Below are 111,292 nucleotides of genomic sequence, written 5' to 3'. Positions count from 1 at the left end.
CGCAGGTCGACGGGCGCACGCTGGTCGCCGATGCGGAGGGGCTGGCGCTCGCCCCGCGCGGGCGCACCGGCGGCTATCTGGTGGTGTCGAGCCAAGGCGACAACGCCTATACGCTCTATCGCCTGCCCGGCGTCACCTATGCCGGCCGTTTCCGCATCGGCGGCGGCGCGATCGACGGGACCAACGACACCGACGGCATCGAACTGGCGCTCGGCAATTTCGGCCCCGACTATCCCGCCGGACTGTTCATCGCGCAGGACGGTGACAATGCGCCCGCCACGCAGAACTTCAAATATGTCAGCTGGGCAAAGGTGCTGCGCGCGCTGAAGCTGCGCTGACGCACGTTTCGGGGTGGCCCGCCCGCGATGGTCGCGGCCACCCTTACAGGTTCGCCTGCTCCTCGCGCGGCAGGTCCGCGTCGGGCGGGTAATAAAGCCGCGCGCACTCCTCGCGCAGGCACCCGCCCTCGATCACGATATCCTCGCGATACGCATCCGCGATGAACGACAGCGTATCGACGTGCCGCGCCTCGAAATACATTTCGTGCACGTCGTCGCGCCCCGCGCCGTAAACGACGCGCCCGACCTTCGACCAGATCGACGCCATCGTGCACATCCCGCACGGCTGGAGCGTGGAATAGAGCGTCGCCCCGCGCAGCTCCAGCTCGCCGATCCCCTCGCACGCGCGGCGGATCGCCATCATCTCGGCATGCGCGGTCGCGTCGGGCAGTTCCTCGGTCTGATTGCGCTCGCCCGCAATTTCGCGTCCGTCCAGCACGATCACCGACCCCAGCGGCGCGGTGGACGGGTCGGCCCCCTTGGACGTCGCGATCGCGATCGCGCGGCGCATCCAGCGTTCGTCTTCCTCGGTCATCGGCACCTCCGCCGCCCCTAACGCGGCATCACGCGGGAAAGGCCCATGGACGGTGCGACGACCGCAGGAGCACCGCCCTCAATAGGCGTTCATCGCATTGTATTCGGTGATCTTCTGCTTGCCGAGCTGGCTCATGTGCACCTCGTCCGGCCCGTCCGCCAGCCGCAGGAAGCGGTTGAGCGTGAAGAATTCCGCGACCGGCGTGTCGTCGCTCACCCCCATGCCGCCGTGGCTCTGGATCGCGCGGTCGGCGACGGTCTGCGCCATCTGCGGCGCGATCACCTTGATCGCGGCGATCAGGTCCCGGGCGTCCTTGTTGCCGAACCGGTCCATCCGGTCGGCCGCCTTCAGCGTCAGCAACCGCGCCATCTCCACCTCGCAGAAACTGCGCGCGACATCCTGGCGGATCGAGGATTGGTCGGACAGTTTGCGCCCGAACGCGACGCGGTTCTCGACGCGGCGCGCCATGATCTCCAGCGCGCGCTGCGCCTGCCCGATCGAGCGCATGCAATGGTGGATGCGCCCCGGTCCCAGCCGCCCCTGCGCGATCTCGAACCCGCGGCCCTCGCCCAGGATCAGGTTTTCGCGCGGAACGCGCACATCGTCGAAGCGCAGCTCGCATTCGCCGCCCGGCGAATTCAGGCTGCCGAACACGCGCTGATGGCGCACCACCGTGACGCCCGGCGTATCCTTCGGCACGATGATCGTCGAATGCTGCAGGTGGCGGGGGGCATCGAAATCGGTCTTCCCCATCACCAGCAGCACCGTGCACTGCGGGTGCATGAAGTTCGAAATCCACCATTTGCGCCCGTTGATGACGTAATCCTCGCCATCGGCGGTGATCGACATTTCCAGGTTGGTGGCGTCCGATGACGCGACCTGCGGCTCGGTCATCACATAGGCGGAGCGAATCTCCCCCGCCAGCAACGGCTTCAGCCAGCTCTGCTGCTGTTCGGGGCTGCCGTATTTGGCCAGCACCTCCATGTTGCCGGTATCGGGGGCGGAGCAGTTGAACACCTCGCTCGACCACGGCACCCGCCCCATGATCTCCGCCAGCGGCGCATACTCCAGGTTGGTCAGCCCCGGCGACCAATGGCCGTATTCGTGCGGCAGGAACAGGTTCCACAACCCCTCCGCCTTCGCCCGCGCCTTCAGCGGCTCCAACCCCGGCCATTCCTGCCACAGGTTGTTCTGGTCGATGACGAATTCATGCCGCTCGCGCTCAGCGGGATAGACATGCGCCGCCATGAACGCCTCGACGCGGGCGATCAGGTCGCGGGTTTTGTCGGTATAGTCGAAGTTCATGGTCGGTCCTTTCAGACGATCGGCCGGTCGATGCGGCGCAGCGCGCGATCGAACAGCGCAACGGCATGGCTGTGGAGCTGGTCGCCGATCGCCTGCGGCGTCAGCCCGGCGAGCGCGCGCGCATGGCTGCCCTCCAGGATCGCGCCCAGCTTGAACGGGGCCAGCACGGCATACCAGCGCGCGTCCTGCGCGCTGCGCCCCGTGGCGGAAAGGTAGCGGTCGACCACCTCGCCCAGCGTCGGGAACCCGTCCCATGGCGTTACCGCCACGCGATGCGTGTGCTCGTCCGGGTCGTGCCAGGTCGCGGTCAGCCATCCCAGATCGAGCAACGGGTCGCCGCGGCTCGCCAGTTCCCAATCGACGATCGCGGCCAGTTGCGGCCCGTCGGGGCGGTACATGACATTGGCGAGGTGATAGTCGCCGTGGATGAGCCCCGGCTGCATCGCCGCCGGGCGGTGCGCGTCGAGCCAGCGGCAGATCGGCTCGACCTGCGGCAGCGCGGCCAGCCCCGGCCAGCCGTCGAACTGCGTATAGCTGTCCAGCTGCGCGCGCCAGCGCGACGCCTGCCGCTCGATCCACCCGTCCAGCTTGCCCAGATCGTTCAGCCCCGCCGCGGCCGGGTCGATGCGCGACAGCGCGACGGCGCCGTCGACGATCGCTTCCCCCATGCCGCGCCGGATCGCGGCGCTGCCGGCGTGGAGCGGCGGCAGCGCGACCGTCGCGTTGAACCCCTCGACCGGCTCCATCAGGTAGAAGGCCGTGCCCAGCACCGCCGGGTCCGCCTCCCCCGCGATGAAGCCGGGATGCGGCACGTCGGTGCCCGCCAGCGCGGACAGCACCGTCATCTCGCGGCGCATCACCGCGTCGCTTTCCGCGCGCGGGCGGCGCGGCGGGCGACGCAGGACGTAATCGCGGCCAGCGCGCGTGAAGCGCAGCAGGATGTTCTGGGTCCCCCCGCCCAGCGTCTCGACCCGCTCGATCGTCGCGCCGGCGCCCAGCGCCCGCCCGTCCATCCAGCGCGACAGCGCGGCCAGGTCGATCACCTCGGCCCAGGCCTCGCGGTCGTGGGTCAGCGGCGCCGTCATGCCAGGCTCAGCCCGCCGTCCACCACCAGCGTATGCCCGGTGACATAGCCCGCCAGCGGCGATGCGAGAAACAGCGCGGCATGCGCCATGTCCTGCGGCGTCCCCTCCCGACCGTCGGGAATGGCGGCGAGCGCCGCGGCCTTTCGCTGCGGATCGCCGGTGGTGACCGCGGTCAGCTTGGTCGCGACCAGTCCGGGGGCGATACCGTTGACGCGGATGCCCTCGCGTGCCCACGCCTTGCCCAGCACCTTCGTCAGGCTGATCGCCCCGGCCTTGGACGCGCTATAGGCCGGGTTGCCGATATTGGCCTGGAAGCCGGAGATCGAGCTGACGACGATCATCGCACCCCCGCCCCCGGCAGACAGCATCGCGCGGAAGTTCCCGGCGACCGCCATCAGGCTGTCGAGGTTGACAGCCATCACCCGGTCCCAGCCGGCCCGTTCGAATTCGCCGCGCTTATAGACGACGGTGCCCTGCGACTGGACCAGCACGTCCAGCGTGGCGAACGGCGCGGCCCAGCCGTCGATCGCATCGCGATCGCCGACGTCGACGCAGGAATAGTGGAGGCCGGTCAGATCGGAGCCGTCCTCCCCGTCGTAATCGGCCGCGGCGGCGCGGGTTCCCCAGACGTGCACGTCCGCGCCGGCCGCGCGAAAGCCCTGCGCGATCCCGTTGCCGATCCCGCTCGACCCTCCGACCACCAGCACGCGCCGGCCCGTGAAATCCAGTGCGATCATTGCCCGCCTCTCCCGTGGCGGCGGAGGATCGGCGATCGGACCGGGCGTGTCCAATATCGGATTCCTTGATCGACGATCGGATATTCTTATGGATCGCGTTATGGATCTGGATGCCCGCCCGCACCGCGCCTTTATCGCGATCGCCGAAACGGGCTCGTTCAGCCGCGCCGCGGCGATGCTTAATATCAGCCAGCCGGCGCTGTCGGCGCAGCTGAAGGAGTTCGAGCGGCGGCTGGGCTTCCGCCTGCTCGACCGTACCAGCCGAAAGGTGTCGCTGACGATCGAGGGACGGCTGTTCCTCGACCGCTCGCGGCGGCTGGTCAGGGAAACCGAATGGGCGAACAACGCCGCGCGCGATATCCGCAACAACCAGCTGCGCGTCGGCACCGCGCACTACACCGCCGAGATCGCGGAGCGGAACCGCATCATCGACGATTTCGTCGCCGAAGAGCCTGACGTGCCGCTGCGCGTCATGCGCCGTAGCGCCGAGCAGTTGCGCGACGATCTGGACCGTGGCGACATCGACGTCGCGATCACGCTGCAACTAGTCCCGCCCGACGACGCGCCCGCGCGCGCCGATGCGGCGCCCAGCTGGGTGGTGGCGGAGCGCGCCGTCACGCTGCAATTGCCGCACGACGACCAGCTGGCATGCGGAGCCGACGTGCTCCCGGCCGCCGCGCTGCGCGGACGCGCGATCGCGATGATCGACCGCTCGCACGGCGTCGCGATCGCCGAAAGCGTGGGGAAGGCGATCATCGACGCCGGTGCCGAGGCGCGCACCCTTCCCGAGGGGGATGCCCGCGCGGTGCTGCGGCAGGGCGCGCGGCTTGGCATCGCCGCGATCGACCTCGGCTGGTTCGTGCCGCCCTGCGCCAGCGTGGTGCGCCGGGCGGTCGCGGAATGGACGGTGCGCACGCGGCTGGTGGCGATGGCGAACCCCGGACGCCGCCGTGCCGGCACCGACCGGTTCCTCGACCGGCTGCGCCGGATGACACCGCCGTCCTGACCCCGCCGGTCGCGCAGGACGAGGCGAAAACCGATATGCGTCGCGGCGCTCGCCGGCCGCGCCCTGGTTATCGCATCCCTAGGGCGCGTCGGGCTGCCGCTCGGGCACCGCCTGCGCGAAGGCGGGCAGCGCCAGGCACGCCTCCTCGACCTGCACCAGCCGCGGCCAGCGCAACTCGACTCCGAATCGGCGCGCGTTGAACAATTGCGGCACCAGGAAGATGTCGGCCAGCGTCACCGCCTCGCCGAAGCAATAGCGTCCGCCGTCGCCCGCGATCAGCCGGTCGCAGGCGTCCAGCCCCTCCGCGATCGTGGTGCGCGCCCATCCCGTCACCTGTTCCTCGGCCAGGCCGAGCGCGCGCAGCCGGTCGAGCACCTTCAGGTTCTGCACCGGATGGGTGTCGCACGCGATCACCTGCGCGACGGCGCGCACCCGCGCGCGCTGTGCGGCATCGCGCGGCAACAGCGGCGGCTGCGGATGCAGTTCGTCCAGATAGTCGCAGATCGCGAGCGACTGGGTCAGCACCGTGCCGTCGTCCAGCTCCAGCGCCGGCACCAGCCCCTGCGGGTTGCGCGCCAGGAACGCCGGGGCGCGCTGCTCCCCCTCGCGTAGCTGCACGAACGCCTGTTCGTACGCCAGCCCCTTCAGGTTGAGCGCGATGCGCACGCGATAGGAGGCGGTCGATCGGAAATAGCCGTGCAGGCGCATGTCGATCAGTCCCTGGCCGGCGCGCCGATCCGCACCGTGCACGGCGACAGGCCGTCGATCGTGACGACGATCTCATCGCCTTCCGCCACCGCGCCGACGCCCGACGGCGTGCCGGTGTAGATGAGATCGCCCGGCTCCAGCCGGTAGAAGCGCGAGACATAGGCGATCACGTCGTCGACCGGCCAGATCATGTCGGCAATGTCGCCCTGCTGCCGGACCTCGCCATTGACGGTCAGCGCGATCGCGCCGGCGGCCATTACCGCGGTGCGGGGGTGGATCACGCCCAGCGGCGCCGATTGCTCGACGTTCTTGGCGGTGTCCCACGGCCGCCCCTTCTCCTTCGCGGCCTGCTGGAGATCGCGGCGCGTCATGTCGAGGCCGGCGGCATAGCCCAAGATGTGCGCGGCCGCGTCGCCCGCCGCGATGTTGCGCCCGCCCTTGCCGATCGCGACGACCAGCTCGGCCTCGTAATGGAAATCGGCGGTTTCGGGGGGATAGGCGATCGTCGTGCCGGACGGCACGACCGCCTCGGCCCATTTGGTGAAGAAGAACGGCGGGTCGCGATCCGGGTCGCTGCCCATTTCGCGCGCGTGGGCGGCATAATTGCGCCCGATGCAGAACACGCGGCGCACCGGGAACTGGCGACCGTCGCTGACGGCGGCGCGGGTCGCGGCGGGGGCTTCGAACACGTCGCTCACGCACATTCCTCCTTGTCGGGACACGGCGTCACCGCACATCGCCGAACCAGAAATCGGCGCGGCGCGCAACCGGGGCGCCTGCGTGTCAGGGGCGATGCCCGCTCATCTCGGCGCCCGCCGCCGCATCGAAGCGCCGGTTCCACACCACCGCCGACAGGGAAATCGCCGCAACCGTCAGGAACGCCAGCGAGAAGGTGCGCAACCCCGGCCCGCCCTGCCCTTCTGCCAACGTTCCCAATTCCAGCACCGTCGCCGCGATGCAGATGCCCAGCGACAGCGTCAGCTGCTGGAACGTGGCGTAGAAGCTGGTCGCCGCGCTCATCCGTTCCTTGTCGATGTCGGCATAGGCGACCGCATTGTAGCCGGTGAACTGGAACGAGGTGAAGAACCCCGCGACGCCCAGCACCACGATGATCGCCGCGGTCGGCCAGTCGGGGCGGAAGAACGCGCAGACGGCATAGCCGGCGCTGCTGGCGACCCCCGATACGATCAGGCTGCGGCGAAAGCCCCAGCGGCGCAGCACGCGCGGCGCCAGCGTCTTCATCGCCAGCGCGCCGACCGCGCCCGCCATCGTGATCGTCCCGGTCCGCGCGGCGGACAGGCCGAAGCCGATCTGGAATATCAACGGCAGCAGGAACGGTTGCGCCCCCTGCGTGATGCGCGTCAGCGAACCGGCGATCACCGACAGGCGGAACGTCGGGATGCGCATCAGCGACGGGTCCAGGATCGGGTCGCTGACCCGCCGGGCGTGGCGGATATAGAGGACGGCGAACACCGCCCCCACGACCAGCAGTGCGATCGCCACGCGCCCGGTGCCCGGCCGGCTCGCCAGTTCCAGCCCGAACAGCAGGCACCCCAGCGCCGCGCCCGACAGGAAAAAGCCGGACAGGTCGAACCGCGCGCGCGCATCGCCGCGTACCTCGGGCACCAGCAGCCACGCCCCCACCATGCCCAGAATGCCGATCGGCAGGTTGAGGTAGAAGATCCAGCGCCAGTCGAGCCAGGTGACGATGAACCCGCCCAGCGGGGGGCCGAGGATCGGTCCGGCGAGCGCCGGCATCACCAGCCACGACAGCGCCCTGACCATGTCCTCCCGGGCGACGCTGCGCAGCAGGACGAGACGCCCGACCGGCACCATCATCGCCCCGCCGATCCCCTGTACGAAGCGCGCGACGACCAGCATCGGCAGCGACGTCGCCTGTGCGCACGCAACCGAGCCGATCAGGAAGATGCCGATCGCCGCGCAGAAGATGCTGCGCGACTCGAGGCGATCGGCCAGCGTCCCGCTCGCGGGAATGAACAATGCCAGCGCCAGCAGGTAGCTGGTGAGCGCCAGGCTGAGGCTGGTCGCCGGGCGGCCCAGATCATGCGCCATCGTCGGCAGCGCGACGGTCAGCACCGTACCGTCAAGCTGCTGCATGAACAGCGCCGACGCGACGACCAGCGCGGTGACGCGATAGCCGTGCGCGCTGCCCCCGGTGGGCGCGGCGGCGATCGCCTCCACGCCGGGCGCCAGCCCGTCGCCCACGTCCGCGCTCATCGAAGCCAGATTACGCCGTCGCCACCGCATGTCCGCTCGTCTCCACCCGCCGACCGCTACAACGCGATCGGCGCGCGAAGGTCCAGCGTGGCGCGGTTCGACCGGCCGCCGTTACAGGCGATAGCCGAGCGACAGCATCACGTTGCGCGGCGCCGATACGAAACAGTCGCCGCGGGCAAGGCACGTCGCATAGCCGCGATTGTCGAACAGGTTGGTGGCGTTAAGCCGCAACCGCCAGCTGTCGCGCTCCATCTCGACCAGCGCATCGACCATCGTGCGCGCCGGGGTGACGAGCGTCCAGAAGGGATTGCCCGACGATTGCTGCCCCAGATAGCGCACGCCCGCCCCCAGCCGCAGCGTGGCCCAGTCGCCGGGGATCGTCTTCGTCGCCCACGCCGATGCGGTGTGGCGCGAAAGATAGCCGATCTCGCCGGTATCGCCGGTCACGTCGTTGAAGCCATAGGCCAGCGACAGGTCGTAATTGCCCGGCAGCGTGCGCGTCGCCTCCAGCTCGAACCCCTTGGTGACCAGTTCCCCCGCCTGGATCTGACCCATCGGGTTGGCGGGATCGGCCACCGGGCGGTTGCGCTCCTTGATGCGGAAGCCGGTGAGCGTGACCAGCGTCGCGCGATCAGGCTGCCACTTCACGCCGCCTTCGAACTGATGGCCGGTCTGCGGGCGGAAGGGGTCGCCCGCGGTGGTGCGGCCGGCGATCGGCTGGAAGCTTTCGGTATAACTGAAGAACGGCGACACGCCCGCCCCCACCTCGCCGATGATGCCGGCGCGATAGGTGGTGGCGCTGTCGGTCGTGCGCGTGGTCGTGCCGCTATTGATGTCCAGGCTGGTTCCCCGCACCCGGTCGCGCCGCGCGCCCAGCACCACCGAGACGCGGTCCCACATCCTGATCTGGTCCTGCACGTACAGGCCGAGCTGCTTCTGCGTGTCGCCGGTGAACGGGGCGACCAACTTCGGCTCGACGATCGACGCATAATCGATGTCGTACAGGTCGATGACCTGCGAATAATCGTAATTGTCGCTCTTGCGCACCTGGTTCCAGCTGTAGTCGACGCCGGCCAGCAGCACATGCTCCACCGCCGCGCCGGTGTGGAAGCGCCACTGAACGTTGTTGTCGGTGGAAAAGACATTGAGCCGCGCGACCGACGACCCGGCGATCAGCGGGATCAGGCGCCCGTTGCTGCCCGCCACATACGGATCGGTCGGATTGCCGTAGCTGTTCGTGTAGTGCGTGAAATAATCGAGGTCGCTGTCGATGTAGCGCGCCTTCAGGCTGATCTTCAGGTCGTCGGTGAAGCGGTGGGTGACCATCCCCGACCCTTGCAGCAGCCGCCCGTCGTAACGGTCGTATCCCGGCTTGCCGACGAACAGGTAACGCGGCAGCGGCGGGTTGTCGCGATTGGGGCGCAGCGTCCCGATGACGGGCAGGAAGTTTGAGGTCGAGCCCGTCTTGTCGTCCTGGTACAGGCCCAGCAGCGTCACGTCGGTGCTCGCCCCCGGCCGCCAGGTGATCGACGGCGCGATCATCACGCGGTCGTCGGGTACGTGATCGACATAGGTATCGGCATCGCGCACCCGCGCGACGATCCGCGCGGCGAGCGTGTCGCCCAGCCGGCCGTTCAGATCGGCCAGCACTTCCTTGCGATCGTAGCTGCCATAGACGAGGTTGACGTCGGCACTGTTGGTGAACAGCGGCGTCTTCGACACCAGGTTGACGATGCCCCCGATCGAACCCTGCCCGAACAGCACGGACGCAGGGCCGCGCACCACCTCCACGCGGGAGAAGTTATAGGGGTCGGACGCGATGCTGGCGTAGAAGCTGAAGATGTCGCGCATGCCGTCGCGGAACTGCAGCGCATCGACCCCGCGGACGGTGAAGGTGTCGACGCGGGTATCCCGCCCATAGGCATCGGCGTTGACGCCGGCGGCATAGCGGACGGTGTCGGCAATGTTGATCGCCCCCTGCGCCAGATAGACGTCTTCGGGGATGACGGTCAGCGGCTGCGGCACCTCGATCAGCGGCGTGTCGGTCTTGCTACCGGCCGACGTCCGGTCGACGCGCCCCTCGATCAGGATATCGTGCTGCGCTTCTGCTGCCACTTCGTCGCCCGCCCGCACGCCACCGCCCTCCGGGCCCGCAGCCGCCCGGACGGGCGATGCGCTCAGCGCGATGAACGCCGTGCCGGCGAGAATGATGGGCTTCATGGTGCGGTCCCCCAGTTGATGACGGAGCGCGCTTAATGATGATGATAAGGATTCGCAATAGCGATCGAGGCGACCGGTGTGCCCCCCTCCGCCACTGGCCTGTAGCACGGCGGCCACACCCCGGCGTTATCCGCACATCACGCCCCATCACCCCGTTGCGATCGTATTCGACCTTGGTTTAACGCGCGTCCGTTCGGCCCAATGGGGCGTGTAAAAAGTCAAAGGGGAGACTTATGGCGATTGTAACCGGTTTCAGCGCGCGTGCGCTCCTGTTGGCCGGGGCGACGCTGATGCCCGCCGTCGCGATGGCGCAGACCGCCGGCGGCGATGCGCAGGCCGCGCCCACCGCGCAGACCGATGATCTCCAGGACATCGTGGTCACCGGGCAGACCACCCGCGACCGCCCGCTCATCACCTCCTCGGCCGACATCACCTACGCCACTCGCGAGGATATCGATCGCCGCGCGCCGCGCTCCACCGCGGACATGCTGGAGCTGGTGCCCGGCATCTTCGTCGAGGCGACCGCCGGTGAGGCGTCGAACAATTACTCGGTGCGCGGCCTCCAGGGCGGCGGGCAGCGCTTCGTGCAGCTCGAAGAGGACGGCATGCCGATCCTCTACGGCGGCGGCGGCGCGGACTTCTTCTTCCAGCAGGATCTGACGATCGACCGGCTGGAAGCGGTGAAGGGCGGCTCGTCGGGCGTGCTGACCGTCAACGGCGCGGGCGCGACGATCAACTTCATCTCCAAGCGCCCGAACTTCAACGAATTCGAGGGCGCGGTGCGCCTGACGGGCATGAACTACGGCCTGAAGCGCGCAGACTTCTACTATTCGGCGCCGCTTGCCGAGAACCTGGCCTTCAACTTCGGCGGCTATGTGCAGAGCAGCCCGGGCGTGCGCCGCAATCCGTTCGACTATGCCGGCTATCGCATCAAGGGATCGCTGGAATATCGCCTGCCGGGTGGCGGATCGATCCGCCTGTCGGGGCGCCGCGGCGATATCGAAACCGCCTATTACGCCTCCGCGCCGTACCGCTTCGAGAATGGCGAGCCGGCCAGCATCCCCGGCTTCGACATCCAGCGCGACAATATCGGCGGCGACGCCTTCAGTTCGATCCGCGTGCCGGTGTCGACCTATGTCGATGCCAGCGGCTACCGCCCGTTCCGCTACCGCGACGGCATCCGCTCGCTCTATAATCAGGCGCGGCTCGACGTCGACGTGCCGGTGTCCGACACGCTCGACCTGTTCGCCCGCGCGCGCTACATCGACTATACCTATGATTTCAACGGCCTGTTCCCCGGCTCGGGCACGGGCAATGCGGGTCTGGCGAGCGCGGTCAACTATCTGACGCCCGGCGCCAATTCGCCGATCAACGATCTGCTGACCCGCGGGCAGGCGGCATTCCCGACCGCGGCGCGCTTCGGCATCCGCAACATCCGCACCGGGGAAGTCATCGGATCGAACCAGACCGGCGCGCTCAACGCGCTGAACGGCAACGGCTTCCTGCAGCGCACGACGCTCAACCACGATCGCATCGACGGGCGTGACCTGGGCATCAACGCCGGTGCCACCTGGGCGTTCGAGGCGGGTTCGATCAAGAACTCGCTGACCGTCGGCGGCATGTACTACAACGTCAAGCGCCGCCAGAACCAGTCGGCGACCGCCAGCGTCGTCAATGACGTGCGCAACAATTCCGACGTCTATGACATCGTCGCGCTGAACGGCGCCAACGGCGTCATCGGGTCGCTGACCGACAGCGGCTTGGTGTCTTATGGCGACTGGGGCAACGGCATCCGCGAGCGCAACGACGAAGCCGTGTCGCTCTACGCCAACGACGAAATCGCGCTGGGCGATCACCTGCGCATCGACGGCGGCATCCGCTGGGAACAGGACAGCGCGGTCGCGCTCGACGGTCGCAACGCCGCCGCCGCCGATCCCTCGCGCCGCATCGTGGCGGCGAACGGCGGGTTCGAACAGCTGGTGCCCGTCGGCCAGGGCGGCGTGCTGACCACGGTCGGCGCGACGTTCGCCGGCCAGTATGACGTTCGCCGTCGCAAGCAGGACAAGATCGCCTGGACGGTGGGTGCGAACTATCTGATCACCCCCAACCTGTCGATCTACGGCCGCTATGCCGACGGCTTCCAGACCAACAACGTCGACCCGATCACCACCATCAAGCTGTATGAAGCGGGCGTGCGCTATCAGTATGCGCGCATCTTCAGCGGATCGGTGACCGTGTTCCGCACCAACTTCGACGATCAGAACTACAATTTCGCCAACCCGAGCAACCCGTCGCAGCAGCAGAACATCAACGCCGACCTGCGTACCAAGGGTGTCGAGATCGACGTGATGGTGCGGCCGGTGACGTTCTTCTCGGTCGATTTCCAGGGCGTGTTCCAGGATCCGAAGCTGGTCAATCTGCAGATCGACGGCGCGAACCAGGCCGGCTTCGAGGGCAACCGTCCCGAGCGGACGCCCGCCCAGCTGTGGACCGTCACGCCGTCGTTCTCGCTCCCCAACGGGCTGGGCGAGGTCTACGGCCGGTACAAGTTCATCGGGAAGATCTTCGCCGATGCCGGCAACGGCGTGGCGCTGCCCAGCTATGGCGTGACCAGCGTCGGCGTGAACCTGAACCTGACGCCGCAGCTGCAGCTGAGCCTGAATGCGGAGAATATCTTCGACGTCGTCGGCCTGACCGAGGGCAATCCGCGCCAGGGACAGACGCAGGCGATCACCGACGGCTATTTCTACGCCCGCGGCATCGTCGGCCCCACCTATGGCGGGTCGCTGACCTTCCGCTTCTGATCCGGGCGGTTAGAACGATCATGGGGGGCGTCGTGACCGGCAGCGGTCGCGGCGCCCCCGTTTGTTGACGGGAGAAGGCGATGAAGCACGTGGCACGCATGATGCTGGGCGCGGCACTGGTGACGGCGGCAGGGATGGCGACGGCGCAGCGCGAGGCACCCGCACCGGATCTGGCGTATGAACTGACCGAGGGCCAGAACATCAACGCCTTCGTGCGGGAGGGACCGGTCGCGGCACATCTGCTGCTGCGCAATGGCGTCGACCCGCGCATCCTCGTCGCCTTCCCCGCCGGCAACAGCGGGGCGGGCCAGTGGTTCGCGCGGCTTGATCGCCCGGCAACGTGGCGCCTGGAACAGGCGCCGCGTCCGCTGACCATGGCGGAGCCGAACGGCACGGCGGGGCGCCGGCTGCACGGCGTGGTCGCGGTGGCCAGCATCGACGCGCCGCGGCTTGAGCTGCACAAGACGGTGCTCTCGTCGATCCGCTTCCTGCGCGACTATCAGGCGATCGGCCGCCTGCCGAACGAGGTGGAGGCGACCCCGTCCATCGCCGGCAACGTCGTGACCGGCTATCGCCGCCGGCTGGACGGCGCGCCGGGCTATTACCTGAAGCTGGAGGTGCTGGGCGGTCGCGTGGACGGCACCACGATCCTGCCGGGCGCGGACGGCCGCATCCGCCTGCGCATCACCGCCGCCACCGGGGAGACGCCGCTGACCGGGCTGACGGCGGGCGCGTTGCTGACCGCGCGCGCCGCCGACGATCCTGCGGCGCGCGATGCGCTGCGCTTTCTCAGCTATCGCGAGAAGTTCCTGGCCGGATCGTGGCGGTTCCAGACCTATTTCGGGCGCGACACGCTGATGTCGGTACGCATGCTGATGCCCGTGCTGCAACCCGGCGCGGTGGAGGCGGGGCTGGGATCGGTCCTTGCCCGGCTCGATGCGCGCGGCGACGTCGCGCACGAGGAGGGGATCGGCGAATTCGCGGTGGTCGACCGCCGCGCGCATGGCGGCAGCGGCGACGCCGCGGTGCTCGATTACGCGATGGTCGACGACGATTACATGCTCGCGCCGGTCGCCGCCACCTACCTGCTCGATCACGCGGACCGTGCCGCGGCGCGTCGCTTCCTTGCGCGGGCGATGACCAGCGAGGGCGTGCCCGGCACGGTCGAGCCGGCGGGGAAGGCGCTGGTGCGCAACCTGCGCTTTGTGGTCGCGACCGCCGAACCCTTCGCCCGCGCCCCGGCGGTCGAGCGGCTGGTGGCGCTCAAGCCCGGCCGCCTGACCGGCCAGTGGCGCGACAGCGAGGAGGGGCTGGGCCGCGGGCGATATGCCTATGACGTCAACGCCGTGTTCGTCCCCGCCGCGCTCGACGCCGCGGTGCGGATGCTGCGCGCGGGGCTGCTCGACGCCTATCTGACGCCGCAAGACCGCGCGGCGCTGGGCAAGGCCGGGGCGATGGCCGCGACTTGGCGCCAGCGCGCCCCGGCGCTGTTCCGCGTGGATATTCCGGCAGCGGAGGCGAGCGCGCGGGTGCGTGACTATGCCCGGTCGCTGGGGATTCCCGCCCAGCCCGCGCTGGCGTCGCTCGGCGATGCGCCGCTCACCTTCCATGCGCTGTCGCTCGACGCGGGCGGCAAGGCGGTGCCGATCGTCAATTCCGACGAGGGGTTCGCGCTGATGTTCTCGAACCCCTCGCCGGCGGAACTGGACACCTATGTCACCGCGGCGATGCGCCCGTTCCCGGCGGGGCTGATGACCGATATCGGGATGCTGGTCGCCAATGCGGCGCAGGCGGATGCGACCGCGCAGGGCCGTTTCACCTCGGCGGCCTATCACGGTGCGGTCGTGTGGTCGTGGCAGCAGGCGCTGTTCGCGGCCGGGCTGGAACGCCAGCTGGCCCGCCGCGACCTGCCCGCCTCGACCCGTGCGATCCTGACGCGCGCGCAGGCGACGCTGTGGCGCGCGATCCAGGCGACGCGCGCGACGCAAAGCTCGGAATTGTGGTCCTGGGCCTATGAGGGCGGCCGGTACAAGGTCGTCGCCTTCGGCGCGGGCAAGCAGGACGTCGACGAATCGAATGCCGCGCAATTGTGGAGCACCGTCTATCTCGCGGTGCAGCCGCCGAAGAAATAGGCGCGCGCCGCGGCCAGGCGGGACGGCGTCACTCCAGCATCAGGAACGCCGTCACCGTCAGCCGCCCGCGCGCCGGATCGTCGCCCAGCGCCGCCCCGGGCGCGATCGCGCCGCTGTGGAGCAGCGAACTGCGATAGATCACCGCGCGGTTCGGCTGCGCCGCGACCAGGGCGGTCCGCTCGAACAGCGGCGTCGAATCCGCGATATAGGCCGGCGGCGGATCGCCGTCGCGACGCAGCTCATCGTTCAGCGCGGCCAGATACCCCGCCGCGCGCGCCGTATCGATCGTCTCGAAGCCGGTCGCGCGATGCCGGAAGAACGCGGTCCCGTCCCCCTCCCCCAGATAATGGACCAGCGCGATGCGGCGCGGGTCGGTGGCATCGATATGCGGCAGCCGTTGTGTCACGCTCAGCTGCGCCGGCGGCGTCGTCACGATCGAAAAGCTCGCATCGAGCAGCGACACGCCGCCGCGATGCCCGAACACGCCCGCCAGCACCGCGGTCAGCGCCGGGCGCACCGCCACGAAATAATCGGGCGGCAACGCCGCGCGGACGCCTGGATAATGATGCCGCCCCGGCGCGAAGCGCGCGGACAGCGCGGCCGTGCGCAGCGCCGCCGGATCGGGGTGGAACCCGTCCACGATCGCGATCGGCTGCCGCTCCGCGCCGATCCGCCGCGCGACCATGTCGGGCGTCGTCACGGTGCGCCGATCAGCTGCGCCAGCGCATCGTCGTGCATCGGCAGCGTCGGCGCGGCGCGCGCGATCACCTGCGCGATCTGCTCCACCTGCGCGCGGTTGGTATCGGCATCGAGCGCATCGGCGAGCGGATTGTAACCGCTGGCGGTCACGCCCTGCCCGTCGAGCACCGCCAGCCAGCTGGCTTCGCGGAACAGCTCGTCGCTGTCGAGGATCAGCCGCCCCGAACGGCGATATTGCGCCACGCGCGCGACCAGCGTGTCGGGCAGCGTCATGGTGCGGCAATGCTGCCACAGCGGCGCGTCCCGTCCGCTGGTGGCGTGATAATGGAGGATCAGAAAATCCTTGATCCCGTCCATGTCGCGGCCGAACAGCCCGTTGAACCGGTCCGCCAGCGCGGGATCCATGTCGCGGTCGGGAAACAGCGTCAGCAGCTTGGTGATGCCGCTCTGGATCAGATGGATGCTGGTCGATTCCAGCGGCTCTAGGAACCCCGACGACAGCCCGATCGCCACCACGTTCCCGCGCCACGGCCGCCGCCGTGTCCCGGCCGTGAAGCGCAAGGTGCGCGGCGCCGCCAGCGGCTCGCCGTCAAGGTTGGCGAGCAGCGTCGCGGTCGCTTCGTCCTCGCTCAGATGCGCGCTGGCATAGACATAGCCGTTGCCGGTGCGGTGTTGCAGCGGGATGCGCCATTGCCACCCCGCCGCACGCGCGGTCGAGCGCGTGTAGGGCGTGGTCGCGGCGACCCGCGCACAGGGCACCGCCACCGCCCGGTCGCACGGCAGCCAATGCGACCAGTCCTCCAGCGCCTCGCCCATCGCGCCGTCGATCAACAGCGCGCGGAACCCCGAGCAATCCACGAACAGCTCGCCTTCCAGCGTCTCCCCGCGCTCGGTGACCAGGGCGGTGACATGCCCGCTGTCGCCGTCGCGCACGATGTCGCGCAAGCGCCCCTCGACACGGACCACGCCGCCCGCCTCCGCCAGCCGGCGCAGGTAGCGGGCGTACAGCCCGGCGTCGAAATGATAGGCATAGCCCAACGTCGACAGGATCGAGCGCGCATCGCCGACCGGCCTGGCAAAGCGCCCGTCCCCCGCCAGCCGCGCCGCCAGCGACAGCGCCGACAGCGGCAGCGCGCTCCCCTCCGCCCGCGCCTTCAGCCAGCGGTGGTGAAAGGCCACCCCCGGCAGCGGCGCGCCATATTGACCGAACGGGTGGAAGTAACGGTGGCCCGGCCGCGTCCAGTCGACGAACTCGATCCCCAGCTTGAACGTCGCCTTGGTCTCGCGCAGGAATTCGGCCTCGTCCAGGCCGATCAGATCGTTGAACCAGTGGATCGTCGGGATCGTCGCCTCACCGACCCCCACCGTCCCGATCTCGTCCGATTCGAGCAAGGTGATCGCCACCGTGGGCCCGAAACTGCGCGACAGTGCCGCCGCGGTCATCCACCCGGCGGTTCCTCCACCCAGAATCACGATGCGCGAGATACGTCGGTCGGTGCTCATCCGCGCGTCTTACGGCGTTCCGCGCCGCCCGGCGATACCATCCCCCCCGTCGACGTCGACGTCGACGCGGCCCCGGCGGCCTATCCCTCCAGCAATATCGCGCGCATCCGGGCAAGGTCGGCATCGTCCACGCCGAGTTCCTCCACGCGATAGCGGTCGAACGACCCGCACCGTTCGTCGATGGCGGCGAAGGCGGCGCCAAGATATTGCGGCACGACCGTCATCATCGCGGCGACCACCCGCGACGATACGTCCACGCCGCGCGCGAAGCCGGTGTCGCCCAGCAGCCGCGCGGTATCCAGCGCGGTCGCGGTGGCCAGGAAATCGCGCTCGATCAGGTCCGGCGCCACGCCCAGCGCGCGCAGCACCAGCGCGGCGCCCACCCCGGTGCGATCCTTGCCCGCCGAACAATTGACGACCAGCGGCACCCGTCCGTCCACCAACCGCCGGAACATCGCGCGATACATCGCCCGGTGCTTGAACGGCAGTTCGCGATAGAGCGCGATCATCGCGTCCCTGCCCTCCTCCTCGCTCGAATCAGGGCGATCGAGCAGTGCGCGGAGCGTGGTGGTCGGCTCGGTATCGTCATCGACCAAGAGGTCGCACGTATCGTCGAACCAGCGTGTCGGGCGCTCGTCGCGCTCGGCGCGGGTCCGCAGGTCGCAGATCGTGACGATGCCCAAAGCGCGCAACCGCTCCTCATCGTCCGCGGTCAGATGCGACATCACGCCGGACCGGAACAGCCCCCCGCGCACGACGCGACGGCCATCGACCGTCGGATAGCCGCCGAAATCGCGAAAATTGTGGCCGCCGGCCAGCGGAACCAGTCGGTCGTCGTGCATCTCGATCCTCTCGCGCGCCGTTGCGGCGAATCGCCGGTGCTATAGCGCCGGCGCGGCGGTGCCGGCACGTCGCATCTCGCCGGACGATGATGACGATATGAGGTCAGGGGACCAGGATCATCTTCAACGTGCCCTCCTCGCGCGCGTCGAACCTGGCATAGGCCTGCGCGCCTTGCGACAGCGGCAGCACGTCGGTGACGAAGCGTTCGGGGTGCAGCCGGCCCTGCTGGATCAACGGGACCAGCTCGCCGAACTGGCGGGCCACCGGGCACATGCCGCTGCGCAGCGTCAGTCCGTTGACGAACACGCGCGCCATCGGGAATTCCATGCGCCGGTTCATGTTGACGCCGATGATCGATACGCTCGCCTGCTTGCCGGCAAGGCGCACCGCCAGCGCGATCGTCTTTTCCAGTCCCACCGCCTCGACCACGCTGTCGGCCATGCGGCCGTCGGTGGCGTCGCGGATCACGTCCGCGGCATCCTCCGGGCCCAGCGCGATCGCACCCAGCGAGGCGGCGACCGCGCGCCGCTCGGCCACCAGATCGATCGCGAAGACCGTCGCGGCCCCCAGGACGAACGCCGCCTCCACCGCCATCAGTCCGATCGACCCCAGGCCGACGATCGCCACGGTGCCGCCGGGCGCGATATCGGCATTGCGACACCCGAACCATGCGGTGGGCAGATTGTCGGTCAGCATGATCGCCTGGTCGGGGGTGATCCCCTCCGGCATCGGCACCGCGTTGAAATCGCCGGCGGGCACGCGCATCCCCTCGGCCTGGCACCCCTGCAGCCGGCTGCTCAGGCCGTAGCAATATTCGACGTCGTTGCTGCATTTGAGCACGTTGCCCGCCAGGCAATGGACGCACGCGCCGCACCCGACCGAGGCGGGGATCAGCACGCGGTCGCCGGCTTTCAGCCGCGTCACCGCGCGACCGGTCTCCACCACCTCGCCGATCGCCTCGTGCCCGATGCAGAAACCGGCATCATCGCGCAGCTTGTCGCCGTGATAGATGTGCAGGTCGCTGCCGCAGATGCCGCAGCGGTCGATCTTCACGACGATGTCGCGCGCATCCTCGATCCGCGGATCGGGCATGTCGCCGTAGCGGACGTCACGCGGGGCGACATATTGCAGGGCCTTCATGGTGCGTCCTTCCGTCAATATTGCGAGCGACAGGTGCCACCGTCGCAGCGGATCGTCGTCGCGGTGACGAAGCTGGAGGCGGCGCTGGCAAGGTACAGCGCGGTGCCGACGATCTCCTCCGGGCGGCCGGGGCGGCCCAGTGCGTTGCGCGCCGTTTCGCGATCGACGTCGGCCCATGCCTTCGAAATGTCGGTCAGGAACGGTCCCGCGGCGATCGCATTGACGCGTACCCGCGGCGCATATTCGTGCGCCAGCGACGACGTCAGCGCCAGCAGCGCCGCCTTCGCCCCGGCATAGGGCACCACCTTGGGCGACGGTTCCAGCGCGGCGGTGGACGAGGTGAAGATGATCGAACCACCGTCGCCCTGCGCCATGCGGTGCGCCACCGCCGACGCCAGCCGGAACGGCCCCTTGAAGTTGAGCGAGACGACCGAATCGAACAGCTTCTCGCTGATCTCGTGCGAGGACACGGCGGGCGACATGCCGGCGTTGGCGACCAGCACGTCGATCCGCCCGAATGCGGCATAGGCCGCGTCGATCAGCCGGTCGACCTCGTCCCAGCGCCCGGCATGGGCCGCGATCGCCAGCGCGCGGCGCCCCTTGTCGCCGATCTCGGATGCGACCGCCTCGCACGCGTCGATGTTGCGGCTGGAGATGATGACGTCGGCACCTGCATCGGCGAAGGCCAGCGCCATCTCGCGCCCCAGCCCGCGCGACCCGCCGGTGATCAGCGCGACCTTGCCCGTAAGGTCGAACATCGGGTCAGCCATCGGCCTGCACCAGTTCGTCGATCGTGCGCATATCGTATCGGGCGCGCGCCGCCGCTTCCTGCCGCGGCAGGTGATAGGCGGGGAACAGCTCGTCGGTGGCGGAATAGGCCTTCAGCGTCTCACGCGCGACGGTGACCTTGTGGACCTCGGTCGGTCCGTCGGCCAGGCCCAGCATGAACGAGGTCGCGACCTGCGCCATGAACGGCATTTCGTGGGTCAGCCCCAGCGAACCGTGCAGGTGCAGCGCGCGCGCGGCGACGTCGTGCAGCAGCTTGGGCATCGCCGCCTTCACCGCGGCGATATCGCGTCGGACGCGGCGATAGTCGTTGTGCTTGTCGATCAGCCAGGCGGTGCGCAGCACCAGCAGGCGGAACTGCTCGATCTCGATCCAGCTGTCGGCGATCTTCTCCTGCACCATCTGCTTCTCGGCGAGCAGTTCGCCCTTGGTCACGCGGCTCAGGACGCGCTCGGCCATCATGTCGAACGCCTTGCGCGCCTCGCCGATGGTCCGCATCGCGTGGTGGATGCGCCCGCCGCCCAGCCGCGTCTGCGCGATCGCGAACGCCTGCCCGCGCTCTCCCAACAGGTTCCCGGCGGGCACGCGCACGTCGTGGTAACGGATATAGGCATGCGCGTGGACGCTTTCGCCGTACCAACCCACGTCGCGGACGATCTCCACCCCCGGCGTGGCGGTGGGGACGATGATCATCGACATGCGCTGATGCGGGGGCGCGTCCGGTTCGGTCACCGCCATCACGATCAGGAAATCGGCGAACCGCGCGTTGGAGGAGAACCATTTCTCGCCGCTGATGACCCATTCGTCGCCGTCCAGCGTCGCGCTGGTCGTGAAGATCAGCGGATCGGCCCCGCCCTGCGGCTCGGTCATCGAGAAGCAGGAGACGATCTCGTTCTCGAGCAGCGGCGCCATCCAGCGGGCCTTCTGCGCCGGCGTGCCGAAATGCGCGAGGATCTCCGCATTGCCGGTATCGGGCGCCTGCGTTCCGAAGACGACCGGACCGAAGCGCGAGCGGCCGAGGATTTCGTTCAGCAGTCCCAGCTTGACCTGGCCGAACCCCTGCCCGCCCAGTTCCGGCCCCAGGTGACACGCCCACAACCCTTCGCGCCGGACGATCGCCTGCAGCGGCCGGACGAGGCGCACGAAGTCGGGATCGTGGACGTTCCACTGGCTGCCGAGCACGTGGTCGAGCGGCTCCACCTCCTCGCGGACGAACCGCGCGACCCAGTCGAGCCGTTCCTGAAATGCCGGATCGGTTTCGAAATCCCAGCCCATCCGCGGTCCTCTCCCTGCGATGTCTCCTGGCAGCGGACCGTAGCGTCGGGCATTCTTAAAGCAACCGCTTTATCCGTTCGGGTCGCGCTGTCGCAGGATGGTGGCGGTCGTCGTGAAGATGCCCTGCGTGACATCGGCGCGTCCCCAGAACGGATGCGCATCGCCGCGCACCGCGTCGCAGGCGGCCTCGCGCGCGGTGAAGATCGCCTGCAGCGACAGCGTGGCGAAGACGATGCGGCGATCGATCTCCGCCGGCGGCACGTCGCCCAGCAGCCGGCGGACATGCTGCGTCGCGCGCTGGTAGCCGACGGCATGGCGGTCGACGATCGTGCTTTCGAACAGCTCGCGACGCTCGCCCATGATGTTGCTGATGAAGCGATGATAGGTTTCGAAATCCTCGGGATCGCTGCGCAGGTCCAGGCTGGGCTGAACCAGCGCGCGGACCACGTCGTCCAGCGTCACCGCGCCGGCCGCCTCCGCCGCGTCCAGCATCATGCAGCGATGCGCGTCGATCGCCTGCGCGCCATCGACCAGCAATTCGCGCAGCAGGTCGTCCTTGGTGCCGAAATGATAATGGACCGCGGCGGTGTTCCGCTGGCCAGCCGCGACCGCGACTTCGCGCAGGCCGACCGCGCTGACGCCGCGGGTGGCGAACATGCGGCGCGCCACACGCTTCAGTTGCGTGCGCGTCGCGGCGGCCCGCTGCACCTTCGATCCCGATGTCGCCATCGCCGCGCCTTAGCGGTCCCGCGCGACGAAGGGAAACGGCGCGCGCTCATGCCCCGTTGCGCGCGTGTTCCCGCAACTGCGCCTTCAGGATCTTGCCCGCCGACGACAGTGGCAGCTGCGTGCGAAACTCGATGCTGCGCGGACATTTGTAGCGGGCGATCCGATCGCGACAATGTTCGATCAGGTCGTCGGCCGTCGCCGGCGCGCGCAGCACGACGATCGCGTGCACCGTCTCTCCCCAGCGATCGTCGGGGCGCCCCACCACCGCGCATTGCGCGACCGCGGGATGATGCGACAGCGCGCTTTCCACCTCGATCGAAAAGACGTTCTCGCCGCCGGTCAGGATCATGTCCTTCAGCCGGTCGACGACATGCACATAGCCGTCGGCGTCCATCCAGCCGACATCGCCGGTGTGCATCCAGCCGCCCCGCAGCGCCGCGGCGGTCTCGTCGGGGCGATTCCAGTAACCGCGCATCACCGCGTCGCCGCGCACGACGATCTCGCCATGCGTGCCGGCCGGCACCTCGCGGTCGTCGGCGTCGACGATCCGCATCTCGATCGCCATCACCGCCCGGCCGTTCGAGCGGACATGCGCGGCGTGCCGGTGGTCCGACGGCTGCAACAGCGCGACCGACCCCGACGTCTCCGTCATCCCGTAACCCTGCACGAAGCCGACGCGCGGCATCGCTGCGATGGCGCGGTCCATCAGGGCCGGCGCGATCGGCGCCGCGCCGTAATAGACCCGCTCGACACAGGAAAGATCGTGCTGCCCGAATGCGGGATGATCCAGCAGCGCTTGCAGCATCGTCGGCACCAGGAACAGGTCGCTGACGCGATGTTCCGCGATCGCGGCGATCACCGCGCCGGCGTCGAACGCCGGCAGGAAGACGTGCCGCGCGCGGTTGAGCAAGCTGGCGAGCAATCCCGACAGCGCGCCGACGTGGAACAGCGGCGCGGTGTGGAGCATGCACGCCCCCGGCGCGCTCTCCCCCGAGCCGGCAAGGCACATCGCATAGGTAAGCAGCGCGCGATGCGACAGCATCACGCCCTTCGATGCGCCGGTCGTCCCGCCGGTGTAGAGCAGCGCGGCCAGATCGTCGCCATGGCGCAATCGCTCGTCCGCTTCCGCCGCCGCCGCGACCAGGCGGTCGAGATCGTCGAACCCCTCCGCCACCGCTCCCGATACGATGACCGGCGGCAACTGCGGCATCGCGTCCCGGATCGCGGGCAGCAGCGGCAGGAAGCCGTGATCGATCACCAGCACGCGCGGCGCGCTGTCGGCCAGGGCGTGCGCGATCTCCGCGGCGGACCAGCGCGTGTTGATCGGGACCAGCACGCCCCCGGCCCAGGCCGTGCCGAACAGCAGGTCGACAAACACGTCGCCGTTCGGCGCCAGCAACGCCACGCGGTCGCCCGGTTCGACGCCGCGGCCGGCCAGCACGGTCGCCACGCGCCGCACCCGGCCCACCACCTCGTGCCAGCGGCGCACGCGCGTGCCGTCGATCGTCGCGATGCGATCCGCGCCCTCGCGCAGCGCGCGATGCAGCGGCTGGGTCAGGTGCAGCCCGACCGACCCTGTCGTAGGCGCGGTCATGCGCCCGCCCCGCGGCGCATCGCGACGATCCGGCGGCCGGCCAGCACCACGCCGCCGAAATAGACGGTCGCGACGACGATCGTCAGCAGCACGCGGTCGAACCGCTCATGCTGCTGCAGCAACGGGGCCGCCAGGACCGTCACGTACAGCATATAGGCGCGGTTGATGACGAGCGGCAGCCAGCCGAGCAGCTGGCAGAAGATCGCGGCGACGATGACGGCCAGCGCGGGGATGGCCCCGACCGCCCCTGCCGCGACGACGCCGGCCTGCAGCAGCCACGCGGTCGCTGTCCCCGCGAGCGCGCCGACGCACAGCGCCGGCAACGCCTTGTCGTCCAGCATGTCGATATTCCCGAAATACCACAATATCAGGAACCCCGCGTACAGCGGCGCCAGGCCCAGCGCGGCGCCCAGCACCAGGAAACCGGCGATCAGCACGACCACGCCCAGTGTGATCCCCGCCGCCAGTGCGATGGTCAGCGGCGGCGCGGGCGCCGCCCCGGCCGTCACTGCCATGGCCGCACCACCACCTTCACGTCGTCGTCCGGGGTCGCCAGCCGCCGGAACGCGGCCGGCGCCTCATCCAGCGCGACCGCGCCGGTCAGGAACGCATCGGCATCGATCTCCCCCTCCGCCAGCGCCGCCAGCGTCTCCGCGAACTCGTCCGGCGAATAGGCGAAGACGAAGCTGAAGCGCAGCTGCTTGTTGATGGCGATCACCGGCAGGATCCGGTCGTCCTCCTGACAGGCGCCGACCACCACGACATGCGCGGTCGGCGGCGCATTCTCGATCAGCGACTGCAACATGCCCGGCACGCCGACGCATTCGAAGATGATCGCATCCCGCAGGCTGCGCCCGGCCAGTTGCGCCGGCCCCAGCGATGCCAGCGTCGCGGGAACGTCATGGCGTTCCCATTCGCCGTGCGGCGACGTCGTTGCGGGATCGACGACGATGTCCGCCCCCAGGCGTTCGGCACGGGCGCGCCGCGCGGGGGAAAAATCGCACGCGATCACCGGTCCGACCCCGCGGCGCTTCAGCGCGACGATCACCGCCAGTCCGATCGGCCCGCACCCGACGACCAGCGCCACGGACCGCGGCGTCGGCGCCGCGACCGCCACCGCATGGGTGCCCACCGACAGCGGCTCGGTCAGCGCGGCGGCGTCGGACGACAATCCGTTGGCGACCGGCAACAACAGCGCCTCGGTCAGCACCACGCGCTCCGCGAAGGCGCCGCGGTAGCGGGTGGAAAAGCCGATCAGCTCCGGCCCCAGCGGACCGAAGGCGAACGGCGTGGAAACGACGCGCGTGCCGGGCTTCAGCCGCCGGTCGCTGCCCGGACCGTGATCGAGGATCTCGGCACAGAATTCATGCCCCATCACCAGATCGCAGGTCGGGTCGATCGTGTCCGCGGCGCCGGACCGAAGGCCGATCGCGACGCCATGTTCCAGATGATCGACCGCGTGAAGGTCCGATCCGCAGATGCCGCACGCCAGCACCCGCGCCACCACCTGCCCGCCGCCCGGCACGGCATCGGGAACGTCGGCGACCTGAAGCGTGGGGCCGCGCCGCACCAGCGCGCGCATCGTCGCGCTCATCGTGCCGCGGCCAGCTCGTGCGGCGGGCGCTGCGCGGCCCATTTGGGGCGTTCGGCTTCCAGCGCGGCGACGGTCTTGTCCCAGAAGGCCGCCGTCTTGCCCAGGAAGCGGATGTCGAACGTGTCGGCGGTGCGGAATTCCAGCACCTCGACCCCGTCCGGTCCCGGTTTGTAATTGTACGGCACGTCGCGCCCCACGAAGAAGCCGTCACCCGCGCCCAGTTCCTCCGTGCCCAGCCGCAGCGATCCCGCGATGATGTAATAGAGGCAATCGGCGTTGTGGCTGTGCAGCGGCAGCGGGAAGCCGCTCTTGAACCAGGCATAGGTCAGGCTCATCCCCGGCATCGCGAACAGCAGCTTGACGACATTGCCCTCCGACGCGCCGGCCGCCTCGGCGCGGGTGATCCCGTCGATGATGATGTCGGTCAGTCCCGACGTCTCCATGCACGACGTCTCGCTGTAATCGGGCGCTTCGGCTGCGCGATAGACCTGGAAACGGGGGGTGTCGCTGGTTTCGGATGGGACTGTCATGATCGCTCTCCTCACACGTTCTGGGATGCCGCCGCTTCCATGCGGGCGCGCAGATCGGGCTGGCCGGTATGGGCCGTCAGCCCGCCGTCGACCGGGATCGCCGCGCCGGTCACCGCGCTCGCGTCGTCGCTGGCCAGGAATGCGGCAACCGCCGCGATCTCCTCGGGCCGCGCGAACCGGCCGGCGGGGACGACCTGCTCCCACTCGGCGCGCAGGCCGGGGATCGCATCGACCCCGCTGGTCAGGATCGGCGTGTCGACCGGGCCGGGGCAGACGGCATTGGCGCGGATGTTGTCGCGCGCATGGTCGATGGCCAGGCTGCGCGTATAGTTGATGACGCCCGCCTTGGCGGCATTGTAGGCGGTGAAGCCATAGTCGGCATGCAACCCGCTGGCCGAGGCGGTGTTGACGATCGCGCCGCCGCCGCGCGCCTTCAGGTGCGGGATGACCGCGCGGCAGCCGTAGAACACCGCATCCAGATTGACCGCGACGACCCGCCGCCATTGCTCGATCGCCAGATCGGGGGTCAGCCCGTAGCAGCCGATCCCGGCGTTGTTGTACAGGATGTCGATCCCGCCAAACGCCGCCGCGGTGTCCGCCGCCAGCGTCTCCATCGCTGCCGGATCGGCGACGTCCACGGGGCGGAATGCGGCGCGCTCCCCCAGTTCGGCGGCCAGTGCCTGCCCGCGCCCGACGTCAAGATCGGCGACCATCACCGCCCCACCCTCGGCGTGCACCCGCCGCGCGAACGCCGCTCCGATCCCCGACGCCCCGCCGGTCACGATCGCCACCTTGCCGCCGAAGCGCATCATCTCTCTCCCGCCGGTAGGGTTCTCAGCCAGGCCAGAAGGTGCCGGGTCACCTCCGCGGCCCACGTCCAGTGGCCGCATCCGCCGAACAGGATCGCATCGGACAGATGGGGCACGATCGCGCGCATCGCCACGATCATGTCCAGTCCCGGAACCACCGGCTGGCCGTCACCTTCGACCGTAGCGCCCAGCCTGATGCCGTTCGCGGCGTTGAGGCGGGTCGCCGTCACGTCAGTACCGCCAGCCCAGCGTCACGCCATAGGTCGCCGGTCGCCCGGCCATCCGCCACGCCGTGTCGCCCTGGAACGTCGTGTTCCAGTAATATTTGTCGAAGACGTTGCGCCCCCACAACTGGGCACGCAGCTTCCCGTCCTCGGTTTCCACCCCGGCGCGCAGATCGACGAGCGTGCGCGCGTTGATCGACAGGATCGCCGGATCGCCGAAGGTGGAATTGGTGGCGCTGTTGTAATTGGCATTGGCGCCGACGGTGGCCTTCCACCGCTCGGTCAGCGGCCATTGATATTGCACGTCGCCCATCACCTGCCATTCCGGCGTGAACGGGAACGGCGATCCGGCATAGCTGCCGAAGGCCCCCGTGCCGTTGTAGCCGGTGAATTCGATGATCCGGCTCTTCACCCACGTACCCGACAGGTTGGCGGTCAGCCCGGTGCCGCGCGGGGTCCACACGATCGCCGCCTCGGCGCCGTACAGCTCCGATGTCGGGATGTTGACCAGCTTTTCGAGCAGCCCGAAGATCGGGTCGAGGATCCGCCCGCGAACCTGCTTGTTGCGATAATCATAGTAGAAGCCCGCGCCGTTCAGCTGCAACGTGCGCTCGGCGAGCGGCAGCTTGAACCCCGCCTCATAGGCGAGCAGCGATTCCTGCGTCGCCGGCAGGAAACCGGTGAAGGACGATGCCGGCACCGTCGGGAAACCGCCCGCCTTCCACCCCTTGGAGATATTGGCGTAGACGATCGCGCGGCTGTCGAACGTATAGGTCAGCCCCCCGCGCCACGACACATTGTCCTGCGACAGGCGATCGGTGACCAGCCCGGGCTGGAACGTCGGGCTGAACGTCAGGCACCCGCCCGCCGGGATCGGCACCAGCGGCGGCGCGCCGGTGAACACCTGCGTCAGGACGTTGAACGACAGATATGTCGTCCCGTCGGCGTCGTAGCCGCAGCCCCGGAAATCGCGGATATTGCGCGTATAGCGCACGCCGCCCTGCGCGGTCAGCCGCGACGTCACGTCATATTCGAGGTTCGCGTAACCGGCATAGCTCTTGACCGCCTGTTCGGTGAACACGCCCGATCGCGTCAGGATCGGCAGACCGGGGATGATGACGTTGCTGCTGAGATCGTCGGTGCGCAGGATCTGGCTTTCGCGCGCGCGATCGCGTTCGTAATTGGCGCCCAGGATCCAGCGGGCGGGGCCGGTCGTGCCCGTCAGCCGCAGTTCCTGATAGAAGCTGCGCACCCGGCCGGGGGTATAGCTGTCGAGCTGGCGAAACTGCGTACCGTCCAGGTCCTGGTACGAATTGGTGGTGAAGTGCAGCCATGACGAGATCGAGGTCAGCTTGACCGAATCCGTCAGGTCCCAGTCGGCGCGCAGCGATCCCTGATAGAAATGGTCGTCCCGGCGCATCGGCCAGTCCGCGCTCCAGTTCGCGGCGCGGGCATTGGCCGGTGCCGGCGGCACCGCCAGCACGCGGGCATAGGCGTTGCCGGGATTGTACGGCGTATGGCCGATCAGCTGCGGCGCCTGCACGTCCGACGTGTCGGACCAGGCGTTCAGATTGGCGGTCACGGTCAGCGCACTGTCCGGCCGCCAGACGAAGATCGCCCGCCCGCTCACACGGTCCGCGCGCCCCAGCGTGTCATCGCGGGTATAGTTGCGCTGCCAGGTGCCGCCCTGCTCGGTCTTCATGCTGATCCGCGCGCCCAGCGTATCGGTGATCGGGCCGCTGACGAAACCGGAGGCGTCGAACGCGCCGAAGCGCCCCAGGCTGGCGTCGGCGCCGGCGGCGAACTGCTCGCCGGGCTTGGCGGAGATATAGTTGATCGCGCCGCCCGTGGCATTCTGGCCGTACAGGGTGCCCTGCGGCCCCTTCAGCACCTCGACGCGCGCGATGTCGAGGCTCGCCCCCTCGGTCAGGATCGCGAACGGCAGCGGCACTTCGTCGACATAGACGCTGACGGCGGGCGAGGCGGACAGCGTCGATTCATAGAAGCCGACGCCGCGCAGCGTGTAGACCGGGGTGGCCACCTGGCTTTGCGTGAAGGTCAGGCCGGGCACCAGCTTGACCAGATCGGCGGTGCTGGAAATCCCCTGCGCGGCCAGCTGGTCGCCGCCGATCGCGGTGATCGACATCGGCACCGAGTTGACCGATTGGGCACGCCGTTGCGCCGTGACGATGATGTCGCCGGTCCCCGGAGCGGCGTCGGCCGGCGCGTCGGCGGCCGACGCCGGCACGGCGACGCCGCTGCCCTCGACCGTCTGCGCCATCACCGGTGCCGCCGCCAGCGCCCACCAGGCCGCACCTGCGCACAACACCGCCTTCGAATATGCCATCGGCTGATCCTCTCCTGATCGGCCGGCGCATTCATGGTGCCCGGCTCGCGACCGGTAGAGCACCAATACTTTTTCTAGTCAATATAGACCAATCATGTCTGACTAATTTTCGAATGCACCTCGCAGTAGCGCCGATGGCTCAGCTTCATCTCCTCGATCGCGGCGTTGATGACGTGCCGGTTGCTGCCCAGCCGATGCTCGATGATGAGGCCGCGCGCGCTCGATACGAGCAGCCATCCGTGCGCGACCATCGCCTCCGGCTCCGCCAGCCCGCCCGCAGTCGCCAGCGCCCGCAGTTCCTCCGCGATCTCCGCCTCCACCTGCGCGGCAACCGGCTGGATCGCGGCAAGTAGCTCCGTATCCCAGCGCGCGGCGTTGAGGATATCGGTGAGCGCCAGGCCTTCCGGCGTCGAATGCGTGTCCCAGACGATTTGCGCGTAACCGGCCAGTCGCTCGAACGGATCGTCGATGGCGTTGGCGCGCTCCCGTGCTGCGTCCATGACCGCACGCATCGTCCGCTGCGCCGTGGCGATCGCCAGGTCGAGGCGGGTCGGGAACTGGTGCAGCACCGATCCGCGCGACAGCCCCGCCTTGGCCATCACGCTCTCGATCGTCATCGCGGCAAAGCCCGATTCGACGATCCGCTCCACCGTCGCCGCCAGGATACGCTCGCGCGTGGCGGCGCCCTTGTCCGTCAGTCGGCGCGTCGGGCGCTTGATATAGGCGGGGTCGCTGTTCTGCATGGGCCGATCTGACCCGTTACGCCGCGCAATTCAATCGCCGGGTTCGGCCGGGCGAACGCCGGAGGAAGCGATACGCACCGCGCCGATGACGGCAGCGACGCCCCTGCACCCGCCGGGCGGATGTGTCCGGTTCTGCAGCAGGTGCCGCCGCGCGAATCCGCGCTTCCGTGGCCTTTCGGGCATGACAGCAGCGTATCGGGAAACGGAATGGCGGAGAGGGTGGGATTCGAACCCACGGTACCCGTGAGGGCACAACGGTTTTCGAGACCGTCCCAATCGACCACTCTGGCACCTCTCCGCGGAGGGACGCCGGGGCCGTGGAAACGGCGGCCGGCGGCGATCGAGCGGCGCCCCTAGCGCGGTCGGGCGCGGGACGCAAGCGGGTCGACGTTGTGCGCTGCGATTTCCGCATTAGATAGGGGGCATGATCCGTACGCATCTGTCGCCCCCTGCCATCGCTCTGCCCGAGGCGCCCGCGGTGGCGCATGCCCGCTTCTCGATCGGCGACGTCGTCCGCCATCGCATGCTCGACTTCCGCGGCGTGGTGTTCGACGTCGACCCCGTCTTCGCCAACAGCGAGGAATGGTATCAGTCGATCCCGGAGGGGCTGCGCCCGCGCAAGGACCAGCCGTTCTATCACCTGCTCGCCGAGAACATGGAATCGACCTATGTCGCCTATGTCAGCCAGCAGAACCTGGTGCATGACGACAGCGACGAACCGGTCGATCACCCCGCGATCGCCGGGCTGTTCGATCGGCGCGCCGACGGCGGCTACGGCCTGAAACCGCTGCACCGCCACTGACCGGCGCGCAGCGGCGCCGCGGTGGCGGGATAGCGGTTGACACGAATCGCCCCATCCCTTAGCAGCCGCGCTTCTCCCGTGAAGGTGCGCCCTTTGCGGGTCATGATATTTGGGAAGTGACAAGAGCCATGTTCGCAGTCGTGCGCACGGGCGGCAAGCAGTATCGCGTCGCCGCCGGAGACAAGATCGTCGTCGAGAAGATCGAGGGCGAGGCCGGCGCGTCGGTGACGCTGGGTGACGTGCTGCTCGCGGGCGAAGGCTCGGAGCTGAAGGACGTCGCCGGCCTGACCGTCGCCGCCGAGATCATCGCCCAGGCCAAGGGCGAGAAGGTGATCGTTTTCAAGAAGCGTCGCCGCCACAACTATCGTCGCCGCAACGGCCACCGCCAGAACCACACGATCCTCAAGATCGTCTCGGTCGGCTAAGCCCACAGCAGCGCAGGAGTATTCGCAATGGCACATAAGAAAGCAGGCGGTTCGTCGCGCAACGGTCGTGATTCGGCCGGCCGTCGCCTTGGCGTGAAGAAGTTCGGCGGTCAGGAAGCGATCGCGGGCAATATCCTCGTGCGTCAGCGCGGGACCAAATTCTATCCGGGCCGCAACGTGGGCATGGGCAAGGACCATACCCTGTTCGCGCTCGTCGACGGTCGCGTCGTGTTCCATGACGGCAAGCTTGGTCGCAAGTTCTGCTCGGTGGACATGATTCAGGCCGCGGCCGAATAACATCGGGCGACCATGCGGGTTGCCCTCCAGGGCGACCCGCCGGTTCCGGGAACGGAACCCCGCCAGACAAGGGAGACGGGTCGCCCCGGCTCCCTTTTTTCTTGCTCCCTCCCCTGCCCTGTGTCGCGCCCGCGTCATCCGCGCGTGGCAGCGGCCCGATCGAGGAGACGGAGCATGTTCGCGTTGACGCCCCGACTGACGTTACGGCCCGGCTGGCCGGAGGACGCGCCCGCGCTGGCGCGCGCGATCGGGCATGAGGCGGTGGTCCGCAACCTGTCGCGCGCGCCCTGGCCCTATGGCGTGGCGGATGCGGCGGCGTTCCTCGCGCTGCCGCGCGGCGCGCACGAACCGCGGTTTCAGATCTGCGAACGGTTCGGCGATCACCGGCTGATCGGCGGCATCGGCCTTCACCTGGAGGCGCATGGCGACTGGGAACTGGGCTATTGGCTGACCCCCGACGCCTGGGGCCGCGGCTATGCGACCGAGGCGGGGCGCGCGGTGCTCGACATGGCGCGCCACGCGCTCGGGCTGAAGCGCGTCGTCGCCCGCCATTTCGTCGACAATCCCGCCTCCGGCCACGTCATGCGCAAGCTGGGGCTCGCACCTACCGGCACGCGCTCGCGCCTTCCCACGCTGTCGCGCGGGCATGAGGTGGAGTGCATCGACTTCGCGATCGAATGGCGCGGCGACGACGACGCGGCCGACGACCCGTCGAACATGCCGATCGCCGCCTGATCCCGCCCGCATCCCCCGCACCCTACCGGCGCGGGGGATGCGCCGGCTTACGCCGCCTGCGGCATCACCGCGGCTTCGTAATCGCTTTCCGCCAACCCGATCAGCGCGCGGTCGTCATGCTTCCACGGGTGGAAGCCGGGCAGGAAATAGGCAAGCCACACCCCCGCCATCTTGCGCGCCATGCCGGGGCGGCCGAACGCATACCACGCCATCCGCGCCCACACCTTCGGCCCGGTCAGCCCGTCCTGCCGCAGCAGCTCGGCCATGCCGCGCGCGCGGCCCTTCAGGAACTGCCAGCTGGTCAGCCACATCACCAGCGACTTGACCCACCAGCGGCGGAAGCGCGGCCAGTCGCGCGTCGCGTGCAGCCAGGTGTCATAGGCGACGCCCTTGTGCTCGATCTCCTCGGCGGCGTGCCACAGCCACAGCGCGCGCGCCTGCGGATCGGCGCCCTCCAGATGGCGCGAGTCCGCGATCAGCGCATGCGCCAGCATCGCGGTGAAATGCTCCAGCGCGCAGGTCGCCGCCAGGCTGCCGATCGGCGGCCTGCCCCTGGTCAGCGCCAGCGCGGCATCGACGTCGCGGTCCAGCAGCGTGGTGTCATATCCCTGGTCGGCGACATGGCGGTTGAACGCGACATGTTCGCGCGTGTGTAGCACCTCCTGCTTGATGAAGGCGTTGATCTCGCGCTCCAGCTTGGGCGGCGTGCCGTCGCGGAAGCGGCGGACGCTGTCGACGAAGAACCCCTCGCCCTTCGGAAACGTCACCGACAGCGCGTTGTAGAAGGCGGTCGCATAGGGATCGTCGTTGAGCCACCAGCGCCGCACCCGCCCGTCGCGGGCGAAGCGCCGGTCGCGCGGGGTGATCGTCAGGTCGGCGGGCGTGGTTGCTTTCGCCACGGAAACCTCCAGTAAGGGTAGGGACAACAAACAATAACTGACAAGAGTGTAAGTTACGTGACCGCCACCGCGCTTTCAACCCCCCGCCGCCGCCTGACGCCCGAAGCGTCGCGCGACGCGGCGCTGGATGCGGCGCGTTCGCTGCTGGTCGAATCGGGGCCGCAGGCGGTGACGCTGAAGGCGGTGGCGGCACGGATCGGGCGCACGCACGCCAACCTGCTCCACCATTTCGGCTCCGCGGACGGCCTGCAGAAGGCGCTGATCGAGCGCATGGCGACCAGCATCGTCGGCACGATCCGCGAGGCGGTCCACCGCTCGCGCGCGGCGCGCGACCCGGCGGAACTGGTCGACCTGGTCTTCGACGCCTTCGGCCGTAACGGCGCCGGGGCGCTGGCCGGGTGGATGATCCTGAACGGCAACCACGACGCGCTCGATCCGATCCTCACCGCGATCCATGATCTGGTCGAGGATCTGTCGAAGGACGAGGATCGTCCGAACGTGCCGATCCGCGATGAAACGCTGCATCTGGTGCTGATGGCGCTGGGCGACGCGCTGCTGGGCGCCCCGATGGCGCGCGCGCTGGAACTGCCCCGCGACCGCGCGCGCGCGATCGCGCGGCAGATGCTGCTGGCGGACCATCTGGACGGCGTCACGCCTGCTGCCTGACGCCAGTCGCGCGATGACGGCTTACGCCCGGTGGCGGATTCAATGCTTCCAAAAAAATGCCCGTGGTTCAGCAGTCTTTCCCTTATCGAAGTCGCGCTTGATCTGGGTAACGATCTTCTCGTCCTTGAAACGCTTGGTCGCTTCGTGAACCAAGCTCGGCACGTCGGCTGATACCATCGCCAGAGCATTTCTGATGTTTCGTACTTGTCGCCACGCAATTGCGGGTTCAGTCGTTCCAACTAGGGACCAGAGGACCGGCTCCCAAAGACCTTGATCGAACGGCTTCGCCGCTTGGAAAAGCATCATCAAGGCCTCTGAGCGTCCACCTCTGTTTTCAATGTTGCTTGCTTCGGCCGTATACTGCTCAAGAAGCCTCTTGGCCGGTGTCGAACAATCACGCTCCAAATACGCACGGATGGGCCATGCAGAGACAGATACTCGTTTATACCAGTTGTCTTGCGACTCCGCCGCCTTCACCGCTTCGGTGAGCAAGCTCTTATAATCGTCGCCTGGCCAATAACGCCCCGCATAGGCCAAAGACTGGCATCGGAACCAAGGGTCATCGATCACGCGCGCGATAGCGACTGCTTGCTTCGGGTCACTTGTCGCCAAACGGATCGAGCGTTCACGTTGGCCTGTTGGTGTAGTGACTGACATCTCATGATCCTGGCACGTTGATGCCTAACGTCCGCTTTTGACCAGAACCAGCCGTACGTTCTCCCGCTTTTCGAAAAAAGCCGCCACCGCGAAGCCGACTCGCCGTCCCCGCCCACCCTACCACCCACCCCACACTCCGATATCGCTTTAACCGCGCCGAAGCGGTAAGGCGCGCGCCATGCATTTCCTCGATCAGGCAAAGATTTTCGTCCGCTCCGGCTCCGGCGGTCCCGGCGCGGTCAGTTTCCGGCGCGAAAAGTTCATCGAATATGGCGGGCCGGACGGCGGCAACGGCGGCAAGGGCGGCGACATCATCTTCGAGGCGGTGGCCGGCCTCAACACGCTGATCGACTTTCGCTACACCCAGCATTTCCGCGCGCCGCGCGGACAGGGCGGATCGGGCAGCAACCGCACCGGCGCGGGCGGCGACGATCTGGTCATCAAGGTGCCGGTCGGCACGCAGGTCCTCGCCGACGACGAGGAGCGGACCCTGCTCGCCGACCTGACGCGCGTGGGCGAGCGGATCGTGTTCCTGCGCGGCGGCGACGGCGGGCGCGGCAATGCCAGCTACAAGACGTCGACCAACCGCGCGCCACGCCAGCACGGCACCGGCTGGCCGTCTGACGAGGCATGGGTGTGGCTGCGGCTGAAGCTGCTGGCGGATGCCGGGCTGGTCGGGCTGCCAAATGCCGGCAAGTCGACCTTCATCAACGCGGTCACCAATGCGCAGGCGAAGGTCGGCGCCTATGCCTTCACCACCACCCGCCCGCAATTGGGCGTGGTGCGCCACCACCAGCGCGAATTCGTCGTCGCCGACATCCCCGGCCTGATCGAGGGCGCCGCCGACGGTGCGGGGATCGGCGACCGCTTCCTGGGGCATATCGAGCGGTGCCGCGTGCTGCTCCACCTGATCGACGCCAACGACAAGGATGTCGCGGAAAGCTATCGCATCGTCCGCGACGAACTGAACGCCTATGGCGGCGGACTCGACGAAAAGCCGGTGGTCGTCGCGCTCAACAAGATCGACACGCTCGACGACGAGCTGATCGCCGCGCTCTCGGCTGAGTTGGAGGAAGCCAGCGGCGGCCCGGTCATCCCGCTGTCGGGCGTCAGCGGCGTCGGCGTCGACTGGGCGCTCGACCGCCTGCTGGAGGCGATCCCCGCCAACGACCGTCCGGTGGAGGACGATGGCGAGGAAGACGAGGTGCAATGGTCGCCAGTGTGACGCCCCCTTACCGCCAGCTGTTCAGCGCCGGCGCGTAGCGGTCCGGCAGGATGCGCAGCGGTGGCGGCGCGCCGAGGATCGCCCGCGCGCGTTCCAGCGTCGCGGCATCGTAATAGGGTTGCCGGAAACCCGGCTGAACGGTGACCAGCATCGCCGATCCGACCGGCAGTCGTTCCAGATCGCGGCGCCACACCGCCGCCAGCGCTTCGGCATCCTTCATGCAGATCGCCGCCCGCTCGATCAGGTCGCGGTTGGGCGGCGGCGCGTAGCGGCGGCTTTCCGGCGAAGCGGCCTGGTCGATCCGCGCCAGCAGCGCCGCCGCCTCCGCGGTCCTGCCCAGCCCGTGCAGCACGCAGGCGCGCACCGTGTCGAACTGCACCATCGCGCCCGGCACGACCTGCGCGCGCTTCGCGACCGTCGCGAACGCACGCTCGGCGCGGTCGAAATGCGGCGACGCCTCCGCATAACGCCCCGCCAGCGCCAGCATCGAGGCGGCCTGTAGCTCGGCGTTGATCGCATAGGGGGACGCGCCCAGCCGCGCCGCCGTGTCGTCGAGCGTGGCCACCGCCTCGTCGATACGCCCCTGCTCCGCCTGCGCGCCCGCGATGGCCAGCGACATGCTCGACCATTCGGAACGGTCCCAGTCGTTCTTCAACGGATGGACGTCGCGCTCTTCCCGCAACAGCGCGATCGCCTCGGGCCACCGTCCCGCATCGCGAAGCGCCGCGACATATTGCAACAGCGCGCGCACCCGCGTCCGCACCGCGCCCTGCGCCGGCTGCGCCGCCCGCGTCCCGGCGCGGCCCTTCTCCCATGCGGCGCGCGTGCGTGCGATCATCGCATCGCGCAACGGCGACACATCCTCCCCGCCCCAGCGCGTGATCGCATCGTGCAGGAACGCCAGCCGCCGGTCGGCCAGAATCGCGCTGACCGGCGCCAGCGTATCGAGCGGCACCGTCTCCCACCGCGCCGCACCGGCAAGCGGCCGATAGCGCAGTTCGCCGATCCCCTCGCCTGTCTGCAACTCGATTGCGCTGTCGACGCCATCGATCTGCGCGGTGCCGCGCACCGTCTCCGCCGCTGCCGCCGGCATGCCGATCATCGCGACGATCCCGATCGCCGCCCAAGTGCCCCGCTGCATGTTCTGCTCCCGTCCCCTGTTTCGGCATGTGGACAAGTTCGTCGTGGCACGTCGTCATCCGTGACGCTAGTCAGGCGCCGTCATGTCGCTGTTCCCGCCTGCCACCTGCCCGCGGCTGATCGTCAAGATCGGCTCCGCCCTGCTCGTCGATCCCGACGGCGGCGTGCGGCGGGCGTGGCTGGAGGGGATCGCCGCCGATATCGCCGCGCGCGCCGGTGCGGGGCAGCAGGTGGCGGTCGTCTCATCCGGAGCGATCGCGCTGGGGGCGCGCCGGCTGGGGCTGCCGAAGGGCGGCCGCGCCAGCCTGGAGGATGCGCAGGCCGCTGCCGCCGCCGGGCAGATCGCGCTCGCCGGCGTCTGGGCGGAAGTGCTCGGCCATGTCGGGCTGACCGCGGCGCAGATGCTGGTGACGCTCGGCGACCTGGAGGAGCGGCGCCGCTATCTCAACGCCGCCGCGACGCTCGGCCGGCTGCTACAACTGGGCGTCGTCCCGGTCATCAACGAAAACGATTCGGTCGCAACCGAGGAGATCCGCTTCGGCGACAACGATCGTCTGGCCGCGCGGATCGCGCAGGCGGCGGGCGCGGCGGGGGTGGTCCTGCTGTCCGATATCGACGGGCTGTACGATCGCAATCCGGCGCTACCCGGCGCGGTGCACGTGCCGCGCGTCGAGCGGATCGACGGCGCGATCGAGGGGATGGCCGATCGCGGCTCCGCCTCCGGCATGGGATCGGGGGGGATGGTGTCGAAGATCGCCGCCGCGCGCATCGCCAATGCCGCGGGTGCCGGGCTGGCGATCGCCTCCGGCCGGGTCGACCGCCCGCTGTCGACGCCCGCGCGCCACACCCTGTTCGTCGCGGCGCAATCCGCGCCCGCGCGCAAGGCATGGCTGGCCGGCGGGCTGACCGCGAAGGGCGCGATCCATGTCGATGCCGGCGCGGCGCGCGCGCTGGCGGACGGGCGCAGCCTGCTGGCGGCGGGTGCGACGCGGATCGACGGCCGCTTCGCGCGCGGCGATCTGGTCACGATCGAGGGGCCGGACGGCACGCTGGCGCGCGGGCTGTCGGAATATGATTCGGACGACGCCATGCTGCTGCTGGGCCGCCGTAGCGAGGATCATGCCGCGCTGCTCGGCCATGCGCCGCGCAGCGCGCTGGTCCATCGCAACCACATGGCATTGCTGTGATCCTCGCGATCACCGGCGGCACCGGCTTCGTCGGTGCGCGGACGATCGACCGGGCGCTGGCGGCGGGACATGCGGTGCGCGCGCTCGCGCGGCGCGACCAGCCGGCGCGTGACGGGGTGACGTGGGTCGCCGGCACGCTGGCGGATCGCGACGCGCTGTCCGATCTGGTGTCGACCGCGGATGCGGTGATCCACATCGCCGGCGCGGTCAACGCCCCCTCGCGCGCCGCCTTCGCCGCCGCCAATATCGACGGCACCCGCGCGCTGGTGGAGGCGGCGCGGGTGTGGGCGGTGGCGCGCTTCGTCCATGTCTCCTCGCTCGCCGCGCGCGAACCGGCGCTGTCGAACTACGGCTGGTCGAAGGCGGGGGCGGAGGAGGTGGTGGCCGCCAGCGATCTCGACTGGACGATCGTGCGCCCGCCCGGCGTCTACGGCCCCGGCGACATGGACCAGCGCGACCTGTTCCGCGCCGCGAAGCGCGGGCTGGTCCCTACCCCGCCCGCCGCCGGGCGGCTGTCGATCCTGCATGTCGACGATCTGGCGCGGCTGCTGCTGGCGCTCGCCGCGGCGCCCGGCGACCGCGCGATCTACGAGCCGGAGGACCCGTCCGGCGCGATGAGCTATGCCGATTTCGCGCGCGCGATCGCCGCCGGGGTGGGCGTGCGCGCGCGCGCGCTGCCGCTGCCGGGCGCGCTGCTGCGCGCCGCCGCGCGCGCCGACCGGCTGGTGCGCCGCGGCGCGGCACGGCTGACCGCCGACCGCGTCGCCTATATGCTCCATCCCGACTGGACCGCCGACCCGGCACGCCGCCCGCCGCCCGCCTTGTGGACCGCGCAGATCCCCACCGCGCAGGGCATGGCCGACACGGCATTGTGGTATCGCGCCCACGGCTTGCTATAGCGCCGCCCGAGAACCGCCGCATTTCACGGCCACGGAGGCTCCATGACCGACCGCACCGCCATCATCGACGTCCTCAAGGCGCAGATCGAACCGTTCAACAAGAAGGGTATCGCCGTGACCGAGGCGACCACCTTCCAGGGCGACCTGGAATGGGATTCGCTGACCGTCATGGATTTCGTCGCCGCGATCGAGGACGAATTCGACATCATCATCACGATGAACATGCAGGCCGAGATCGAGACGGTCGGCCAGCTGGCCGATGCGGTCGCCAAGCTGAAGGGCTGAAGAGGATGACCGAAGCGGGCCTTGCCGCCGACACGCTCCCCGCCGAGGCGCCCGCGGTGGCGCCGGAGCGCGACCTGTTCTCGAAGTTCGACCCGCTGATCGCGGAACGCGCCGCGCTGATGGCGTCGGGCGTGCGCGATCCGTTCGGGATCGTCATGGAGCGCGTGCTCGGCCCGACCACCGCGGTCATCAAGGGGCGCGAGACGATCCTGCTGGGCACCTACAATTACATGGGCATGACCTTCGACGCGGATGTGATCGCCGCGGGCAAGGCCGCGCTCGATCAGTTCGGCAGCGGCACCAACGGCAGCCGGATGCTCAACGGCACCTTCCGCGACCATGTAGAGGCGGAAGAGGCGCTGAAGGAATTCTACGGCGCCGATCACGCGATGGTCTTTTCGACCGGGTATCAGGCGAACCTGGGCACCATCTCGACGATGGCGGCGCGCGGCGAATATGTCATCCTCGACGCCGACAGCCACGCCTCGATCTACGACGGCTGCAAGATGGGCGATGCGGAGATCGTGCGCTTCCGCCACAATTCGGTCGAGGATCTCGACAAGCGGCTCGGCCGCCTGCCCGCCGAACCGGGCAAGCTGGTGGTGCTGGAGGGCGTCTATTCGATGCTGGGCGACATCGCCCCGCTCAGGGAGATGGTCGCCGTCGCGAAGAAGCACGGCGCGATGGTGCTGGTCGACGAAGCACATTCGATGGGCTTCTTCGGCGAACACGGCCGCGGCGTGTACGAGGAACAGGGGCTGGAGCTGGGTTGCGACGTCGATTTCGTCATCGGCACCTTCTCCAAGTCGGTCGGCACGGTCGGCGGCTTCTGCATTTCGAACCATCCGAAGTTCGAGGCGATGCGCTTTTCGTGCCGCCCGTACATCTTCACCGCGTCGCTCCCGCCATCGGTGGTGGCGACCGCCGCCACCTCGATCCGCAAGCTGATGGGCGCCGCGGACAAGCGCCGGCGGCTGTGGGACAATGCTCGCCAGTTGCACGGCGGCCTCACCGCGCTCGGCTTCCGGCTGGGCACCGCCGCACCGGATTCGGCGATCGTCGCGGTGATCCTCACCGATCAGGAACAGGCCGTGCTGATGTGGCAGGCGCTGCTGGAGGCGGGGCTGTACGTCAACGTCGCCCGCCCGCCCGCCACGCCCGCCGGCATGTTCCTGCTGCGCTGTTCGCTGTGCGCCGAACATACCACCGAACAGCTCGACCGCGTGATCGGCATGTTCGCCGCAGCGGGTAAAGCCGTCGGCGCGATCGGCTGATCGGCTCTTTCGCGCACGACGGCCATGCGATAGTCTGCGCCGGTGAACGACGTCGATAGTGCCGGGGCCCGTGGGGGGCTGGTATCGGCCTGGCGGACCATCACCCTGTGGGTGATGGCGCTGGCAGGTGCGGTGGTTCTTGCCGCGCTCGTCATCACCCTGGGCGAAGCCAACCGGCAACGCGACCGCGCGCTCGCGGCGCAGCGGCACAGCTATGACGTGATGATCCTGGCCCGCACGCTGCAGGGTACGATCGGCCGGTCGGAGGCGTCGCTGGGCCGCTACGTCGTCTCCGGCGACCAGCAGCTGGGGCGGCTGTATTTCGAGGACTGGCGCCGCGCGGGCGAGACGATCAACCGGCTGGAGAAGCTGGCCGGCGACAATCCGACGCAGCGCGCACACCTCGTCGACCTGCGCAGCGCCTTCCAGCAGCGCGGCGGCGAACTGGCGGCGACCGCGCTGGAGACGAACTACCGGCGCAACGACCAGGCGCTGTCGCGCTACTGGCAGCTGCGCCAGACCGAATCGCTGGAGGCGATCAACGCCGCGCTGACCGCGCTGATCGCCGACGAACGCGGGCTGCTGGAGGCGCGCACGTCGCAGGCGCTCGCCTCGGTCCGGCGATCGACCACCATCGCCAAGGTGCTGGCGGTGTTCGGCGTCCTGCTGGTGCTGGGCGCGATCGCGATGGGCTGGATCATGGTCCGCGCGCTTGCCGAGCGCGCGATCGCCCGCGCCGAGGCGGACGAGGAGCGCGAGCGTGCCGACGAACTCGCCGCCGCCGTCGAACAGGCCACGGCCGAACTGCGCGCGCAGGAAGCCCGCCTGCGCCAGGTGCAGAAGATGGAGGCGGTCGGCCAGCTGACCGGCGGCATCGCGCACGATTTCAACAATATGCTCGCGGTCGTTCTCGGCGGGCTGGAACTGGCGCAGCGTCACCTGCTGCGCGATCCGGCGCAGGCCGCGCGTCATCTGGAAAGCGCGCACGAAGGCGCCCACCGCGCCGCCGCGCTCACCAGTCGGCTGCTCGCCTTCGCGCGCGAAACCGCGATCAATCCCGAACCGATCTGCGCCGACGCGCTGTTCTCCGGCCTGTCGGACCTGCTCAGCCGCACGCTGGGCGACGGCGTCACCGTGACCTTCGATGACGACAGCCAGGGCTGGTGCACCCGCGCCGATCGCGTCCAGCTGGAAAACGTCATCGTCAATCTGGCGGTGAATGCGCGCGACGCGATGGCGGGGCGCGGCACGCTGTCGATCAGGGCGCGCTGCGCCACCTTCGCGACCGCGCACGGTCATCGCGCGCCGGGCGACTATCTGGCGGTCTCGGTCGCCGACACCGGCTGCGGCATCCCGCCCGAGGTGATCGAGCGGGTGTTCGAGCCGTTCTTCACCACCAAGGCGGTCGGCAAGGGCACCGGGCTGGGCCTCAGCCAGATCTTCGCCTTCACCCAGGCGGTCGGCGGGGAAGTGTCGATCGAATCGACCCCCGGCCACGGCACCACCGTCTCGCTGCTGTTGCCGCGCGACGCCGCGGGGGAAAGCGCCCCGGCCACGGCGGCGCCGCCCGCGCTCGCCGCCGTCCCCGCGGCGCCGGACGTGGTGGACGCCCCCGCCCCCGCGCCGGCAGGGCTGGCGATCCTGGTGGTGGAGGACGATCCGCGCGTGCTGGCCGCGACGATGGGCGCGCTGCGCGAACTGGGGCACCACCCGGTCGAATGCAACGATCCCGCGCGCGCGCCGCAGGCGCTCGCCGCGATGACGCACGTCGACCTGATCGTGTCGGATGTCCTGATGCCATCGCTGACCGGGCCGGAGATGGTCGCCCGCCTGCCCGCGACCCACGCCGGGGTGCCGGTGCTGTTCGTGACCGGTTTCGCCGGGGAAGCGGGCGGCGGCATCGACCTCGGCGGCCGCCCGGTGCTGCGCAAGCCGTTCACGCTCGCCGCGCTCGACCGTGCGGTGCTCGGCGCCACCGCGGGTGGCGGCATGGTCGAGCCGATCGCCGCGGAATAATCGCGAATTACGCTGCTGACGCGCGCCGCGCGGTTGCCTATAGCCCGTCGATCCCTGTTGCTGGCCCGTGGAGCGACCGCATCCGATCATGACCTCGCTCGACCGCTACATGGCCCGGCTGATCGCGCTGCCGCTGTTCGCGACGCTGCTGATCGCCTCGATGCTGCTGATCCTCGACCGCATCGGCCGGCTGTTCGATTTCGTCATCACGCAGGGCGGACCGGTCGCGGTCGTGTGGCGGATGCTCGCCAACCTCCTGCCCGAATATCTCGGGCTGGGCATCCCGATCGGGTTGCTGCTGGGCATCCTGCTCGCCTTCCGCCGGCTGGCGACCTCCAGCGAGCTGGACGTGATGCGCGGCGTGGGGATGAGCTACCCGCGGCTGCTGCGCGTGCCGTACATGTACGCGATGGTGCTGGCCGCGCTCAACATCGCGATCGTCGGCTACGTCCAGCCGCTGGCGCGCTACAATTACGAGAAGCTGCGCTTCGAACTGCGCACCGGCGCGCTGGGCGCGTCGATCAAGGTGGGTGAGTTCACGCACTTGGGCGACCGGATGACGCTGCGCATCGAACGCAGCCAGGACAGCGGGCGCAAGCTGTCGGGTATCTTCGTCCATGCCGATACGCCGCAGAACGACTGGGTCGGGGTCACCGCCGAAAGCGGCCAGTTCCTGGCCACCGACGATCCCAACGTCATCGTCTTCCGCCTGACCGACGGGACGCTGATCCACAACCGCCCGGATTTCCGCACCCCGCGCGTGCTCAGCTTCACCGTCCACGATCTGCCGATCAACCTGCCCAAGTTCGAAAGCTTCCGCACGCGCGGGGGCGAGAACCTGGAATATACGTTGCCGCAGCTGGCGCGGCTGGGCCATTCGCCCTCCGCCAGCGAGGAATTGCGCGACGCCAGCCGCGCCGAATTCCACTTCCGCATCGTGGAGGTGGCGATGATGTTCCTGCTCCCGTTGCTCGCGGTGGCGCTGGGCGTGCCGCCGAAACGCTCCAGTTCGGCGCTGGGCGTGTTCCTGGCGATCGTGATGGTGGTCACCTATCACAAGGTGAACCAATATGCCGCCGCGCTGGGCGAACGCGGCGCGGTCGATCCGCTGATCGCCTTGTGGGTGCCGTTCGTGCTGTTCGGCGCGATCATCCTGTGGATGTACCATATGATCGCCAACGTCCCCGGCGGGCAGCCGATCGGCGCGCTGGAGCGCTTCTTCGGCAAGATCTGGAGCACGATCGTGCGCTACCTTCCCGGACGGCTGCGGCGGGAGGCGCGCGCCTGATGCTGTCGTCGTTCTTCCCGTCGCGCACGATCGCGCTGTACATGGGGCGGCTGTTCCTGACCCGCACCTTCGGCATCCTGTTCGGGCTGGTGCTGATCCTCCAGACGCTCGACCTGCTCAGCGAAAGCGGCCGGGTGCTGGCCGCGCCGGGCAACGGCGATGCCGAAATCTGGCGCTACGTCTCGCTGCGCGTGCCGCAGATCGTCTCGACCTTCCTGCCCTTCTCCGTGCTGCTCGGCACGATCCTGACGCTCATCACCATGAACGCCAACAGCGAGGTGGTGGCGCTGAAGGCCGGCGGGCTTTCCGCGCATCAGGTGCTGGCGCCGCTGCTGGTCGCCAGCCTGGGGGTGGCGGTGCTCACCTTCGCGTTCAACGATCGCATCGTCAGCCGTGCCACCGCGGAGCTGTCGACCTGGCAGGACGTCAATTACGGCCCGATGCCGGTCGATCGCGGCGACCGGTCGAACGTCTGGGTGCGGTCGGGCGACGATCTGATCCAGGCGGACCGGATCGCCGGGCGCGGCAACGACGCGCGGCTGGGCGGCGTGACCGTCTATGAGCGGAATGCCGGCGGGGGCCTGCGCGGGATGATCGCCGCGCCGCATGGCGTGCGCGACGGCGACGGCTGGCGGATCTGGCCGGCGCGGCGGTTCGACGTCGCGTCGGGCGCGGTGACGCAGCTGGGGCAGACGATCGTCGGTCGCGGCGTCACCCCCGATCAGTTCACGCTGTCGAACGTCGACGGCGATGCCCTGTCCTTCACCGGCCTGCGCGCCGCGATCGCCGACCTGGCGGAGGCGGGCCGCCCGACCAAGTCGCTGGAGGGCGTGCTGTGGCACAAATTGTCCGGGCCGCTGTCGTCGATGCTGATGCCGCTGCTGGGCGCGGTCGCCGCCTTCGGCATCGCGCGGTCGGGGGCGCTGTTCATCCGCGCGGTGATCGGCATGGCGCTGGGCTTCGCCTATTTCGTCGCCGACCGGTTCGCGCTGGCGATGGGCAACCTGGGCGCCTATCCGCCGTTCCTCGCCGCCTGGGCGCCGTTCCTCTTGTTCCTGCTGATCGGCGAGGCGGTGCTGCTGCGCACCGAGGAATAGCCGACCCGCTTGCCTTTTGCGCGCCGCTGCTGTAGGCGCCCGCGCTTCCAACGCACATGGCCGAGGAAGCTCTGCGGGAGGGTGCGGTGACGCGCCCGCTCGGACCGCTCGACTTGAAACGGGGCGTCCTGTCCGCAGGCGCCCGGAATAGAGAGTGACATGGCAAAGAAGATCACAGGTTATATCAAGCTGCAGGTGCCCGCCGGCTCCGCCAACCCGTCGCCGCCGATCGGCCCGGCGCTGGGTCAGCGCGGCGTCAACATCATGGAATTCTGCAAGGCGTTCAACGCGCAGACCGGCGACATGGAAAAGGGCGCGCCCCTTCCCACCGTCATCACCGTCTACGCCGACCGCAGCTTCTCGTTCGTCACCAAGACGCCCCCGGCGACCTTCCTCATCAAGAAGGCCGCGAACCTGAAGTCGGGTTCGAAGGAGCCGGGCAAGGTGTCCGCGGGCAAGATCAAGCGGTCGCAGCTGGCCGAGATCGCCGAGACCAAGATGAAGGATCTCAACGCGAACGATATCGAGGCGGCGACCCGCATCATCGAAGGTTCGGCCCGCGCGATGGGCCTCGAAGTGGTGGAGGGCTGAGACCGTGGCGAAGCTGACCAAGAAGCAGAAGGCCATCACCGTCGACCGTGAGAAGCTGCACGGCGTCGACGAGGCGATCGCGCTGGCGAAGTCGGGGGCGACCTCGAAGTTCGACGAGACGATCGAGATCGCGATGAACCTGGGCGTCGACCCGCGTCACGCCGACCAGATGGTCCGCGGCGTCGTCACGCTGCCCGCCGGCACCGGCAAGACCGTGCGCGTCGGCGTGTTCGCCAAGGGCGCGAAGGCCGACGAGGCACGCGCCGCGGGTGCGGACGTCGTCGGGGCCGAGGATCTGATGGAAACCGTCCAGGGCGGCACCATCGACTTCGACCGCTGCATCGCGACCCCGGACATGATGGGCGTCGTCGGCCGGCTGGGCAAGGTGCTGGGTCCCAAGGGCCTGATGCCGAACCCGAAGCTGGGCACCGTGACGATGAACGTCGCCGAGGCGGTGAAGGCGGCCAAGGGCGGCCAGGTGGAATATCGCGTCGAGAAGACCGGCATCATCCACTCCGGCATCGGCAAGGCGTCGTTCGCGCAAGAAGACCTGCGCCGCAACTTCGACGCGCTGGTCGATGCGGTGGTGAAGGCCAAGCCGTCGGGCGCCAAGGGCAAGTACGTCAAGAAGATCGCCGTCAGCTCCACCATGGGCGCCGGCATCAAGGTCGACGTGGCGGAGGTCGCGGGCGCCTGAGGCCCTCCACCGCAACGCGCAACAGGATCGGGCCGGGGGGACAGCGTCTCCCCGGCCCTTTCCTTTGTCCGCCCGACCCGCCACTCTCCCGCGCGATAAGGAGAGGAACCATGCCGCATTACGGCGACCTGCAGAACGCCATCTATTACGCCGGCCTGTCGGGCGTGCAGCCGACGCTGCCGGTCGATTTCGCGACGCTGAAGGCGCGCGCGGAGGCGGCGATGCCGCCGTCGGTGCTGAACTACGTCCAGGGCGGCTGCGGCGACGAATGGACGCAGGACCGGAATGCCGCCGCCTTCCGCCACTGGGGCATGGTACCGCGCATGATGGTCGACTGCACCGCGCGCGACCTGTCGGCGAGCTTGTTCGGACGCACCCTGCCCTCGCCCTTGTTCATGGCGCCGATCGGCGTCACCGGCATCGTCACGCAGGACGGGCATGGCGATATCGCCGCGGCGCAGGCGTCGGCGGCGACCGGCGTGCCGCTGTGCGCCTCCACGCTCGCCAACGATCCGCTGGAGGAGGTGAAGCGCGCGTGCGGCGACACGCCCGCGCTGTTCCAGCTCTACACCCCGCGCGACCCGGACGTCGCCGCCAGCCTGGTGTCGCGCGCGGAGGCGGCGGGGTATGACGCGATCGTCGTCACGCTCGACACCTGGGTCACCGGCTGGCGCCCGCGCGACCTCAACGTGTCGAACTTCCCGCAGCTGCGCGGGCACGTCCTGACCAATTACTTCACCGACCCGGCGTTCCTGAAGCTGCTGGCCAAGCCGCCGCAGGACGATCCGCGCGCCGCGATCGGCACCTGGGGCGCGACCTTCGGCAAGGTGCTGACCTGGGACGACATGGGGTGGCTGAAGTCGCTGACGCGGCTGCCGATCGTGCTGAAGGGCATTTGCCACCCCGACGATGCGTCGCGCGCGATCGATTGCGGGGCGGACGGCATCTACGTCTCCAACCACGGCGGGCGGCAGGCGAACGGCGGGATCGCCGCGATCGACATGCTGCCGGCGGTGGCGGAGGCGGTGCGCGGGCGCGTGCCGGTGCTGTTCGACAGCGGCATCCGGTCGGGCACCGACGTCATCAAGGCAATCGCGCTCGGCGCCGATCTGGTCGGCGTCGGCCGCCCGTACAGCTATGGCCTGGCGTTGGGCGGCGCGGACGGCGCGGCTCACGTCCTGCGCTGCCTGCTGGCGGAGGCGGACCTGCTGATGGCGGTCAACGGCCTGCCGACGCTGGCGGCGGTGCGCCGCGCGGGGGCGGTTCGGACGGATCGGTAGGGGGCGGCCGCGCCGCCCTTCCGTCATGCCGGACCTGTTCCGGCATCCACCGTGCCGCTTATGCATAAGCGGTTGACAATGCGGACCGGTGGACCCCGGAGCAAGTCCGGGGTGACGGTTCCTGCGGGGCGCCCAGGCGGTTTTACGGACGTGTCGCTCGCACCTACGTGACGTCCCGCCGGACCCCACGCCCCCGACCGGCGTTACGCCCACGTATCGATCACCGCCACGGGAGCGCCCGCCATGGAGCGCGAACCGCGCATCGACATCGTGCGCGGCATCGCCATCGTCACGATCTTCCTCAATCACCTGACGCAGGTCGTCGAATTCGCCGGCTATCGCGGGTGGATGATCCCCACGCCGACGCGGCTGGGCTTTTCCACCGCGGCGGAACTGTTCGTCATCATGTCGGGCTATATGGTCGGGCTGGTCTATCTGCGCCGCCCGCATCCGGCGCGCGCGATCGTCCGCCGCGCCGGCACCTTGTGGCTGTACGACATCGCGCTGCTCGCGATCGTGCTGCCGATCGGCCTGGTGATGACCGCGGGAGAGCTGGCGTTCTGGCGGCTCGACGCCTTCTGGACCGCCCCCGCCGCCGCCACCGCGCGCTTCGCGATGCTGCAATCCGCGCCGCGGCTGCTCGACATCCTGCAACTCTACATCTCGCTGATGCTGCTCGCCCCGCTGGCGATGGCGCTCCACGCCCGCGCACCTCGCGCGGTGATCCCGCTGTCGGTGGCGCTGTGGATCGCGTCGCAGGCGATCACCTGGCGCGCCATCGCCGCGAATCCGGCCGCGAACCTCGGCACCGGCGTTTCGCTGGCGGCATGGCAGATGCTGTTCTTCGTGCCGATGGCGCTCGGCGCGCGATCGGCGCATCGCGCGCTGTTCGGCTGGCTCGACGGGCACCGCACCGCGCTGATCGCGCTCGTCACGCTGGCGATCGCCGGCGCGGCCGTCCGCCAGCTTCAGGAAGCGCAATGGCTGGCGCGGCCATGGTGGCTGGAGGCGCCGCTCGGCCTCCATCCGCTGCGCGTCGCCCATGCGGTGCTGATGCTGGTCTTATACGCCGCGGTGCTGACGTGGCTGCGCCCGTGGCTGGCGCGCCAGCCGTGGCGCGCGCTGGCCGCGATCGGGCGCCACAGCCTCGATTGCTTCACGGGCGGCGTGGTGCTCACCTATGCGCTTGGCACGCTGTGGCTGGGCGCGGGCGGTGGCTATCCGGCCTATTACGTGCTCGCACTCGCCGGGGTCGCCGCCACCGTCGCGCTGGCTTATGCGCGGGATGCGCGCGCGGCACGGTTGCGCGGCACGCAGGCACCGTCCATCACCGCGCGATGACGACCCGACGCGACCTGCTCGGCGGCCTTGCCGCCACGGCCCTGCTGCCCGCCCTCCCCGCGCGTGCGCGCACCACGTCGGCCACGATGCCCGCGCTGATCGCCGGCACCTATGCCAACGAAGGCGGCGCCGGCCTCTATACGCTCGCCCCCGCGGGCGCCGGCTGGCGCGTCGCGGCCCCCGCCCCGCTGACCGGCATCTCCTTCGGCGTGACGCATGGCGCGCACCGCTATCTGGCGAAGGAGCAGGCGAAGGGCCGACTGATCGTCACGGACCGCAACGCCCGCGTCCTGGCCGACGTGCCGAGCGGCGGGGACGATCCCTGCCATGTCGCGATCGCCCCCGATGCGCGCGCGCTGGCGGTCGCCAATTATTCGTCGGGCACGGTCTCGGTCTGGCCGCTCGGCCGCGATGGCCGCCCCGGCACCCCGACCGTCCGCCAGCAGCACGGCACCGGCCCCCATACGGATCGTCAGGCTGGGCCGCACGCGCATTGGGTCGGCTTCACCCGCGACGCACGCCGCCTCCACACCGTCGATCTGGGGGCGGATACGGTGTTCGCCTATGACATGGCCGGCGCGGTCCCCGGCGAACCGCGCGTCGCATGGCGCGCGCCTGCCGGCGCCGGGCCGCGGCATCTGGCGCATCACCCGCGCCTGCCGGTCGCCTATGTCGTCACCGAACTGGGCAACACGCTGGTCGCGCTCGACGCGCACGCCGACGGCACGTTCACGACGCGCACCACGCAATCGCTGCTGCCGGCGGGGTTCGCCGGCGCCTCCTTCGCCGCGCACCTCCGCCTCGACGCGCGCGGGCGGCGGCTCTACGCCTCCAACCGCGGGCACGACAGTATCGCGGTGTTCGATCTCGCCGCCGACGGCACCCCGCGCCTCATCCAGCATATCGCCAGCGGTGGGCACTGGCCGCGCTTCTTCCTGCTGCTGGAGGATCGGGCGCGCTGCCTGGTCGCCAACGAACGCAGCGGGACCGTCGCGGTGTTCCGCATCCTTCCCGACGGCCGGCTGGCGGCGACCGGGCAGGTGCTGGCGGTGCCCGGCGTGGTGTTCCTCGATCGCGCCTAGCCTTCCGCGCGCCGCTCGCCTATCTGGCGCGCTGTTTCTCCCTTTCGCACAGGCATCATCATGGGTTTCCGCTGCGGCATCGTGGGCCTGCCCAACGTCGGCAAGTCCACCCTCTTCAACGCGCTGACCGAAACGGCCGCGGCGCAGGCGGCCAATTATCCGTTCTGCACGATCGAGCCGAACGTCGGCAACGTCGGCGTCCCCGATCCGCGCCTGTCGAAGCTGGCGGCGATCGCCGGCTCGGGCAAGATCATCGAAACCCAGCTCGGCTTCGTCGATATCGCCGGGCTGGTGCGCGGCGCCAGCAAGGGCGAAGGGCTGGGCAACCAGTTCCTGGGCAACATCCGCGAGGTGGACGCGATCGTCCACGTCCTGCGCTGTTTCGAGAATGACGACATCCAGCATGTCGACAACCGCGTCGATCCGATCGCCGATGCCGAAACGGTCGAGACCGAGCTGATGCTGTCCGACCTCGAAAGCCTGGAGAAGCGCGTCCCCAACCTCGCCAAGAAAGGGCAGCAGGGCGACAAGGAGGCGAAGCTCGCCGCCGTCGTGCTGGGCCGCGCGCTCGACCTGCTGCGCGACGGCAAGCCCGCGCGGCTGACCGAGGTGGGCGACGTCGAGGAACGCCGCGTGCTGGATCAGGCGCAGCTGCTCACCGCCAAGCCGGTCCTCTACGTGTGTAACGTGAACGAGGAAGACGCCGCCAACGGCAATGCCCTGTCGCAGAAGGTGCTCGACAAGGCGAAGGCGGAGGGCGCGCAGGCGGTCGTCGTCTCCGCCGCGATCGAGGCGGAGATCGCGACGATGCCGCACGAGGATCGCGGCGAATTCCTCGCCGAGCTGGGGCTGGAGGAAACCGGCCTCGCGCGCGTGATCCGTGCGGGCTACGAACTGCTCCACCTGCTCACCTTCTTCACCGTCGGCCCGAAGGAAGCGCGCGCCTGGACGGTCGAGGCCGGGTCGAAGGCGCCGCAGGCCGCCGGCGCGATCCACTCCGATTTCGAACGCGGCTTCATCCGCGCCGAAACCATCGCCTTCGACGACTACGTCGCCTGCAACGGCGAAGCCGGCGCCCGCGAAGCGGGGAAGCTGCGTCAGGAAGGCAAGGAATATGTCGTCCACGACGGCGACGTGATGCTGTTCCGCTTCAACGTGTGATGCGGGCGGCGGCCGGTCCCGGAACCGGCCACCGTCCGCTCGCGCCACTTGCAGCACCGGCCCCGTCATGCCGGAGCCGTTCCGGCATCCACGGCGCAGGGTACACCCGGGGGCTGATGGCGTGGTCATGACGGCCCGGAACACGGAGATGCGCCGATGTTCCGGTCGAAAACATCACGCGGCCAACTGAAACCCGGTCATCGCCCGCTCCGCACCGCCCCCTCTACCCTACATCTGCGCTCTTTCGCCGCCCCCGTCCGCGGCGTATTGCCGCGTCATGAAGGCTCCGTTCGCATCGCTCGCCGCCGCGCTCGCCCTGTTGTCGGGATGCGCCTACCCTTACGCACCGCGCGCATTGCCCCCCGCGACCACGCCCGCACCGCCCGCAAATGCCGCATCGGCGCCCGCAGAACAGCGCCCGCCCGTCACGATTCTCGTGTCGATCGACGGGTTTCGCCCCGATTATCTCGATCGCGGCGTCACGCCGAACCTCTCGCGGCTCGCCGCGGGCGGCGTCACCGCCGCCATGCGCCCGTCCTTCCCCAGCAAGACCGCGCCCAATCACTGGACGCTCGTCACCGGGCTCGTCCCCGATCACCACGGCGTCGTCGCGAACACCATGGAGGATGCCGCGCGCCCCGGTGAGGTCTTCACGATGTCGAACGACGATCCCTTCTGGTGGAACGGCGGCGAACCCGTGTGGGTGACCGCGGAAAGGGCTGGAATCCGCACCGCGACGATGTTCTGGCCGGGCAGCAACGTCGCCTGGGGCGGCGTTCGCGACCCGCAATGGCCGCATCCGGTCGCCAATGGCACCCGCCCGCACGACTGGCAGGAATTCAACCAGCAGATCACCGGCCACCAGCGCGTCGACGCGGTCATCGACTGGCTCCGCCGCCCCGCCGCCACCCGCCCGGCGTTCGTCACGCTCTATTTCGACACCGTCGACACCGCCGGCCACTCCTTCGGGCCCGCCGCTCCGGAAATGACCGCCACGGTCGCGCAGGTCGACAGCTGGATCGGCGAACTGGTCGCCGGCCTCGCCACGCTGGGACAGCCCGCAAACCTCGTCATCGTCGCCGACCACGGCATGGCGCCCACCGCATCGACCCGCACGATCGCGCTCGACACGATCGTCCCGCCGGCCGACGCGCGCATCATCGACACCGGCCCGTTCGCCACCTTCGTCCCGACGCCGGGCCGCGAGGACGCGGTGGCGCGCGCGCTCCTCGCCCCGCATCCCCATATGCAATGCTGGCGGCGACAGGCGATTCCAGCGCGCTTCCGCTACGGCACCAACCCGCGCATCCCGCCGTTCTTCTGCCTGGCGGAGGATGGCCCCGCCGGCGCATGGACGATCGCGAAGACCGCCCCCGCCAAGCCGTTTACCGGCGGCGCACACGGCTATGACAATGACGCGGCCGACATGCGCGCGCTGTTCATCGCCAACGGCCCCGCCTTTGCCACCGGCCGGCGGATCGCGACGTTCGACAATGTCGATATTGCCCCGCTGATCCGCGACCTGCTCGGCCTGCCGCCCGGTCAGCGGCTGGATGGTGACGACCGGCCGTTCCGGGGCGTGCTGCGTCGCTGAAGACGACAAGAAAGGAAGAGAGGATGCAGTATTTCGAGGATCTCGAGGTCGGAAAGATCGTGCGGTTCGGCCGATATGAGGTGACCCGCGACGAGGTGATCGAGTTCGCCCGCCGCTACGATCCACAGCCCTTCCACCTTTCCGACGAGGCCGCGGCAGCGACGCATTTCGGGCGGCTGTCGGCCAGCGGATGGCACACCTGCGCGATGACCATGGCGATGCTGGTCGCCAATCTGAAGGAACATCGCCAGGCCGGGCTGGGATCGCCCGGTATGGACGAATTGCGCTGGCTCGTTCCCGTCTATCCGGGCGACGTGCTACGCGTCGAAAGCGAGGTACTGGAGAAGCGCGTGTCGCAATCCCGGCCCGAAATGGGCATCTTCAAGAGCCGCGTCACCGTTTTCAATCAGGACGACGTCGCAGTGATGTCGATGATCTCGAACGGCCTGATCCAGACCCGGCCGGCCTGAAAGCGTCAGCGATCGCGCCGCGGCCGGAACGCCCGGTCCGGGCGCGGCGTGCGATAGCCCTCTGCCCTGTTCTCGCGCCGCAGATCGCGGTAATCGCGACGGACGTCCTGGCGATAGTCGCGCCGTGCATCACGCCGCACGTCGCGGAACTGTCCGCGATCAATGGTCCCCGCGCGATACGCCTCACGCCCCGCCCGCACGTCACCGCGATAGTCGCGGCGCTCCCGCCGAACGTCGCCGCGGAAGTCCTGCCAGTTGTTGCGTACCGCGCGGTCGCCCCACGCCCCGCGGCGCCCCTGCCAGTAGCGTTGCTGGTCCGCATTCCACCGCACCGGACGACGATATCGATCGTAGACGAAGCCACCGGTGCCGGGATAATAATAATCCCCGTACCATCCGTAATAGCTGGGCGCGACACCGCCGCCCCACCCGCCGCCGGCATAATAGGGATCACCATAATAGCCGCCGTTGCCATAGCCCATCGATACGCCGCTATAGCCATAACCGTCGGTGCAGCCCGCCGTCGCGAGCATCCCGCACCCCAGCAAGGCCGCGCTGGCCCATTGCCTTAGCACCATCGTCACTCTCCCGTCGTGGCACGGGACGGCGGTCGCATCGCCGGCCGTCGCGGACGTGAAGGGGAACCGCCGACGCGCGCGCCGGGTTCCGGCGCCCCGTCAGTCGCCGGGAAAGTCGACCAACGCGTGGACCGTGATACCGTCGTCGCGCAGCCGATCGGCACCGCCCAGATCGGGCAGGTCGACGACGAACTGCGCCTGCGTCACCACCCCGCCGGCCTTGCGCAGCAAGCGCAGCGCCGCACGCGCGGTGCCGCCGGTGGCGATCAGGTCGTCGACCAGCAGGACGCGCGCGCCAGGCACCAGCGCGTCGGCGTGGATCGCGATCCGGTCCTGGCCGTATTCCAGCGCATAATCCTCCGCGATGGTCGCGCCGGGAAGCTTGCCGTCCTTGCGGATCAGCAGCACCCCGGCCCGCAACGGTACGGCCAGCGCTGCCGCGAACAGAAAGCCGCGTGCCTCGATCCCCGCGACCAGATCCACCGGCCCGTCGACCGCAGCGGCCATCCGCTCGATGCACGTCGCGACACCGGCTGGCGACAGCAGCAGCGTGGTGATGTCGCGAAACGCGATTCCCGGCTTGGGAAAGTCGGGGATGGTGCGGATCAGCGCCCGCAGGTCGGCATTACGCTCCGGCCCGGCCATGTCGTCCTCCTCGAATTCCCACAAACAAAAACCCCGGCGCGGCGGCCGGGGTCATGAGACGACCGTGTGCCGCCGCCGCCAGGGCGGCAGCCGCGCCGATCAATGTTTGATGTCGCGCCAGACGTTCTGATACGCGCCCCACGCCAGATAGACGAAGATCAGCAGGAAGATCACCGCCGCGAAGCCGGCCGCATGACGGGCCTCCAGGTTTGGTTCCGCCGTCCAGGTCAGGAACGCCGCCACGTCGCGCGCCATCTGATCCTTGGTCGCCTTGGTCCCGTCGCTGTACGTCACCTGACCGTCCGAGGTCAGCGGCGGCGGCATCGCGATGTTGAGGTTCGCGAAATACGGGTTGTAGTGCAGCCCCGGCGGGGTCTTGGCGCCCGGGAACTTCTCGATCAGTTCGGCCGGCTGGTTGCGATAGCCGGTGATCAGCGCATGGACGTAGTTCGACCCGTCATGCCGCGCCTTCGTCATCAGCGACAGGTCGGGCGGGATGGCGTTGTTGTTCGCCGCGCGCGCCGCAATGTCGTTGGCGAAGGGCAGCGGGAAGCGATCGGACGGCAGGTTCTTGCGCGTCGCGGCTTCGCCCGTTTCCGGGTTCACCGTCGGCTGCTCGATCACCCACTGGTTCGCGATCGCCTTCACCTCGGCCTCGGAATAGCCGATGTGCTCGAGGTCGCGGAACGACACGTACTTCAGCGAATGGCAGGCGGCGCACACTTCCTTGTACACCTGGAAGCCGCGCTGCAGCTGCTGCCGGTCGAACTTCCCGAAGAAGCCGGCCGAGGACAGGTGAATGTCCTCGGGATGGAGGTGGAATTCATGTTCCGCCGATTCCGGTGCCGGATTCTGGATCGCGTCCTTCGCGGTGAAGAACAGCGCCAGCGCGAGCACGAAGACGAACCCCGCGCCGATCACCAGTGAAATGAGACGAGCCATTGTCTTATCTGTCCCCTAATCGTCTCGTTTCGGTCAGCCGGCCATGGCCGTCTGCGCAGGCGACGTGCCGCCATGCTTTGCCAGCACCGCCTCGGTGATCGAGTTCGGCAGCGGACGCGGCTTCTCCGCGGCCGACACCAGCGGCAGGATGATGAGGAAGTGCGCGAAATAGTAAGCCGCCGCGATCTGCCCGATCATCACGTTGCGCGCGGTCGCCTCGGCACCCCCGACATAGCCGAGCACCAGCACGTCGATCAGCAGCACCAGAAGGAACCAGCGATAGGTCGGGCGATAATTGGCCGAGCGCACCGGCGAGCTGTCCAGCCACGGCAGGAAGAACAGCAGCAGGATCGAGCCGAACATCGCCACCACGCCCCACAGCTTGGCCGGCAGGATGAAGTCCGCGGTGAAGCTCTTGAGGATCGCGTAGAACGGCAGGAAGTACCATTCCGGAACGATGTGCGCCGGGGTCGAGAGCGGGTTCGCCTCGATGTAGTTGTCCGGGTGGCCCAGCAGGTTCGGCGAGAAGAAGATCAGCAGCGCGAACACCAGGAAGAACACGCCCACGCCCACGCCGTCCTTGGCGGTGTAATAGGGATGGAACGGCACCGTGTCCTGCTCGCCCTTCACGTCGACGCCGGTCGGGTTGTTCGAACCCGGAATGTGCAGCGCCCAGATGTGGAGGATGATAACGCCCGCGATCACGAACGGCAGCAGATAGTGGAGCGAGAAGAACCGGTTGAGCGCGGCATTATCCGGCGCAAAGCCGCCCAGCAGCCACACGCGGATCGTTTCGCCCACCAGCGGGATCGCCGAGAAGAAGCCGGTGATGACCTGCGCGCCCCAGAAGCTCATCTGCCCCCACGGGAGCACATAACCCATGAACGCGGTCGCCATCATCAGCAGGAAGATCACGACGCCCAGCAGCCACACCATCTCGCGCGGCGCCTTGTACGATCCGTAATACAGCCCGCGGCCGATGTGGATATAGACCACCGCCAGGAACATCGACGCGCCGTTGGCGTGCGCATAGCGCAGGAACCAGCCGGCGTTGACGTCGCGCATGATGCTTTCGACCGAACCGAACGCGACACCCGCATTGGCAGCATAATGCATCGCCAGCACGACGCCGGTGACGATCTGGATCACCAGCGCGGCACCCGCCAGGACGCCGAAGTTCCAGAAATAGTTGAGGTTGCGCGGCACCGGATAGCCCGCACCGATCGCATTGTAGACGAGCCGCGGCATCGGCAGCTTCTCGTCCAGCCAGCGCATCAGCGGCTGCTTCGGTTCGTAATGCTTGGCCCAGGGAAAGCTCATGTCCTAAATCCTCCCTCAGCCCACCGTCACGACGGTGTCGGACGTGAAATTATAGTCGGGCACGGCCAGGTTCTTGGGCGCCGGCCCCTGCCGGATACGACCCGCCGTGTCATAAGCCGAGCCGTGGCACGGGCAGAAATAGCCGCCGAACGGCCCGCGATTTTCGCCCTCGCGCGCGCCCAGCGGCACGCAGCCCAGGTGGGTGCAGACGCCCAGCGTGATCAGCCAGTTCTTCTTTCCCGCCTTGGTGCGCTGTTCCAGCGTCTGCGGGTCGCGCAGCGAGCTGACCGCCACCGCATCGGCCTCGCCGATTTCCTTGGGCGTCAGGTTGCGCACGAACAGCGGCTGTTTGCGGAAGCTGGCGACGATCGCCTGCCCCGGCTCGATCTTCGAGATGTCCACCTCGGTGGTGGATTGCGCCAGCACGTCGGCCGACGGATTCATCTGGTTGATGAGCGGCAGGACGATCGCGACCGCGCCGACCCCGGCGAAGGAGACCGCGGCGATGTTGATGAAATCGCGACGGCGCGGATCGTGCGCCTCCTCGTGATAGGGCGCGGGATTCTCGCCCGGAGGGATCATGTCGTCTGCCGTCGCCATTCGCGTCGCACCTCTACCCGTTCGTCTGTTGCCGGGCCGGCTCCATGCCGTGATGACATATCGACGCCCCGCCGCCGGCCTGCCCGTCCCCACGGCGGCCCGCCCGGCCTGATAGCCATGCCGGGCGCGCTTTGCCAACAGCATTTTGCGCGCGGACCCCAACCCGGCTAGGCGCACTGTCATGCGCATCGCCCTGTACCAGCCGGACATCGCCGGCAATGTCGGCACCCTGCTGCGGCTGGGGGCGTGCCTAGGCGTGGCGGTCGATCTGATCGAACCGATGGGCTTCGCGTGGAGCGAGCGGGCATGGGCGCGCGCCGCGATGGACTATGCCGGGAAGGTCGCGGTGACCCGCCATGTCGACTGGGCGGCGTTCCTGGCGGCATCCAGCGGGCGGATCGTGCTGGCCACCACCGCGGCGGACGCCGTGCCGCTGCCGCAGGCGCGGTTCGCCCACGACGACATCCTGCTGCTTGGCAGCGAGGGCGCGGGCGTTCCGCCGGCGGCACATGCACGCGCCGACGTGGCGGTGCGCATCCCGATGCGCGCGGGCCTGCGCTCGCTCAACGTCGCGGTTGCAGGCGCGATCGTGCTGGGCGAGGCGTTGCGGCAGACCGGCGGGTGGGACGAACTGACCGATTGACCGCATCGCCCGCGCCCGCGATGGCAGGGGCATGCAACTGGACGAGCAACAGCGCGCGGCGCGCACCTGGTTCGAGCATCTGCGCGACCTGATCTGCGCCGAATTCGAGGCGATCGAGCGGGAGGCCGGGTCCGACGCGACCTTCGACTATCTCCCCTGGGACCGTGCCGACCCGTCGGGCGCGCCGGGCGGCGGCGGGGTGCGCGGCGTGATGAAGGGCCGCGTGTTCGAGAAGGTGGGCGTCAACGTCTCCACCGTCGGCGGCACGTTCGAGGGCGATTTCGCGCGCACCATCCACGGCGCCGGCGAGGATCCGCGCTTCTTCGCCACCGGGATCAGCCTGGTCGCGCACATGGCCAATCCGCACGTGCCCGCGGTGCATATGAACACGCGCTTCCTGCGCACCACGAAACAATGGTTCGGCGGCGGCGCCGACCTGAACCCGCCACTGCCGGTCGCGCAGGACACCACCGATTTCCATGCCGAACTGGCGCGCGCCTGCGATGCGCACGATCCGACGCATTATCCGCGGTTCAAGGCGTGGGCGGACGATTACTTCTACATCCCGCATCGCGGCGTCCACCGCGGCGTGGGCGGCATCTTCTACGATCATCTGGAAAACGACTTTGCGGCGGATTTCGCGTTCACGCAGGACGTCGGGCGCGCGTTCCTTGCCGCCTATCCGCGAATCGTCCGGCGGCGCATGGCCGATCCGTTCACGGCCGAGGACCTGGCCGAGCAGCGCCGCTGGCGTGGCCGTTATGCCGAGTTCAACCTGGTCTACGACCGCGGCACGCTGTTCGGGCTGAAGACCGGGGGCAATATCGATGCGATCCTGATGAGCCTGCCGCCCGTCGCGACATGGGAGTGACGCACGTGGCGGGGCTGCACGCGGTGCCCGACGATCACGTCGCAACGATCGTCACCACGCTGGAGATGCGCACCCGCCCGCCGCTGCGCCCCATGCCCGCTTCGCCGCTGCGGCTGACGCGCTGGGATGCCCCGGCCCCCGACCGCTATCGCACGCTGTTCCGCCGCGTGGGGGCACGCTGGCTATGGTATTCGCGATTGGTGATGGACGATGCGGCGCTGACCGCGATCATCCACGATCCGGCGGTGGAGGTGTTCGCCGCGGTCGATCGCGCGGGGGTCGAACTGGGGATGCTGGAACTGGACCGGCGCCAGACGGGCGCATGCGAGATCGGCTATTTCGCGCTCGTCCCCGAACTGGCGGGCAAAGGGCTGGGCCGCTGGCTGATGGCGGAGGCGCTGGCGCGTGCGTGGACGCCGGGGACGCGGCGCGTGTGGCTGCACACGTGCACGCTCGATCACCCGGCGGCGCTGGGCTTTTATCGCGCGCAGGGCTTTGCCGCGACGGCGCGGACGGTGGAGGTGTTTGCCGACCCGCGCGTTCTCGGCGTGCTGCCGGCCGATGCCGCGCCTCAGGTGCCGCTGCTGGCGCGCACGCGATAGATGATGATCCCCACCAGCAACGTGCCCGTGGCATAGATCGCGCCGACCGCGGCGATCCCGGCATCGACCAGCGACAGCAGCAGCGGATTGGCGTTGCCCGGCATCCGCAGCCATTCGTCGGCCTGCATCAGCGGCACCGCCACCAGATATTGCGCCAGGAACAGCGTCACCAACGCCCCCGTGATCGCCCAGCCGTGCCCGCGCGTCATCGCCAGGCTGACGCGGATCGCGCGCCCGACGCCCAGCCCCGGCCGCCGCGCGATCGCCGGGATCGACGCGACCAGCCGCGCCTGCACGTACAGGCCCGGCAGGACGAACAGCCACAGACCGACCCCCACCGGAACGGCGATCGCCACGCTGGCGATCAGGAACGGCCAGAAGGCGCGCGACGCGATACGCAGCGCCTGCCCCACGGTCGGACGATCAGCATCGAGCAGCAGCACCGCCACCGCCGCCGCGCCGAAAATACCCGCCACATCGGCAACCACGAACCACAGGCCGTTGGCCTGCCCCCATTGCGCCATCGCGGTCACCCACGCCTGCATCGCCAGTTCGTCACGCGGCGCGGGCGGGATCGGCGGGACCGGATCGCTCAGCAGCAAGGCGGCAAAGGCGGGGAGGAAGACGAACAGCGCGGTGATCGCGATGACCGGGTCCAGGCTGCGGCGCAGCAGCCGCCACGTCGCCGCCAGCAATCCGGCGAAGGTGAAGGTCATGCCAGTTGCGCCGCCGCCTCGTCGCGCGCCAGCGCGGCGGCATAGAATTGCGCGTAGAACACCGTCTGCACCACCGTGCCCGCCGCGGTCACCAGCGTGACGAACAGCGATACGATCAACGTCACCATCGCCTCCGCCTCGCCGCCCAGCAACAGGCGCGCGATCACCCCGGTGACCGACCCCACCGCCGCCATTACGACCAGCAGGACGATCCCGAACAGGATCATGACCCCCAGCAATCGCAGCGCAGACCCGCGCGACAGCGCGACGCTGCGTGCGATCGCGCCCAACCCGCGTCGTTCGTTCACGATCACCGCGAACAGCGGCACCAGCCGCGCGCTGAACCACAACAGCACGATCAGCGCGACGACCATCAGCAGCGCCGACGCCGCCAGCATTCCACTTGCGGCGTTGGCGACATCGACCGTCCCCGCTGCGCTGACCGTCGCGCCCGCCGCGAACAGCGCGACGATCGACGGCAGGAACAGAACGCCGAACGCGATCACCAGCACGATCAGGTTCGCCAGCGCCGGCCCAAGCCGCGCGGCGCCCAGCCGCAGCCCCTGCGCGCCATCGACCGCCGGATCGGTGGCGACCGCCGTCATCGCCAGCACGCCGATGATCGTCAGCACCGCCGATACGATTCCGATCACCCCCTGCGCCGCGCCGGTGCCCCCCGGCTGACCGGTCAGTGCGGCATAGGCCGGCTCCAGCAGGCCAGGGACATAGACGGTGGCGAGCGCGATGCCCGCCAGGATCGCCATACGCCCGCGGATCACGTCCAGCGTACGATCCCAGACGGTTCCCATTCTGATTGCAGCCATGACGATCGCGGCTCCCCTGCCCGCCCCAGTGGCCCGATCGCCTAGCCGATCCGACGGGCGCTTGCCAATCGTGTCGCGCGATCGCATCTGGGACAGGTGCAGGGACCGGACGGGATCGAGTGGCGCGTGTCGCCGGGGTTGACCGATTATGCGGAGGCGCTGTCCGCGATGGAGGCGCGCGCCGCCGCGATCGCCGCGGGCGAAGCGTCCGAACTGATCTGGCTGCTGGAACATCCGCCGGTCTACACCGCGGGCACCAGCGCGGATCCCGCCGAGTTGATCGACCCGCGGTTCCCCGTGGTGCCGGCGGGGCGCGGCGGCCGCTACACCTATCACGGTCCGGGGCAGCGTATCGGCTATCTGATGCTCGACCTCAACCGGCGCGGCCGCGACGTGCGCTGCTTCGTCCATGCGATGGAAGGCTGGGTGATCGCGGCGCTGGCCCGGGTCGGGATCACCGCGTTCCGCGCCCCCGGCCGCATCGGAATCTGGACCCGCGACGCCACCGGCCAGGAGGCGAAGATCGGCGCGATCGGTATCCGCGTGCGACGCTGGGTCACGCTGCACGGCTTCTCTGTGAACATCGCGCCGAACCTGTCCGACTTCGGTGGCATCGTCCCGTGCGGCATCGCCGAATATCCGGTCACCAGTGCGCAAGCACTTGGTATATCATGCGATCATGCAACCTTCGACGCTGCGCTCGCGTTCACTGCTCCGGCCTTTCTGACAAGCTTGACTTGTGACGCTGAAATCGAGGCTTGAGGGGCCGGTCATCTGCGATTAATGTCTACGTCGATTTGGGATGAAAGACCCCGAAGGTCGCCAAATCCACAGTCTAGGGAGCAATTTCATGCGTGCAGTCATCACCAAGGTTCTGACCGGTTCGGCGCTCGCGGCAGCCGCGCTCGCGGTTTCGGCGTGTGGTTCGAAGACGGAGACCACCGACAACACCATGATCACCGACATGAATGCCACCGAAGGCATGGACACCATGACCGACAACATGACGGCAGTGGATGGCACCATGAACGGCGGCATGATGGCGAACGACACCATGGGCAACGACATGATGATGACCAACATGTCGAACGCGATGTAATCTGCCGCACGGCGATTACTTTGGGAACGGGCCGTCCGGGCGACCGGGCGGCTCTTTTCGTATCGACGCCCGACACCTTCGCAGATGCAACGCACACGACAGCGATCGTTACGCCATATCATCGAAATTCCGCCATTTTCTGTCCTATGCACGACGAATGGTGACAGAAAGCCCTTGGGACGGCGCGACGCTATGCCGTATGAGGGTTAACGCGGGTCCACCGCGACGATGGAGTGTGTAATGCAAAAGGTGGGGTTCGCCGGCGCGGTTGCGGCGCTGGCGGCATGCGTCATGGGAGCGATGCCGGCATCGGCACAATTCTACTTCAAATCGAAGGATCTGCGCGGGGAGCCTGTCACCGGAACCGAGCCGGGCATCGGCCAGCCGCTACCGGATGCCACACCGGCGGAGTTGCGCGCCGGCGTCATCTGGAACATGCGTGCCGCGCTTAACGTCGCCGCGCTGCAATGCCAGTTCGAACCGACGCTGTTGACGGTGTCCAACTACAACGCCGTGCTGGCCGATCACAAGGCGGAGCTGGCGAGCTCCTATGCCATGCTCGCCAAATATTTCGAGCGGAAAGCCAAGACGAAGAAGGACGGGCAGAACGCACTCGACCAGTTCGGGACGCGCACCTATTCCGGCTTCGCGACCGTCGCCGCACAGTTCGGCTTCTGCGCCACCGCCGCCGACATCGGGCGCGCCGCGCTGTATGCGCCGCGCGGCAAGTTCGGTGATGTGGCGATCGCGCGGATGCGCGAATTGCGCAACAGTCTGACGCCCTGGGGCGAACAGCAATTCCCGCGGCTGAGCGTATTGCCCGCCACGCTGCCGCGCTTCGACAAGAATTGCTGGAAGAAGTCGGATTTCGACGTCCGCCGCTGCGGCGAACCGCTGACTCCGATCACCTACGCCGCACGCTGATGACCGCACCGGCGGGCGGCGACCAGCCGCGCGTCAGCGATCCAGCCGCGGCATCACCCGCTGCGCCACCAGCGCCTCCTCCGCGGCGCATCCCTGGGGGCGCGGCGTCGCGGGGTCGGCGCGCAATCGGGCGATTTCGGCGCGCGCGGCGGCCAGGTCGGCCTGGAACGCGGCCTTGGTCCGCACAACCGCCATCGTCGCGCTGGCCGACAGCATCCCGCCCTCCACCGCGCTTTCGTTATGCGCCCCGCACACGAAGCGGCTGTCGCCATAGGCACGCCCGCGGCGCAGGATCGGCCCGGCGCGATCGGGCGCCAGTTCGGTCAGGATCAATGCCCACGTCCATCCCCAGGTGGTGTGCCCAGAGGGATAGTCGTAGCTGTCGGCCAGTTCGGACACCGGCTGGCACACCGCACCGCGGTCTTGGTGAAAGGGACGCGCGCGGCGATAGAAGTTCTTCGCGATGCCCGTCTGTGCACCCGTATCGGCGCCGGCGCGCGCGACCACGTCGAGCGTCGCGGGCGCGTTTTGCGGGGTCAGCGATACGCCGACCGCGCAGCTGAAATCGCGCATCAGCGCCGCGCTGGACGTGTCGACATCACTGGTCGCCATCGCCCCGCGCGGCGTGTTCAGCAGCGCGCGGGTCGCCCGGAAGATCTTCCGGTCAGTGTCGTAGCGCGGATCGCCCTTGCGCGGCGCAGGCTCCAGCACCGACGTCACGTCGAACTCGCCGGGCGACAGATAGCCGTCGGCGCGCTCACGCTTGGCGATACCCGTTCCGGCACCGAACGCCGCCAGCATCAATGCCCCGGCGATCGCGAGGCGGCGCGGTCTGGCTACGGCAATCGGCATCGGCAATCCTCACGTCACGATTCGATGTAACCCTGTATCATCGAAATGCGACGATCGAAATCTGCGCTGCGGCGGTCCTAACGCAGCCCCAGCATCTTGTGCGTCTGCAGCGTCAGTCGCCAGCGGGGGCGCTCCATGACCAACGCCATCGCGGCATCGACATTCGCCTGCCCTCGCGCATCGTCCATCGGCTGCAACAGGAAATGATCGAACGCCCATCCCTCGATCGCAGAAAGGTCGCTGCCCGGCTGCGGCCAGACCAGCTTCAGTTCGTCACCGCACCGCTGCACCGTCTCGCTCCCCGCCTTGGGGCTGATGCATATCCAGTCGATGCGCGGGTGGACCGGCAGCGTCCCGTTGCTTTCGATCGCGACGAAGAAGCCCGCGTCGTGCAGCGCGTCAACCAGCGCATCGTCCACCTGCAACATGGGTTCGCCCCCGGTGAGGACGACGAAGCGCCGCTCGCGTCCCGCGCCCCAGAAACCCTCAACCGCCGCGACCAGCGCCGCGGCATCGCCGAAGCGCCCGCCGCCCAGCCCGTCGGTCCCGACGAAATCGGTGTCGCAAAAGCGGCAGACCGCACTCGCGCGGTCCTGCTCGCGCCCCGACCACAGGTTGCAGCCGGCAAAGCGCACGAACACCGCGCGCCGCCCAGCCTGCACGCCCTCGCCCTGAAGCGTCAGGAACATCTCCTTGACGGCATAGCTCATCGTCAGGGCGCCGGGGGCTTGACCGCGTAGACGGTCGGATCGGCGATGCCGGCTTCCTCGAACCCCTTGTGGCGCAGCCGGCAACTGTCACACAGTCCGCAATGCTTCGCGCCCGGCGCCGGATCGTAGCACGACCAGCTCAGCCCCATGTCCAGCCCCAGCCGCGCGCCCTCGCGCACGATATCGGCCTTGGTCATATGCTGTAGCGGGGCGTGGAAGCGGAACGGCGCGCCCTCGACGCCGGCCTTGGTAGCCAGCTCGGCCAGTCGCTCGAACGCCGCGATGAATTCAGGGCGGCAATCGGGATAGCCGGAATAGTCCAGCGCATTGACGCCCAGGAACAGGTCGCGCGCGCCCGCCGCCTCGGCCCAGCCCAGCGCAAGGCTGAGGAAGATGGTGTTGCGGGCCGGGACATAGGTGACCGGAATGGCCTCTCCCACCCCGTCCTTGGGCACGTCGATCGCGCTGTCGGTCAGCGCCGATCCGCCGAAGGCCGACAGATCGATCGGCAGCACGACATGACGCACCGCGCCCAGCGCATGCGCGACGCGGCGGGCGGCGGCCAGTTCGATCTGGTGGCGCTGATTATAGTCGATCGACAGCGCAAGCAGCGGATAGCCGGCCTCCCGCGCCAGCGCGGCGGAAACCATCGAATCCAGTCCGCCCGAAATGAGCGCGACGGCAGGTGTCTGGTGGGTCATGATGCCGCGCCAGCTAGGCCTTGCCGCGCCCGCGCGCAACCGCCGCACAAAAAAGCGGGCCGCCGATCACGGCAGCCCGCCAGTATGCCTGTCCAGCAAGCAAGGGAGAAAATTGCCATGCGGCAACGATTTAACCTACGCCGCGACCCGTTAAGAAGCTGCTAAGCGGCCAGATCCTCGGCCCGCATCGGGAAGACTGTCGAGCAGAAGGCGCAATCGACCGTGATGACCCCGTTGTCATCCGCCATCGCCATGCGTTCCTCGACCGGGAATTTCGCCAGCACCGAGCGGATATGGTCGAGCGTGCACCGGCATCCCTTGGAAAGCGCCTGCGCGGCCAGCACGCGCACTTCGGCTTCCTCGTTGAACAGTCGCCACACCAATGTCTCCAGCGAGACCGCCGGATCGGCCAGTTCGTCGCCGCCCATCGTGTGCGCCAGCGCCTCGATATGATCCCACTCGGGATGGTCCAGCTTGGTATGCAGGCGCTCGCGCCCCTCCTCGCCCTCGGGAAGGTGCTGGATCAGCAGGCCGCCGGCGACACAGCGTCCCGCATCGTCCTTGCGCATCCCCGCGCGCACCAGCGTCGGAATCTGTTCGGACTGGTAGAAATAGCTCTGCGCCGCCTCGGCCAGCGTTTCGCCGTCCAGCGAGACGATCCCCTGATAGCGCTCGCTAGTCGTCGCCAGATCGAAGGTGATCGCCAGATACCCCAGCCCGAACAGCGTCGCCAGCGACGGTTCGTCCGGCGCCTGCGCCAGCCGATCGGCATCGAACTGCACATAGCCGCGCAGTTCGCCGCTGCGATAGTCGCACACCAGCAGGCTGACGACGCCCTCCTGTGTCTGCGTCTGCAGCGTCAACTGCCCGGCCGGATCCTTCAGCGTAGCACCGATCAGCGCGGTCAGCGTCAGCGCCTCCGCGAGCAGCCTTTCGATCGCCGGAGGATAGGCGTGTGCGGACAGGATCTCATCCAGCACCGGGCCAAGCCGCACGACGCGCCCGCGCGCATGACGTTGAGTGATGGTGAAGCCGAGCGCGCGGTCGAGATCGGCGGGCGATGGATAGGGATCGGTCATGCTGTCTTTCGTCACCCCGACGGGCGGCCGGGGTTTCCTGCGGCGCGGGGCGGCCGGGGTGACGCCTATCTGGGGCGGGCCCCGGCCGCGATCAACCGATCTGCCCGAAACACCAGCGCAGCACCGATTTCTGCGCATGGAGGCGGTTTTCCGCCTCCGCCCAGATCAGCGACTGCGCGCCGTCGATCACCTCCGGAGTCACTTCCTCGCCGCGGTGCGCCGGCAGACAGTGGAGGAATTTCGCATCGCGCTTGGCGGTCGCCATCAGCGCGGCGTCGACCTGATACGGCATCATCGCGTGCAGCTTGGTATCGGCATGCGCCTGCCCCATCGAGATCCACGTATCGGTGACGACGATGTCAGCGCCGTCGACCGCCTCGCGCGGGTCCGACACTACGCGCGCGCGCCCGTTGCCGCGGACGATCGCCTGCTCTTCGGGCTGGAATCCCTGCGGACAGGCGGCGACGACATCGAACTGCATCAGCCCCGCCGCCTCGACGATCGACGCGAGGACGTTGTTGCCGTCACCCAGCCACGCGACCTTCATCCCGGGCAGCGCCTTCCCGCTTTCGATGATCGTCAACAGGTCCGCCATGATCTGGCACGGGTGCGAGGCGTCGGTCAGGCCATTGATGACCGGGACCGTGGCGTAATGCGCCATCTCCTCGACCTTGGCATGGTCGTCGGTGCGGATCATGATCGCGTCGACATAGCCGGACAGGACGCGCGCGGTGTCGGCCACCGTCTCGCCGCGGCCCAGCTGCATCTGCCCCGCCTCCATCACGATCGACTGGCCGCCCAGCTGGCGGATCGCCATGTCGAAGCTGACGCGGGTGCGGGTCGAATTCTTCTCGAAGATCATCGCGAGCACATGCCCGGCCAGCGGCGCATCGGCATCCGCGCGCCCCTTCGGCCAGCCGGCGCGCGCCTGCTTGCGGGTCAGCGCGTCGTCCAGCATCGCGGCGATCGCGTCCGGCCCGGCATCGGTGAGGTTCAGAAAGTGGCGCATGTCATCAACTCCTCCCCGCAACGCCGGGAGCGGGATGGCCCGGCATCAGCCGGGCGGCAGAGAGGATCGCGGCGAACGATCCGACTGCCGCAATCCCCCTCCACCAGCCCGCGGCTGATCGCCCTCCCCGAGCACGGCCCGGGGAGGAATGTTTCACTCGTCCGCGACCGGCACGTACACTCGCGCCGCCGCGCTCAGCTTCTCGACGCATTCGGCGATATGCGTCTCGTCGATCGTCAGCGGCGGCAGGACGCGCACGACATTCTCGCCCGCCGCGACCAGCAGCAGCCCGTGGTGATCACGGCAATGCGCGACGAAGCGGCGGCTGTCGCTGGTCAGTTTCAGCCCCAGCATCAGGCCGTGGCCGCGCACGCCGGCGAACAGCTGGTCGTGATTGGGGATCATCTGCTCCAGCGCAGCGCGCAGCCGCTCGCCCATGCGCGTGACGTTATCGAGGAAGCCGTCCTCCAGGATGACGTCCAGCACCGCCTCGCCCGCGGCCATCGCCAGCGGGTTGCCGCCATAGGTGGAGCCGTGGGTGCCGAACACCATCCCCTTCGCCGCCTCTGCCGTCGTGAGGCACGCGCCCAGCGGGAAGCCGCCGCCGATGCCCTTGGCCGCGGCGATGATGTCGGGGACGACGCCGTACAGTTCATGCGCGAACAGCTTGCCGGTCCGGCCATAGCCGGCCTGCACCTCGTCCAGCACCAGCAGCAGGCCGCGTTCGTCGCACGCCTTGCGCAGCCCCTGGAGGAATTCCGGGGTCGCCGGGCGTATCCCGCCCTCGCCCTGGATCGGTTCGACGAGGAAACCCGCGGTGTGGTCGTCGATCAGCGCCAGCGCGCCCTCAAGATCGTTGAACTGCGCATATTTGAAGCCGGGCAGCAGCGGCTCGAACCCGTCGCGCATCTTCGCCTGGTTGGTGGCGGAAATGGTGCCGAGCGTGCGCCCGTGGAACGCGGTGTCGAACGTGATGAGGTCGTGCCGTTCCGGCTGGCCGTTCGCGTAATGATAGCGGCGCGCGGTCTTGATCGCGCATTCGACCGCCTCTGCACCCGAATTGGTGAAGAACACCGTATCGGCGAAGCTGGCGTCGACCAGCCGCTGCGCGAAATGTTCGCCCTGCGGGCTGCCGTACAGGTTGCTGACGTGCATCAGCGTCGCGGCCTGATCGGCGATCGCCTTGACCAGCTTCGGGTGGCCATGGCCCAGCGCGTTGACCGCGATGCCGCTGGCGAAATCTAGGTATTGCGCCCCGTCCTCGCCATAGAGATAGACGCCCTCGCCGCGCACCGGTCGCACGCCGCACCGCGGGTAAACGGGCATCAACGGCGATATGGTTGCGTCGGACGACACGGCGGCCTTCTCCTGTCAGAAAGAACAAGGGCGGCCCGATACGGCCGCCCTTTTCGTCTGATACCGGCAAAGCCGTGCGCGAACAACACCACTCGCGCCGGCTATCCGTCGCGCGCTGTCGCCGCCGCGCCAGGCACGGTTGCCAGTGCCAGCAGCGCCGCCGCACCGGCCGCGACCCACAGCATCGCCGTGCCGTAGCGGCCGTATGCCGCCGCACCCGCCACCGCGCCGGCCGCCAGCCCGCTCCACAGCAGCAGATACGGCACCCAGGCCGTGCGCGGCGCGGTGCCCATCAGCGCGGCGGACAGGTTCTGCCCCAGCTTGACCAGCGTCCCGGTCATATAGGTGACGCCGATGCTCACCTCCCCGCCGCGTTCGAACACGGCGTTGAGCACGCCCATCGCCACCGCCAGCAACACCACCGCGAGCGGCCAGCCGGACAAAGCCGCCGCCAGCGCCAGCAGCAGCGCGGTCGCCGCGATCACCGCCGGGCGCTGCCACTGCCCCGCCGCCTGCGCGATCACCGCCCCGACGACCACCCCCGCCAGAAAGCCGAGGATCAGCCCCGCCGCGGTAAAGGCCGCCGCCTGTCGCGCGACCGCGTCGACCGCCAGCCGCGTCGTATTGCCGCTCATGAACGACACGAACATCCCGCCCGCGCGCAGGAACCCGATCGCATCGACGCACCCGGCCAGCATCGCCAGCGCCGCCGCCAGCCACCAGTCGGCGCGCGGGTGGCGCCTCATGCGTCGATGGCCTCCTCGTCCAGCCGCGCGGCATTTTCCTGGATGAAGGCGAAACGGTGCGCGGGATTGGTCCCCATCAGCCGGTCGACCAGATCCTTCACCCCGGCACGCTCTTCATATTCCTGCGGCAGGGTGATGCGGATCATGCTGCGCTTCGCCGGGTCCATGGTCGTCTCGCGCAGCTGCTGAGGGTTCATCTCGCCCAGCCCCTTGAAGCGCGCGACATCCACTTTCTTGCCCTTAAACGCGGTGCGTTCCAGCTCGGCACGATGCGCGTCGTCGCGCGCGTACAGGCTCTTGGCGCCTGCGGTCAGGCGATAGAGCGGCGGCTGCGCGAGGTACAGGTGCCCGCGCCGCACGAGCTCGGGCATTTCCTGGAAGAAGAACGTCATCAGCAGCGTCGCGATATGCGCGCCGTCGACGTCGGCGTCGGTCATGATGACGATCCGCTCGTAACGCAGCGCATCAGGCTGGCAATCCTTGCGCGTACCGCAACCGAGCGCCTGGACCAGGTCGGCGATCTCCTGATTGGCGAGGATCTTCGCGCTGGTCGCGCTGGCGACGTTCAGGATCTTGCCGCGGATCGGCAGGATCGCCTGCGTCTTGCGGTCGCGCGCCTGCTTCGCCGAGCCACCTGCCGAATCGCCCTCGACGATGAACAACTCGGTGCCCTCGGGGCTATCGGCGGCGCAATCGGTCAGCTTGCCCGGCAGCCGCAGCTTGCGCGAGGATGTGGCGGTCTTGCGCTTCACCTCGCGCTCGGCCTTGCGGCGCAGGCGTTCGTCCATCCGCTCCATGACATAGCCGAGCAGCGCCTTGCCGCGCTCCATGTTCTGGCCCAGCCAATGGTCAAAGTGATCGCGCATCGCCTTTTCGACCAGCCCGGCGGCCTCAGGGGAGGTCAGCCGGTCCTTGGTCTGGCTCTGGAACTGCGGGTCGCGGATGAACACGCTAAGCATCAGCTCGCTGCCGACCATCACGTCGTCGGCGGTCAGTTCCTTGGCCTTCTTGTTGTTCACCAGCTCGCCGAACTGGCGAAGTCCGCGCACCAGCGCCTGGCGCAGCCCCTGTTCGTGGGTGCCGCCGTCGGGGGTCGGGATGGTGTTGCAATACCAGCTGTAGCTGCCGTCGCTCCACAGCGGCCAGGCGACCGCCCATTCGACCTTCCCCTGCGCATCCGGGAAATCCTGTTGCCCGGTGAAGAAATCGGCGGTGGCGCATTCGCGCCCGCCCACCTGCTCGCGCAGGTGATCGGCCAGCCCGCCGGGAAACTGGAACACCGCCTCCGCCGGCGTGTCCGTTCCCTCGACCAGCTCCGGCGCGCATTTCCAGCGGATCTCGACGCCCGCGAACAGATACGCCTTGGATCGTGCCAGCTTGTAGAGCCGTGCCGGCTTGAAATGCAGCTCGGGTCCGAAAATCCCGGTATCGGGAACGAAGCTGACCGAGGTGCCGCGGCGGTTGGGCGCCGCGCCGACATTCTCCAACGGCCCCTGCGTGATCCCGCGCGCGAACCGCTGGCGATACAATTGCCGCTCGCGCGCGACCTCCACGACGGTATCCGACGACAGCGCATTGACCACCGATACGCCGACGCCGTGCAGGCCGCCCGACGTGGCATAGGCCTTGCCCGCGAACTTGCCGCCCGAATGCAGCGTCGACAGGATCACCTCCAGCGCCGACTTGTCGGGGAATTTGGGGTGCGGATCGACCGGGATGCCGCGGCCGTTGTCGACGATCGTCAGCCGGTTGCCCGGCTCCAGCGTCACCTCAATCCGCGTCGCGTGGCCGGCGACCGCCTCGTCCATCGCATTGTCCAGCACCTCGGCGGCCAGATGGTGCAGCGCGCGTTCGTCGGTGCCGCCGACATACATGCCGGGGCGACGGCGGACCGGCTCCAGCCCCTCGAGCACCTCGATCGAGGAGGCGTCGTAGCTGGGGGACCCGGCGGTGGATGAGGCGAACAGATCGGACATGCGCCAGCTATAGGATGAGCCTGCGCAAACCCCAAGCGACGCCCAGCAACCATTCGTCACGCAACCTCGATCAAGCTGCGGTCGTTGCCCGCGCGCATATTCAGGGAGTTGTGAAGTATGAAGGCGTATCTTCTGGCCGCCGCCGCGCTGCTGGCCGCTACCCCTGCGCTCGCGCAGGAAATGAGCAACGGCGATCCGTCGGTCAGCAAGGGCTTTTCGGGCATCTACGTCGGCGGGACCGGCGGCTATGACGTCCAGCCCAACGACGGCGGCTCGCGCATCCTGTTCGATCGCAATCTGGACGGCAATTTCAACGACACCGTGCTGAACGCCGCTGGCGCGAACGCCTTCGGCCCGGGCTTCTGCGGCGGCGGGGTCAGCGGGTCGCTGGGACCGAACAACGGCGGCAACGGCTGCCGCAAGGATCGCGACAGCTGGGCGTATTACGGACGCGTCGGCATCGATCAGCAGATGGGCGCACTGGTTGTCGGCGTCGTCGGCGAATTCGGCAAGTCGGAGATTAACGACAGCGTCACCGGTTTCTCCGGCACCCCGGCCAGCTATACCATGTATCGCGACATCGCCTGGGAAGCGGGCATCCGCGCGCGTGCGGGTTTCACTCCGAACAATTCGACGTTGTTCTACGGCACGTTCGGGCCGGGCTATGCGCGGATCAACCGCGAGTTCTCGACCACCAACACCGCCAACACCTTCACCGGGCGTGGTGATCGCAACCAGTTCGGTATCCAGGGCGGCGGCGGCATCGAGCAGCGGTTCGGCGACCATTTCTCGATCGGGATGGAATATCTCTACCACCAGTATCGCGACGACGATTATCGCGTCCGCGTCGGCGGGCCGGCCGGCACGCCCTTCACCAATGCGGCGAACGGCGGGACGGTGAACGGCACCGACCTGCGCCGGTCGGACCAGCAGTTCCGCTGGCACAGCCTGCGCGCCACGGCGGCGTTCCGCTTCTGACGATGACGGGGCGGCATCCCAATCGGGTGCCGCCCCGCTGCGTCTAGAAGCTGATTGCCGCGCGCGCCGCCAGCCGGTCACCGGCATGGCGCAGCGCCGCGAAGGGCGATGCAGCAACCGCGGCATCGTCGATATCGGTCCCCGTATACTCCAGCGTGAACGTCAGAGGCCCGGCGACATATTGCGCGCCGAGCGACCAGTCGGCGTAGCGCCCCGCAGGCCGCAGCCGTGCCGCCCTTACCGGATCGCCCACCGTCCCGCTCGACCGCCCGACCGCCGCGGTCAGCGTCACCGGCGTCGTCGGGATGCCGACACGCCCGCGCAGCGTCAGGTACAGATTGTCACCCCCGATCGCGGTCTGCGCCGGGGCGTAGCGCGCCTCAGCAGCGACTTGTGCCGGTCCCAGCGAGTAGCTGGCCCCGGCCCCGCCCTCGACATAATCGAGCGCCCCTGCCCCGCCGGTGAACAGATGCCCCGTCGCGAACAGGTCGAGGCGGATCAGTCCCGCGTCGCGGCTATAGCCCAGCGTCGGCTCTACCACCGCGTCCGCGCCGCCGTGTCGCGGATCGCCGCGCGTTGCCAGCGCGCGAACGCCGACATCGAACCCGGCAGGCAAATCCAGCCGCCCCCAGGCGGCGGGCGCGGCCTGTCCGTCGCTCCAACTGATCCCGCGCCGCCGTTCGTCCGTGGCGATCTCCACACCCGCGTGCGGCGACACCTGCGCCGCCGCCGGCCAGGCCGCCACACCCGACAGCGCGGCGGCCATCATCATGCGAAGCCGCACCCTCAACCGCGCGTCCGATCGTGCGCGGCATCCAGTTCGGCCAGCATCGCCGCTTGGTCGCGCTCGGCGACCGCGAGCAGATGCTCGCGCACTTCCCCGGTCTTCGCCGCAATCTCTTGTGCGATCGCGCCGCGCTGCGCATCGCACCAGCCAGGGCGCGTGCCGCTGATCGGCGCGTCGGCGCTGATCCGGCGCGTCAGGACATGGCCGGCGGCGTGGCGCGCCTCGCGGTGGACGTCGACCGAGGCGGACCAGGTACAGCGCAGCGACGACGGACGCCCCGGGGCACCCGCGGTGCCGACCTGGCGATGCCGCACCGCCACCTCGCTGCGGTAGGTCACGTCGACGCGCTGGCCGCGATGATCCATCTGCACCTGATGCGTTTCGGTGGCGAGCGGGGAGCCAAGCAGCAGCCCGGCAGCGGCGATGAAGCTCATGAGCATTCTCCTTCTGCGGTGCCCCGAGCCATCCTGCCCGGTGGCCCCATCGACATATGTCGACCCGCCCACGCCGCAACCGCGTCGCGACAAGCCGAAACATATCATTACATTGGCGTCACAGGCCCCGCGCGCTACGCATGGCGCATGAGCCGCTTCCTCGCCCCCGCCGCACTTTTCGCCGCCTGTCTCGCCACGCCGGTCGCCGCCACCGGCCTTTCACCGGCCGAGGCGCGGATGAAGGCCACGATCGCCGCCGATGCGGCGCGGAATGAGGCGCTGCTGGAGCGGCTGGTGCTGCAGAATTCGGGCACGCTCAACCTTCCCGGCGTGGCCAGGGTGGGGGAGATGATGCGCGCCGAACTGGCGCCGCTGGGCTTCGACGTGCGCTGGGTCGACATGAAGGACACCGGGCGTGCCGGGCATCTGATCGCCACCCACAAGGGCGATGGCCGCGGCAAACGCGTGCTGCTGATCGGGCACATCGACACCGTGTTCGAACCCGACAGTCACTTCACCGGCTTTCGCCGCGACGGAACGCGCGCAATCGGTCCGGGGGTGGGCGACGACAAGGGCGGCATGGTGGTGATCGTCGCGGCGCTGCGCGCGATGCAGGCGGCCGGCACGCTGAAGGGTGCGGACGTCATGGTCGTGCTGACCGGGGACGAGGAACGCAGCGGCAAGCCGCTGTCGCGCTCGCGTGCCGATCTGATCGCGGCGGGCAGATGGACGGATGTCGCGCTGGAATATGAAGGGCTAGCGGTCACGCCCGGCGGCGATGCCGGGACGGTCGCGCGGCGCGGCGCGACCGACTGGGAACTGGTCACCACCGGAGTGCCGGGCCATTCGGGCGGGGTGTTCGGCGCGGAGCTGGGCTATGGCGCCAATTACGAGCTGGCGCGTATCCTGGACGGGTTCCGCCGCGAATTGCCCGAAGCCAATCTGACCGCCAATGTCGGCGTGCTGGCGGGCGGGACGCCGGCCGGCTTCGTCGGCGACAGCTTTACCGCCACCGCATCGGGCAAGACCAATATCGTCGCCGAACGCGCGGTGGCGCGCGGCGACCTGCGCGCGCTGACGCCGGAGCAGGAGGCAGCCGCCCGCGCGAAGATGCAGGCGATCGTTGCGCAGCATCTGCCGCGCACCGGCGCGACGCTGACCTTCAACGAAGGCTATCCGCCGATGGCGCCGACCGCGGGCAATCGTGCGCTGCTGGCACGGCTCAATGCGGTCAACCGCGATCTGGGGCTGCCCGACATGCCCGAATATGATCCGGCGAAGCGCGGCGCGGCCGATTCCAGCTTCGTCGCCGCCGATGCGGACACGATCGGCGGCATGGGCGCGGCCGGCGACGGCGCGCATGCCGATGGAGAATGGGTCGACCTGCCGAGCATCCAGCGGCAGGGGCTGCGCAGCGCGATCCTCATCAGCCGGCTGGCAGCGGAGCGGCGCTGACGCGCGGACAGAAGCGGCGATCGGTGCGTTGTCCCGGCTCCTCACACCGGAGCTTTCCATGACATTGCGCGCCCTTGCCCTCAATTGTTCGCTCAAGGCCGATCCCGACGCCGCATCGTCGACCGATGCGATGCTGGCGGTGGTGACCGACGCGCTGGCGCAGCACGGTGTCGTCACCGACACCCCGGTGCGGATCGCGGCGATGAACATCAAGCCGGGCGTCACCAGCGACGAAGGCGATGGCGACGAATGGCCCGAGGTGCGCCGCCGCATCATGGACGCCGACATCCTGATCCTGGGCGGGCCGATCTGGATGGGGCAGTTGGGCAGCGTCGCCAAGCGCGTGATGGAGCGGATGGACGCCTTCCTGAGCGAAACCGACGATGACGGGCGCCTGCCCAGCTATGGCAAGGTCGCGGTCTGCGCGATCGTCGGGAACGAGGACGGCGCGCATATCTCCAGCGCGCAGATGTTCCAGGCGCTCAACGACGTCGGCTTCACCATTCCCGCGATCGGCGCGGTCTATTGGGTCGGCGAGGCCTATGGTTCGACCGATTTCAAGGATTTGCCCGAAACTCCCGAGAAGGTGTCGCAAACCGCGGCGATGCTGGCCACCAACGCCGCGCATCTCGCCCGCTTGCTGAAGAAGGACGGCTATCCGGCCGCACCCTGATCGCGGATGCTTGCCGGGGCGCGGGATTTCGCCGATGTTGAACGGCTATGACCGTGCCCCGCCCTTCCTCCCCCGCCACGCGCGGCGGTGCGACCCGCAACGAGCTGAAGCGCGCCGCGCGGCGGTTGTTCGCCGAACGCGGCATCGCCGCGGTGGGGATGCGCGAGGTGGTCGAGGCGGCGGGGCAGCGCAATGCCGCCGCCGTCCATTATTATTTCGGCAGCAAGGACGATCTGCTGCGCGAACTGCTGATCGACGGCGCGGACCTTATCGAGGCACGGCGAAAGGCGCTGATCGACGATGCCGAACGCAAAGGCGCGGGGATGACGCTGCGCGATCTGGTCGAGGCGATCGTCCTGCCCAATGTCGAGCTGCGCGGCGACACCGGGGAGGAGGAAACCTATTTCCGCTTCATCGTGAACGTCCAGAACGAACGGCGCGAACTGTTCCGCGACACCGTGCCCGAACATTCCGACAGCTACCGCAGGTATGTCGATCACGTCCGCCGGCTGCTGACACCCTTGCCGGTCGTGCTCGCCAACCAGCGCGTGCTGTTCGCGGGGCTGGCGATGCAGACACTGGTAGCCGCGCGCGAAGCCGCACTCGATCGCTCCGACAATCGCGATCATCATTTCTGGAGCCGGCCCGACGCGCTCACCGGGATCATCGACGCGATGGAGGCGATCCTGCTCAACCCCGCGGCGAGCTGAAGTTACCCGCGCAGCGCGCGTTGCACCAGCGGCGCACAGCACGCGACGAGGCCAGGGCGCAGCAGCAACCAGTCGCGGATCGCCGGCCCCTCACTTGCGCCGATCACCCGCTTGTAGCCGCTGTCGCCCGCGCCCCAGTCGACCCGCTCGATCCCCCGCTCCATCGCCTCGACCAGGTTGCGGTAGTACAGCAGCTTGCCCGGCGAATGTTTCGCGAAGGCCGGATCATAGCTGTTGGCGATCGCATATTTGGTCGCGCCGGCGTCCAGGTCGAAGGAAAAGGCCGCCGGCACGTCATCGATGTACAGCAATGCGGCGTGGAACATCCCGGCGATGACCGGATCACGCGCCGCCGCGCGGAAGAACGCGCCATGGCCGGCGCCGGTGAATTTGGCGTCGCGACCATCGGTACGGTCTGCGATCCAGCTGCGCTCCTCCACCGATGCCATGGCGTCGAACACCGCCGGCCAGTCGTCCTTTCGGGCGAACCGCCAGTCGAGCGCGCCATGCCCGGCCAGGTGCTTTTCGTGGAAGCGGTTCTTGCGCAGCGTCGAGCCGCGCGGCCACTGCCCCCCTGCCCGCGCCGCGACCATGTCCAGGAGATAACTGTCCGCCACCGGCCGCGCCACGACGCCCCAGCCGGCGGCGCGCGCCCGCGCCAGCAACAACGCCAATGCGGGATCGTCGTCATAGACCGGCCCGATTCGCAGCGCCCGCACCGCGCGCGCCAGCACGACCAGCGCCGCATCCGCCGCCTCCACACTGGCCGCCGCGGCCACCGGGACGCTGCGGAACGGCCAGTAGCACCCCGGCACCGCGCCGATACCTGCCCAGTGCGGCCCGGCAGCAACGATCGGGATCGCCATCATCACGACGCCGTCCTGCGCGGCCACGATCGTGCGCGCCGGCCCGCCATAAGTATCCACCGCGGCGGCAAACCATTGACGACGCAGGAAGCGGTGCGTGTCGGGCGCGGTGGCGGCAATTGCGTCGATCGTGTCGGGCAAGCCCGCGACGCACGTTGCGACCGCGCGACCGGGTGCGGCGTTCAGGTCAGGGGGCGGCCATGCGGCATCGGTCATGTTTCGGCACCTAGCGACAGGCCGTTACCAACCGGTTGTGCCCGGCCGCGCCGCGCGGCAGGAAGGGGGCGCCATGGACTACAGCCCCGCCCTCCCCACGATCGTCGAGGCGATCCACGCTTCGGTAAGCCCGGTGTTTATGCTGACCGGCATCGGCGCCCTGCTCAACGTCCTGGCCGGGCGGCTGGCGCGGGTCGTCGATCGCGCGCGCCAGCTGGAGGAGCGCCACGGCCGGCTGGCGGCGGACGCCCGCACCGCCGTGGTTCAGGAACTGCGGCTGCTGGCACGGCGAATGACGGTCATCAACCGCGCGCTGGCGCTGGCGGTGGGCAGCGCGGTCGCGACCTGCGCGGTGGTCGCGATGCTCTTCGTGGGCGCGCTGACGCGATACCGGCTGGCGGAAATCGTCGCATTCAGCTTCATCGCCGCGATGTCGCTGCTGATCGCCGCCTTCGTCGCCTTCCTGGTGGAAGTGCAGCTGTCGATCCACGCGATTCGCGTCCGCGACGAACTGCTGCAATGACCGTCATGGAACGCCCATGATGCGGGCGCTGCGCGTCATCGGCACGACGGTGCTGGCGCTGGTCGTCGCGGGCGGAATGGCGATCACGATCGTGCCGCGCTTCCTGGACCGCATCTATTACGAAGGGCCGGCGAGCGACCATTTCGACGGCGCGCGCTTCTTCAACCCCGATGGTGACGACGACACGTTGCGCCCCCCGGGTCGGACGGGCCGCCGCGGGTTCGTGTGGAGCTACCTGACCGGAAACGATGGCAGGCCGGCATGGCCCGACCGCGTTCCGGTCCGCGCCAGCCGACCGCCCGCCCGCGTGATCGGCGAGCGGATGCACGTCACCTGGATCGGGCATGCCACCGTGCTGATCCAGACGCAGGGGCTCAGTATCCTGACCGATCCCGTGTTCGGCGACCGCGCCGGCCCGTTCGGGCTAGGGCCGCGCCGGGTGGCCGCGCCCGGCATCGCCTTCGACGATCTGCCGTGCATCGACCTCGTTCTGGTCAGTCACAACCATTACGACCACATGGAGCTGGCAACGCTGCGCCGGCTGTGGGAACGTGATCGCCCGACGATCGTGACCAGCTTGGGCAACGACGGCGTGATCGCGCGGAGCGGTGCGCGCGCGGTCGCGCTCGACTGGGGCCGGCGCCTCGCGCTCCGGCCGGGAATATCCGTGGCGGTGACGCGCAATCACCACTGGGGCAGCCGCTGGTTTGCGGACCGCAACCGGGCGCTGTGGTCCAGCTTCGTCGTGACGCTGCCGTCGGGGGGCAATATCTTCTTCGCCGGCGACACCGGCTTCGGCGACGGCAACTGGCCGCGCGAGGCCGCCGCGCTCGGCCCGATCCGCTTCGCGATGATCCCGATCGGCGCGTTCCGCTTCGCGCCCGGGCAGATGGCGTCGGGCGCGCATATCGGCCCCGCGGATGCCGCGCTGATCGACCAGCGGCTGGGCGCGGCTCACGCCCTGCCGATCCACTGGGGTACGTTCCGGCTGAGCTACGAGGCATATCGAACGCCGTCGAGGCTGCTGGCCCTCGCCAATGCCTGCGCCGGCAACACCGGCTTCGCTCCCGCCGCGATCGGCGTGGCGCAGGACATTCCCGTCTATCGCGCGCCCGCCGCGCGGCCGATGATGACTCGCGCGGCGATGCTGCGCTGCCTCGATACCCCGGCGGCCCGCGCGCTGCGCTGACCGCCGGAGCGTGGGCATCAGCGCGTCGGGTCGATCAGATACTTCTCGCCGGTCGCCTTCTTCTCATAGGCGCGCAGCACGTCGGGGTTCAGCGCTTCGGCCAGACCGATCGTCGCGGTATAGCCGCTGGCGAACGTCGTGGTCAGTTCATCGATGACGCGCTGGCGCATCCGCCCCACCACCTCGCGTCCCGCCTTCTGCATGAAGGGCGTCAGCAGGAAGCCGGACACGCTCCACTGGAACCCGAACGCCAGCCGGTTGAGCGTGGTCGGCGCAAGATCGAGCGCGCCATAGATGTACAGCTGCTTGAACGTGTTCGATCCGTAGCGGCTGTATTCGGTCATCGTGCGGTTCGCGGCCTGCTCCATCGCCTGCATGATGTCGCTGCCCAGCGATCCGCCGCCGATCGCATCGAACGCGATGGTAGCGCCGGTCTCCACGATCGCATCGACCAGCCGCGCGCGGAAATCCTCCGCCTTGCTGTTGAGGACATGGGTGGCGCCGATATCGCGCAGGATCTTCTTCTGCGCATCGCTGCGCACGATGTTCACCAGCGGCACGCCGTCCTTCAGGCAAATCTTCTGCACCATCTGCCCCAGGTTCGATGCCGCGGCGGTGTGGACGATCGCCTTGTGCCCCTCCATCCGCATCGTCTCGACGAAAGCGAGCGCGGTCAACGGGTTGACGAACATCGCCGCGCCGTCCGCGGCACTGGCACCGTCGGGCAGCGGCACGACGTCACGCGCCTTGAGCGTGCGATACTGCGCGTACATCGCGCCGCCCATCATCCCCACCTTGCGCCCGACCAGCGCCTGCGCCTCGTCACCCGCGGCGATCACCGTCCCCGCGCCCTCGTTACCGACCGGCAGCGACTGGCCGATGCGCGCGCGCACCCCGCCCATCCGCTCGCGCGGGACCTGGAACGTCAGCACCGGGCGCTCCGCCGTCCCCGACGCGCTCAGCGAGGCGACGTCCGCCGGGCCGAGCAGCAGCCCCAGGTCCGACGGATTGATCGGCGCCGCCTCGACGCGCACCACCACCTCGTCCGCCGCGGGCGCACCGTGCGTCACCTCCTCCAGGCTGAGCGTCAGCTGACCTTCGGCATCCACCGCCGACCGCAGTTCCAAACCCGTCACGTCGCTCATCCTCGCCTCCATCAATGGTTTACGCCGGGATGGCGATGCGCCGTGGCACGGTCAACCACGATGGTTCTCATCGGCCGGCGAACAGGCTACCGCGAGCGGCATGTTCGACCTCGACGCCTATATCGCCCGTATCGAATTGCCCGCGCTGCCGACCCGCGACGCCGCCGGCCTGTCGCGCCTGCAATGGCAGCACCGGCTGCGCATCCCGTTCGAAAATCTCGACGTGCGGCTGGGCCGCGGCATCGCGATCGACAGCGCTGCGGTCGCGGCGAAACTCGTCGATGCGCGGCGCGGCGGCTATTGTTTCGAACACAATCGTCTGTTCCTCGATGCACTGGCGGCGCTGGGGTTCGAGGCGCGACCGCTGCTGGCGCGCGTGTGGCTGGGCGCGACGGCGGTGCCGCCGCTGACGCACACGCTCGCGCTGGTGACGATCGACGGCGGGCGGTGGATCGCCGACGCCGGCTTCGGGGGCAGCTACACCCCCGTTTTGCCGCTGGCGGACGGGGCGGAGGCGACCGCGCCCGATGGCGCGCGTTTCCGGCTGGTGCGTGACGATCCGCGCGCGGGCGACGGCGGCTGGATGCTGCTGCGCGACGGCGACTCCGCCACCACCGACGGGCGCGGCACCGGCGATGGCTGGCGGCCGCAATACAGTTTCACGCTCGACATGGTGCATGACAGCGATCTGGCGATGGGCAACCACTGGTCAGCCACCGCCGCCGCCAGCCGGTTCGTGAACCACAATGTGGTCAGCATCGTCCTGCCCCACGGCTTCGCCAGCCTGACCGACCGCACCTATCGCCGCCGTGCGGCCGATACGACCGCAGAGGGCGACATCACCGACCCGCGCGTCTACCGGATGCGGCTGGGGCTGATGTTTGGAATCGAACTGACGAAGGAAGACGTGGCGGCGCTGTTCTAGGCGACGCTGCCGGCCTGTTCGCGCAGGCGGGGGTGATCGGGCGGCAGCGGCGGGGCAAAGTCCTCGCGCCGCCAGATCGCGTCGCGCGGCTCCTCGGGGTCGGGGATCGCGAAGTCGACATAGCCGAAATAGGTCGCGATCAGCCGCTCGCCCGGATCGACGATCGCGGTGCGCCCGTGGAGGAAGCGGGTGTTGTCGAGCATCACCACGTCGCCGTTGCGCCACTCGATCGGCACCGCCAGCCGATCGCCCGCGGCCTTGATCGCCTGAAGCCACGCCTCGGGCACCGGATGGCCGTCATCCAGCACCGGATGGTCCGGGCGCCCGTTGTTGAACCGCGCGAACAACAGGAAATTGCCGAACGCCGGCGCATCAGTGAACATCGGCCGATGCAGCGCCGGGCGCGTGAAGGCGCGCACGATCATCCCATTGGGCAGCCGGCGGAAGAAATACGGGCATTCGGGCGGCGGCTCGGCCAGCCGCGCGTCGTCCGGCGTCGGCGTGCCCAGCCAATAGTCCAGCAGCGTCGGCCACGTCGGCTTGATGTACAACAGCCGTCGCGGGGCCAGCGCCTCGCGCACTACGGCCGGCATTTCGCGCACCAGCGCAACGCCGTCACAGATCGTCGTCTGCCCGCCGCGGCTGGGCGCCGACAGGCAGCAGAAGAACGCCGCGTCCGGCTTCCACGGCTCACGCGACAGTTCGGGGTGGAGCGCGAACGCGCCCGTCCCGCCGTCGACGGTGTGGATGTTCGCCGCCTCGTCGATCGGGCGGCGCCCTGGGCTTTCGTTGACCACCGCGGTCCGGCAGAAACGCTTCGCGAAGCCGCGGAACGCCGCGACATCGGCGCCGAACCCGCGCAGCAGCAGCGCACCGTGCGTGCGGTACAGATCGACGATCGTCTCGCGATCGAGCCGGTCGAGCGTCTCCCCCGCTTCGGCTTCGATCAGCACCTGCGGGCGGCCGGCAACGGGAAGGGACACATGCGCCATGTCCGCGGCATAGCCGCACCGCCACGGTCAGGCTATACCCCGGCCATGTCGATGACCCTCGCCGATCTGATCGCCTCGCCCGACCATTATCTCCAGCGGTTCGAGGGGCAGGATGCGGTGTTCGTGCCGATGGATCGCGCCGCCTATCACCGCTCGATCTTCCTCGACGCGCGGATCGACCCGGCCACCCCGCGCGAGATGCGGGTGCCCGCCGCGATGCTGCTGCCGGCGGCCCCACGCGCGCTGCCCAGCGCATGGATCTTCCACGTCGCGCACTGTGGATCGACGTTGCTGGCACGCGCGCTGGACGCGCTCGACGGCGCACTGGTGCTGCGCGAACCGCAGGCGCTTCGCCAGATGGCGATCGACCCGGACGACGCCGGATTGCGACTGGTGCTGGGCATGGCGACGCGCCGCTATCGCACCGATGCGCCGACGCTGGTGAAGGCGAACGTGCCGGTCAATTTCCTGTTGCCGCGGATGTGGCCGGTGCTGGGCGAGGCGCGTGCGATCCTGCTGCACCTGCCGCTACGCGACTATCTGCTCGCGATCCTGCGCAGCGACCAGCATCGCGAGTGGCTGCGCCGCGTCACTACCCAGCTGACGCCGCATCTGGGCATGCTGGACGGCCGATCCGACGCGCATCGCGCCGCGATCCTGTGGACGGCGCAGATGCGCGCCTTCGCCGACGCGATCGCGGCGCGCCCCGACGATCTGCGCTCGCTGGATGCGGAGACGTTCTTCGCCGATCCGGCACGGGTGCTGACCGCCGCAGCGGCGCACCTGCGGCTGCCGCTGGATCCGGCGGCGATCGCGGGCATCGTCGCGGGGCCGCTGTTCGCCACCTATTCGAAGAATCCGACGCTCGCGTTCGACAATGCCGCACGGCTGGCGCGCCGGGCCGAGCTGGAACATGCCCTCGCCACCGAACTGGCGGGGGCACAGGAGGTGGCCGCCGGCCACGGCGACGATGCCGTTCGCGCGGTGGCCGGCGCCGCGCTTTAGTCGCCCACCCCCAGCCGCAGTCCCGGCTGCGCCTCCACGCCAGTCGCGGCGAAGAAGCGGCGCAGATAGTCGCGTTCTTCCGGCATGATATGCGGATTCCACACGTCAAAGATCAGGATCGCGCGCGGCTGGTCCGAGCGGTTCCACGCCTCATGCTCGATCGTGTCGTCGAATACCCAGGCGCGCCCTTCCTCCCACGCGCGCGTCTCGCCGCCCACGCGGAAACTACAATCGGGCGGAACGACCAGCGGTAGGTGGACGATCGCCCGCACATTGCTGACCCCGGTATGCGCGGGCAGATGCGTCCCCGGTCTCAGGATCGAGAAGAACACCGTCGGCGTGCGCCCCGGCAGGTCTGACAGCGGCAGCGCCTCCACCGCCGCAGCGGTGCGCGGCACCCGCGCGCAAACGGCATCGTCGCGCTGCCCGTCCTTCCACAGATGCATCGCGCCCCACGCGAGCGATCCGTCGAGCGGCGACCATTTGTTTTCCGGCGTCCCCGGCTTCATCGCGACATAGGGGCGGATCGCGTCGCCGGCATCGCGCCACACCGCGAGGAACTCCTCACGGATAACCTCCGTCTGTGCTTCCAGCGTTGCCAGCCACGGGAAATGCTCACGGTCGAAGAATTCGTCGGCGGGCAGGAACGGGAAATGCATGCCCGCGCAATGGTTGGCGTAGATCGCGCGGCGCCCCAGCGCGTGGTCGACGCAGGCATCCAGTCGCCGCCGCTGCAGCGCGGACAGATCGGACCGCGCGGGTGCCAGCGCCGCCTCAACCCGGCGTGCGAAGGCCGCGGAATGGTCCGCCACGACATCGCGCGCGTGGTTCAGCAACGCATCGGTCGCGGGCGTCCGATCCTCCAGCAGCGGCGCCATCGCCAGCACATGGCCCCATCGCTCGGCCGCCGCCGCCGCCTCGCCGCGCCGCTCATGCCATTCGGCGAGCCGTACCAGCGCCATGAAGTGGCGCTGGTCGATCGCCAGCGCGCCCTCCAGCGCATCGCGTTCGCCGGCGTCGTCGCGCTGGTCGCGATGCGCGCGGGCTAGGTTCATCCACAGGTCCGGTGCATGGCCATCCGCCGCGATCGCGCGGCGGAACAGCGCCGCCGCTGCCGCCGGATCGTTGCGCGCCAGGCACCCCATGCCGAGTGCGTTGAGCGCCAGCGGGTGTTCGACGCCGCCCGCCACCAGCCGCTCGAAAAGCCGCAGCGCATCATCGCGCCGTCCCGCGGCCCGCGCCTCCATGGCCGCGCCCAGCAAGCGGTGAACTTCCCCCTGATCCATATTGACAGCCTATATTGTAACGCCACGGGTGGACAATGGCGAAGGCGCTGCGCACATCGTGACGATGACGACGCCGCTGTCTGGTTTGCCCACCGTTCTCGACGCCGGATGGCTCGCCCATCGCTACGATCCGACGGGCGATGCGGTCCATTTCCTACCCGTGCCGCGCGAGACCCATCGGCAGGCGACGTTCCTGACCGACGAATATCTTCCCGCCGGGCTGGCACCGCTGGTCCTGCGCCGCGGCGACGCGATCGCCTCGGCCATCGCCCCGGCACCGCTGCATTTCATCTTCCACTCGGCCTTCTGCTGCTCGACGCTGCTGGCACGTGCGTTCGACGTGCCCGGCGCGGCGATGGGGCTGAAGGAGCCGGTGATCTTCAACGATCTGATCGGATGGCGCCGCCGCGGTGATCAAGGTCCGGACATGGCGAGCGTCCTGGACGATATGCTGCGTCTGGTGGCGCGACCCTTCGCCCCCGGCGAGGCCGTGGTGGTGAAGCCCTCGACGATCGCCAACGCGCTGGCCCCGGCGATTCTCACGCTGCGGCCGTCATCGAACGCGCTGTTGCTGCACGCGCCGCTGCGCACCTTCCTGACCTCGGTCGCCAAGAAGGAGATCGAAGGGCGGTTGTGGGTGCGCACGTTGCTGACTGGGATACTCGACGACGGCATGGCGCGGTTCGGATTTTCTACCCGCGAATTGCTGGGTTTCACCGATCTGCAAGTCGCGGCGGTCGGCTGGCTGGGGCAGCATGCGCTGTTCGGCGATCTGGTGGCGCGATTCGGACCACAGCGGGTCCGCACGTTCGACAGTGCAACGCTGATGGAGCAGCCGCGCGCGGCGATCGCGGCGATCGCTGCTTTATTCGGGGTAACGCTGGACGACGCGGCACTCGACGCGATCGTCGCCGGTCCGGCCTTCACCCGCCATTCCAAGTTCGGCAACCGATTCGACGCGGGCAGCCGTGCCAGCGAACACCGCACTGCCGCCGATCATCACGCGCGTGAGATCGACATCGTCATGACATGGGCCGAACGCACGGCACAGGCGCTGGGGTTGTCGATGACACCCCCGGCGCCCCTGCTGCCCTGAGCGCGGATCAGCAGGCGCCGCCTTCGCCGGCGATGCGACAGCTGTTCGAGCGGTCGTTGTTCTGGCGGATATTGGCCCGCTCCCGCTCCCATTCGGCATTCGTCTTGCAGGTCTTGTAGGATTTTACGAGCGAGCCGGTCTCGAGGAAACGCTTGCATACCATCCGCTCGCGCGCATCGGGCGAGGCGGTCGGCGTGGCCGGGGCGGCGGGGGCCGCGGGAGCCGCCGCCGCAAGGACTGCGAGCGTCAGCGCGGCGGAAAACAGGTCGAACATGCGCGATCCCATCGTAAAAGGTGGCAGGAAGTCGCCGTCAGGCTAAAAGCCTCGGCTGGCCTATGTCAAACAAGCTTCCACGCCGCCCCCGCCCCGCCACCGCCGGTGAGCGCGCACGCCTGCGGGCGCAGGCCGAACGGGCGCTGGCGGCGAACGACATCGCCGCGGCCGCGCGGATCGCGGAACGCGCGATCGCGGCGGGCGATGCGGACCCCATGTACCTCAACCTTGCCGCCTGGCAGCGGGAGGAGGCGGGCGATTATTCCGCGGCGCTCGACCTCCTCCACCGCGCTTTGGCGATCGCACCGGGCGACGTCCTGATCGCCGGTGCGATCGGGGCGGTGCTGCGGAAAGACGGTCGCCTGAGCGAGGCATTGGCGACACTTGACCGCGTTGTCGCAGCCGAGCCGCGTCACGGTGCGGCGTGGCTGGAGCGGGGTTATACGTTGGAAGCGATGCGGCTGGAAGCGGCCGCGGGTGACAGTTACCGGCGTGCGGTAGCGGTCGACGCGACCCTTTCGCCCGCATGGGGGCGGCTGGCGGACGCCGCGGCGCGACGTGGGGAGACGGACGAAGCGCGCCAATTGGCCGAACGGGCGCTGGCGCTGGCGCCGCTCGACCCCAGTGCGGCCGCGGCCCTGGCGACGATCGCGATCGAGGCGCGCGACGGACCGGGCGCGGAGGCACGGCTGCGGCCGCTGCTGCCGGTCGTGCGCGGCGACGACCGGACGCGCACGCTGACGCTGCTGGGCGATGCGCTGGACCGGCAGGGCCGCACCGCCGAGGCGTTCGCGGCCTATGATGCAGCGCAGGCCAATTTTCGCGACGTCTATCGCCGCGTGCTGGCGCCCGGCACAGACCGCCCGTCGCATCGCGCGTTCATCGAACGGATCGCGGATCAGGTCGCGGCACGCGGCGACGTCGCCCCCGCCCCGGCCGCGCGCACGGCCGTGGAGGCAGCGAAGCGCCATGTGTTTCTGCTGGGCTATCCGCGGTCCGGCACGACATTGGTCGAGAACATCCTGGCCAGCGCCGCAGGGGTTTCGGCGCTGGAGGAGCGCGACACGCTCGCCGCCACCGACGGCGTCCTGCTGCACGACGACGGGACGCTGGCGGACCTCGACGCGATCAGCGAGGAGCAATGCGAGGCGCTGCGCACCGCCTATTGGCAGCGCGTGCGCGGCTATGGCGCCAGCACCGCTGGCACGTTCGTCGACATGAACCCGCTGGGCGGCGCCAGGCTGCCGATCATCGCGCGGCTGTTTCCCGATGCGCGCATCCTGGTGATGCGGCGCGACCCGCGCGACGTGGTGCTCAGCTGCTATCGGATCAATTTCACCCCCAGCCCCGCCGCCTGGTGCTTCAGCGACCTGACGGAAGCGGCGCGTCACTATGACGCGCTGATGCGGCTGACCGAGACTTGCCGCGCGCACCTGCCGCTGGCCTTCCACGAAGTACGCTACGACCGGCTGGTGACCGACTTCGAGGCGACGGTACGGGCGATGGCGACGTTCATCGACCTGCCGTGGACCGACGATTTCCTGCGTTTCGACCGCACGGCGCAGCGGCGCGGCGTCGGCACCGCCAGCGCGACGCAGGTGCGGCAGGGCTTGTTCGACGGGCGTGGCCAGTGGCGCCGCTATGCCGAGCAGCTGGCGCCGGCGCTGCCGATCCTGGCGCCGTGGGTCGAACGCTACGGCTTCGCCGACTGAGTTTGGCGGCGCCGGCGCGATGATGCGCGGCGATCGGATAATGCCGATACGACGATGACCCGCGTTCAACGCGCGCCGTCGTCGTCCCCCTGCTTACGCGCCCGGCATCGTACCATATGAAAAGGGGGCGGGCCGAAGCCCACCCCCTCATCAGGTTCGCCGTGGCGACGCAGATCAGAACTTGATCCGCGCACCCACGTTGAAGCGGCGACCCAGCGCGTCGTAGGTCGACGGATAGGTGTTGCCGCTGTTGAACGACGCCGAACCGACCGTGCCGCCAACCAGCGGGGGCTGGCGATCGAACAGGTTGGTGACGGTGACGGTCAGGTCGAAGTTGTCGTTGACCCCGAAGCGCGTCGCGAAGTCGAAGTAATCGTACGCCTTGATGCGGCCGAAATCGACGTCGGTACCGGCCAGCGCGCCAGCGCCGATCGTGCCCTTGAAGGTGGTCACGCCCGGCTCGACCTGCACCGAACCCAGGTGGCGCCACAGCAGCGACAGATCGACATCGCCGATGCTGAGCGTCGTGCGCTGGTTCCAGGTGAACTCCGGCTGGATCGAACCCGCCGCCGAGCTGGGACCGGCCGAACCCGGCGAACCGCAGTTGCCGCTGTAATAGCCGACGCACTCGCGATAGCCGGTCGTCGGCAGCGCGAGGCCACCGCCAATCGGGTTGCCCACCGGCACGACCGAACCCGGCACCAGCGCCTGGAACTTCGAACGGTTCGTCCAGTTGCCGTTGAAGCTGAGGTTGAGCTTCGCGAAGCCCAGATCGCGGCGATAGTTGACGCCCAGGTCGATACCGTCGGTCAGGATCTTGCCCGAGTTGCTCGCCGGCAGCAGCAGACCCTGCGTCGTCGCCGGATCGCCGTCCAGACCGCCCGTCACCGGGTTACGGCGGAAGAGCGCGCAGATCGGGTTGTTGACGCTGTTGGCGGTGATCCCGCTGCCGTTGCTGTCCCCGAAGCAACCCGTGATGAGATCACCCGGAACCGGCTGCGAAATCGCGTTACGGATCAAGATGTTATAGTAATCGACCGTGATCGACAGCCCCGGCACGAAGTCCGGCTGGAGCACCACGCCCACCGTGAAGCTGTTCGAAGTTTCCGGCCGCAGCGTCGTGGTGCCCGAGGTGGTCACATCGGCCTGGTTCGCGGTCGGGTTGCGGATCGCCCCGATCGTCGAAGCCGGCGCACCTTGCGCAAGGCAGACGGCCGCCAGATTGGCGTTCCCGACCGGACCCGCATAGGTCGCAGTGGTACGGCACGGATCGACCGCCAGCGTGGTCAGGCCGGTGTTAAGCGGCGAGAACAGTTCGGCGATGTTCGGCGCGCGCACCGCGCGCTGGTAGTTGCCGCGCACCTTGATGCCCGACGCCGGTTCCCAGCTGCCGCCGCCCTTGTACGTCCAGGTGTCGTAGCTCGGGTTGCCCGCGGCCTTCACCTTGTAGCTCGAATAGCGGACGCCGCCTTCGATCGTCAGGCTGTGGAAGAACGGCTGGTCGGACACCAGCGGCGCGATGACTTCGGCATAGCCTTCCTTGACGTCATAGCTGCCGGTGAAGTTCGGCACGGCGCCGCCGGCGCCGCCCAGTTCACCCGCGGTCTGCGACAGCGTGTCGGCGAACTGCGACGCGGTGTACTTGCGATATTCCGCACCCACCGCGAAGCCGATCGGCTCGCTCGCCCACGGCAGCGACGCACCCAGATCGCCGCTGAGCAGCGCGCGGGCCTGCGCCAGCGAAGTGTTCTGCGACGTGATCGCGGCGGCGGTCAGGTAGGGCACCTGATTCGGCAGGATCGAGCCATCGGCACCGAAGATGTTGACGGGGACGCAACCCGTGCCCGCATTGGTGCCGGCACCCGCGTTGGCGAGCGGCGGCAGCGCCGGATTCGGGTTCAGCACCGCCGGCGACGCACCCAGATTACAGCTGGTCGTGCTGGTGGTGTAGACCGCGGTGCGCAGACGCGAGATCAGCACATAGTTCTGCTGCGTCTGACGGTTTTCCGACTCGCCGTACGCGCCGGAAATGTCCAGCGAGATCGAGTCGGTGATGCCCAGCTTCACGCCGGCGCGATAATCGAACACAGTCGTGACATAGTCCGAAAGACGCGGCCCAACCTCGGTCGTGCGACGGCCAACGGTCGTCGTGAACGAGCGGAAATTCGGATCGTTCGGCGAGGTCGCGGTTGCCGCGGCGGCGCACTGCGCAGCGGTCAACGTCTGGATACCCGCGGTGTTCGGGTCGAAGTCGTTGTTGGCGCAGAACTGCGCACGCGCGGCAGCCGGCAGGTACGGGTTGCTGACCGGAATGGTCAGCAGCTGACCAAAGATGCCCGATGGCGCGATGATCGTGCTGACGGTGTTCTTCGAAAACAGCCCGCGACCGTACACCTGGACCTTGTCGGACACGTCATAGTGGCCCGCGGCGTAGATGTTGTACCGCTTAAACGGCGTCTGGAAGATGTTGTACGGGTTGAAGTTGAACCCGTCCGTCGAACCGACATACGGACGAAGCGAGCCGGTCGAGGGATCGATCGTGTTGTATGCGGCCGGCAGCGTGAAGCGGCCCGGAACCGTGGTACCCGAACCGCCGCGACCGCCCGATGTCGAAGTGTAGTTGTTGCGCGAGAAGTTGCGCGCGCCTTGGTAGACCGGGTCGACGTCCTGGTAGCCGAACGACACCACCGCGTTGCCGCGACCGTCATCGAAGTTCGCGCCCAGCGTCAGGTCGGCACGGAACGAGGCACCGTCGCCACGCTCGGTGATGCCGTTCGAGACGTTCAGCTCCATGCCCGAAAAGTCGGAGCGGGTGATGAAGTTGACCACGCCCGACACGGCGTCGGCGCCATAGGTGGTCGCCGCACCGCCGGTCAGCACATCGGTGCGCTGCACCAGTGCGAGCGGGATGTTGTTGAGGTCGACGCGGCCGACGCTGCTGGCCGGGGTGATGCGCGTGCCGTCGAGCAGAACGACGTTACGGAAGTTGCCCAGGCCGCGAAGGTCGACATAGGCCGCACCGCCGTTGCCGTTGTTGACGGCCGAACCGATGCTGGGCGCGACGCCCGGCAGGTCGCGCAGCAGCTCTTCCGCGGTGTTGCGCTGACGCAGCGCCTGCTCCTCGGCGCCGATCACCGACACCGGGCTGGACGAGATCAGGTTCGGATTGCGGATCAGCGTGCCGGTGACGACGATGTCGCCGGTGCTGTTGTCGCCGGCCGGCGGGGCCGATTCCTGGCTGGAGATGCCGGCGGCGGGCGCCGACGGATCGGTGCTCTGCACGCCCGTCTTGGGCTGGCTGGCCGGATCGGCGGTCTGTGCGAGTGCCGGGTGGGCGATCACCGCCGCACCGACGAGCAGCGTCGATGCGAGCAGGCGCGAACGATAGACGTTCAGCATATAAGTCCCCTTGTAGACGCCGGTTTTCCGGCGCGCTCCCTTGTGTGCCCCGGGCGTGCGTCGCCCGGAATGTCGTTTCGCTATCGCGGCGGACCCCACAACCGCAACAAGTGTCATGCCCAGGCAACATTTTTCGCACGGGTGTTACATGTTGGTCACAGGGCTGACTTGTCGCTGCGGCGCGCGCGACCTAGGGCGCTGGGGTATCGCTTGGGAGGAACAGGATGACCGTCAGGTTCACGTTGGGCATCGCGACGCTGCTGACCGCTGCCTCGCCAGCGCTGGCGGCTGCGCAGGACCGCGCGGCCGATGGCGGCGCGACGCGCGTGCTGGCGTCCTTTGCCGAATGCCGCCGCATCGCCGCCGCCGATGCGCGGCTGGCATGTTTCGACAAGGCGAGCGCGGCGCTGGAGCAGGCGGTGGCAGCGCGGGACGTGCGGATCGTCGATCGCGGCGACGTGCGCAAGGCGCGGCGCTCGCTGTTCGGGCTGAACCTGCCGTCGCTGGGCATCTTCGGCGGCGGCGACGGCGACAAGGACGACGAGCGCGAGGCGTTCACGGAGATCAACAGCACGGTCCAGGCCGCGCGCGCCGGCCCCAACGGGCGCGGCGAGATCGTGCTGGCCGACGAAGGCCATCCGGTGTGGCAGACGACCGAGACGATGAACTTCCTGCCGCGCGCCGGCGCCAAGGTGCGCGTCCGGCGCGGGGCGATGGGCGGCTATTTCATCAACGTCGACAGCCGCAGCTATCGCGCGATCCGCCTGCGCTAACGCGCCGGCGCCATTTCCTGCGCGGCGATGGCGGCGCTGGCGAAGGGGCGCTGGGTGGCGACGTCCCAGTAGCGCAGGTCCTCCAGCGGGATGCGCGCGTCGGTGGCGGCGCACAGCACATGGTCGCCGGGCGACAGGATGCGGAAGCCGTTGGCCATGTAATGGACCTTCGCGGCGCGATCGGCGTGGGACATCAGCATCGGTCAACGAACCTTCGAACGGGGATCACAGCAGCCGTGGCTGCGCGGTACCGGAGTCGGGATAGGCGCGCGCGGGCTTGCGCTCAACCTTTGCGGGCGGCGGCGGGGGTGCGTCGCCTTCCGTGACCCGCGCCGCCACCGCACCGTCGCGGAAGCGCAGGCGGATCGCGCCGGCCGCGCGGGCGGCAACGGCGGTGGTCAGCGTGGCGCCGTCCTGCCCCTCCACCCGGGCATAGCCGCGCTCCAGGATCCGGTCGGGGTTGAGGCTGTCGACAAGCCGGCCGACGTCCGCCAGCCGCGCGCGCGCCGCCTCCACCCGCCGCGCCAGCGTCGCGGGTCGGATCGCGCCGCCCGCGCGGTCCAGCTCGCCGCGGGCGCGCGTCACGCGCCGCTCCAGCCCGCGGTCGAGCCGCCCGCCCAGGTCGTCGAGCCGCTGGCGCTGCGGCCCCAGCAGCCGGTCGCGCGCCGGCAATACGCGCGCCAGCGCCTCCAGCCGCTCGCGCCCGCGCTCGACATAGCGGCGCGCGCAGCGTTCGGTGCGGTTGCCCATCGCGTCGAGCGACAGCCGCAGCTCGGCCAGCACCGGCACCGCGATCTCCGCCGCCGCGGTCGGCGTGGGCGCGCGCAGGTCGGCGGCGTGGTCGCACAATGTCGTATCGGTTTCATGCCCCACCGCGGAGATGACCGGGATCGAACAGGCGGCGACCGCGCGCACCACCGGCTCCTCGTTGAAGGCCCACAGATCCTCGATCGAGCCGCCGCCGCGCGCCACGATCACCAGGTCGGGGCGCCGCACCGGGCCGCTGCCGTCGGCGGGCAGCGCATCGAAGCCGCGCACCGCCGCGGCGACCTCCTCGGCCGCGCCCTGCCCCTGCACCTTCACCGGCCACACCACGACATGCGTCGGGCAGCGATCCTCCAGCCGGTGGAGGATATCGCGGATCACCGCGCCGGTCGGCGAGGTGACGACCCCGATGGTGCGCGGCATGAACGGCAGCGGCTTCTTCGCGGCGCGATCGAACAGCCCCTCCGCCGCCAGCTTCGCCTTGAGCTTCTCCAGCAGCGCCATCAGCGCGCCCGCGCCGGCCAGCTCCATCCGGTCGATGACGATCTGGTATTTCGAGCGGCCGGGATAGGTCGTCAGCCGCCCGGTCGCGACCACCTCCACCCCATCCTCGGGCCGGAAGGCGAGGCCGGCGGCGCTGCCCTTCCACATCACGCCGTCGATCACCGCGGCATCGTCCTTGAGGCACAGATAGACGTGGCCGGATGCCGCGCGCTTGTACCCCGAAATCTCGCCGCGCAGGCGGACGTGGCCGAATTCGCCCTCCACCATCCGCTTCAGGCGGCCCGACAGTTCGCTGACGCTGAGCGCCATCGCATTGTCGCCGGGCATCGCCTCGGCTACCAGCCGCCCCGCCCCGCTGTCCTGGGGGTGGGTATCGTGAAGGGGGTCGGCCATGAACATCCTGCTGGTGGGGTCTGGGGGCCGCGAGCATGCGCTCGCGTGGAAACTCGCGCAGTCGCCGCTTCTCGATACGCTGTTCGCCGCGCCGGGCAACCCCGGCATCGCGCAGCATGCGACGATCGCCGACCTGGACGTGGCGGATCACCGGGCGGTGATCGACTTCGTCCGCCGCCAGCAGATCGGGCTGGTGGTGGTCGGCCCCGAAGGACCGCTGGTCGACGGCCTGGCCGACAATGTCCGCGCGATCGGCGTGCCGGTGTTCGGGCCGGGGCGCGAGGCGGCGCGGCTGGAAGGGTCGAAGGGCTTCACCAAGGATCTGTGCGCACGCGTCGGCATCCCCACCGCGCGCTATTTCCGCGTCACCTCCCGCGACGGCGCGCTCGCCTGCCTCGACGATTTCGGCGACACCTGCGTCATCAAGGCCGACGGCCTGGCCGCGGGCAAGGGCGTGGTGGTCGCCGACACCCGCGCCGAGGCGGAGGCCGCGATCCGCGACCTGTACGCCAACGGCCCGGTCGAGGCGGTGATCGAGGAGCGGCTGGAGGGACCGGAGGCGAGCCTGTTCGTCCTGTCCGACGGCAGCGCGACCGCCGTGTTCGGATCGGCGCAGGACCACAAGCGCGTCGGCGACGGCGATACCGGCCCGAACACCGGCGGCATGGGCGCGTACAGCCCCGCGCTGGTGCTGACCCCGGAACTGGAGGAGCGCGCGCTGGGCGAGATCGTGCGTCCGACGATCGACGCGCTGGCCGCGGCGGGCACGCCCTATGTCGGCGTGCTCTACGCCGGGCTGATGCTGACCGCCGACGGGCCGAAGCTGATCGAATATAACGTCCGCTTCGGCGACCCGGAATGCCAGGTGCTGATGATGCGCTTCGCCGGCGATCTGGCGGAGGTGCTGCTGGCGGTGGCGGAAGGGCGGCTGGCGGACCTGCCCGCGCCCGCCTTCGCCGACGACGCGGCGCTGACGGTGGTGATGGCGGCGAGCGGCTATCCCGGCACGCCAGAGAAGGGCGGCGCGATCGCGGGGATCGCGGCGGCGGAACGCGACGGTGCGGTCGTCTTCCAGGCGGGCACCGCGCGCCGCGGCGAGCAACTGGTCGCCGACGGCGGGCGCGTGCTGGCGGTCACCGCGAGGGGTGCCGACATCGCGGCGGCGCAGCGCGCGGCCTATGCCGCGGTCGATGCGATCGACTTCCCGAGCGGATTCTTCCGCCGCGATATCGGAGCCAAGGCGATCGACGAAGGTTGATCCCCGGCGATACGTCTAACAGGATGCCCAGATGAATTCAGGCAGCTTCTCTCTCGAACCGGTGTCGCAGGACGGCGTGCTGGTCACGATCGCGCTGGTCATCGTTGCGATCGCGGCGATCCTGACGGTCATCGCGATGATCGTCGGCGCGCGCAACAAGCGCGCGCGCCGGGCCGCGGAGGCGGACGAGCAACAGCGTATCGCCGATCTGAAGGCGGACGGGGTGGAGGTGCGCGACACCGCGCCGCAGCCTGCCCCGGCAGCGGCACCCACTCCGCCCCCCGCTCCGGTCCCAGCCCCAACCCCAGCTCCAACCCCGGCAGAGGACGAGCGGCCTGCCGAGGCGCCGCTCGCCGACGAGCCGATCGCTGCCGCCGCGCCGCTGGATGCGACACCCGCGAGCATCGCGGCGGATACCCCCTCCCCGGCCCCTGCGGCGCCATCCGCCGACCCCGGTGCGCAGCAGGTATCGCTGCTGAAGGGGCTTGGGCCGAAGATCGCAGCGCGGCTGGCGGAACTGGGCATTACCCGCGTCGACCAACTGGCGTGGATCGACGACGCCGAGGCCGCCGTGCTGGACGCGCAGCTTTCGCCGTTCGAGGGCCGGATGGAGCGCGATCGCTGGCGCGAACAGGCGCGGCTGCTCGCGGGCGGCGACCGCGCCGCCTATGAGGCGCAGTTCGGGAAGCTGGGATGAGCGTCGCGTTCCGCCGCGAAAGCGATGACGAGCATCTGGAGCCGCGCTTCGAACTACCGATCCCGGCCGGTCCGAATCTGGTCACGGCGCGCGGGCGGGCGCTGATCGACGAGCGTATTGCCCTGCTGGAAGCCTCGCTGCCGGACGCGGCAGATGAGGAAGCGGCCAAGCGCGTCCAGCGCGACCTGCGCTATTGGAAGACGCGCCGTGCCACCGCGATGGAGACCGCGGCGCGCACCGACGGCATCGTCGGATTCGGATCGCGCGTGACGTTCCGTCTGGGGGGCACGGAGCGCACCGCGACGCTGGTCGGCGACGACGAAGCCGATCCGGCGGCGGGCCTCCTGTCCTTCTCCGCCCCGCTGCCGCGCGCGCTGATGGGCGCGGAAGCGGGCGAGACGATCGCGTTCAATGGGCGCGAGGAAGCGATAGAGGTGATCGCGGTAGGTTGAACGGACGCTAACGGGGCGAGCGCCTAAACCGGCGTCGGAGAGCCTGGCGTCGCATGCCGCCTGAGAGCCGGCGCCCCGGACTTGTTCGAGGTTGCTGCGAAGGTCGGTCCTCTTGCGTCATTCCATCCGTCACCCCGGCGAACGCCGGGGTCCATTTTGCCGCAAAAGCAGCAACTGGTGCGTTTCGCGGAACCTTGGATGCCGGAACACGTCCGGCAAGACGGCGGTGGATTGAGAGGGCCCGAACTCGTCCGGGTCGCACGCCCATGGATCGCGGTGGACAGGAAACGCCGCACCGTCCCGGCCCGTCAGGCCTCGCTGACCAGCAGCTTGTCGATGCGACGGCCGTCGAGGTCGACCACCTCGAACTTCCAGCCCTGTTCCTCGAAGCTTTCGCCCTCCAGCGGCAACTTGCGGAACACCGCCAGCGCAAGGCCAGCGACGGTGGCGTAATCGCGGTCCTCGGGCAGGTCGATGCCCAGCCGCTCCGCCAGCGCGTCCGCGGCCATCGTGCCGGCGACCAGCAGCGATCCGTCGTCGCGCTCGACCACGTTCGGCCCCTCGCCCGGCTCGGCATCCGATGCGAACTCCCCCGCGATCGCGGCGAGCAGGTCGGCGGGGGTCACCACGCCTTCGAAATGGCCGTATTCGTCGTGGATCAGCGCCATCGGCACCTCGGCGCGGCGCAGCGCGTCGAGCGCATCCATCGCGTCAATCTGGTCGACCACCACCGGCGCCTTGCGGGTCAGCTTCGCCAGGTCCAGCGTTTCGCCGCGGAACAGCGCCGTGGCGACATCGCGCGCCTGCACCACGCCGACGACCGCGTCGATCGATCCCTGCGCCACCGGCAGCCGGCTGTGCGGCGTGGACAGCAGCTTCTGGCGGATCCCGGCATCGTCCAGCGCGATGTCGAGCCAGTCGACCTCGGTCCGCGGGGTCATCACCTCGCGCACCGGGCGGTCGGCAAGCCGCACCACGCCCGAGATGATCGAGCGTTCATGCTCCTCGATCACCCCCGACTTGCTGGCCTCCGCGACGATCAGGTGCAGTTCCTCCGCCGTCACCTGATCCTCGCTCTCGCGATTGAGGCCGAGGATGCGGAACGCCAGCGCGCTGGTCGAATCGAGCAGCCACACCAGCGGCTTGGTGATGACCGCCAGCCACGTCATCGGCACCGCGACCAGCGCGGCCACCGGCTCCGGCTTCCTCAGCGCGAACTGCTTGGGCACCAGCTCGCCGATGATCAGCGAGGCATAGGTGGTCAGCCCGATGACGATCACGAAGCCCAGATTGTCGGCCAGTTTGGGCGACAGGCCGAGTGCCTCCAGCCGGGCGACCGTCGGCGTGCCCAGGCTGGCGCCGGAATAGGCGCCGGTGCCGATACCGATCAGGGTGATGCCGATCTGCACCGTCGACAGGAACTTGCCGGGATCGGCCGCCAGCTCCAGCGCGGAGGCCGCGCCGCGCTTGCCGGCGCGCGCCATCGCCTCCAGCCGCGCCTTTCGCGACGACACGATCGCCAGTTCGCTCATGGCGAACACGCCGTTGAGAGCAACCAGCGCCAGGATGATGACGACGTCGAACCAGGGGAACGGCGGTAGCATGATGCACCGCCCTCTTGGCGCGAAACGGCGCGCGCGACAATCGGTAATTCACCTGCGCGGCGCGTCAGCCGCCGTTCAGTCCGGCACCGGAACAATATCCGACCGATCCAAGTTAGATCGGCACGATAGGGAAAGGGACGTGAGATGAAGATGTCGTCGAAGCTGTTGGCCGCCGCCGCCACGCTGTCGCTGGTGAGCGTATCGGCCTGCACCACCGACCCGGACACCGGCGAGCGCCGCATCTCGAAGACCGCGATCGGCGGCATCGGCGGCGCGCTGGGCGGCTATCTGCTCGGCGACCTGGTCGGCGGCCGTCAGGACCGGACGGAGAAAATCCTTGGCGCGGGCATCGGCGGCATCGCCGGCGCCGCGGTCGGATCGTACATGGACAAGCAGGAGCGCGAGATGCGCGCGCGCACCGCGGGCACCGACGTGCAGGTGGTGCGGCAGGGCGATGACCTGCTGCTCAACATCCCGTCGGGCATCAACTTCGCGTACAATTCGGCCAACGTCGAACCGCAGTTCCGCGCGACGCTGGACCGCGTCGCGGGCGTGCTGAGCGAATATAACCAGAGCTATATCGACGTGTACGGCCACACCGATTCGACCGGCAGCGACGCGTACAACCAGACGCTGTCCGAACGCCGCGCCGCGTCGGTGGCGGATTATCTGTCGAGCCATGGCGTCCAGGCGGCGCGGATCGCGACGCGCGGCTTCGGCGAGACGCAGCCGATCGCCTCGAACGAAACCGAGGAAGGTCGCGCGGCCAACCGCCGGGTGGAGATCAAGATCGTGCCGGTGTCGCAGAACGACCTGCCGCCGCGGCGCTACTGACCCGTACCGCACGGCGGCGGCGGTGGCGCGTGCTACCGCCGCCGTTGTGCGAAGAAATCGCGGAGCAGCGCCCCGCCCTGCTGCGCGCCGATGCCGGAGAAAATCTCCGGCCGGTGGTGGCAGGTGGGCTGCGCGAAGACGCGCGGGCCATGTTCGACCGCCCCGCCCTTGGGATCGTCCGCGCCGTAATAAAGCCGCGCGATGCGGGCATGGGCGATCGCCCCGGCGCACATCGCGCACGGCTCCAGCGTGACCCACAGGTCGCAGTCGGTCAGGCGATCGGCGCCCAGGACGCGCGCGGCCTCGCGAATCGCCAGCATCTCGGCATGGGCGGTGGGATCGTGCAGCGCGCGCGGGGCATTGCCGGCGACCGCGATGATGCGGCCGTCCAGCACCACCGCCGCGCCCACGGGCACCTCACCCGCCGCGCCGGCATCGCGCGCGGCATCCAGCGCGGCGCGCATCGGGGCGGGGAGCGGAAACATGCCCCCGCCTAACCCGCAGGGGGCAGCACCGCCAGCGGTCAGTTCTTCTCGCCGGGCTTCTGCACCTCGACCGCGGGCACCTCGACGGTCTTCTTCTCGGTGCCGACGGTCACCTTGGCGACGTCGGCGTTGAACTTGGGCGCTTGCCCGCCCTCGAGTCGCGGCAGCTGCGCGGTCTGCGTCTGGTCGAACCGGACGAACCCCAGCATCATCGCAGCCAGCAACACCAGCGCGGCGACACCCACCAGTACCAGAAGCGTGCGCATGTGATATTCCTCCCGTCAGGCTTGATTCGCTGCCGCAACAACGCCGCCGCCAGGCCGGGGTTGCACCATCCCGCGCTTGACGTTGGGCGGATCGCGCGGTAGTGGCGCCGACTTTCCGGGCAACCGAATTCAGGATCACACACATGTCGCGCATCTGCGAGCTGACCGGCAAGGGCCGGCAGGTGGGTAACAACGTTTCCCACGCCAACAACAAGACCAAGCGCACGTTCCTGCCGAACCTGCAGAACGTCACGCTGCTGTCCGACACGCTGGAGCGGTCGATCAAGCTGCGCGTGTCGACGCACGGCCTGCGCTCGGTCGAGCACAACGGCGGCCTCGACAACTGGCTGGTCAAGACCTCCGACGAGAAGCTGTCGCTGAAGGCCCGCCGCCTGAAGCGCGACGTCGTGAAGAAGCGCGCCGCCGCCACCGCGGCGTAACACACGCCCGCCCGTTCGCGATCCGACGCGGCCCGCCAGCACATCGGTGCCGGCGGGCCGCTTCGCATGTCCGGCGGTCATTCGATCAGCCGGAACTTCGCGAGGATCGTGCGGCGGTAGAAGGCGACGTCATTGTCGGTGACGAGCCAGATCATCGTTGCGCCATGTTCGCGCGTGACCGCCGCGCCCTCGACATTCTCGCCGCCCATCTCCGGCCCCAGCGTCGCGATGATCCGGCCGCGCAGCACCCCGCCCGCACGCAGCTGCGCCGCGGGGACGCGCACCAGCACCGCACCGAATCGCAGCGGAAAGCGCCAGCGGCGGTTGACGACGATCAGGTCGCCGTCGGGCAGCAGCGCCGCGTCGCTGGGCACCGATCCGGCAGGCGGGCGATAGCGCAAGGTCGCGACGCGCGTGCCCGGCGCCGCCGGATCGCCGGCGAACAGCAGCGCCTCATGCCCCCGCTCGCGCCGGCCGCGCCCCTCGCGGATTACCAGGAAGCGACCGCCCGGCAGCCTCACCAGCGATTCGGCGCCGGTATTGTCGGGCCAGCGCGCCATCGCGGGCGGCGCGTGATGCGCCTCGACCGTCAGATCGGGGGTATAGCGCCAGATCGCATTGGCGCGCTCGTAACCGATCCACATCCGCCCGGTCGCGGGATCGACCGCCAGCGACTCGCTGTCGCGATCGGTGCGCAGCCAGCCCTCCGCCGGTCCATCGCGCAGGGTCCGCGCGCCCAGCGTCGCGATTCGCCCACCCGCGATCCGCAGCCACACCATATTGCCGCCGTCGCCAAGCAGCAGCGCGCGCCCGTCGCGTAGAGCCAGCGCGGAAAAGCCGCCGAACGCCGGATCGTCGGCGGACAGCGACAGCGCCCCCACCGGCACCAGATCGCCCACCCGCGCCGGCCAGCCGCCGGGTGGGATGTAGCGGGCCGCGCGCACCGTCACGTCGTCGCGAATCATCGGACGGCGCGGCTCGCCGCTCCACGGCGGAACCAGCGCCAGCACGGCGATGAAGGCGATCGGCCAGCGCATCACCGGGGCTGTAGCGCGCCGGGCGCGGCAGGAAAGGATGAACCGCGGATAACGGACGCATTCAGGGTCGGCTCAATGCGACTCGGCCATAACCGCTTCATCGACCGGGAGGCCCGCCGACCGGAACAGGAAAACGGGAGAACGACCATGTTCAAGAATCTCGCCCTTGCCGGTGCCGCGCTTGCGATGGGCGCCGCCGCCGTTGCGCCGACCGCTGCCGATGCGCAGCGCTATTACGGCGACCGCTACCAGCGGGGCTATTACGATCAGCGCGACTATCGCAGCTACGATCGTCGCGGCTACGACCGTCGTTACAATTACAACCGCCGCTGCTCGAACGGCACGACCGGTACCATCGTCGGCGCGATCGCCGGCGGCCTGCTGGGCCGCGCGATCGACACCCGCGGCGACCGGACACTCGGCACGGTGCTGGGCGGCGTCGGCGGCGCGGTGGCGGGCAACGCCGTCGAGAAGTCGAACAATCCGCGTTACTGCCGCTGACGCCCGCGGGCGGCGGGGCATCCCCCGCCGCCACGCGACGTCGCCGTGACGCACCCCCGACAGTTCAGTTTCCTCGCGTAGCGTATCGAGGACGCAGGCCCGGTACCGGAAGGTGCCGGGCCTGTTGTACGTTGGGCGGATGGGACGCGAATGTTGTCAATGTTGAGACGCTCGCGGTCCTTTCGCTTTCGGCGCCGGGAAACATGGAACCGCATCCAAGAGGTATCGCAGGACGTGCCGGTGTAGGACAGGCGCGATCAGCGGCGTTCGAGCAGCAGTGTCTGGATCGCGCGGCCGAAGTAGCCGCGACGGTCGGCCAGCCGGGTCATCGCCAGCGCGATGCCGTCGCCGCCCGGCCAGGTTTCCGCATCGGAGAAGATCCACTCCCCCTCCGGCGCGCGCGCCAGGCTGACCGTCAGGTCGGCGTTCAGGAACGTCCAGTCCGCGAAGGGCAGAACCGGGGCGATGCCGTTGGAGAAATCGGCGACCGTCATCGCGCGTTCCAGCGGGGCGAGCGCGCGCCCCGCGACCAGCGCGCGGTGCTGGCGGAACCACATCCGCCCCGGCCCCAGTTCGCCGAACCCGCCGCGCACGCGGCGCATCTCGAAATTGCTGGCGAAGCCCACCGCGCCGCCGATCCCCAGACCGCCCGGCGCGACGTCGTCGGGCAGCACGTCGGGCAACGGCGGGCGCGCGGCGTCGGGCACGTCGGTGTCGGCGGTGCGCAGCCGCAGGACGGTGGCGCGCGTCACCTCGGTTCCCTCCGCCAGCAATCGCACCTGCACCAGTTGCAGCTTGCGCCCCTCGCGCAGGATTTCGACCTCGGTATCGAGGTGCGCGACCGGGACGGGGCGCAGCAATTCCACGGTAACGCGCGCGATCCGCATCGGGGCCAGCGTCGGCACGCCTTCCGCGACATGCGCGACCAGGGCGCTGGGCGCCCCGCCGTGCTGCATCTGCGGGTGCCACGGGCCGGCGGCATGGGTGGTCGCGCGATAGCCCGTGCCGTCAGGTTGGAAGATCGCGTCGTCGTTCATGACCGTCTCCGCTTTCGGGCCACGACGCGGCGAAGCCGCGTCGTCGGACGGGTTCGGCATGGCCGACCCGCCGGCCGTGACGGGCGCTGCGGGGCGGCTTTGCCGCCGCGCATCGGCCCCGCGCGGCGCAGCGCGCGGGCCTGCGCCCGTCAGTACATATGCTGCCCGCCGTTGATGCTGAGCGTCGATCCGGTGACGAAGCCGGCTTCCTCCGAACACAGGAAGGCGACGCCGCGCGCGATCTCCTGCGCCTGGCCCAGCCGGCCGACGGGGATCTTGGCGACGATCTTCTCCAGCACTTCCGGCGGCACGGCGGCGACCATGTCGGTGTCGATATAGCCCGGCGCGATCGCATTGACGGTGACGCCCAGCTTCGCGCCTTCCTGCGACAGCGCCTTGGTGAAGCCGTGGATGCCGCTTTTCGCGGCGGCGTAATTGACCTGGCCGTACTGGCCGGCCTGGCCGTTGATCGACCCGATGTTGACGATGCGGCCCCATTTGCGCTCGCGCATCCCCGGGAACACCGCCTTGGCCATGTTGAAGCAACCGCCAAGGTTGGTGTCCATGACCTCCTTCCACATCTGGTAGGTCATCTTCAGGATGGTACCGTCGCGGGTGATGCCGGCGTTGTTGACCAGCACGTCCACCGGCCCCAGTTCGGCGGCGACGCGCGCCGCGCCGTCCTGGCACGCATCATAATCGCCGACGTCCCACTTATAGGCGGCGATGCCGGTCCGCTGGGTGAAATCGCGCGCGCGCTCGTCATTGCCGGCATAATTGGCGGCGACGGTCATCCCGGCATCGCGCAGTGCGACACTGATCGCCTCACCGATGCCGCGCGTTCCTCCGGTCACGATCGCTACACGCGTCATTCGGCTACTCCCTCTCCTGAATGCGATCAGGCTAGAGGGGCGCGCGCCACCCTTCAAGCTCCCGCGCCAGGATCGTTCGTAACATATCAATGCCGGTCGGCGTGTCGTTGAGGCACGGCAGATAGGCGAAATGCGTGCCGCCCGCCGCGACGAAGCTTTCGCGGCCGCGGATCGCCAGTTCCTCCAGCGTCTCCAGGCAATCGGCGGAGAAACCCGGCGCGACGATCGCGACCTTGCGCACCCCCTGCGCCGGCAGTGCCTCCAGCGTGGCGTCGGTCGCCGGTTCCAGCCACTTCGCGCGTCCGAAGCGCGACTGGAACGCCACCGTCAGCGGACGTCCGAGCCGCTCGCCCAGCAGCCGCGCGGTCTTGCGGCAATGGCAGTGATAGGGGTCGCCCAGTTCCAGCGTGCGCTGCGGCATGCCGTGGAAGCTGGCGAGGATCGTATCGGGTTCGAAATCGAGCGCGGCGACCCCGGCGGCGACGCTGGTCGCCAGCGCCTCGATATAAGCCGGATCGTCGTGATACGGCGGCAGCGTGCGGATCGCGGGTTGCCAGCGCATCGCCGCCAGCGCGGCGAACGCCTTGTCATTGGCGGTCGCGGTGGTCGCCGCGCAATATTGCGGGTAGAGCGGCGCCAGCAGGATGCGCTCGCACCCCGCCTCCTTCAACGCGCGCAGCCGGTCGCCGATCGCGGGATTGCCGTAGCGCATCGCCCAGTCGACGGTCACGTCCGCACCGAACGCCTCCTTCAGCGCCAGCGCCTGCGCGCGCGTGACGGCGGCGAGCGGCGAGCCGGCCTCGCTCCACACCTGCGCATAGGCGTGGGCGGATTTCTTCGGCCGGGTGTTGAGGATGATGCCGCGCAGGATCGGCTGCCACGCCAGCTGCGGGATTTCCACGACGCGGCGGTCCGACAGGAATTCGGCGAGATAGCGTTTGACCGAACGCGCATCGGGCGCGTCGGGGGTGCCCAGGTTGATGAGGAGGACGCCGATGCGCGGGCGCGCGACGGGGGGATGGCCGGCGGGGATCATGGGGCACTCCTGACGGGCAGCCGGCGGCGCCGCTCTCCGGTGGCGGCGCGCAGGGCATTGGCGATGGCGGGGGCGACTGCGGGCACGCCCAGGTCGCTCACCCCACCGGGATCGCCCGACGAGGCGATCAGTTCCACGGTGATCTCCGGCGCGGTGGCGAGGATGGGCAGCGCCAGGTCGCCGTACATCCGCCGCGTCGCCAGCCCGTCGCGATACGATGCGGCGGTACCGGTCGCCAGCGCGGTGCCGAACACCAGCCCGCCCTCGATCTGCTGGCGCACGACATCGGGGTTGATCGCACGCCCGGCATCGACCGCGGCGACCAGCCGGTCGACGACGATGCGGGCGCCCTCCTCGACATGCGCCTCCGCCAGCACCGCGATCGCGCTGCCGGCCATGACATGGCAGGCGATCCCCTGCCCGCTGCCGTCGACGCCGCCGCCCCAGCCGCCCAGCGCCGAGGCGGTGGTCAGGCAACGCGCCAGCCGCGGGTCGCCGCCCAGCATCCCGATGCGATAGGACATCGGCTCGCTACCCGCGGCGCGCGCCAGTTCGTCGATGAAACATTCGGTGAAGAAGGCGGTGTACCCGTCCGCCCCGCCGCGCAGATGCCCGGTCGGCAGGTCGGTCGCCACGGGGTAGTGGTCGACCGCAAAGGCGGGCAGGCGATAGGGCGGGATCGCGCCCGACATGGCGTAAAGGTCCGCGCCTGCCGGCAGCAGCCCGGACAGGCGGCGCAGCGTGCTGCCGGGCATCAGCCGCGCGGCCAGCTCGCGCCCGGTCGACGCGACCGCGATCTGCGCGTGCCAGCCCAGGATCGCGCCATTGGCGGCCAGCCGCGCGCGCATCCGCGCCTTGGCCGGCGCGCGGACGCGATCGTTCAGCAACGCTTCCCCGCGCGACCACATCAGCTGCACCGGGCGGCGCAGCTTATGCGCGAGCACCGCCGCCTGCGCCGCGACATCGACCTCCAGCGCGGCGCCGAACGATCCGCCGGCCTGCATCGCGTGCAACACCACCTTGTCCGCCGACACGCCGATCGCCGCGGCCGCGGCGTCGCGCGCCAGCGACGGCGCCTGTGTCGCGATCCACAGTTCCAGCCGGCCGTTGAGCCATTGCGCGGTGGCGGCCGGGGTTTCCACCGCGGCGTGGAGCGCGGGGGCAACGGTATATTCGGCCTCTACCAGCTTCGCGTCGCGGAACACCGCGTCGACATCGCCCACGCCCGCCAGCCGGTGCCCGTCGCCCGCCAGCGCCGCATCCAGCGCGCGCGCGATCGCGGCGTCATCGGGCAGCGCGCCGTCGGTGGCGAAGCGCGGCGCCAGCGCGTCGAGCGCGCGGTTCGCCGCCCACCAGGTAACGCCCGCCGCCGCGACCCAATGATCGGTCTCGACGATCCCCGCCACGCCCGCCACGCGTTCCGCCGCGGCGCGGTTCACCGACAGCAGCCGGGAATGCGGGCGCGGCCCCTGACGGATGCTGGCGAACACCATGTCGGGCAGGCGGATGTCGGCGACGAAATTGGCCGATCCGTCGGTCTTCGCCGGCGCGTCGAGCCGCGGCAGCGGCTGGCCCGACAGCCGCCCTTCCTCACCGATGCGCAGCGGCAGTTCGTCGGGCAGCGTCTCCTTCGCGGCGGCCTCCGCCAGCTCGCCGAAGCGCAGCTTGCGCGCGCCGTTCACCACGAAGCCGCCGGCGGTGTCGCATTCCTCCCAATCGGCGTCCCAGCGCCGCGACGCCGCCTTGCACAACAGCACGCGCGCCGCCGCGCCGGCCTGCCGCATCGGCTCCTCGAAGCGGCGCACGCTGGTCGAGGCGGCGGTCAGCATCAGCGCGTCGCGCGTCCACACCTCGTCGCGCACTGCAGGAGGCACAGGCGACAGCGCGGTGCCGAACAGCGCGTCGGCGGCCAGCGGATTGGCGTAAAGCGGGCTGATCGGCGCGGCCTCCACCCCGACGGCGCGCCAGTCGGCGCCCAGTTCGTCGGCGACGATCTGCGCCAGAACCGACCAGGCGCCCTGCCCGTGCTCGGTCTGCGGCACCGCGACGATCACCTGCCCGTCGCGCCCGATCTTCAGATAGGCGCCGAACACCGTCTCCCCCGGCGCGGCGGGCAGCGCGGGCAGATAGGCGCGCGGCCACACCGCCCAGCCGACCAGCAACCCCGCACCGACGCCGCCGGAAACAAGCAGGGAGCGTCGGGTCAGTGCGGCCATGCGCTATCGCGTAGCGGGCGCACGAGCGGCGGGGAAGGCGGAAAACCCGATCGGAACGATCGCGGTTACACCGACTCCGCGCCGACGCGCTCGCGATAGGTCTTGCGCAGCGTGACCTTGTCGATCTTCTCGGTGCCCAGCCGCGGCAGCGGATCGGGAGCGATCCAGATGCGGCTGGGCACCTTGAACGCGGCGATATGCTGCGACAGGAACGCGGTCAGATCCTCCGCCTCGACCGCGCCGGGGCTGGCGAGATGGACGACCGCGCCGGGCACCTCGCCATAGCGTTCGTCGGGCAGACCGAACACCGCCGCCTCGGCCACCTCCGGATGTTCGTACAGTGCGGCCTCGACCTCCTGGCAGCTGATATTCTCGCCGCCGCGAATGATGATGTCCTTTTTGCGATCGACGATGAACAGATAGCCCGCCTCATCCAGATACCCGAGGTCGCCGGTGCGGAAATAGCCGTCCGCGGTGAAGGCCGCGGCGGTCGCGTCGGGACGGCCCCAATATTCCTGGAAGCACGCGACCGAGCGGATGCACACCTCGCCCGACTGCCCCTGCGGCACCGGGCGACCGTCATCGTCGAGGATCGCCAGATCGACCAGCGGCGGCGAGGCGCGGCCCGCCGAATTGGGCTTGGCCAGGTAATTGCCGCGCCAGTTGCCGGTGCCGACGCCGTTGGTTTCGGTCAGGCCGTAGCCGATCAGCGGCGCCCCCTCCATCTCGGCGTCGATCCGCTTGACGTGCTCGACCGGGCGCGGCGCGCCGCCCGCGGCGATGTCAGTGACGGTCGACAGGTCGTAGTTCGCGCGATTGGGATGCGTCAGCATCTCGAAGCTCATCAACGGCACGCCGACGAAATAGGTCACCTTCTCCTTCTCGATCAGGCGCATCGCCTCCTCGGCATCCCATTTGGGCATCAGTACCAGCTTGCGCCCGATCGCCATGCTCTGCAGGAACACCGGCACCTCGGCGGTGACGTGGAACAGCGGCACGTTGAGCAGCGTCGCGGGCTGGAGCGTGCTGGTCACGCCGTCCTGAGTCGACAGCCCCAGCATCATCAGCGCCGACGCCAGATAGTTGAAGATGCCCTGCACCACCTGGAAATGCGTCGACAGCGCGCCCTTGCTCTGCCCGGTCGAGCCGGAGGTGAACAGGATCGTGGCGTGATCCGCTCCGTCGATCGCGGGCAGGTCACCGCCCTTCGCGCGGGCGAACACCGGGTCGAGCGCCACCTGGAGCGGCTGGAGATCGTCGAACGTCTCCACCGCGACATCCCCCAGCCCTGGGATCGCCGCCAGCCGGCGCGCGCGCGGCGGATCGGCGAACACCAACGTCACGCCGACGTCGCGGATCGCGGCCTCGAACTCCTCGGACTGCCACCAGCCGTTGAGCAGGGTCGCCACCCCGCCGGCCATCAAGATCCCCATGTACAGCACGATCCACGACGGCGAGTTGCGCGCCGCGATGCCGATCCGCTGCCCCTTCGTCACGCCATAGCCGTCGACCAGCGCATGGGCGACGCGGGTGGCGGCGTCATACACCTGGCCGAAGGTCAGCCGTTCGTCCCCGGCGACAAGGAATTCGGTGTCGCGATGCTGCGCGCAGAAATGCGCGAAATATCCGGTCAGCGTCGGCGGTGCGGCGGCGATATACGGCAACGTCCGTCCGAACCGCTCCACCTGCCCCAGCGCCAACTGACCGCCCTCGCCCGTCAGTGCCGCCATCATGGCGTCCATCCGCTGGTCCAGTTCGGTGCGCATCGCTCTCTCCGCTTGGGTTTGTTCTCCGGTCCCATTATGGAGGCCGCGATCAGAAGGGGAAAGCCTTGATCCTGCCCATGCTCGCCGCCGCGGCCTCCGCCGCCGGTCCCATCCGTTTCGCCGATCTCGGCCTGCACCCCGACGTGTTCACGATCGGCTTCTTCACGCTGCGTTGGTACAGCCTGGCCTATATCGCCGGGATCGTCGTCGGCTGGTGGTATCTGCTGAAGCTGCTGGCTCAGCCGGGCGCGCCGATGGCGCGGCGCCATGCCGACGACCTGGTGTTCTACGCCACATTGGGGATCATCCTGGGCGGGCGGATCGGCTATGTCGTCTTCTACGCACCCGAAATGCTGCTGCGCCCGCTGTCGATCCTGCGCCTGTGGGACGGCGGCATGTCGTTCCACGGCGGGGTCATCGGCACGTCGCTGGGCATCATCTGGTTCGCGCGCAAGAACGGCCTCCACTGGCTGCGCATCCACGATTACGTCGCCTGCGTGGTGCCGTTCGGGCTGTTCTTCGGCCGGCTCGCCAATTTCGTGAACGGCGAATTGTGGGGCAAGCCCGCGACGGTGCCGTGGGCGATCGTGTTCGAGAATACCGTCCCCTACGGCATCCCCGAGCCGGCGCGCCACCCCAGCCAGCTGTACGAGGCGGGGCTGGAGGGCATCGCGCTGTTCGCACTGCTGTGGTTCTTCTTCTGGCGCACCAACGCGCGTTTCCAGCCGGGGCGGCTGACCGGTATCTTCCTGATCGGCTACGGCATCGCGCGCTTCACGGTCGAATTCTTCCGCGAGCCGGACCGCCAGCTGGTGGAATTCGCGCGCGTCACCGGGCTGCACATGGGCCAGTGGCTGTGCGTGCCGATGATCCTGGGCGGCGTCTATCTGGTCGTTACGTCGCGGGCGCGGCGCGTGCGGGTGGAGGCGACCGGCGGGCTGGACGCGGTGGCGTGAACGAGGGGCGCGTGAACGGGGGCCAGGACGCGCCTCCCGCCCCCGACGCACCGCTGCTGGCCGAGCGGCTGGCGCGCGCGATCACGTTGGGCGGGCCGATCCCGGTCAGCCAGTTCATGGCCGCGGCCAATGCGCATTATTATGCGACGCGCGATCCGCTGGGCGCGGGCGGCGACTTCACCACCGCACCCGAGATCAGCCAGATGTTCGGCGAGCTGATCGGCGCCTGGGCCGCCGACCTGTGGGATCGTGCGGGGCGGCCGGCGGTCGCCTGGGTCGAGCTGGGTCCGGGGCGCGGGACGCTGACCGCCGACGCGCGGCGCGTGATGGCGCACGCCGGGCTAACCCCGCCGGTGCATCTGGTGGAAACCAGCCCGACGCTGCGCGCCGCGCAGGCTGCGCGCGTGCCGGGCGCGACATGGCACGATTCGCTGGCGACATTGCCGGAGGATGTCGCGCTGATCGTCGTCGCCAACGAATTCTTCGACGCGCTGCCGATCCGGCAGCTGGTGCGCGGCCGCGACGGCTGGCACGAGCGGCTGGTGGCGTGCCAGGACACCTTGTTCCTGCCAATCGCGGGCGCGCGGGTGCCCGACACGATCCTGCCGCCCGATCTGGCGGCGGCGGCGCCCGGCGCGATCATCGAGACGTCGCCCGCCAGCGTCACGGTGATGGCGGACCTGTCGGCGCGGATCGTCGCGCAGGGCGGCACGGCGCTGGTGATCGACTATGGCTATGACGGGCCGGCGGTGGGCGAGACGTTGCAGGCGGTGCGCGGCCACGCCTTCGCCAATCCGTTCGAGGCGCCGGGCGAACAGGACCTGACCGCGCACGTCGACATGGCGACGCTGGGACTGGTCGCGACCGCGTCGGGCGCGAACCTGGCCGGGCCGGTCGGCCAGGGCGCGTTCCTGACCGCGCTGGGCATCGCGCAGCGCGCCGCCGCGCTCGGCCCCGCGGTCGCCGCCGATCACGCGCGGCTGGTCGAGGACATGGGCACGCTGTTCCGCGTCATCGCCGCCACCCATCCGCAATGGCCCCAACCCGCAGGTTTCGCATGACCGACCCGCTTCCCGCGCCCCCGCCTTCACTGCGCCCCGCCACCGTCGCCGATGCGCCCGCGATCGCGGCGCTGGCGCGAAAGACCTTCACGGACACGTTCGGGCATCTGTATTCGCCCGAGAACCTCGCCGCCTTCCTGTCGATCCACACGCCGGAGAACTGGGCGGCGGAGATCGCCGACCCGGCCTATTGCGTGCGGCTGGCAGAGGCGGACGGGCAGCCGGTCGCCTATATGAAGCTGGGGCCGCCGTCGCTGCCGTTCACCCCGCCCGCCGGCGCGATCGAGCTGCGGCAGATCTACGTCCTGCCCGCCTATCACGGCGGCGGGCTGGCGCGCGCGATGCTGGCAACGGCGATCGCGGAAGCGCGGGCGCGCGGATGCACCGCGCTGTACCTGTCGGTGTTCACCGACAATCCGCGCGCGCGGCGCTTCTATGCGCGCGAAGGGTTCGTCGAGGTCGGCCCCTATGCGTTCATGGTCGGCGACCATGCGGACGAGGATATCGTGATGAGGCTGGACCTGTGAGCGCGACCGGCCCCGAGGTGCTGCGCGCCCGCGTGCTGGGCGACCTGCCGCACGGCTTCCTGGGGCGGCGCGGGGGCGCGTCGACGGGCATCCATGCCGGGCTGAACGTCGGGCTGGGATCGGACGACGATGCCGATATCGTCCGCGCCAATCGCGCCGCGGCGCTGGCGGCGGTGCGGCCGGGCGCGGCATTGCTGACCCCCTATCAGGTCCATTCCGCCGATTGCGTCACCGTCACCGCGCCGTTCGAGGGCGAGCGGCCGCGCGCCGATGCGCTGGTCACCGACCGGCCGGGGCTGGCGATCGGCATCATCACCGCCGATTGCGCGCCGGTGCTGCTGGCGGACCGCGAGGCGGGCGTCGTCGGCGCCGCGCACGCCGGGTGGAAGGGCGCGATCGGCGGGGTCACCGATGCGACGATCGCCGCGATGGAGGCGCTGGGCGCGCGGCGCGAGCGGATCGCGGCGGCGGTCGGCCCATGCATCGCGCGCGCCAGCTACGAGGTGGACGCGGCGTTCCGCCGCCGCTTCGAGGAAGCCGACGCCGCCAACGACCGCTTCTTCGCGGATGCCGCGCGCCCCGGCCATGCGCAATTCGACCTGGAGGGCTATGTCGTCCACCGCCTCGCCAGCGCCGGGGTGACGCGGATCGAGGCGCTGGGCATGGACACCTATGCCGACGAAGTGCGCTTCTTCAGCTATCGCCGCGCCACGCACCGCGGCGAGCCGGGGTACGGGCGGCAGATATCGATCATCGCGACGGCGTGACGCCGCCCGTCACAGCACGAACCGGCTGAGATCGGCGTTGCGCGCGACGCTGGCCAGCTGCTTGTCGACATAGGCGGCGTCGACCACCAGCGCCTGGCCGGCGCGATCCTCGGCATCGAAGCTGACTTCCTCCAGCAGCTTCTCCATGACGGTCT

General features: G+C 69.3%; 113 protein-coding genes and 1 tRNA gene (2 of these 114 cut by a window edge). 52 read left to right on the top strand and 62 right to left on the bottom strand.

The window, feature by feature from the left end; translation table 11 throughout:
• A protein-coding gene (locus COA17_RS03095; protein ID WP_096610105.1) for a phytase crosses the window boundary here: on the top strand, positions 1–338 show its final stretch. The gene continues 688 nt to the left of window position 1, outside the view; the window shows 338 of its 1,026 coding nt (coding positions 689–1,026); the start codon falls outside the window, past its left edge; its stop codon occupies positions 336–338.
• Between the two features lie 43 nt (positions 339–381).
• Here the strand turns inward: COA17_RS03095 and COA17_RS03090 are convergent, their stop codons facing one another.
• From COA17_RS03090 to COA17_RS03075, 4 genes are all read right to left on the bottom strand, one after another.
• Positions 382–873, bottom strand: a complete 492-nt coding sequence (locus tag COA17_RS03090; protein ID WP_096610103.1) for a nucleoside deaminase — start codon at positions 871–873, stop codon at positions 382–384.
• Positions 874–951: 78 nt separating this feature from the next.
• Positions 952–2,178, bottom strand: a complete 1,227-nt coding sequence (locus tag COA17_RS03085) for an acyl-CoA dehydrogenase family protein (protein WP_096610101.1) — start codon at positions 2,176–2,178, stop codon at positions 952–954.
• Between the two features lie 11 nt (positions 2,179–2,189).
• A complete protein-coding gene (locus COA17_RS03080; protein WP_096610099.1) occupies positions 2,190–3,263 on the bottom strand; it encodes a phosphotransferase family protein in 1,074 nt (357 codons plus the stop codon).
• A complete protein-coding gene (locus tag COA17_RS03075) occupies positions 3,260–4,000 on the bottom strand; it encodes an SDR family NAD(P)-dependent oxidoreductase (RefSeq protein WP_066491646.1) in 741 nt (246 codons plus the stop codon). Before COA17_RS03075 ends, COA17_RS03080 begins: the two co-directional genes overlap by 4 nt.
• A 100-nt stretch (positions 4,001–4,100) precedes the next feature.
• Here COA17_RS03075 and COA17_RS03070 point away from each other — a divergent pair, with 100 nt between their 5' ends.
• Positions 4,101–5,006: a LysR family transcriptional regulator gene (locus tag COA17_RS03070; protein WP_066491647.1), complete on the top strand. Its 906-nt coding sequence runs from the start codon at positions 4,101–4,103 to the stop codon at positions 5,004–5,006.
• Between the two features lie 78 nt (positions 5,007–5,084).
• Here COA17_RS03070 and maiA read toward each other — a convergent pair whose 3' ends face one another.
• From maiA to COA17_RS03050, 4 genes are all read right to left on the bottom strand, one after another.
• Positions 5,085–5,714 (bottom strand): maleylacetoacetate isomerase, encoded by a 630-nt coding sequence (maiA, locus tag COA17_RS03065; RefSeq protein ID WP_066491710.1) that lies wholly within the window; start codon positions 5,712–5,714, stop codon positions 5,085–5,087.
• A 5-nt stretch (positions 5,715–5,719) separates the two neighbouring features.
• Entirely contained in the window at positions 5,720–6,418 is a 699-nt protein-coding gene (locus COA17_RS03060) for a fumarylacetoacetate hydrolase family protein (RefSeq protein ID WP_096610097.1), read from the bottom strand.
• Between the two features lie 79 nt (positions 6,419–6,497).
• Positions 6,498–7,952 (bottom strand): DHA2 family efflux MFS transporter permease subunit, encoded by a 1,455-nt coding sequence (locus COA17_RS03055; protein WP_096610095.1) that lies wholly within the window; start codon positions 7,950–7,952, stop codon positions 6,498–6,500.
• A gap of 111 nt (positions 7,953–8,063) precedes the next feature.
• A complete protein-coding gene (locus tag COA17_RS03050) occupies positions 8,064–10,172 on the bottom strand; it encodes a TonB-dependent siderophore receptor (RefSeq protein WP_096610093.1) in 2,109 nt (702 codons plus the stop codon).
• A 233-nt stretch (positions 10,173–10,405) separates the two neighbouring features.
• Between COA17_RS03050 and COA17_RS03045 the strand changes: the two genes are divergently transcribed.
• Both COA17_RS03045 and COA17_RS03040 read left to right on the top strand, forming a co-directional pair.
• A complete protein-coding gene (locus COA17_RS03045) occupies positions 10,406–12,976 on the top strand; it encodes a TonB-dependent siderophore receptor (protein WP_082741101.1) in 2,571 nt (856 codons plus the stop codon).
• 80 nt (positions 12,977–13,056) lie between these two features.
• Positions 13,057–15,108, top strand: coding sequence for a hypothetical protein (locus COA17_RS03040; protein WP_096610091.1), 2,052 nt, complete (start codon positions 13,057–13,059; stop codon positions 15,106–15,108).
• A 28-nt stretch (positions 15,109–15,136) separates the two neighbouring features.
• Here the strand turns inward: COA17_RS03040 and COA17_RS03035 are convergent, their stop codons facing one another.
• From COA17_RS03035 to COA17_RS02960, 16 genes are all read right to left on the bottom strand, one after another.
• Positions 15,137–15,808, bottom strand: coding sequence for a DUF6445 family protein (locus COA17_RS03035; RefSeq protein WP_176484778.1), 672 nt, complete (start codon positions 15,806–15,808; stop codon positions 15,137–15,139).
• Positions 15,805–17,310, bottom strand: coding sequence for a tryptophan halogenase family protein (locus COA17_RS03030; RefSeq protein WP_066491663.1), 1,506 nt, complete (start codon positions 17,308–17,310; stop codon positions 15,805–15,807). The genes COA17_RS03035 and COA17_RS03030 overlap by 4 nt, the downstream gene beginning before the upstream one ends.
• Positions 17,311–17,390: 80 nt before the next feature.
• A complete protein-coding gene (locus tag COA17_RS03025) occupies positions 17,391–18,152 on the bottom strand; it encodes a tyrosine-protein phosphatase (protein ID WP_096610089.1) in 762 nt (253 codons plus the stop codon).
• A gap of 103 nt (positions 18,153–18,255) precedes the next feature.
• Positions 18,256–19,293, bottom strand: a complete 1,038-nt coding sequence (locus COA17_RS03020) for an alcohol dehydrogenase catalytic domain-containing protein (RefSeq protein WP_096610087.1) — start codon at positions 19,291–19,293, stop codon at positions 18,256–18,258.
• A 14-nt stretch (positions 19,294–19,307) separates the two neighbouring features.
• Entirely contained in the window at positions 19,308–20,051 is a 744-nt protein-coding gene (locus COA17_RS03015; protein ID WP_245857371.1) for an SDR family NAD(P)-dependent oxidoreductase, read from the bottom strand.
• A gap of 4 nt (positions 20,052–20,055) precedes the next feature.
• A complete protein-coding gene (locus COA17_RS03010; RefSeq protein ID WP_096610083.1) occupies positions 20,056–21,354 on the bottom strand; it encodes an acyl-CoA dehydrogenase family protein in 1,299 nt (432 codons plus the stop codon).
• 69 nt (positions 21,355–21,423) lie between these two features.
• On the bottom strand, positions 21,424–22,083 hold the full coding sequence (locus tag COA17_RS03005; protein ID WP_096610081.1) for a TetR/AcrR family transcriptional regulator: 660 nt from the start codon (positions 22,081–22,083) through the stop codon (positions 21,424–21,426).
• 46 nt (positions 22,084–22,129) lie between these two features.
• Positions 22,130–23,677 (bottom strand): acyl-CoA synthetase, encoded by a 1,548-nt coding sequence (locus COA17_RS03000; RefSeq protein WP_217990984.1) that lies wholly within the window; start codon positions 23,675–23,677, stop codon positions 22,130–22,132.
• Positions 23,674–24,192 carry a hypothetical protein gene (locus COA17_RS02995; RefSeq protein WP_141397014.1) on the bottom strand — a complete coding sequence of 173 codons (519 nt, stop codon included), beginning with the start codon at positions 24,190–24,192 and terminating at the stop codon, positions 23,674–23,676. The genes COA17_RS03000 and COA17_RS02995 overlap by 4 nt, the downstream gene beginning before the upstream one ends.
• Positions 24,183–25,271: a zinc-binding dehydrogenase gene (locus tag COA17_RS02990; RefSeq protein ID WP_245857369.1), complete on the bottom strand. Its 1,089-nt coding sequence runs from the start codon at positions 25,269–25,271 to the stop codon at positions 24,183–24,185. Before COA17_RS02990 ends, COA17_RS02995 begins: the two co-directional genes overlap by 10 nt.
• Positions 25,268–25,801, bottom strand: a complete 534-nt coding sequence (locus COA17_RS02985; protein ID WP_096610077.1) for a cupin domain-containing protein — start codon at positions 25,799–25,801, stop codon at positions 25,268–25,270. The genes COA17_RS02990 and COA17_RS02985 overlap by 4 nt, the downstream gene beginning before the upstream one ends.
• 11 nt (positions 25,802–25,812) lie before the next feature.
• Positions 25,813–26,613: a meso-2,3-butanediol dehydrogenase gene (gene budC, locus COA17_RS02980; protein ID WP_217990983.1), complete on the bottom strand. Its 801-nt coding sequence runs from the start codon at positions 26,611–26,613 to the stop codon at positions 25,813–25,815.
• Positions 26,610–26,840 (bottom strand): hypothetical protein, encoded by a 231-nt coding sequence (locus tag COA17_RS02975; protein ID WP_096610075.1) that lies wholly within the window; start codon positions 26,838–26,840, stop codon positions 26,610–26,612. The genes budC and COA17_RS02975 overlap by 4 nt, the downstream gene beginning before the upstream one ends.
• A gap of 1 nt (position 26,841) precedes the next feature.
• Positions 26,842–29,181: a TonB-dependent receptor gene (locus COA17_RS02970; protein ID WP_096610073.1), complete on the bottom strand. Its 2,340-nt coding sequence runs from the start codon at positions 29,179–29,181 to the stop codon at positions 26,842–26,844.
• A 92-nt stretch (positions 29,182–29,273) separates the two neighbouring features.
• A complete protein-coding gene (locus COA17_RS02965; protein ID WP_096610071.1) occupies positions 29,274–29,924 on the bottom strand; it encodes a TetR/AcrR family transcriptional regulator in 651 nt (216 codons plus the stop codon).
• Positions 29,925–30,132: 208 nt separating this feature from the next.
• Positions 30,133–30,222, bottom strand: a tRNA-Ser gene (locus COA17_RS02960).
• A gap of 126 nt (positions 30,223–30,348) precedes the next feature.
• On the opposite strand from COA17_RS02960, the gene hspQ reads away from it, so the two are divergent.
• The 4 genes from hspQ to COA17_RS02940 all read left to right on the top strand — a co-directional run bounded on the left by hspQ (position 30,349) and on the right by COA17_RS02940 (position 32,183).
• Complete coding sequence (gene hspQ / locus COA17_RS02955) at positions 30,349–30,726, top strand: heat shock protein HspQ (protein WP_066491688.1); 378 nt, start codon at positions 30,349–30,351, stop codon at positions 30,724–30,726.
• 128 nt (positions 30,727–30,854) lie between these two features.
• The gene (gene rplU, locus COA17_RS02950) at positions 30,855–31,151 is read left to right on the top strand and encodes a 50S ribosomal protein L21 (protein WP_066491690.1); all 297 of its coding nucleotides are present in this window, start codon (positions 30,855–30,857) and stop codon (positions 31,149–31,151) included.
• Between the two features lie 27 nt (positions 31,152–31,178).
• Complete coding sequence (gene rpmA / locus COA17_RS02945) at positions 31,179–31,448, top strand: 50S ribosomal protein L27 (protein ID WP_066491693.1); 270 nt, start codon at positions 31,179–31,181, stop codon at positions 31,446–31,448.
• Positions 31,449–31,622: 174 nt separating this feature from the next.
• The gene (locus COA17_RS02940) at positions 31,623–32,183 is read left to right on the top strand and encodes a GNAT family N-acetyltransferase (protein ID WP_096610069.1); all 561 of its coding nucleotides are present in this window, start codon (positions 31,623–31,625) and stop codon (positions 32,181–32,183) included.
• A 47-nt stretch (positions 32,184–32,230) separates the two neighbouring features.
• Here COA17_RS02940 and COA17_RS02935 read toward each other — a convergent pair whose 3' ends face one another.
• Positions 32,231–33,082 (bottom strand): metal-dependent hydrolase, encoded by an 852-nt coding sequence (locus tag COA17_RS02935; protein ID WP_096610067.1) that lies wholly within the window; start codon positions 33,080–33,082, stop codon positions 32,231–32,233.
• Between the two features lie 57 nt (positions 33,083–33,139).
• Between COA17_RS02935 and COA17_RS02930 the strand changes: the two genes are divergently transcribed.
• Positions 33,140–33,748 carry a TetR/AcrR family transcriptional regulator gene (locus tag COA17_RS02930; RefSeq protein ID WP_096610065.1) on the top strand — a complete coding sequence of 203 codons (609 nt, stop codon included), beginning with the start codon at positions 33,140–33,142 and terminating at the stop codon, positions 33,746–33,748.
• Positions 33,749–33,787: 39 nt separating this feature from the next.
• Here COA17_RS02930 and COA17_RS18715 read toward each other — a convergent pair whose 3' ends face one another.
• A complete protein-coding gene (locus COA17_RS18715; RefSeq protein WP_141397013.1) occupies positions 33,788–34,405 on the bottom strand; it encodes a hypothetical protein in 618 nt (205 codons plus the stop codon).
• Between the two features lie 178 nt (positions 34,406–34,583).
• Between COA17_RS18715 and obgE the strand changes: the two genes are divergently transcribed.
• Entirely contained in the window at positions 34,584–35,630 is a 1,047-nt protein-coding gene (gene obgE / locus COA17_RS02925; RefSeq protein WP_066491700.1) for a GTPase ObgE, read from the top strand.
• Between the two features lie 7 nt (positions 35,631–35,637).
• Here the strand turns inward: obgE and COA17_RS02920 are convergent, their stop codons facing one another.
• Positions 35,638–36,771, bottom strand: a complete 1,134-nt coding sequence (locus tag COA17_RS02920; protein WP_096610063.1) for a hypothetical protein — start codon at positions 36,769–36,771, stop codon at positions 35,638–35,640.
• Between the two features lie 82 nt (positions 36,772–36,853).
• Here COA17_RS02920 and proB point away from each other — a divergent pair, with 82 nt between their 5' ends.
• The 15 genes from proB to COA17_RS02845 all read left to right on the top strand — a co-directional run bounded on the left by proB (position 36,854) and on the right by COA17_RS02845 (position 53,032).
• Positions 36,854–37,957 carry a glutamate 5-kinase gene (proB, locus tag COA17_RS02915; RefSeq protein WP_096610061.1) on the top strand — a complete coding sequence of 368 codons (1,104 nt, stop codon included), beginning with the start codon at positions 36,854–36,856 and terminating at the stop codon, positions 37,955–37,957.
• On the top strand, positions 37,954–38,856 hold the full coding sequence (locus COA17_RS02910) for an NAD-dependent epimerase/dehydratase family protein (protein WP_096610059.1): 903 nt from the start codon (positions 37,954–37,956) through the stop codon (positions 38,854–38,856). Before proB ends, COA17_RS02910 begins: the two co-directional genes overlap by 4 nt.
• 42 nt (positions 38,857–38,898) lie before the next feature.
• Positions 38,899–39,141 (top strand): acyl carrier protein, encoded by a 243-nt coding sequence (locus COA17_RS02905; protein ID WP_066491324.1) that lies wholly within the window; start codon positions 38,899–38,901, stop codon positions 39,139–39,141.
• 5 nt (positions 39,142–39,146) lie between these two features.
• Complete coding sequence (gene spt, locus COA17_RS02900) at positions 39,147–40,415, top strand: serine palmitoyltransferase (RefSeq protein ID WP_096610057.1); 1,269 nt, start codon at positions 39,147–39,149, stop codon at positions 40,413–40,415.
• A 114-nt stretch (positions 40,416–40,529) separates the two neighbouring features.
• Complete coding sequence (locus COA17_RS02895; protein ID WP_096610055.1) at positions 40,530–42,431, top strand: ATP-binding protein; 1,902 nt, start codon at positions 40,530–40,532, stop codon at positions 42,429–42,431.
• Positions 42,432–42,519: 88 nt separating this feature from the next.
• Entirely contained in the window at positions 42,520–43,719 is a 1,200-nt protein-coding gene (lptF, locus tag COA17_RS02890) for an LPS export ABC transporter permease LptF (RefSeq protein ID WP_176484777.1), read from the top strand.
• Entirely contained in the window at positions 43,719–44,816 is a 1,098-nt protein-coding gene (gene lptG, locus COA17_RS02885) for an LPS export ABC transporter permease LptG (protein ID WP_066484479.1), read from the top strand. The genes lptF and lptG overlap by 1 nt, the downstream gene beginning before the upstream one ends.
• 159 nt (positions 44,817–44,975) lie before the next feature.
• Positions 44,976–45,407 carry a 50S ribosomal protein L11 gene (gene rplK, locus COA17_RS02880; RefSeq protein WP_066484477.1) on the top strand — a complete coding sequence of 144 codons (432 nt, stop codon included), beginning with the start codon at positions 44,976–44,978 and terminating at the stop codon, positions 45,405–45,407.
• Between the two features lie 4 nt (positions 45,408–45,411).
• Positions 45,412–46,104: a 50S ribosomal protein L1 gene (gene rplA, locus COA17_RS02875; RefSeq protein WP_096610053.1), complete on the top strand. Its 693-nt coding sequence runs from the start codon at positions 45,412–45,414 to the stop codon at positions 46,102–46,104.
• 110 nt (positions 46,105–46,214) lie between these two features.
• Complete coding sequence (locus tag COA17_RS02870) at positions 46,215–47,384, top strand: alpha-hydroxy-acid oxidizing protein (protein ID WP_096610051.1); 1,170 nt, start codon at positions 46,215–46,217, stop codon at positions 47,382–47,384.
• 243 nt (positions 47,385–47,627) lie between these two features.
• Entirely contained in the window at positions 47,628–48,725 is a 1,098-nt protein-coding gene (gene opgC / locus COA17_RS02865; protein ID WP_096610049.1) for an OpgC domain-containing protein, read from the top strand.
• On the top strand, positions 48,722–49,807 hold the full coding sequence (locus COA17_RS02860) for a lactonase family protein (protein ID WP_245857367.1): 1,086 nt from the start codon (positions 48,722–48,724) through the stop codon (positions 49,805–49,807). Before opgC ends, COA17_RS02860 begins: the two co-directional genes overlap by 4 nt.
• A gap of 60 nt (positions 49,808–49,867) precedes the next feature.
• A complete protein-coding gene (ychF, locus tag COA17_RS02855; protein WP_096610047.1) occupies positions 49,868–50,968 on the top strand; it encodes a redox-regulated ATPase YchF in 1,101 nt (366 codons plus the stop codon).
• A 277-nt stretch (positions 50,969–51,245) separates the two neighbouring features.
• Complete coding sequence (locus COA17_RS02850; protein WP_096610045.1) at positions 51,246–52,562, top strand: alkaline phosphatase family protein; 1,317 nt, start codon at positions 51,246–51,248, stop codon at positions 52,560–52,562.
• Positions 52,563–52,585: 23 nt separating this feature from the next.
• Positions 52,586–53,032 carry a MaoC family dehydratase gene (locus COA17_RS02845; RefSeq protein ID WP_096610043.1) on the top strand — a complete coding sequence of 149 codons (447 nt, stop codon included), beginning with the start codon at positions 52,586–52,588 and terminating at the stop codon, positions 53,030–53,032.
• Positions 53,033–53,037: 5 nt separating this feature from the next.
• Here COA17_RS02845 and COA17_RS19250 read toward each other — a convergent pair whose 3' ends face one another.
• The 5 genes from COA17_RS19250 to petA form a co-directional block, all read right to left on the bottom strand.
• Complete coding sequence (locus tag COA17_RS19250; protein ID WP_231738544.1) at positions 53,038–53,610, bottom strand: peptidase; 573 nt, start codon at positions 53,608–53,610, stop codon at positions 53,038–53,040.
• Positions 53,611–53,709: 99 nt separating this feature from the next.
• On the bottom strand, positions 53,710–54,255 hold the full coding sequence (locus tag COA17_RS02835; protein WP_066485764.1) for an adenine phosphoribosyltransferase: 546 nt from the start codon (positions 54,253–54,255) through the stop codon (positions 53,710–53,712).
• A gap of 99 nt (positions 54,256–54,354) precedes the next feature.
• Complete coding sequence (locus COA17_RS02830) at positions 54,355–55,197, bottom strand: cytochrome c1 (protein WP_066485735.1); 843 nt, start codon at positions 55,195–55,197, stop codon at positions 54,355–54,357.
• A 33-nt stretch (positions 55,198–55,230) separates the two neighbouring features.
• Positions 55,231–56,517 (bottom strand): cytochrome b, encoded by a 1,287-nt coding sequence (locus COA17_RS02825; protein ID WP_066485728.1) that lies wholly within the window; start codon positions 56,515–56,517, stop codon positions 55,231–55,233.
• A 15-nt stretch (positions 56,518–56,532) separates the two neighbouring features.
• Positions 56,533–57,099: a ubiquinol-cytochrome c reductase iron-sulfur subunit gene (gene petA / locus COA17_RS02820; protein ID WP_066485758.1), complete on the bottom strand. Its 567-nt coding sequence runs from the start codon at positions 57,097–57,099 to the stop codon at positions 56,533–56,535.
• A 199-nt stretch (positions 57,100–57,298) separates the two neighbouring features.
• On the opposite strand from petA, the gene COA17_RS02815 reads away from it, so the two are divergent.
• The 3 genes from COA17_RS02815 (at position 57,299) to COA17_RS02805 (ending at position 59,233) form a co-directional block, all read left to right on the top strand.
• A complete protein-coding gene (locus COA17_RS02815) occupies positions 57,299–57,760 on the top strand; it encodes a tRNA (cytidine(34)-2'-O)-methyltransferase (protein WP_096610041.1) in 462 nt (153 codons plus the stop codon).
• A gap of 31 nt (positions 57,761–57,791) precedes the next feature.
• A complete protein-coding gene (gene hemF, locus COA17_RS02810) occupies positions 57,792–58,631 on the top strand; it encodes an oxygen-dependent coproporphyrinogen oxidase (protein ID WP_096610039.1) in 840 nt (279 codons plus the stop codon).
• Positions 58,632–58,696: 65 nt separating this feature from the next.
• Positions 58,697–59,233 (top strand): GNAT family N-acetyltransferase, encoded by a 537-nt coding sequence (locus tag COA17_RS02805; protein ID WP_245857453.1) that lies wholly within the window; start codon positions 58,697–58,699, stop codon positions 59,231–59,233.
• On the opposite strand, the gene COA17_RS02800 is transcribed toward COA17_RS02805, so the two are convergent.
• Positions 59,203–59,949: a hypothetical protein gene (locus COA17_RS02800; RefSeq protein WP_096610035.1), complete on the bottom strand. Its 747-nt coding sequence runs from the start codon at positions 59,947–59,949 to the stop codon at positions 59,203–59,205. The genes COA17_RS02805 and COA17_RS02800 overlap by 31 nt on opposite strands.
• Positions 59,946–60,758: a hypothetical protein gene (locus COA17_RS02795; protein WP_096610033.1), complete on the bottom strand. Its 813-nt coding sequence runs from the start codon at positions 60,756–60,758 to the stop codon at positions 59,946–59,948. The genes COA17_RS02800 and COA17_RS02795 overlap by 4 nt, the downstream gene beginning before the upstream one ends.
• 111 nt (positions 60,759–60,869) lie before the next feature.
• Between COA17_RS02795 and lipB the strand changes: the two genes are divergently transcribed.
• From lipB to COA17_RS02780, 3 genes are all read left to right on the top strand, one after another.
• Positions 60,870–61,535: a lipoyl(octanoyl) transferase LipB gene (gene lipB / locus COA17_RS02790; RefSeq protein ID WP_176484775.1), complete on the top strand. Its 666-nt coding sequence runs from the start codon at positions 60,870–60,872 to the stop codon at positions 61,533–61,535.
• An 88-nt stretch (positions 61,536–61,623) separates the two neighbouring features.
• A complete protein-coding gene (locus COA17_RS02785; protein WP_066485714.1) occupies positions 61,624–61,872 on the top strand; it encodes a hypothetical protein in 249 nt (82 codons plus the stop codon).
• Positions 61,873–62,112: 240 nt separating this feature from the next.
• Positions 62,113–62,796 (top strand): hypothetical protein, encoded by a 684-nt coding sequence (locus tag COA17_RS02780; RefSeq protein WP_096610031.1) that lies wholly within the window; start codon positions 62,113–62,115, stop codon positions 62,794–62,796.
• Positions 62,797–62,829: 33 nt separating this feature from the next.
• Here the strand turns inward: COA17_RS02780 and COA17_RS02775 are convergent, their stop codons facing one another.
• The 8 genes from COA17_RS02775 to parE form a co-directional block, all read right to left on the bottom strand.
• A complete protein-coding gene (locus COA17_RS02775) occupies positions 62,830–63,648 on the bottom strand; it encodes an acid phosphatase (protein ID WP_096610029.1) in 819 nt (272 codons plus the stop codon).
• Between the two features lie 77 nt (positions 63,649–63,725).
• The gene (gene queE / locus COA17_RS02770; RefSeq protein ID WP_096610027.1) at positions 63,726–64,358 is read right to left on the bottom strand and encodes a 7-carboxy-7-deazaguanine synthase; all 633 of its coding nucleotides are present in this window, start codon (positions 64,356–64,358) and stop codon (positions 63,726–63,728) included.
• Between the two features lie 2 nt (positions 64,359–64,360).
• Positions 64,361–65,059 carry a 7-cyano-7-deazaguanine synthase QueC gene (queC, locus tag COA17_RS02765; protein WP_096610025.1) on the bottom strand — a complete coding sequence of 233 codons (699 nt, stop codon included), beginning with the start codon at positions 65,057–65,059 and terminating at the stop codon, positions 64,361–64,363.
• Between the two features lie 161 nt (positions 65,060–65,220).
• Positions 65,221–66,138, bottom strand: coding sequence for an Hsp33 family molecular chaperone HslO (locus tag COA17_RS02760; protein WP_096610023.1), 918 nt, complete (start codon positions 66,136–66,138; stop codon positions 65,221–65,223).
• Between the two features lie 91 nt (positions 66,139–66,229).
• A complete protein-coding gene (gene argF, locus COA17_RS02755; RefSeq protein WP_066485596.1) occupies positions 66,230–67,147 on the bottom strand; it encodes an ornithine carbamoyltransferase in 918 nt (305 codons plus the stop codon).
• A 153-nt stretch (positions 67,148–67,300) separates the two neighbouring features.
• Positions 67,301–68,485: an aspartate aminotransferase family protein gene (locus tag COA17_RS02750; protein ID WP_269450454.1), complete on the bottom strand. Its 1,185-nt coding sequence runs from the start codon at positions 68,483–68,485 to the stop codon at positions 67,301–67,303.
• A 119-nt stretch (positions 68,486–68,604) separates the two neighbouring features.
• Positions 68,605–69,249 (bottom strand): YoaK family protein, encoded by a 645-nt coding sequence (locus tag COA17_RS02745; protein WP_096610021.1) that lies wholly within the window; start codon positions 69,247–69,249, stop codon positions 68,605–68,607.
• Positions 69,246–71,225: a DNA topoisomerase IV subunit B gene (parE, locus tag COA17_RS02740; protein WP_096610019.1), complete on the bottom strand. Its 1,980-nt coding sequence runs from the start codon at positions 71,223–71,225 to the stop codon at positions 69,246–69,248. The genes COA17_RS02745 and parE overlap by 4 nt, the downstream gene beginning before the upstream one ends.
• 117 nt (positions 71,226–71,342) lie before the next feature.
• Here parE and COA17_RS02735 point away from each other — a divergent pair, with 117 nt between their 5' ends.
• Positions 71,343–72,203, top strand: coding sequence for an outer membrane protein (locus COA17_RS02735; RefSeq protein ID WP_096610017.1), 861 nt, complete (start codon positions 71,343–71,345; stop codon positions 72,201–72,203).
• 43 nt (positions 72,204–72,246) lie between these two features.
• On the opposite strand, the gene COA17_RS02730 is transcribed toward COA17_RS02735, so the two are convergent.
• Together COA17_RS02730 and COA17_RS02725 are read right to left on the bottom strand one after the other, a co-directional pair.
• A complete protein-coding gene (locus tag COA17_RS02730) occupies positions 72,247–72,975 on the bottom strand; it encodes a TorF family putative porin (protein ID WP_176484774.1) in 729 nt (242 codons plus the stop codon).
• 14 nt (positions 72,976–72,989) lie between these two features.
• Positions 72,990–73,424: a hypothetical protein gene (locus tag COA17_RS02725; RefSeq protein WP_066484415.1), complete on the bottom strand. Its 435-nt coding sequence runs from the start codon at positions 73,422–73,424 to the stop codon at positions 72,990–72,992.
• Positions 73,425–73,571: 147 nt separating this feature from the next.
• Between COA17_RS02725 and COA17_RS02720 the strand changes: the two genes are divergently transcribed.
• The 3 genes from COA17_RS02720 to COA17_RS02710 are packed head-to-tail and all read left to right on the top strand — an operon-like array spanning position 73,572 to position 76,262.
• Complete coding sequence (locus COA17_RS02720) at positions 73,572–74,879, top strand: M20/M25/M40 family metallo-hydrolase (protein WP_096610015.1); 1,308 nt, start codon at positions 73,572–73,574, stop codon at positions 74,877–74,879.
• A gap of 58 nt (positions 74,880–74,937) precedes the next feature.
• Positions 74,938–75,552: a flavodoxin family protein gene (locus COA17_RS02715; RefSeq protein ID WP_096610013.1), complete on the top strand. Its 615-nt coding sequence runs from the start codon at positions 74,938–74,940 to the stop codon at positions 75,550–75,552.
• Positions 75,553–75,599: 47 nt separating this feature from the next.
• The gene (locus tag COA17_RS02710; protein ID WP_096610011.1) at positions 75,600–76,262 is read left to right on the top strand and encodes a TetR/AcrR family transcriptional regulator; all 663 of its coding nucleotides are present in this window, start codon (positions 75,600–75,602) and stop codon (positions 76,260–76,262) included.
• Positions 76,263–76,264: 2 nt separating this feature from the next.
• Here COA17_RS02710 and COA17_RS02705 read toward each other — a convergent pair whose 3' ends face one another.
• Positions 76,265–77,344: a GNAT family N-acetyltransferase gene (locus COA17_RS02705; protein WP_096610009.1), complete on the bottom strand. Its 1,080-nt coding sequence runs from the start codon at positions 77,342–77,344 to the stop codon at positions 76,265–76,267.
• A 73-nt stretch (positions 77,345–77,417) separates the two neighbouring features.
• Between COA17_RS02705 and COA17_RS02700 the strand changes: the two genes are divergently transcribed.
• Together COA17_RS02700 and COA17_RS02695 are read left to right on the top strand one after the other, a co-directional pair.
• Entirely contained in the window at positions 77,418–77,867 is a 450-nt protein-coding gene (locus COA17_RS02700; protein WP_066484420.1) for a DUF2721 domain-containing protein, read from the top strand.
• A 16-nt stretch (positions 77,868–77,883) separates the two neighbouring features.
• Complete coding sequence (locus COA17_RS02695; protein ID WP_096610007.1) at positions 77,884–79,056, top strand: MBL fold metallo-hydrolase; 1,173 nt, start codon at positions 77,884–77,886, stop codon at positions 79,054–79,056.
• A 17-nt stretch (positions 79,057–79,073) separates the two neighbouring features.
• On the opposite strand, the gene COA17_RS02690 is transcribed toward COA17_RS02695, so the two are convergent.
• Positions 79,074–80,201: a zinc-binding dehydrogenase gene (locus COA17_RS02690; RefSeq protein WP_096610005.1), complete on the bottom strand. Its 1,128-nt coding sequence runs from the start codon at positions 80,199–80,201 to the stop codon at positions 79,074–79,076.
• A 100-nt stretch (positions 80,202–80,301) separates the two neighbouring features.
• Between COA17_RS02690 and COA17_RS02685 the strand changes: the two genes are divergently transcribed.
• The gene (locus COA17_RS02685) at positions 80,302–81,126 is read left to right on the top strand and encodes an arylamine N-acetyltransferase family protein (protein ID WP_096610003.1); all 825 of its coding nucleotides are present in this window, start codon (positions 80,302–80,304) and stop codon (positions 81,124–81,126) included.
• Here the strand turns inward: COA17_RS02685 and COA17_RS02680 are convergent.
• Positions 81,123–82,118, bottom strand: coding sequence for a TauD/TfdA family dioxygenase (locus COA17_RS02680; protein ID WP_096610001.1), 996 nt, complete (start codon positions 82,116–82,118; stop codon positions 81,123–81,125). The two genes, COA17_RS02685 and COA17_RS02680, sit on opposite strands and share 4 nt — an antisense overlap.
• 45 nt (positions 82,119–82,163) lie before the next feature.
• On the opposite strand from COA17_RS02680, the gene COA17_RS02675 reads away from it, so the two are divergent.
• Positions 82,164–83,123 carry a hypothetical protein gene (locus COA17_RS02675; protein ID WP_096609999.1) on the top strand — a complete coding sequence of 320 codons (960 nt, stop codon included), beginning with the start codon at positions 82,164–82,166 and terminating at the stop codon, positions 83,121–83,123.
• On the opposite strand, the gene COA17_RS02670 is transcribed toward COA17_RS02675, so the two are convergent.
• Positions 83,120–84,370, bottom strand: coding sequence for an aspartyl/asparaginyl beta-hydroxylase domain-containing protein (locus COA17_RS02670; protein ID WP_245857365.1), 1,251 nt, complete (start codon positions 84,368–84,370; stop codon positions 83,120–83,122). The genes COA17_RS02675 and COA17_RS02670 overlap by 4 nt on opposite strands.
• A gap of 103 nt (positions 84,371–84,473) precedes the next feature.
• Here COA17_RS02670 and COA17_RS02665 point away from each other — a divergent pair, with 103 nt between their 5' ends.
• Positions 84,474–85,505, top strand: coding sequence for a hypothetical protein (locus tag COA17_RS02665; RefSeq protein ID WP_096610737.1), 1,032 nt, complete (start codon positions 84,474–84,476; stop codon positions 85,503–85,505).
• Positions 85,506–85,512: 7 nt separating this feature from the next.
• Here the strand turns inward: COA17_RS02665 and COA17_RS02660 are convergent, their stop codons facing one another.
• Positions 85,513–85,779: a hypothetical protein gene (locus tag COA17_RS02660; RefSeq protein WP_141397011.1), complete on the bottom strand. Its 267-nt coding sequence runs from the start codon at positions 85,777–85,779 to the stop codon at positions 85,513–85,515.
• Positions 85,780–85,841: 62 nt separating this feature from the next.
• Here COA17_RS02660 and COA17_RS02655 point away from each other — a divergent pair, with 62 nt between their 5' ends.
• Positions 85,842–87,491 (top strand): tetratricopeptide repeat-containing sulfotransferase family protein, encoded by a 1,650-nt coding sequence (locus COA17_RS02655; RefSeq protein ID WP_096609995.1) that lies wholly within the window; start codon positions 85,842–85,844, stop codon positions 87,489–87,491.
• A gap of 174 nt (positions 87,492–87,665) precedes the next feature.
• Here the strand turns inward: COA17_RS02655 and COA17_RS02650 are convergent, their stop codons facing one another.
• Positions 87,666–90,890, bottom strand: a complete 3,225-nt coding sequence (locus COA17_RS02650; protein WP_070321886.1) for a TonB-dependent receptor domain-containing protein — start codon at positions 90,888–90,890, stop codon at positions 87,666–87,668.
• 224 nt (positions 90,891–91,114) lie between these two features.
• On the opposite strand from COA17_RS02650, the gene COA17_RS02645 reads away from it, so the two are divergent.
• Positions 91,115–91,663, top strand: coding sequence for a hypothetical protein (locus tag COA17_RS02645; RefSeq protein WP_096609993.1), 549 nt, complete (start codon positions 91,115–91,117; stop codon positions 91,661–91,663).
• Here COA17_RS02645 and COA17_RS02640 read toward each other — a convergent pair.
• Positions 91,660–91,863, bottom strand: a complete 204-nt coding sequence (locus tag COA17_RS02640) for a DUF2093 domain-containing protein (protein WP_066486413.1) — start codon at positions 91,861–91,863, stop codon at positions 91,660–91,662. The two genes, COA17_RS02645 and COA17_RS02640, sit on opposite strands and share 4 nt — an antisense overlap.
• 25 nt (positions 91,864–91,888) lie before the next feature.
• A complete protein-coding gene (gene xseA, locus COA17_RS02635; protein ID WP_096609991.1) occupies positions 91,889–93,325 on the bottom strand; it encodes an exodeoxyribonuclease VII large subunit in 1,437 nt (478 codons plus the stop codon).
• On the opposite strand from xseA, the gene purD reads away from it, so the two are divergent.
• The 3 genes from purD to COA17_RS02620 are packed head-to-tail and all read left to right on the top strand — an operon-like array spanning position 93,324 to position 95,732.
• Entirely contained in the window at positions 93,324–94,583 is a 1,260-nt protein-coding gene (gene purD / locus COA17_RS02630; protein ID WP_096609989.1) for a phosphoribosylamine--glycine ligase, read from the top strand. The two genes, xseA and purD, sit on opposite strands and share 2 nt — an antisense overlap.
• 31 nt (positions 94,584–94,614) lie before the next feature.
• Positions 94,615–95,280, top strand: coding sequence for a hypothetical protein (locus COA17_RS02625; RefSeq protein ID WP_096609987.1), 666 nt, complete (start codon positions 94,615–94,617; stop codon positions 95,278–95,280).
• The gene (locus tag COA17_RS02620) at positions 95,277–95,732 is read left to right on the top strand and encodes a GreA/GreB family elongation factor (RefSeq protein ID WP_096609985.1); all 456 of its coding nucleotides are present in this window, start codon (positions 95,277–95,279) and stop codon (positions 95,730–95,732) included. The genes COA17_RS02625 and COA17_RS02620 overlap by 4 nt, the downstream gene beginning before the upstream one ends.
• 308 nt (positions 95,733–96,040) lie before the next feature.
• Here the strand turns inward: COA17_RS02620 and COA17_RS02615 are convergent, their stop codons facing one another.
• Positions 96,041–97,336, bottom strand: a complete 1,296-nt coding sequence (locus COA17_RS02615) for a hemolysin family protein (RefSeq protein WP_096609983.1) — start codon at positions 97,334–97,336, stop codon at positions 96,041–96,043.
• Positions 97,337–97,480: 144 nt separating this feature from the next.
• On the opposite strand from COA17_RS02615, the gene COA17_RS02610 reads away from it, so the two are divergent.
• The gene (locus tag COA17_RS02610; protein ID WP_066489929.1) at positions 97,481–98,170 is read left to right on the top strand and encodes a YiaD family glycine zipper/OmpA-like lipoprotein; all 690 of its coding nucleotides are present in this window, start codon (positions 97,481–97,483) and stop codon (positions 98,168–98,170) included.
• Between the two features lie 32 nt (positions 98,171–98,202).
• Here COA17_RS02610 and COA17_RS02605 read toward each other — a convergent pair whose 3' ends face one another.
• Entirely contained in the window at positions 98,203–98,634 is a 432-nt protein-coding gene (locus COA17_RS02605) for a nucleoside deaminase (protein ID WP_066489926.1), read from the bottom strand.
• Positions 98,635–98,693: 59 nt separating this feature from the next.
• Positions 98,694–98,921, bottom strand: a complete 228-nt coding sequence (locus tag COA17_RS02600) for a hypothetical protein (RefSeq protein WP_066489925.1) — start codon at positions 98,919–98,921, stop codon at positions 98,694–98,696.
• A 143-nt stretch (positions 98,922–99,064) separates the two neighbouring features.
• Here COA17_RS02600 and rpmB point away from each other — a divergent pair, with 143 nt between their 5' ends.
• On the top strand, positions 99,065–99,361 hold the full coding sequence (gene rpmB, locus COA17_RS02595; RefSeq protein WP_066489923.1) for a 50S ribosomal protein L28: 297 nt from the start codon (positions 99,065–99,067) through the stop codon (positions 99,359–99,361).
• A gap of 77 nt (positions 99,362–99,438) precedes the next feature.
• On the opposite strand, the gene COA17_RS02590 is transcribed toward rpmB, so the two are convergent.
• A complete protein-coding gene (locus COA17_RS02590) occupies positions 99,439–100,398 on the bottom strand; it encodes an esterase-like activity of phytase family protein (protein WP_096609981.1) in 960 nt (319 codons plus the stop codon).
• A 147-nt stretch (positions 100,399–100,545) separates the two neighbouring features.
• Between COA17_RS02590 and COA17_RS02585 the strand changes: the two genes are divergently transcribed.
• The gene (locus COA17_RS02585) at positions 100,546–100,899 is read left to right on the top strand and encodes a glycine zipper 2TM domain-containing protein (RefSeq protein WP_070321861.1); all 354 of its coding nucleotides are present in this window, start codon (positions 100,546–100,548) and stop codon (positions 100,897–100,899) included.
• A gap of 257 nt (positions 100,900–101,156) precedes the next feature.
• Here the strand turns inward: COA17_RS02585 and COA17_RS02580 are convergent, their stop codons facing one another.
• From COA17_RS02580 to COA17_RS02560, 5 genes are all read right to left on the bottom strand, one after another.
• Complete coding sequence (locus COA17_RS02580) at positions 101,157–101,936, bottom strand: thioesterase family protein (RefSeq protein ID WP_066485138.1); 780 nt, start codon at positions 101,934–101,936, stop codon at positions 101,157–101,159.
• 149 nt (positions 101,937–102,085) lie between these two features.
• Entirely contained in the window at positions 102,086–102,808 is a 723-nt protein-coding gene (gene phbB, locus COA17_RS02575; RefSeq protein ID WP_066485136.1) for an acetoacetyl-CoA reductase, read from the bottom strand.
• 31 nt (positions 102,809–102,839) lie between these two features.
• Positions 102,840–103,844, bottom strand: coding sequence for a ferrochelatase (gene hemH, locus COA17_RS02570; protein ID WP_066485135.1), 1,005 nt, complete (start codon positions 103,842–103,844; stop codon positions 102,840–102,842).
• A complete protein-coding gene (locus tag COA17_RS02565) occupies positions 103,841–106,060 on the bottom strand; it encodes a xanthine dehydrogenase family protein molybdopterin-binding subunit (protein WP_096609979.1) in 2,220 nt (739 codons plus the stop codon). The genes hemH and COA17_RS02565 overlap by 4 nt, the downstream gene beginning before the upstream one ends.
• A gap of 65 nt (positions 106,061–106,125) precedes the next feature.
• Positions 106,126–107,826 (bottom strand): class I adenylate-forming enzyme family protein, encoded by a 1,701-nt coding sequence (locus tag COA17_RS02560; RefSeq protein ID WP_176484773.1) that lies wholly within the window; start codon positions 107,824–107,826, stop codon positions 106,126–106,128.
• Between the two features lie 65 nt (positions 107,827–107,891).
• On the opposite strand from COA17_RS02560, the gene lgt reads away from it, so the two are divergent.
• The 4 genes from lgt to pgeF are packed head-to-tail and all read left to right on the top strand — an operon-like array spanning position 107,892 to position 111,137.
• Positions 107,892–108,782 carry a prolipoprotein diacylglyceryl transferase gene (gene lgt / locus COA17_RS02555; RefSeq protein ID WP_096609977.1) on the top strand — a complete coding sequence of 297 codons (891 nt, stop codon included), beginning with the start codon at positions 107,892–107,894 and terminating at the stop codon, positions 108,780–108,782.
• A gap of 11 nt (positions 108,783–108,793) precedes the next feature.
• Positions 108,794–109,843, top strand: a complete 1,050-nt coding sequence (locus COA17_RS02550; RefSeq protein WP_425442651.1) for a class I SAM-dependent methyltransferase — start codon at positions 108,794–108,796, stop codon at positions 109,841–109,843.
• Entirely contained in the window at positions 109,840–110,370 is a 531-nt protein-coding gene (locus COA17_RS02545; RefSeq protein WP_066485121.1) for a GNAT family N-acetyltransferase, read from the top strand. Before COA17_RS02550 ends, COA17_RS02545 begins: the two co-directional genes overlap by 4 nt.
• Complete coding sequence (gene pgeF / locus COA17_RS02540) at positions 110,367–111,137, top strand: peptidoglycan editing factor PgeF (RefSeq protein ID WP_245857363.1); 771 nt, start codon at positions 110,367–110,369, stop codon at positions 111,135–111,137. Before COA17_RS02545 ends, pgeF begins: the two co-directional genes overlap by 4 nt.
• Positions 111,138–111,146: 9 nt before the next feature.
• Here pgeF and hslU read toward each other — a convergent pair whose 3' ends face one another.
• Positions 111,147–111,292: the final stretch of an ATP-dependent protease ATPase subunit HslU gene (gene hslU / locus COA17_RS02535; RefSeq protein ID WP_066485116.1), read on the bottom strand. 1,156 nt of this gene lie beyond the right edge of the window; the window shows 146 of its 1,302 coding nt (coding positions 1,157–1,302); the start codon falls outside the window, past its right edge — the gene reads right to left on this strand; the stop codon is at positions 111,147–111,149.

This window comes from Sphingomonas ginsenosidimutans (assembly GCF_002374835.1).
Classification (GTDB): Bacteria; Pseudomonadota; Alphaproteobacteria; order Sphingomonadales; family Sphingomonadaceae; genus Sphingomonas; species Sphingomonas ginsenosidimutans.
The sequence above is the reverse complement of the archived record's forward strand: the minus strand, read 5'-3'. Positions and strand labels throughout refer to the sequence as shown.

Excerpts from the sequence above, each read along its gene's own strand:
- COA17_RS02735 (WP_096610017.1), top strand. The coding sequence starts at position 71,343 with ATGAAGGCGTATCTTCTGGCCGCCGCCGCGCTGCTGGCCGCTACCCCT.
- COA17_RS03015 (WP_245857371.1), bottom strand. The coding sequence starts at position 20,051 with ATGTTCGACCTTACGGGCAAGGTCGCGCTGATCACCGGCGGGTCGCGC.
- budC (WP_217990983.1), bottom strand. The coding sequence starts at position 26,613 with ATGATGCGCTTCGGCGGCAAGGTGGCGATCGTGACCGGCGGGGCGTCG.
- COA17_RS02965 (WP_096610071.1), bottom strand. The coding sequence starts at position 29,924 with ATGCAGAACAGCGACCCCGCCTATATCAAGCGCCCGACGCGCCGACTG.
- lptF (WP_176484777.1), top strand. The coding sequence starts at position 42,520 with ATGACCTCGCTCGACCGCTACATGGCCCGGCTGATCGCGCTGCCGCTG.
- obgE (WP_066491700.1), top strand. The coding sequence starts at position 34,584 with ATGCATTTCCTCGATCAGGCAAAGATTTTCGTCCGCTCCGGCTCCGGC.
- COA17_RS02675 (WP_096609999.1), top strand. The coding sequence starts at position 82,164 with ATGTCGATGACCCTCGCCGATCTGATCGCCTCGCCCGACCATTATCTC.
- maiA (WP_066491710.1), bottom strand. The coding sequence starts at position 5,714 with ATGCGCCTGCACGGCTATTTCCGATCGACCGCCTCCTATCGCGTGCGC.
- COA17_RS02580 (WP_066485138.1), bottom strand. The coding sequence starts at position 101,936 with ATGAACGACGACGCGATCTTCCAACCTGACGGCACGGGCTATCGCGCG.
- rpmB (WP_066489923.1), top strand. The coding sequence starts at position 99,065 with ATGTCGCGCATCTGCGAGCTGACCGGCAAGGGCCGGCAGGTGGGTAAC.
- COA17_RS02680 (WP_096610001.1), bottom strand. The coding sequence starts at position 82,118 with ATGGCGCATGTGTCCCTTCCCGTTGCCGGCCGCCCGCAGGTGCTGATC.
- COA17_RS02695 (WP_096610007.1), top strand. The coding sequence starts at position 77,884 with ATGATGCGGGCGCTGCGCGTCATCGGCACGACGGTGCTGGCGCTGGTC.
- COA17_RS02600 (WP_066489925.1), bottom strand. The coding sequence starts at position 98,921 with ATGCGCACGCTTCTGGTACTGGTGGGTGTCGCCGCGCTGGTGTTGCTG.
- COA17_RS02730 (WP_176484774.1), bottom strand. The coding sequence starts at position 72,975 with ATGATGATGGCCGCCGCGCTGTCGGGTGTGGCGGCCTGGCCGGCGGCG.
- COA17_RS02895 (WP_096610055.1), top strand. The coding sequence starts at position 40,530 with ATGGCGCTGGCAGGTGCGGTGGTTCTTGCCGCGCTCGTCATCACCCTG.
- COA17_RS02830 (WP_066485735.1), bottom strand. The coding sequence starts at position 55,197 with ATGGCTCGTCTCATTTCACTGGTGATCGGCGCGGGGTTCGTCTTCGTG.
- COA17_RS02970 (WP_096610073.1), bottom strand. The coding sequence starts at position 29,181 with ATGGCATATTCGAAGGCGGTGTTGTGCGCAGGTGCGGCCTGGTGGGCG.
- COA17_RS02690 (WP_096610005.1), bottom strand. The coding sequence starts at position 80,201 with ATGAGCGACGTGACGGGTTTGGAACTGCGGTCGGCGGTGGATGCCGAA.
- argF (WP_066485596.1), bottom strand. The coding sequence starts at position 67,147 with ATGCGCCACTTTCTGAACCTCACCGATGCCGGGCCGGACGCGATCGCC.
- COA17_RS02905 (WP_066491324.1), top strand. The coding sequence starts at position 38,899 with ATGACCGACCGCACCGCCATCATCGACGTCCTCAAGGCGCAGATCGAA.
- COA17_RS02805 (WP_245857453.1), top strand. The coding sequence starts at position 58,697 with ATGCGCACCCGCCCGCCGCTGCGCCCCATGCCCGCTTCGCCGCTGCGG.
- COA17_RS02715 (WP_096610013.1), top strand. The coding sequence starts at position 74,938 with ATGACATTGCGCGCCCTTGCCCTCAATTGTTCGCTCAAGGCCGATCCC.
- COA17_RS02775 (WP_096610029.1), bottom strand. The coding sequence starts at position 63,648 with ATGCCGATTGCCGTAGCCAGACCGCGCCGCCTCGCGATCGCCGGGGCA.
- phbB (WP_066485136.1), bottom strand. The coding sequence starts at position 102,808 with ATGACGCGTGTAGCGATCGTGACCGGAGGAACGCGCGGCATCGGTGAG.
- queE (WP_096610027.1), bottom strand. The coding sequence starts at position 64,358 with ATGAGCTATGCCGTCAAGGAGATGTTCCTGACGCTTCAGGGCGAGGGC.
- COA17_RS02605 (WP_066489926.1), bottom strand. The coding sequence starts at position 98,634 with ATGCGCGCCGCGCTGGATGCCGCGCGCGATGCCGGCGCGGCGGGTGAG.
- COA17_RS02650 (WP_070321886.1), bottom strand. The coding sequence starts at position 90,890 with ATGCTGAACGTCTATCGTTCGCGCCTGCTCGCATCGACGCTGCTCGTC.
- rplK (WP_066484477.1), top strand. The coding sequence starts at position 44,976 with ATGGCAAAGAAGATCACAGGTTATATCAAGCTGCAGGTGCCCGCCGGC.
- COA17_RS03080 (WP_096610099.1), bottom strand. The coding sequence starts at position 3,263 with ATGACGGCGCCGCTGACCCACGACCGCGAGGCCTGGGCCGAGGTGATC.
- COA17_RS03025 (WP_096610089.1), bottom strand. The coding sequence starts at position 18,152 with ATGCACGACGACCGACTGGTTCCGCTGGCCGGCGGCCACAATTTTCGC.
- COA17_RS03045 (WP_082741101.1), top strand. The coding sequence starts at position 10,406 with ATGGCGATTGTAACCGGTTTCAGCGCGCGTGCGCTCCTGTTGGCCGGG.
- COA17_RS02645 (WP_096609993.1), top strand. The coding sequence starts at position 91,115 with ATGACCGTCAGGTTCACGTTGGGCATCGCGACGCTGCTGACCGCTGCC.
- COA17_RS02670 (WP_245857365.1), bottom strand. The coding sequence starts at position 84,370 with ATGGAGGCGCGGGCCGCGGGACGGCGCGATGATGCGCTGCGGCTTTTC.
- COA17_RS02620 (WP_096609985.1), top strand. The coding sequence starts at position 95,277 with ATGAGCGTCGCGTTCCGCCGCGAAAGCGATGACGAGCATCTGGAGCCG.
- COA17_RS02800 (WP_096610035.1), bottom strand. The coding sequence starts at position 59,949 with ATGACCTTCACCTTCGCCGGATTGCTGGCGGCGACGTGGCGGCTGCTG.
- rpmA (WP_066491693.1), top strand. The coding sequence starts at position 31,179 with ATGGCACATAAGAAAGCAGGCGGTTCGTCGCGCAACGGTCGTGATTCG.
- COA17_RS03050 (WP_096610093.1), bottom strand. The coding sequence starts at position 10,172 with ATGAAGCCCATCATTCTCGCCGGCACGGCGTTCATCGCGCTGAGCGCA.
- COA17_RS02655 (WP_096609995.1), top strand. The coding sequence starts at position 85,842 with ATGTCAAACAAGCTTCCACGCCGCCCCCGCCCCGCCACCGCCGGTGAG.
- COA17_RS02850 (WP_096610045.1), top strand. The coding sequence starts at position 51,246 with ATGAAGGCTCCGTTCGCATCGCTCGCCGCCGCGCTCGCCCTGTTGTCG.
- hspQ (WP_066491688.1), top strand. The coding sequence starts at position 30,349 with ATGATCCGTACGCATCTGTCGCCCCCTGCCATCGCTCTGCCCGAGGCG.
- xseA (WP_096609991.1), bottom strand. The coding sequence starts at position 93,325 with ATGGCCGACCCCCTTCACGATACCCACCCCCAGGACAGCGGGGCGGGG.
- COA17_RS02990 (WP_245857369.1), bottom strand. The coding sequence starts at position 25,271 with ATGAGCGCGACGATGCGCGCGCTGGTGCGGCGCGGCCCCACGCTTCAG.
- COA17_RS02665 (WP_096610737.1), top strand. The coding sequence starts at position 84,474 with ATGACGACGCCGCTGTCTGGTTTGCCCACCGTTCTCGACGCCGGATGG.
- COA17_RS02940 (WP_096610069.1), top strand. The coding sequence starts at position 31,623 with ATGTTCGCGTTGACGCCCCGACTGACGTTACGGCCCGGCTGGCCGGAG.
- hemF (WP_096610039.1), top strand. The coding sequence starts at position 57,792 with ATGCAACTGGACGAGCAACAGCGCGCGGCGCGCACCTGGTTCGAGCAT.
- COA17_RS02835 (WP_066485764.1), bottom strand. The coding sequence starts at position 54,255 with ATGGCCGGGCCGGAGCGTAATGCCGACCTGCGGGCGCTGATCCGCACC.
- COA17_RS02995 (WP_141397014.1), bottom strand. The coding sequence starts at position 24,192 with ATGGCAGTGACGGCCGGGGCGGCGCCCGCGCCGCCGCTGACCATCGCA.
- COA17_RS02685 (WP_096610003.1), top strand. The coding sequence starts at position 80,302 with ATGTTCGACCTCGACGCCTATATCGCCCGTATCGAATTGCCCGCGCTG.
- rplU (WP_066491690.1), top strand. The coding sequence starts at position 30,855 with ATGTTCGCAGTCGTGCGCACGGGCGGCAAGCAGTATCGCGTCGCCGCC.
- queC (WP_096610025.1), bottom strand. The coding sequence starts at position 65,059 with ATGACCCACCAGACACCTGCCGTCGCGCTCATTTCGGGCGGACTGGAT.
- proB (WP_096610061.1), top strand. The coding sequence starts at position 36,854 with ATGTCGCTGTTCCCGCCTGCCACCTGCCCGCGGCTGATCGTCAAGATC.
- COA17_RS19250 (WP_231738544.1), bottom strand. The coding sequence starts at position 53,610 with ATGGTGCTAAGGCAATGGGCCAGCGCGGCCTTGCTGGGGTGCGGGATG.
- COA17_RS18715 (WP_141397013.1), bottom strand. The coding sequence starts at position 34,405 with ATGTCAGTCACTACACCAACAGGCCAACGTGAACGCTCGATCCGTTTG.
- COA17_RS02610 (WP_066489929.1), top strand. The coding sequence starts at position 97,481 with ATGAAGATGTCGTCGAAGCTGTTGGCCGCCGCCGCCACGCTGTCGCTG.
- COA17_RS03005 (WP_096610081.1), bottom strand. The coding sequence starts at position 22,083 with ATGGCGACATCGGGATCGAAGGTGCAGCGGGCCGCCGCGACGCGCACG.
- COA17_RS03010 (WP_096610083.1), bottom strand. The coding sequence starts at position 21,354 with ATGGGCTGGGATTTCGAAACCGATCCGGCATTTCAGGAACGGCTCGAC.
- COA17_RS02795 (WP_096610033.1), bottom strand. The coding sequence starts at position 60,758 with ATGGGAACCGTCTGGGATCGTACGCTGGACGTGATCCGCGGGCGTATG.
- COA17_RS03075 (WP_066491646.1), bottom strand. The coding sequence starts at position 4,000 with ATGATCGCACTGGATTTCACGGGCCGGCGCGTGCTGGTGGTCGGAGGG.
- COA17_RS02785 (WP_066485714.1), top strand. The coding sequence starts at position 61,624 with ATGCGTGCAGTCATCACCAAGGTTCTGACCGGTTCGGCGCTCGCGGCA.
- COA17_RS03030 (WP_066491663.1), bottom strand. The coding sequence starts at position 17,310 with ATGAGCACCGACCGACGTATCTCGCGCATCGTGATTCTGGGTGGAGGA.
- COA17_RS02780 (WP_096610031.1), top strand. The coding sequence starts at position 62,113 with ATGCAAAAGGTGGGGTTCGCCGGCGCGGTTGCGGCGCTGGCGGCATGC.
- COA17_RS02705 (WP_096610009.1), bottom strand. The coding sequence starts at position 77,344 with ATGACCGATGCCGCATGGCCGCCCCCTGACCTGAACGCCGCACCCGGT.
- COA17_RS03060 (WP_096610097.1), bottom strand. The coding sequence starts at position 6,418 with ATGTGCGTGAGCGACGTGTTCGAAGCCCCCGCCGCGACCCGCGCCGCC.
- COA17_RS02870 (WP_096610051.1), top strand. The coding sequence starts at position 46,215 with ATGCCGCATTACGGCGACCTGCAGAACGCCATCTATTACGCCGGCCTG.
- COA17_RS02815 (WP_096610041.1), top strand. The coding sequence starts at position 57,299 with ATGCGCATCGCCCTGTACCAGCCGGACATCGCCGGCAATGTCGGCACC.
- COA17_RS02565 (WP_096609979.1), bottom strand. The coding sequence starts at position 106,060 with ATGGCCGCACTGACCCGACGCTCCCTGCTTGTTTCCGGCGGCGTCGGT.
- COA17_RS02545 (WP_066485121.1), top strand. The coding sequence starts at position 109,840 with ATGACCGACCCGCTTCCCGCGCCCCCGCCTTCACTGCGCCCCGCCACC.
- COA17_RS02560 (WP_176484773.1), bottom strand. The coding sequence starts at position 107,826 with ATGCGCACCGAACTGGACCAGCGGATGGACGCCATGATGGCGGCACTG.
- parE (WP_096610019.1), bottom strand. The coding sequence starts at position 71,225 with ATGTCCGATCTGTTCGCCTCATCCACCGCCGGGTCCCCCAGCTACGAC.
- COA17_RS02985 (WP_096610077.1), bottom strand. The coding sequence starts at position 25,801 with ATGACAGTCCCATCCGAAACCAGCGACACCCCCCGTTTCCAGGTCTAT.
- COA17_RS02760 (WP_096610023.1), bottom strand. The coding sequence starts at position 66,138 with ATGACCGATCCCTATCCATCGCCCGCCGATCTCGACCGCGCGCTCGGC.
- COA17_RS03070 (WP_066491647.1), top strand. The coding sequence starts at position 4,101 with ATGGATCTGGATGCCCGCCCGCACCGCGCCTTTATCGCGATCGCCGAA.
- COA17_RS02745 (WP_096610021.1), bottom strand. The coding sequence starts at position 69,249 with ATGAGGCGCCACCCGCGCGCCGACTGGTGGCTGGCGGCGGCGCTGGCG.
- COA17_RS02590 (WP_096609981.1), bottom strand. The coding sequence starts at position 100,398 with ATGCGCTGGCCGATCGCCTTCATCGCCGTGCTGGCGCTGGTTCCGCCG.
- COA17_RS02660 (WP_141397011.1), bottom strand. The coding sequence starts at position 85,779 with ATGTTCGACCTGTTTTCCGCCGCGCTGACGCTCGCAGTCCTTGCGGCG.
- COA17_RS02920 (WP_096610063.1), bottom strand. The coding sequence starts at position 36,771 with ATGCAGCGGGGCACTTGGGCGGCGATCGGGATCGTCGCGATGATCGGC.
- COA17_RS02625 (WP_096609987.1), top strand. The coding sequence starts at position 94,615 with ATGAATTCAGGCAGCTTCTCTCTCGAACCGGTGTCGCAGGACGGCGTG.
- COA17_RS02860 (WP_245857367.1), top strand. The coding sequence starts at position 48,722 with ATGACGACCCGACGCGACCTGCTCGGCGGCCTTGCCGCCACGGCCCTG.
- COA17_RS02615 (WP_096609983.1), bottom strand. The coding sequence starts at position 97,336 with ATGCTACCGCCGTTCCCCTGGTTCGACGTCGTCATCATCCTGGCGCTG.
- COA17_RS03000 (WP_217990984.1), bottom strand. The coding sequence starts at position 23,677 with ATGACCGCGCCTACGACAGGGTCGGTCGGGCTGCACCTGACCCAGCCG.
- COA17_RS02825 (WP_066485728.1), bottom strand. The coding sequence starts at position 56,517 with ATGAGCTTTCCCTGGGCCAAGCATTACGAACCGAAGCAGCCGCTGATG.
- lptG (WP_066484479.1), top strand. The coding sequence starts at position 43,719 with ATGCTGTCGTCGTTCTTCCCGTCGCGCACGATCGCGCTGTACATGGGG.
- COA17_RS02845 (WP_096610043.1), top strand. The coding sequence starts at position 52,586 with ATGCAGTATTTCGAGGATCTCGAGGTCGGAAAGATCGTGCGGTTCGGC.
- COA17_RS03055 (WP_096610095.1), bottom strand. The coding sequence starts at position 7,952 with ATGAGCGCGGACGTGGGCGACGGGCTGGCGCCCGGCGTGGAGGCGATC.
- COA17_RS03020 (WP_096610087.1), bottom strand. The coding sequence starts at position 19,293 with ATGAAGGCCCTGCAATATGTCGCCCCGCGTGACGTCCGCTACGGCGAC.
- COA17_RS03085 (WP_096610101.1), bottom strand. The coding sequence starts at position 2,178 with ATGAACTTCGACTATACCGACAAAACCCGCGACCTGATCGCCCGCGTC.
- COA17_RS02710 (WP_096610011.1), top strand. The coding sequence starts at position 75,600 with ATGACCGTGCCCCGCCCTTCCTCCCCCGCCACGCGCGGCGGTGCGACC.
- opgC (WP_096610049.1), top strand. The coding sequence starts at position 47,628 with ATGGAGCGCGAACCGCGCATCGACATCGTGCGCGGCATCGCCATCGTC.
- COA17_RS02585 (WP_070321861.1), top strand. The coding sequence starts at position 100,546 with ATGTTCAAGAATCTCGCCCTTGCCGGTGCCGCGCTTGCGATGGGCGCC.
- COA17_RS03090 (WP_096610103.1), bottom strand. The coding sequence starts at position 873 with ATGACCGAGGAAGACGAACGCTGGATGCGCCGCGCGATCGCGATCGCG.
- petA (WP_066485758.1), bottom strand. The coding sequence starts at position 57,099 with ATGATCCCTCCGGGCGAGAATCCCGCGCCCTATCACGAGGAGGCGCAC.
- purD (WP_096609989.1), top strand. The coding sequence starts at position 93,324 with ATGAACATCCTGCTGGTGGGGTCTGGGGGCCGCGAGCATGCGCTCGCG.
- COA17_RS02725 (WP_066484415.1), bottom strand. The coding sequence starts at position 73,424 with ATGAGCTTCATCGCCGCTGCCGGGCTGCTGCTTGGCTCCCCGCTCGCC.
- COA17_RS02720 (WP_096610015.1), top strand. The coding sequence starts at position 73,572 with ATGAGCCGCTTCCTCGCCCCCGCCGCACTTTTCGCCGCCTGTCTCGCC.
- COA17_RS02700 (WP_066484420.1), top strand. The coding sequence starts at position 77,418 with ATGGACTACAGCCCCGCCCTCCCCACGATCGTCGAGGCGATCCACGCT.
- COA17_RS02640 (WP_066486413.1), bottom strand. The coding sequence starts at position 91,863 with ATGCTGATGTCCCACGCCGATCGCGCCGCGAAGGTCCATTACATGGCC.
- ychF (WP_096610047.1), top strand. The coding sequence starts at position 49,868 with ATGGGTTTCCGCTGCGGCATCGTGGGCCTGCCCAACGTCGGCAAGTCC.
- hemH (WP_066485135.1), bottom strand. The coding sequence starts at position 103,844 with ATGATCCCCGCCGGCCATCCCCCCGTCGCGCGCCCGCGCATCGGCGTC.
- COA17_RS03040 (WP_096610091.1), top strand. The coding sequence starts at position 13,057 with ATGAAGCACGTGGCACGCATGATGCTGGGCGCGGCACTGGTGACGGCG.
- spt (WP_096610057.1), top strand. The coding sequence starts at position 39,147 with ATGACCGAAGCGGGCCTTGCCGCCGACACGCTCCCCGCCGAGGCGCCC.